Origin of the sequence: Geomonas silvestris, assembly GCF_014193515.1 — a bacterium.
In the GTDB taxonomy this organism is placed as follows: Bacteria; Desulfobacterota; Desulfuromonadia; order Geobacterales; family Geobacteraceae; genus Geomonas; species Geomonas silvestris.
This window is the reverse complement of sequence record NZ_BLXX01000012.1, coordinates 114,434-209,052: the sequence shown is the minus strand read 5'-3', so window position 1 is coordinate 209,052 and position 94,619 is coordinate 114,434. Positions and strand designations below refer to the sequence as shown.

General features: G+C 59.7%; 95 protein-coding genes and 1 other RNA gene (1 of these 96 cut by a window edge). 67 read left to right on the top strand and 29 right to left on the bottom strand.

The window, feature by feature from the left end:
* The 10 genes from GMST_RS22655 to GMST_RS17705 form a co-directional block, all read left to right on the top strand.
* The coding region (locus tag GMST_RS22655) for an integrase core domain-containing protein (protein ID WP_183354928.1) at window positions 1–116 on the top strand (116 nt) is incomplete at its 5' end.
* Entirely contained in the window at window positions 100–1,380 is a 1,281-nt protein-coding gene (locus GMST_RS17745; RefSeq protein ID WP_183356036.1) for a hypothetical protein, read from the top strand. The genes GMST_RS22655 and GMST_RS17745, both read left to right, overlap by 17 nt.
* Before the next feature lie 221 nt (window positions 1,381–1,601).
* Window positions 1,602–1,796, top strand: coding sequence for a hypothetical protein (locus GMST_RS17740; RefSeq protein WP_183356035.1), 195 nt, complete (start codon window positions 1,602–1,604; stop codon window positions 1,794–1,796).
* 135 nt (window positions 1,797–1,931) lie between these two features.
* On the top strand, window positions 1,932–2,126 hold the full coding sequence (locus tag GMST_RS17735; protein ID WP_183356034.1) for a hypothetical protein: 195 nt from the start codon (window positions 1,932–1,934) through the stop codon (window positions 2,124–2,126).
* 115 nt (window positions 2,127–2,241) lie between these two features.
* Window positions 2,242–3,114 (top strand): ArdC family protein, encoded by an 873-nt coding sequence (locus tag GMST_RS17730; protein ID WP_246399821.1) that lies wholly within the window; start codon window positions 2,242–2,244, stop codon window positions 3,112–3,114.
* An 80-nt stretch (window positions 3,115–3,194) separates the two neighbouring features.
* Window positions 3,195–3,539, top strand: a complete 345-nt coding sequence (locus tag GMST_RS17725; protein WP_183356033.1) for a hypothetical protein — start codon at window positions 3,195–3,197, stop codon at window positions 3,537–3,539.
* A 12-nt stretch (window positions 3,540–3,551) separates the two neighbouring features.
* Window positions 3,552–4,055, top strand: a complete 504-nt coding sequence (radC, locus tag GMST_RS17720; protein ID WP_183356032.1) for a RadC family protein — start codon at window positions 3,552–3,554, stop codon at window positions 4,053–4,055.
* 420 nt (window positions 4,056–4,475) lie between these two features.
* Window positions 4,476–5,489, top strand: a complete 1,014-nt coding sequence (locus GMST_RS17715) for a tyrosine-type recombinase/integrase (protein ID WP_183356031.1) — start codon at window positions 4,476–4,478, stop codon at window positions 5,487–5,489.
* Window positions 5,490–6,124: 635 nt separating this feature from the next.
* Window positions 6,125–6,895: a hypothetical protein gene (locus GMST_RS17710; RefSeq protein WP_183356030.1), complete on the top strand. Its 771-nt coding sequence runs from the start codon at window positions 6,125–6,127 to the stop codon at window positions 6,893–6,895.
* A gap of 239 nt (window positions 6,896–7,134) precedes the next feature.
* Window positions 7,135–7,533, top strand: coding sequence for a bacteriohemerythrin (locus tag GMST_RS17705; RefSeq protein WP_183356029.1), 399 nt, complete (start codon window positions 7,135–7,137; stop codon window positions 7,531–7,533).
* Window positions 7,534–8,202: 669 nt separating this feature from the next.
* Here the strand turns inward: GMST_RS17705 and GMST_RS17700 are convergent.
* The gene (locus GMST_RS17700) at window positions 8,203–8,382 is read right to left on the bottom strand and encodes a hypothetical protein (RefSeq protein WP_183356028.1); all 180 of its coding nucleotides are present in this window, start codon (window positions 8,380–8,382) and stop codon (window positions 8,203–8,205) included.
* Between the two features lie 268 nt (window positions 8,383–8,650).
* Here GMST_RS17700 and GMST_RS17695 point away from each other — a divergent pair, with 268 nt between their 5' ends.
* From GMST_RS17695 to GMST_RS17675, 5 genes are all read left to right on the top strand, one after another.
* Window positions 8,651–9,835 (top strand): methyl-accepting chemotaxis protein, encoded by a 1,185-nt coding sequence (locus tag GMST_RS17695; RefSeq protein ID WP_183356027.1) that lies wholly within the window; start codon window positions 8,651–8,653, stop codon window positions 9,833–9,835.
* A 341-nt stretch (window positions 9,836–10,176) separates the two neighbouring features.
* Window positions 10,177–10,905, top strand: a complete 729-nt coding sequence (locus GMST_RS17690) for a DUF3793 family protein (protein WP_183356026.1) — start codon at window positions 10,177–10,179, stop codon at window positions 10,903–10,905.
* A gap of 67 nt (window positions 10,906–10,972) precedes the next feature.
* The gene (locus GMST_RS17685; protein WP_183356025.1) at window positions 10,973–11,260 is read left to right on the top strand and encodes a DUF2325 domain-containing protein; all 288 of its coding nucleotides are present in this window, start codon (window positions 10,973–10,975) and stop codon (window positions 11,258–11,260) included.
* Window positions 11,261–11,359: 99 nt separating this feature from the next.
* The gene (locus GMST_RS17680) at window positions 11,360–12,013 is read left to right on the top strand and encodes a phosphatase PAP2 family protein (protein WP_183356024.1); all 654 of its coding nucleotides are present in this window, start codon (window positions 11,360–11,362) and stop codon (window positions 12,011–12,013) included.
* Window positions 12,014–12,301: 288 nt separating this feature from the next.
* Complete coding sequence (locus GMST_RS17675) at window positions 12,302–12,760, top strand: hypothetical protein (RefSeq protein ID WP_183356023.1); 459 nt, start codon at window positions 12,302–12,304, stop codon at window positions 12,758–12,760.
* A 119-nt stretch (window positions 12,761–12,879) separates the two neighbouring features.
* Here the strand turns inward: GMST_RS17675 and GMST_RS17670 are convergent, their stop codons facing one another.
* A complete protein-coding gene (locus tag GMST_RS17670; RefSeq protein WP_183356022.1) occupies window positions 12,880–15,147 on the bottom strand; it encodes a Tex family protein in 2,268 nt (755 codons plus the stop codon).
* Between the two features lie 185 nt (window positions 15,148–15,332).
* Here GMST_RS17670 and GMST_RS17665 point away from each other — a divergent pair, with 185 nt between their 5' ends.
* The 10 genes from GMST_RS17665 (at window position 15,333) to GMST_RS17620 (ending at window position 24,785) form a co-directional block, all read left to right on the top strand.
* Complete coding sequence (locus tag GMST_RS17665) at window positions 15,333–15,797, top strand: MarR family winged helix-turn-helix transcriptional regulator (RefSeq protein WP_183356021.1); 465 nt, start codon at window positions 15,333–15,335, stop codon at window positions 15,795–15,797.
* Window positions 15,794–17,650 carry an FUSC family protein gene (locus tag GMST_RS17660; protein WP_183356020.1) on the top strand — a complete coding sequence of 619 codons (1,857 nt, stop codon included), beginning with the start codon at window positions 15,794–15,796 and terminating at the stop codon, window positions 17,648–17,650. The genes GMST_RS17665 and GMST_RS17660 overlap by 4 nt, the downstream gene beginning before the upstream one ends.
* Before the next feature lie 394 nt (window positions 17,651–18,044).
* Window positions 18,045–18,512 (top strand): deoxycytidylate deaminase, encoded by a 468-nt coding sequence (locus tag GMST_RS17655; protein ID WP_183356019.1) that lies wholly within the window; start codon window positions 18,045–18,047, stop codon window positions 18,510–18,512.
* Window positions 18,509–18,961, top strand: coding sequence for a transcriptional regulator NrdR (nrdR, locus tag GMST_RS17650; protein WP_183356018.1), 453 nt, complete (start codon window positions 18,509–18,511; stop codon window positions 18,959–18,961). The genes GMST_RS17655 and nrdR overlap by 4 nt, the downstream gene beginning before the upstream one ends.
* Window positions 18,962–19,107: 146 nt before the next feature.
* Window positions 19,108–20,211: a bifunctional diaminohydroxyphosphoribosylaminopyrimidine deaminase/5-amino-6-(5-phosphoribosylamino)uracil reductase RibD gene (ribD, locus tag GMST_RS17645; protein ID WP_183356017.1), complete on the top strand. Its 1,104-nt coding sequence runs from the start codon at window positions 19,108–19,110 to the stop codon at window positions 20,209–20,211.
* Between the two features lie 131 nt (window positions 20,212–20,342).
* Entirely contained in the window at window positions 20,343–20,987 is a 645-nt protein-coding gene (locus tag GMST_RS17640; protein WP_183356016.1) for a riboflavin synthase, read from the top strand.
* Between the two features lie 40 nt (window positions 20,988–21,027).
* Entirely contained in the window at window positions 21,028–22,230 is a 1,203-nt protein-coding gene (locus tag GMST_RS17635; protein WP_183356015.1) for a bifunctional 3,4-dihydroxy-2-butanone-4-phosphate synthase/GTP cyclohydrolase II, read from the top strand.
* 228 nt (window positions 22,231–22,458) lie between these two features.
* Complete coding sequence (gene ribH, locus GMST_RS17630) at window positions 22,459–22,926, top strand: 6,7-dimethyl-8-ribityllumazine synthase (RefSeq protein WP_183356014.1); 468 nt, start codon at window positions 22,459–22,461, stop codon at window positions 22,924–22,926.
* Between the two features lies 1 nt (window position 22,927).
* Complete coding sequence (gene nusB, locus GMST_RS17625; protein ID WP_183356013.1) at window positions 22,928–23,365, top strand: transcription antitermination factor NusB; 438 nt, start codon at window positions 22,928–22,930, stop codon at window positions 23,363–23,365.
* A gap of 112 nt (window positions 23,366–23,477) precedes the next feature.
* On the top strand, window positions 23,478–24,785 hold the full coding sequence (locus GMST_RS17620) for a homoserine dehydrogenase (protein ID WP_183356012.1): 1,308 nt from the start codon (window positions 23,478–23,480) through the stop codon (window positions 24,783–24,785).
* A 234-nt stretch (window positions 24,786–25,019) separates the two neighbouring features.
* Here GMST_RS17620 and GMST_RS17615 read toward each other — a convergent pair whose 3' ends face one another.
* From GMST_RS17615 to GMST_RS17605, 3 genes are read right to left on the bottom strand one after another with little or no spacing between them, the layout of a single operon-like run.
* A complete protein-coding gene (locus GMST_RS17615; protein ID WP_183356011.1) occupies window positions 25,020–25,568 on the bottom strand; it encodes a hemerythrin domain-containing protein in 549 nt (182 codons plus the stop codon).
* Window positions 25,569–25,572: 4 nt separating this feature from the next.
* Complete coding sequence (locus GMST_RS17610) at window positions 25,573–26,031, bottom strand: iron-sulfur cluster-binding oxidoreductase (protein WP_183356010.1); 459 nt, start codon at window positions 26,029–26,031, stop codon at window positions 25,573–25,575.
* Between the two features lie 59 nt (window positions 26,032–26,090).
* The gene (locus GMST_RS17605; RefSeq protein ID WP_183356009.1) at window positions 26,091–26,309 is read right to left on the bottom strand and encodes a hypothetical protein; all 219 of its coding nucleotides are present in this window, start codon (window positions 26,307–26,309) and stop codon (window positions 26,091–26,093) included.
* A gap of 295 nt (window positions 26,310–26,604) precedes the next feature.
* On the opposite strand from GMST_RS17605, the gene GMST_RS17600 reads away from it, so the two are divergent.
* The 6 genes from GMST_RS17600 to panD all read left to right on the top strand — a co-directional run bounded on the left by GMST_RS17600 (window position 26,605) and on the right by panD (window position 33,650).
* Complete coding sequence (locus GMST_RS17600; RefSeq protein WP_183356008.1) at window positions 26,605–27,273, top strand: peroxiredoxin-like family protein; 669 nt, start codon at window positions 26,605–26,607, stop codon at window positions 27,271–27,273.
* Between the two features lie 299 nt (window positions 27,274–27,572).
* Window positions 27,573–28,661 (top strand): 6-phosphofructokinase, encoded by a 1,089-nt coding sequence (locus tag GMST_RS17595; RefSeq protein ID WP_183356007.1) that lies wholly within the window; start codon window positions 27,573–27,575, stop codon window positions 28,659–28,661.
* Window positions 28,662–28,760: 99 nt separating this feature from the next.
* Window positions 28,761–30,752: a methyl-accepting chemotaxis protein gene (locus GMST_RS17590; protein WP_183356006.1), complete on the top strand. Its 1,992-nt coding sequence runs from the start codon at window positions 28,761–28,763 to the stop codon at window positions 30,750–30,752.
* An 850-nt stretch (window positions 30,753–31,602) separates the two neighbouring features.
* A complete protein-coding gene (gene panB, locus GMST_RS17585; protein ID WP_183356005.1) occupies window positions 31,603–32,406 on the top strand; it encodes a 3-methyl-2-oxobutanoate hydroxymethyltransferase in 804 nt (267 codons plus the stop codon).
* Window positions 32,403–33,242, top strand: coding sequence for a pantoate--beta-alanine ligase (gene panC, locus GMST_RS17580; protein ID WP_183356004.1), 840 nt, complete (start codon window positions 32,403–32,405; stop codon window positions 33,240–33,242). Before panB ends, panC begins: the two co-directional genes overlap by 4 nt.
* Before the next feature lie 3 nt (window positions 33,243–33,245).
* Entirely contained in the window at window positions 33,246–33,650 is a 405-nt protein-coding gene (gene panD / locus GMST_RS17575) for an aspartate 1-decarboxylase (protein ID WP_183356003.1), read from the top strand.
* 196 nt (window positions 33,651–33,846) lie between these two features.
* On the opposite strand, the gene ssrA is transcribed toward panD, so the two are convergent.
* The 3 genes from ssrA to GMST_RS17560 form a co-directional block, all read right to left on the bottom strand.
* Window positions 33,847–34,197: a transfer-messenger RNA gene (gene ssrA / locus GMST_RS17570) on the bottom strand.
* 9 nt (window positions 34,198–34,206) lie between these two features.
* Window positions 34,207–34,680 (bottom strand): SsrA-binding protein SmpB, encoded by a 474-nt coding sequence (gene smpB, locus GMST_RS17565; protein ID WP_183356002.1) that lies wholly within the window; start codon window positions 34,678–34,680, stop codon window positions 34,207–34,209.
* A 41-nt stretch (window positions 34,681–34,721) separates the two neighbouring features.
* Window positions 34,722–35,981, bottom strand: coding sequence for an amidohydrolase family protein (locus GMST_RS17560; RefSeq protein WP_183356001.1), 1,260 nt, complete (start codon window positions 35,979–35,981; stop codon window positions 34,722–34,724).
* A gap of 302 nt (window positions 35,982–36,283) precedes the next feature.
* Here GMST_RS17560 and ylqF point away from each other — a divergent pair, with 302 nt between their 5' ends.
* Window positions 36,284–37,129 (top strand): ribosome biogenesis GTPase YlqF, encoded by an 846-nt coding sequence (gene ylqF / locus GMST_RS17555; protein WP_183356000.1) that lies wholly within the window; start codon window positions 36,284–36,286, stop codon window positions 37,127–37,129.
* A gap of 1,387 nt (window positions 37,130–38,516) precedes the next feature.
* Here the strand turns inward: ylqF and GMST_RS17550 are convergent.
* The 4 genes from GMST_RS17550 to GMST_RS17535 form a co-directional block, all read right to left on the bottom strand.
* Entirely contained in the window at window positions 38,517–39,110 is a 594-nt protein-coding gene (locus tag GMST_RS17550; protein WP_183355999.1) for an antibiotic biosynthesis monooxygenase, read from the bottom strand.
* Between the two features lie 12 nt (window positions 39,111–39,122).
* Entirely contained in the window at window positions 39,123–41,102 is a 1,980-nt protein-coding gene (locus GMST_RS17545; protein ID WP_183355998.1) for a sensor histidine kinase, read from the bottom strand.
* Window positions 41,092–42,561, bottom strand: a complete 1,470-nt coding sequence (locus GMST_RS17540) for an ATPase domain-containing protein (protein WP_183355997.1) — start codon at window positions 42,559–42,561, stop codon at window positions 41,092–41,094. The genes GMST_RS17545 and GMST_RS17540 overlap by 11 nt, the downstream gene beginning before the upstream one ends.
* A 135-nt stretch (window positions 42,562–42,696) precedes the next feature.
* Window positions 42,697–43,035 (bottom strand): hypothetical protein, encoded by a 339-nt coding sequence (locus tag GMST_RS17535; protein ID WP_246399811.1) that lies wholly within the window; start codon window positions 43,033–43,035, stop codon window positions 42,697–42,699.
* Window positions 43,036–43,522: 487 nt separating this feature from the next.
* On the opposite strand from GMST_RS17535, the gene GMST_RS17530 reads away from it, so the two are divergent.
* Window positions 43,523–44,467, top strand: a complete 945-nt coding sequence (locus GMST_RS17530; protein ID WP_183355996.1) for an endonuclease/exonuclease/phosphatase family protein — start codon at window positions 43,523–43,525, stop codon at window positions 44,465–44,467.
* Between the two features lie 421 nt (window positions 44,468–44,888).
* Here the strand turns inward: GMST_RS17530 and GMST_RS17525 are convergent, their stop codons facing one another.
* Both GMST_RS17525 and GMST_RS17520 read right to left on the bottom strand, forming a co-directional pair.
* Window positions 44,889–45,176, bottom strand: coding sequence for a DUF1330 domain-containing protein (locus tag GMST_RS17525; protein ID WP_183355995.1), 288 nt, complete (start codon window positions 45,174–45,176; stop codon window positions 44,889–44,891).
* 9 nt (window positions 45,177–45,185) lie between these two features.
* Entirely contained in the window at window positions 45,186–45,956 is a 771-nt protein-coding gene (locus GMST_RS17520) for an SDR family oxidoreductase (protein WP_183355994.1), read from the bottom strand.
* Window positions 45,957–46,067: 111 nt separating this feature from the next.
* Between GMST_RS17520 and GMST_RS17515 the strand changes: the two genes are divergently transcribed.
* A complete protein-coding gene (locus tag GMST_RS17515; protein WP_183355993.1) occupies window positions 46,068–46,481 on the top strand; it encodes a winged helix-turn-helix transcriptional regulator in 414 nt (137 codons plus the stop codon).
* Window positions 46,482–46,748: 267 nt separating this feature from the next.
* Window positions 46,749–47,090: a YciI family protein gene (locus tag GMST_RS17510; RefSeq protein WP_183355992.1), complete on the top strand. Its 342-nt coding sequence runs from the start codon at window positions 46,749–46,751 to the stop codon at window positions 47,088–47,090.
* 207 nt (window positions 47,091–47,297) lie between these two features.
* On the opposite strand, the gene GMST_RS17505 is transcribed toward GMST_RS17510, so the two are convergent.
* Together GMST_RS17505 and GMST_RS17500 are read right to left on the bottom strand one after the other, a co-directional pair.
* Entirely contained in the window at window positions 47,298–48,209 is a 912-nt protein-coding gene (locus GMST_RS17505; protein ID WP_183355991.1) for an alpha/beta fold hydrolase, read from the bottom strand.
* An 84-nt stretch (window positions 48,210–48,293) separates the two neighbouring features.
* Window positions 48,294–48,977 (bottom strand): type 1 glutamine amidotransferase domain-containing protein, encoded by a 684-nt coding sequence (locus GMST_RS17500; RefSeq protein WP_183355990.1) that lies wholly within the window; start codon window positions 48,975–48,977, stop codon window positions 48,294–48,296.
* A 301-nt stretch (window positions 48,978–49,278) separates the two neighbouring features.
* On the opposite strand from GMST_RS17500, the gene GMST_RS17495 reads away from it, so the two are divergent.
* The 3 genes from GMST_RS17495 (at window position 49,279) to GMST_RS17485 (ending at window position 54,582) form a co-directional block, all read left to right on the top strand.
* Window positions 49,279–52,266 carry an ATP-binding protein gene (locus GMST_RS17495; protein ID WP_183355989.1) on the top strand — a complete coding sequence of 996 codons (2,988 nt, stop codon included), beginning with the start codon at window positions 49,279–49,281 and terminating at the stop codon, window positions 52,264–52,266.
* Between the two features lie 455 nt (window positions 52,267–52,721).
* The gene (locus GMST_RS17490) at window positions 52,722–53,012 is read left to right on the top strand and encodes a hypothetical protein (RefSeq protein ID WP_183355988.1); all 291 of its coding nucleotides are present in this window, start codon (window positions 52,722–52,724) and stop codon (window positions 53,010–53,012) included.
* 1,234 nt (window positions 53,013–54,246) lie between these two features.
* Complete coding sequence (locus GMST_RS17485; protein ID WP_246399800.1) at window positions 54,247–54,582, top strand: hypothetical protein; 336 nt, start codon at window positions 54,247–54,249, stop codon at window positions 54,580–54,582.
* A gap of 256 nt (window positions 54,583–54,838) precedes the next feature.
* Here the strand turns inward: GMST_RS17485 and GMST_RS17480 are convergent, their stop codons facing one another.
* From GMST_RS17480 to GMST_RS17470, 3 genes are all read right to left on the bottom strand, one after another.
* Entirely contained in the window at window positions 54,839–55,969 is a 1,131-nt protein-coding gene (locus GMST_RS17480) for a glycosyltransferase family 61 protein (RefSeq protein ID WP_183355986.1), read from the bottom strand.
* 408 nt (window positions 55,970–56,377) lie between these two features.
* Window positions 56,378–56,833: a hypothetical protein gene (locus tag GMST_RS17475; RefSeq protein WP_183355985.1), complete on the bottom strand. Its 456-nt coding sequence runs from the start codon at window positions 56,831–56,833 to the stop codon at window positions 56,378–56,380.
* Window positions 56,834–57,664 carry a helix-turn-helix domain-containing protein gene (locus tag GMST_RS17470; protein ID WP_183355984.1) on the bottom strand — a complete coding sequence of 277 codons (831 nt, stop codon included), beginning with the start codon at window positions 57,662–57,664 and terminating at the stop codon, window positions 56,834–56,836.
* 65 nt (window positions 57,665–57,729) lie between these two features.
* Here GMST_RS17470 and GMST_RS22650 point away from each other — a divergent pair, with 65 nt between their 5' ends.
* From GMST_RS22650 to GMST_RS17385, 17 genes are all read left to right on the top strand, one after another.
* Window positions 57,730–57,957: a helix-turn-helix transcriptional regulator gene (locus GMST_RS22650; protein ID WP_183355983.1), complete on the top strand. Its 228-nt coding sequence runs from the start codon at window positions 57,730–57,732 to the stop codon at window positions 57,955–57,957.
* A 55-nt stretch (window positions 57,958–58,012) separates the two neighbouring features.
* Window positions 58,013–58,450, top strand: coding sequence for a hypothetical protein (locus GMST_RS17460; RefSeq protein ID WP_183355982.1), 438 nt, complete (start codon window positions 58,013–58,015; stop codon window positions 58,448–58,450).
* Window positions 58,451–58,526: 76 nt separating this feature from the next.
* Window positions 58,527–58,760: a hypothetical protein gene (locus tag GMST_RS17455; protein WP_183355981.1), complete on the top strand. Its 234-nt coding sequence runs from the start codon at window positions 58,527–58,529 to the stop codon at window positions 58,758–58,760.
* Window positions 58,761–58,772: 12 nt separating this feature from the next.
* Entirely contained in the window at window positions 58,773–59,078 is a 306-nt protein-coding gene (locus GMST_RS17450; RefSeq protein ID WP_183355980.1) for a helix-turn-helix domain-containing protein, read from the top strand.
* Window positions 59,078–59,998 (top strand): hypothetical protein, encoded by a 921-nt coding sequence (locus GMST_RS17445; protein WP_183355979.1) that lies wholly within the window; start codon window positions 59,078–59,080, stop codon window positions 59,996–59,998. The genes GMST_RS17450 and GMST_RS17445 overlap by 1 nt, the downstream gene beginning before the upstream one ends.
* Before the next feature lie 66 nt (window positions 59,999–60,064).
* The gene (locus GMST_RS17440) at window positions 60,065–61,750 is read left to right on the top strand and encodes a hypothetical protein (RefSeq protein WP_183355978.1); all 1,686 of its coding nucleotides are present in this window, start codon (window positions 60,065–60,067) and stop codon (window positions 61,748–61,750) included.
* 43 nt (window positions 61,751–61,793) lie between these two features.
* Window positions 61,794–62,645, top strand: coding sequence for an ExeA family protein (locus GMST_RS17435; RefSeq protein WP_183355977.1), 852 nt, complete (start codon window positions 61,794–61,796; stop codon window positions 62,643–62,645).
* Between the two features lie 10 nt (window positions 62,646–62,655).
* Window positions 62,656–63,045 (top strand): hypothetical protein, encoded by a 390-nt coding sequence (locus GMST_RS17430; protein ID WP_183355976.1) that lies wholly within the window; start codon window positions 62,656–62,658, stop codon window positions 63,043–63,045.
* Window positions 63,045–63,275: a hypothetical protein gene (locus GMST_RS17425; RefSeq protein ID WP_183355975.1), complete on the top strand. Its 231-nt coding sequence runs from the start codon at window positions 63,045–63,047 to the stop codon at window positions 63,273–63,275. Before GMST_RS17430 ends, GMST_RS17425 begins: the two co-directional genes overlap by 1 nt.
* A 182-nt stretch (window positions 63,276–63,457) precedes the next feature.
* Window positions 63,458–63,781, top strand: a complete 324-nt coding sequence (locus tag GMST_RS17420; protein WP_183355974.1) for a hypothetical protein — start codon at window positions 63,458–63,460, stop codon at window positions 63,779–63,781.
* Between the two features lie 2 nt (window positions 63,782–63,783).
* Complete coding sequence (locus tag GMST_RS17415) at window positions 63,784–64,374, top strand: hypothetical protein (RefSeq protein ID WP_183355973.1); 591 nt, start codon at window positions 63,784–63,786, stop codon at window positions 64,372–64,374.
* A gap of 60 nt (window positions 64,375–64,434) precedes the next feature.
* Window positions 64,435–65,187 carry a Mor transcription activator family protein gene (locus tag GMST_RS17410; protein ID WP_183355972.1) on the top strand — a complete coding sequence of 251 codons (753 nt, stop codon included), beginning with the start codon at window positions 64,435–64,437 and terminating at the stop codon, window positions 65,185–65,187.
* Window positions 65,188–65,211: 24 nt separating this feature from the next.
* Entirely contained in the window at window positions 65,212–65,538 is a 327-nt protein-coding gene (locus tag GMST_RS17405; protein ID WP_183355971.1) for a hypothetical protein, read from the top strand.
* Between the two features lie 47 nt (window positions 65,539–65,585).
* Window positions 65,586–66,593, top strand: coding sequence for a hypothetical protein (locus GMST_RS17400; RefSeq protein ID WP_183355970.1), 1,008 nt, complete (start codon window positions 65,586–65,588; stop codon window positions 66,591–66,593).
* Window positions 66,594–66,773: 180 nt separating this feature from the next.
* The gene (locus GMST_RS17395; protein WP_183355969.1) at window positions 66,774–67,160 is read left to right on the top strand and encodes a hypothetical protein; all 387 of its coding nucleotides are present in this window, start codon (window positions 66,774–66,776) and stop codon (window positions 67,158–67,160) included.
* Between the two features lie 10 nt (window positions 67,161–67,170).
* Window positions 67,171–68,973 carry a phage tail tape measure protein gene (locus GMST_RS17390; protein WP_183355968.1) on the top strand — a complete coding sequence of 601 codons (1,803 nt, stop codon included), beginning with the start codon at window positions 67,171–67,173 and terminating at the stop codon, window positions 68,971–68,973.
* 70 nt (window positions 68,974–69,043) lie between these two features.
* On the top strand, window positions 69,044–70,651 hold the full coding sequence (locus tag GMST_RS17385) for an IS630 family transposase (protein ID WP_183355967.1): 1,608 nt from the start codon (window positions 69,044–69,046) through the stop codon (window positions 70,649–70,651).
* Between the two features lie 250 nt (window positions 70,652–70,901).
* Here the strand turns inward: GMST_RS17385 and GMST_RS17380 are convergent, their stop codons facing one another.
* The 7 genes from GMST_RS17380 to GMST_RS17350 all read right to left on the bottom strand — a co-directional run bounded on the left by GMST_RS17380 (window position 70,902) and on the right by GMST_RS17350 (window position 76,219).
* Window positions 70,902–71,174: a DUF2277 domain-containing protein gene (locus tag GMST_RS17380; protein WP_183355966.1), complete on the bottom strand. Its 273-nt coding sequence runs from the start codon at window positions 71,172–71,174 to the stop codon at window positions 70,902–70,904.
* A 520-nt stretch (window positions 71,175–71,694) separates the two neighbouring features.
* The gene (locus GMST_RS17375; protein ID WP_183355965.1) at window positions 71,695–72,738 is read right to left on the bottom strand and encodes a DUF5684 domain-containing protein; all 1,044 of its coding nucleotides are present in this window, start codon (window positions 72,736–72,738) and stop codon (window positions 71,695–71,697) included.
* A 29-nt stretch (window positions 72,739–72,767) separates the two neighbouring features.
* Window positions 72,768–73,799 carry a M48 family metallopeptidase gene (locus GMST_RS17370; protein WP_183355964.1) on the bottom strand — a complete coding sequence of 344 codons (1,032 nt, stop codon included), beginning with the start codon at window positions 73,797–73,799 and terminating at the stop codon, window positions 72,768–72,770.
* Entirely contained in the window at window positions 73,796–75,013 is a 1,218-nt protein-coding gene (locus GMST_RS17365; protein ID WP_183355963.1) for a DUF898 family protein, read from the bottom strand. Before GMST_RS17365 ends, GMST_RS17370 begins: the two co-directional genes overlap by 4 nt.
* A 17-nt stretch (window positions 75,014–75,030) precedes the next feature.
* Window positions 75,031–75,402: an iron chaperone gene (locus GMST_RS17360; RefSeq protein ID WP_183355962.1), complete on the bottom strand. Its 372-nt coding sequence runs from the start codon at window positions 75,400–75,402 to the stop codon at window positions 75,031–75,033.
* A gap of 6 nt (window positions 75,403–75,408) precedes the next feature.
* Entirely contained in the window at window positions 75,409–75,738 is a 330-nt protein-coding gene (locus GMST_RS17355; protein ID WP_183355961.1) for a hypothetical protein, read from the bottom strand.
* A 154-nt stretch (window positions 75,739–75,892) separates the two neighbouring features.
* A complete protein-coding gene (locus tag GMST_RS17350) occupies window positions 75,893–76,219 on the bottom strand; it encodes a putative signal transducing protein (protein WP_183355960.1) in 327 nt (108 codons plus the stop codon).
* A gap of 362 nt (window positions 76,220–76,581) precedes the next feature.
* Here GMST_RS17350 and GMST_RS17345 point away from each other — a divergent pair, with 362 nt between their 5' ends.
* The 8 genes from GMST_RS17345 to GMST_RS17310 all read left to right on the top strand — a co-directional run bounded on the left by GMST_RS17345 (window position 76,582) and on the right by GMST_RS17310 (window position 85,125).
* On the top strand, window positions 76,582–76,827 hold the full coding sequence (locus tag GMST_RS17345) for an antitoxin (protein ID WP_183355959.1): 246 nt from the start codon (window positions 76,582–76,584) through the stop codon (window positions 76,825–76,827).
* Window positions 76,827–77,294, top strand: coding sequence for a type II toxin-antitoxin system VapC family toxin (locus tag GMST_RS17340; protein ID WP_183355958.1), 468 nt, complete (start codon window positions 76,827–76,829; stop codon window positions 77,292–77,294). The genes GMST_RS17345 and GMST_RS17340 overlap by 1 nt, the downstream gene beginning before the upstream one ends.
* 216 nt (window positions 77,295–77,510) lie before the next feature.
* Complete coding sequence (locus tag GMST_RS17335) at window positions 77,511–82,421, top strand: PAS domain S-box protein (RefSeq protein ID WP_183355957.1); 4,911 nt, start codon at window positions 77,511–77,513, stop codon at window positions 82,419–82,421.
* Window positions 82,422–82,531: 110 nt separating this feature from the next.
* Window positions 82,532–83,389 carry a sulfite exporter TauE/SafE family protein gene (locus GMST_RS17330; protein WP_281380067.1) on the top strand — a complete coding sequence of 286 codons (858 nt, stop codon included), beginning with the start codon at window positions 82,532–82,534 and terminating at the stop codon, window positions 83,387–83,389.
* A gap of 141 nt (window positions 83,390–83,530) precedes the next feature.
* Window positions 83,531–83,992: a hypothetical protein gene (locus tag GMST_RS17325; RefSeq protein ID WP_183355955.1), complete on the top strand. Its 462-nt coding sequence runs from the start codon at window positions 83,531–83,533 to the stop codon at window positions 83,990–83,992.
* 33 nt (window positions 83,993–84,025) lie between these two features.
* Entirely contained in the window at window positions 84,026–84,271 is a 246-nt protein-coding gene (locus tag GMST_RS17320) for a YMGG-like glycine zipper-containing protein (protein ID WP_183355954.1), read from the top strand.
* Between the two features lie 358 nt (window positions 84,272–84,629).
* Complete coding sequence (locus tag GMST_RS17315) at window positions 84,630–84,926, top strand: cupin domain-containing protein (protein WP_183355953.1); 297 nt, start codon at window positions 84,630–84,632, stop codon at window positions 84,924–84,926.
* A gap of 37 nt (window positions 84,927–84,963) precedes the next feature.
* Window positions 84,964–85,125, top strand: a complete 162-nt coding sequence (locus GMST_RS17310) for a hypothetical protein (protein ID WP_183355952.1) — start codon at window positions 84,964–84,966, stop codon at window positions 85,123–85,125.
* A gap of 335 nt (window positions 85,126–85,460) precedes the next feature.
* On the opposite strand, the gene GMST_RS17305 is transcribed toward GMST_RS17310, so the two are convergent.
* Complete coding sequence (locus GMST_RS17305) at window positions 85,461–86,810, bottom strand: MATE family efflux transporter (RefSeq protein WP_183355951.1); 1,350 nt, start codon at window positions 86,808–86,810, stop codon at window positions 85,461–85,463.
* Window positions 86,811–87,410: 600 nt separating this feature from the next.
* On the opposite strand from GMST_RS17305, the gene GMST_RS17300 reads away from it, so the two are divergent.
* On the top strand, window positions 87,411–88,685 hold the full coding sequence (locus GMST_RS17300) for an MFS transporter (protein WP_183355950.1): 1,275 nt from the start codon (window positions 87,411–87,413) through the stop codon (window positions 88,683–88,685).
* A gap of 206 nt (window positions 88,686–88,891) precedes the next feature.
* Here the strand turns inward: GMST_RS17300 and GMST_RS17295 are convergent, their stop codons facing one another.
* Entirely contained in the window at window positions 88,892–89,266 is a 375-nt protein-coding gene (locus GMST_RS17295) for a pyridoxamine 5'-phosphate oxidase family protein (RefSeq protein ID WP_183355949.1), read from the bottom strand.
* A 182-nt stretch (window positions 89,267–89,448) separates the two neighbouring features.
* Window positions 89,449–91,068 carry a methyl-accepting chemotaxis protein gene (locus GMST_RS17290; protein ID WP_183355948.1) on the bottom strand — a complete coding sequence of 540 codons (1,620 nt, stop codon included), beginning with the start codon at window positions 91,066–91,068 and terminating at the stop codon, window positions 89,449–89,451.
* Window positions 91,069–91,593: 525 nt separating this feature from the next.
* Here GMST_RS17290 and GMST_RS17285 point away from each other — a divergent pair.
* The 3 genes from GMST_RS17285 to GMST_RS17275 all read left to right on the top strand — a co-directional run.
* A complete protein-coding gene (locus GMST_RS17285; protein WP_246399794.1) occupies window positions 91,594–93,297 on the top strand; it encodes a LytS/YhcK type 5TM receptor domain-containing protein in 1,704 nt (567 codons plus the stop codon).
* Window positions 93,294–94,064, top strand: coding sequence for a LytR/AlgR family response regulator transcription factor (locus GMST_RS17280; protein ID WP_183355947.1), 771 nt, complete (start codon window positions 93,294–93,296; stop codon window positions 94,062–94,064). The genes GMST_RS17285 and GMST_RS17280 overlap by 4 nt, the downstream gene beginning before the upstream one ends.
* A 411-nt stretch (window positions 94,065–94,475) precedes the next feature.
* Window positions 94,476–94,619, top strand: partial view of an alpha-hydroxy-acid oxidizing protein gene (locus tag GMST_RS17275; RefSeq protein ID WP_198424573.1) — the 5' end (the start) only. Its footprint extends 1,077 nt past the window's final position; 144 of the gene's 1,221 nt are visible here — the first part of the coding sequence; its start codon is at window positions 94,476–94,478; its stop codon lies beyond the right edge, outside the window.

The following is a 94,619-nucleotide window of genomic DNA, read 5'->3' as shown; positions in this document are numbered from 1 at the left end:
ACTGGTGGATGAACGACTACAACGAGCTACGCCCGCACGATGCCCTTGGGGATCTAACGCCCTCTGATTACATGAATCGCTACACCAGAAACTCTACTTATGAAATGTCTACTTGACGGGGGAGCTTACGATTTAATGTACGGTATCGTTGTTGCTTTTTTGTTTGTAAGTAGCTCTTTGGGGGCAACGAGGAGCTTTCCTGCCGGTTTCACGCCAGTAGATAGAAGTAGTACTGTTTATAAGAAACTTGAAAGTTGGTGTCGGCTTGATTACAAAAAAGATAATGGCAGAGATATGCCATCCAATGAAATAAGTAGTGTAGCTAAAGTTAAGCTGTCTGATAAAAAGAATACTTATTTCGTAACTATGCGCTCGCTTAGCGGTTCGATTGGTGAAGGCGGGGTTTTATTGTTAGAAGATGGAGCCGCATTTAAAATCATTTATGGTGGGACCGGCTTTGAAGTGTCTAACACAATAACTAATGGTTTTAAAGATCTAGTAGAAACTAGCTCTGGTGGCATCAATAATAACAGCGAGACTAGGTATAAATTTACAAATGGTAAATATGAGCAGGGTGCATCTAAAGAATATGGTTATAATGATGTGCTTGATGAGGACCTAAGTAAATTTAAAGCTCAGTGGAGGCGGGATGTAGTAACATTCAAAGGTGAAGGCAATGGCCGGAATTATGATAACGGAACGATAACTGGCAAAATAATAAAGATTTTGCCATGGTCTAGCAGTAAGCAGTTCAACATACTCATAATTGAAGATGCCGATAAGAAGCTAATAGCAATGCTTATACCTGACCTGTTAATACAAGATGTTACTAAGCGAATTCAAGCGTATAAATCGGTTATATTCGACTTTGCATGGAAAGCTACAGGTAAGCCTAAGAACGATCCCTTTTACATTCCCCAACCCAGAAATGTTGTAATGCTTGTCAAGAAGGTTGCAGTTAACAGGGAGAGTGAGGGCAATGTAAATCAAGCCATGGGCGGCGTGAAAAAATCATATGATCCTTACTCCGTTCCCGACACCAGTGGCATAACAGAAAAGATTAAACATCCTAACAATAAAGCAAGATACCCCTATACTGACAAAGAAATGACAAGCTTCATCAGGAAGGCCAGGTACACAGATGATAGATATTATAAGTATAGCAATATAAAAATTACTATTTTAGAAAAGGGTGATATTGACAATAGCGGATACAAGATCGAAGTAAGAGAGTATTACAAAAAACAAGACTCTGATGATTATAGGAAAGGTGTCTTTAAGATTAATGACAAGATTGTATATTATCGTGTACAGAAGGGTAGATTCGGAAAAATTATAATGAATGGAGATGGCGTCAATCTCCACGAGCAGCCAGATTGATGAATGCCTGAAGGATCTTTCAATTTGCTTCCGCGAAAAATCCTCAAGGGGAGGTATGACTATTCAGGGTCCCATACTCTCTAACAGTATTCAACCCCGGGGTCCATTCCTACAGATATATTCATTCAGAGGGACAGCAATCGCTGTCCCTTTTTTCTTTAGCCAACATAGTCAGGCCAATCGTAGAAGCCTGACAGATCAGCGGCTAAGGAGGCAACATCATGTTAACCACCATCATCACCAAAGCAATCGTATCCACCGACGCGCTCATGCAGGAAACCAAAGTAAAAGTATCAATCGTGCGAGAAGTAGCTGGCATAGCTCACGGAATCATCAAGGAGAGCTTGCCAGAGTACCGAGACGACCTCAAATCCAAACTGCTTGAGAAGATAACCACCTCACTCCAGAAGAGCTAACCCAGGCTCCTATCAACAACATACCTACCACAAGCACATTACCTCAAGGGGGCATCTTGCCCCCTTTTTTTCTTAGCCATAGAGCCAGGCCAATCGAAGAAGCCTGACCATACCAACGGCTAAGGAGGTATTACCATGTGCATCTCTACTCTCATCACCAAAGCAATCGTCGCAACCGACCGTGCCTGCCAACAGGCCAAGGTCAAGGCATCCGTGGTCAAAGAGGTATCCGGTATCGGGCACCTGATAATCAAGGACAACATGCCCGCCTTCAGGGATGACCTGAAGGAGAAAGTGCTGGCTAAGGTAACTGCCCAGCTTCAGAAGTAAGACACCCACCGACCACACCATTCACCACCAGACAATCCATACCAACATCAAGGGGGATAGCCACGCTTGCAGCCCTGCCATGGGGTACGTGCGTCTATCCCCCGAAGGAGCCATTGTGAAAGTCTACGAAGTCATCAACAATCGTATTATGGAACTGTTAGCCCAAGGGACCGTACCCTGGCGTAAGACCTGGAACGCTACCAGCAATCAGCCTAAGAACCTGATTACCAAGAAGGACTATCGCGGTGTCAACGTATTCCTGCTTGCCTGCATGCCGTATAGCTCGCAGTACTGGCTGACCTTCAAGCAGGCTCAGGATAAAGGCGGCTTTGTGCGTAAAGGTGAGAAGTCTACCCCTGTCGTGTTCTGGAAGTGGTTAGACCGTAAGGATGCCAATGTAGATGGCGAGGAAGCTGTCACTGGTAATGGCAAGATCCCCATGCTCAGGTACTACTCAGTGTTCAACCTGGAGCAGGTAGATGGTATCGAGCCACCACCGGCTACCGAGACGGTCCACGAGTTCACCCCTATTGACATTGCAGAACAGATCATAGCTGGCATGCCGATGAAGCCGATTGTTCATTACGGTGGCAACAGAGCATCATATTCGCCCCTGCTTGATGTGGTTCGGGTGCCAGAGCCGGAAGCGTTTGAGACACCTGCTGATTTTTATGCAACTTATCTGCATGAGCTTACGCATGCTACCGGTCACTCCAACAGGTTAGGACGCAAGGGTATCCTTGAGCCTTCATACTTCGGTAGTCACGAGTACAGCAAGGAAGAACTTGTCGCCGAGATGGGAGCTACCTTCCTGTGTGCTCATGCTGGTATCGAGCAACCGATCATCGAGAACAGTGCTGCCTACATCCAGGGCTGGCTTCGTAACCTCAAGAACGATAAGACACTCCTGGTACATGCCGCAGCACAGGCCCAGAAGGCATCCGACTATATCCTTAATGCTTCTCCTCACGAAGATTTAGCTGACTAAGGACCCATAATGCCTACTACAGAGGAAGGGACATCGCCTGCGAAGGCCGTGTCCCTTCTGTCGTTTATACGGAGGATTACATGAAACCTATCAACTCCCCGAGCATCAAGCTCCACACCAACCAAACCGACCAAGGAAGCTACGTCAACGCCTTTATCCTTGAGCACCAGGGCAACAACTACCATTTCCCCGGCAGTACCGGTGACACCATCCACGTGTTTACCCAGAGCATAGCGATATACGTGCTCACTATCAATAAAGGGCTGGGACACATGAGGTTGAACGCTTACATGGTGCCGCAACCTGACGCCATCAACGGGGTCTATATGCACACTCCCCAGGAGATCATCGACCACTTGGGAGCAGAGTGGGAGCAACTGTCACCTACGGAAATAACCGACAACCTGATGAGTTACCTATACTAAGGAGGAATTGCCATGACCATAGATACCCTGTTCGGACCAAAAGAAGTGACATCGACCAAGCCCAGGACCATCAAACTCAAGACCATCAAGGCAGTATATGAAACTCTTACCGTAGCAGAGGGTGTCGGTAGCTACCTGTCGCCGAAGATTCGGTACACGTCACCTACGCAAGTCTTTGATACCTTTGCCTTCCTGAAGGACGAAACCAAGGAATACTTCATTGCCTTACACCTGGACGGCAAGAACCGCATCCTTGCAGTGGACATATGCAGTATCGGCAGCTTGAACCAGAGCATTGTCCATCCGAGGGAGGTCTATAAGACAGCACTCCTGTCGTCGGCAGCAGCCATCATTCTCCTGCACAACCATCCGTCAGGCGACCCAACCCCAAGCACCGAGGACTTGGAGATTACCCGAAGGCTTAAGGATGCTGGGGATCTTGTGGGTATCAAGGTGCTCGACCATATCGTGATCGGTGACAGCTACTACTCGTTTTCAGAAAGAGGTGTCATATGACAACCTGTGAGTATTGCGGGAAGCCCCTTAGGGTAGGGGAGACGTTACATGGAATCAGGTACGGGTCCTTAGCGGCTTCTGGTTTCAAGCCTGCACGTGATTGTGCGGAGGTCATAATCTGCGAATCATGCGGTAGCAGACTCTCCCATTACGTCTATTCATCCCTTGACACGAGTGCTCTGCCATACCCGACCATCTTCAAAATGGTGGCGGAGCTTTCCAACCTCATGAGGAACGGATACCTACTGATTCACAACATCGGCAAGCTACCGAGTACGGATCAGGTAGCCCTCCAGCATCTGATAACAGCCTGTAAGGAGGCAAGCTAAGGGCAAACTGCTGTACCTAACAGTAAGGAACCTACGACAACAGAGCCGACAGGCTCTTTTTTTTGTGCCCAAATTACAAGGAGGTATCATCATGTCAGTCTATAGGCGAAGCAAAAACGGTGTGTTTTACATGGATTACGTGCACAAGGGAATCAGGGTGTATAAGTCCACTGGCAAGTACACAAAGCGTGACGCCAAGCTCGCTGAAGCTGCCGATAAGCAGAGACTTCACCAGGAGGTATCCTATGCACCACAGAATAAGCCGGTTGCTGTAACGCTCAGTAAAGCAATCGAGCAGACTTATGAGGCCAAATGGAAGACCAACAAGGATGCTATGGGAACCTACCGGCGAGCATTGGGGCTTGTCGAGGTGATGGGGGATATCCTGATTGACTCTATTACCGAGGATACCATCGAGGCGCTAATCTGTACGCTGGATGTTACGGGCGTTCAGGTGTCAACGGTGAACAGGTACTTGGCAACGTTAAAGACCATACTTAAGTACAAGAAGCAGCCGTGTGACTTCATACGCCTCAGAAAAGAGCGTAAGGGCAGGATACGTGTGTTATCCCATGAGGAGGAACAGCAGGTTGTCAAATGTCTACGTGGTGAGGACCACCTAGCCAACCGGCCATACTTCCATGATGTTGCTCAACTCGTGGAAGTGTTGCTTGATACCGGATGCAGGTTATCGGAGGTGCTTAATCTCCGGTACGACGATGTGAACTTTGAGAGCAACCTGATTTCCATATGGATCAACAAGGGGGAGCGTCCGAGGAGCATACCAATGACCCGAAGGGTGAGAGCCATCCTAGCAGGTAGGCAGGGTAGCAACCCTAAGCCCTTCAGCATTCCAATCAATCAGGCTGAATACGCTTGGAGCTGGGTACGAAAGCATTTGAAGCTCGACCATGACAAGGAGTTCGTCATGCATGCCTTAAGGCACACGTGCGCATCACGGCTGGTGAACAAAGGGGTAGACCTCTATGTCGTTAAGGAGTGGTTAGGGCATAGCAGCATACAGATCACCGAGAGGTATGCACACCTGAGTCCCACAAAGCTAGCCCAAGCACTAGAAGTCATGGAGGAACCGCTAGCTCCATAGGTATTAGCACCCTTGCAATTTAGGCGCAGGTGTTATAGGGTTCATCCGCAGTTTGCAGGTGGCAAAGGTTGTCCCAAAACTTTGCCACATTTTGAAGAAACCAGGACATATATAGAGATTGTGTATAGTCAATAGTAGCGTATTTACAATAGGTTATCTGGCACCGCAAGGTATAGGGGTTCAAGTCCCCTCTCTCGCACCAACTAGATACTGTGTACGGCTCCATCCCTTTGGGATTGGGGCTTTTTTTGTGCCTTCATCGCGCCTCTTCCAACATTTTCGCCGTTTCTCAGTATATCTCCTCTCTTGTACGCTGTAACTTCTCCTGTACGTGCAGTAGCTGTAACAATTTGAGCTGTTAATCTGCTGAATCAATTCCTGTAGTAAACTATTTTAGCTCCCCGGCCTTACCCTTTGCATCGGGATCAACTAAGGTTAGTGCAGTTTGGGATAGCCATTCATTATGATGATATCCGACGATTATCATGAAATAATCGGATATGAAGCAGATAATTACATTGTTTTGCTCCAAGAAGAAGGCCTAAAATGGAATCAGAAGGTGAGATCTGTGGGCGGCAAGCTCTGGTTCTTATCCGTCTGATCAGCCGCCACGGAGGTTTACGAGGAGGCACGACATGAAAAGCATCAGGAAAAAGCTGTTAACAACAGTTGCCATGATCGGCGCGATGGCCTTGTTCGCCGGCATGGGGTATGCGGCCAGCAACAGCGATCCGTATCGGACCGGGGCCTGGACCACGACTGATCGCGACTTTACCGTGTCCGGACCAAGCTATGACACCGGCACCGCAGGTACCACAACAGGTACCGGCGCCGGCGGGAGCATGAGCACGGGCAGCGGCTCCGGGAGCCGGATGGGCACCGGATCCGGCTATGGAACAGGAACAGGAACGGGAACGGGAACGGGAACGGGAACGGGAACGGGAAGCATGGGGGCCGGTAGCACCGGTACCGGCACGGGCACCGGTGGTTCCATGGGTACAGGTGGAACGATGGGTACCGGTTCGATGGGGACTGGCACCATGGATACCGGTACGGGCGGATCGATGGGGACTGGTAGCGGCGGCTCCCTTGATACCGGATCCGGCTCCTATGGCACTGGCACCGGCGGCTCGTTAGATAACGGTACCGGAACGGGTAGCGGATCGTTTGGCACCGGCACGGGTGGCTCGCTGGGAACCGGTAGCGGTGGTTCCTTGGGTACCGGCACCGGCGGATCCATGGGGACCGGTACTGGTGGTTCCATGGGTACTGGCGGAACCGGCACGGGCGGGTCGATGGGAACTGGCACCGGCGGTTCTATGGGAACTGGTACCGGCGGTTCTATGGGTGGCACCGGTGGTGGCGGAACCGGTGGTGCTGGGGGCGCTGGCGGTGGTGGCCGTTAAGGCTCACCCTGTAGCTGATGAGCGATTAAGTAGGGAGTGGGAGCCTGACCTCGTGTTAGGCTCTTTTTTTTGTGTCCGGCATTGCCTTTGTCTTGGCGTTGTTTTATAGTCCGTGTCCGGATCAAGCTGACGGATCGGGTGGGAGTGGTCTTATGGACAGGTGTCGAGGAGCGGGCGAACCGGGTTGATTCAGCGTCGGGTTGCCGGCAAGCCCAAGGGGCCGCAACCGGGGAGGGAAGATGGCGTTGGTCGAGTGGGACCCGAAATTCCAGCTGGGAATAGAACAATTCGACCTGCACCACCGGCACCTAGTGGGATTGCTCAACGCGCTCTATGAGAAGTACGCTACTGAGCAGGACGACGACGCGACCCTGCGGGACGCGGTAAGCGACTTGACCGAGTATGCCGACTACCACTTCAGCGTCGAGGAGAACTGGATGCGGCAGGGGGGGTATCCGGCCTACGAGGAACACGTGCTGCAGCACAAACAGTTCATCTTCAAACTCGTCGAGTTCAACCGCCTCTACCGGACGGACAAAGAGCATCTCTCCCTGGAAATCATCGCCTTTCTCAGGAGGTGGCTCCTCGACCATATCGTGCAGGCCGACGGGAAGTACGGCGAGTTCATCAAAAGGTAGCGGCGCGGCTTGCTCCGTGCTCGAGTTGGGGGGGGGCAACATTTTCACCGTTGACTTGGCCAAAACGTAGGGAGTAGAATGAAACCAAGTCAGAGAGATCTTTGAGAATCAATCCCGCGACACGGTTGGAGCTCTTGAGGCAGTTACGACCTGCTAAGCGCTGTCTCCGCCGTTTCAGGTTCAGGCACAGCATGAACCCCTTGAAAAAGGGTCACCGGCGAAACCTCCCTGAGACGCGCAACCAGCTACACAGCAGGTAGGAATCAATCTTACAGCCGAGAGAACGGGGTTGGTAATTGGCGTTCAAGAGACCAATCCACTGCGATTGACATCTCATCCGCCAGGCGCGTAAAACCGCTTGAAAAAGGAGATGCAAGGGGGTTGGCAACGTGAATGAAGCGTCACGTGCCAAAGACCTCGATGGTATCTACCGACGGATAAGGTAAAAGTGTCCCGCAATTGAGCGCCAATTATTTCTTCGGAAGGGCCCGTTACCGCACGTGACGGGCCTTTCTTTTTGCGCGCCGTTTGCCTCGAAAGGAAGAGGCTCAACCGGCACGGGCTGCCGCCGAAGTTGGGCGGGGCAAGACGGCAGATGGCTTGTGAAAGAAAAAAAGCCCCCGGCGCCAGCGGTGCGGGGGCTTTGCTTTCTATAAGGATAGATGCGGGCTAGCTCTTGCCGCCGCGTTTGCCGGTAGACGACTTCCGGGCCGTGTTGCCGGAGGCGTTTTTCATGCCGGTCCTGCCGCGTTGCTGGGCGGCATTTTTGGCGGTGACCGGAATGTGACGGGACCCCTTGGTCGTGCCGGCGGCCTTCAGGCTGTTCATCCTCTCTTTGGCTATTCTCACCTCATTCACCTCCCTTTTTAGGGACGTTGCGCTGAAGTCCATGGTACCACGAACAAGGCGCCTGCCGATACTGCCTACCTGCACCGGGCCGGTGACGCCTTGGCCTGTCTCAAAAATGCCCAGATTTTTTTCACCAAGGCTTAAGTTTTCCGGCCGACACCCGAACGGTAGTGTAAACAATGGGCGTGGTTTCGGTGCCTGGACAGCTCGTTCCGGACTGATCCCCCCAAGAGCCTGGGAACCATTAGGTCAAGGAGAGACGGCAGCCATGGCATCTCTGTGGAACTATTACCTTAATTTCACCATAAAGGCCCGCCTGGGGACCCTGTGTGTCTGCTACAGCCTGTGCATTGTCGCCATGGCCGTCACCGCGCAGTCCGATTCCAACCTGATAAAGTACGGCTCCATGCTGCTCTTCATCGTCTTAGGCGGGGTGTTCGGCTGGGTGAATATCTGGTCGATAAACCGTCCCATCCAGCGGGCCATCAGCTACCTGCAGACCATGGCGCGCGGCGACCTCACCCAGAACATCTCGGTGCTCAGAAAGAACGAGTTCAGCAAGATGATCAGCGCCATGGCCGAGTTGCAGGATGCCATGCGCAGCATCATCTCCGGCATCAAGGGGACCGCCGACCACCTGGAGGAGTCCTCGGGGCTCTTGAGCGCGACCTCCACGCAGATCGTGGCAGGTACCGAGGACGCCTCGGTGCAGTCGGGTGTGGTCAGCACCTCGGTCGACGAGATGGCCTCGATCAGCAGCACGATCGCCGAGAACTGCCAGGAGATGTCCAGCAGCGCCCAGCAGACCAGTTCCGCGACCCGGATGGGCGCCGAGACCATCGACAAGATGCGTTCCATCATGGGCGAAATCGAGCAGATGGTGATCGGCACCATGGAGGCGGTCAAGGCCCTCGGGACCAACTCGGAGCGGATCGGGGACATCGTGGTCGCCATCGAGGACATCGCCGACCAGACCAACCTTTTGGCACTCAACGCCGCGATCGAGGCGGCGCGTGCCGGGGAGCAGGGGCGCGGTTTTGCGGTGGTGGCCGACGAGGTGCGCAATCTCGCCGAGAGGACCTCGCACTCGACCCGCGAGATCCAGGGGATCATCGGCGCGCTGCAGGGCGATGTGAAGAACGTGGTGAACTCCATGGAACAGAGCGCCAGCAGCGTGCGCAACGGGGCCACCGACGTGCAGCACTCAAGCGAGGCCATGAACGTCATCAAGGGGCACATCGAACCGCTGCTTAACTACGTGGGACAGGTAGCCGCTGCGGCCCAGCAGCAGTCCCAGACCACCTCCGGGATAACCGGCAGCATGCGCAACATCTCCCAGGTGATCCAGGTGGCCGCGGCCGGTGCCCACCAAACCGAGAACGCCGCAGTGGAGCTGTCCCGCTCTTCGCACGAGTTGCAGCAGATGGTGAACAGGTTCAAGCTCGCCAGCTAGTTCTATCGCATCGACACCGCTGAATTAAGAGACGAACTCTCTCAAGGGGCACGGCGCTGCCTTGAGCCGTGCTCTCACCCGGGCCGTATGCTCATGGGCTCCCCCGGTGCTCCCGCCAGACTCACCCCAGGATAACCTCACTCCGCTCACCTCCGCCCCCCTCTCAGTAACGACCTTCTCCTAAAAGGGACCCGCAGCGAGAACGCGGCAACTTTTTCTTGACAACAAAAGATCTCTCCCCTATAAATGAATTCGCTTTTCAATATCGCACTGCGGGTACTGACAAAAATGCGATCCTGTCGCGAGTTGTGACAGGATCGCAGAACTACCAGGAGGCACAGATGGCACGTTTGGACCGGAATCAGGAGGGTGGTTTACTGAGCAGGAGCAGTGAAGCGGGTCCCTTTCAGGAAGTCAGGCCCGGCTGGCAGGTGCTCTCGGCACAGTTTCCCGACGACCGGGAGTGCTTGGCCTCGTTTTTGGTGCTTGAGGTCGCCGAAGTGCTGCAGGGAGCCAAACCGGCGAACCTGGTGAGCATCGCCAACCGGCGCCGCAGTTGCGGCAGGAATCCCTATCTGCTCTGGATGGAGCACGGTGCGGCGCTCGTCGCGGAGAGCGGCCTCGCGGTGCGGGAACTCGCGGACCGCGGCAACTCGATCCTGCTCTTGCTCTACCGCCCTGAGGCGCTGGATGAGCTCCTCGCCAAGAAGAGCGTCGCCGTGATCCTGGGGAAGGTCGGCTACCCCCAGAGCCTGAACCGCGAAGCCGTGCTGCAGGAGCTCACCCGCCGGGTGGCGGGGGAGGGATTCCCGCACGAGATCGGGGTCTTCCTCGGTTACCCGCTCAAGGACGTGGTGGGCTTTCTGGGATGGGCACGGCTCAGCTTCACCTGCCAGGGGCCCTGGAAGATCTTCGGGGAGCCGAGCCAGAGCCTGAGCCTCGCCCGGCTGCACCGGGAGTGCCGCTGTCAGATGTCGCAGCGCCTGGCCGCCGGCTGCTCTCCGCTGGAGTGCCTGCGCGGCGCAGTCCGTGCCGGTTTGGCGGGCGAAATGTTTTCCTGCGCTGCTTGAATCAAAAGAGATGTCAATTTCCTTGGAGGGCGAGGCAGAGCCCCTTCGAGGCCGTCAGGGAGGGGCTATGTGCATCGCACTCATCGGAGGGATGGATCGGCTGGGAAAACACTACCAGGAGGCTGCCGCCGCGGCCGGGATCACGCTGGAGGTCTACAACACCGCACCGGCGAACTTCGCCGTGAAGCTTAAAAAGGCTGACGCGGTGGTCATCTTCACCAACAAGGTTTCCCACCAGGCCCGCAACGAGGCGCTGCAGGCCGCCAAGACCCGTGGCATACCGGTCATCATGCAGCACGCCTGCGGCGTCTGTACCCTGCGTAACTGCCTCGAGTGCTGCAAGACCGGCCATTAGCCGCATCGGTCCCCGCCGCCCGTGAGATAGGGGCTTCATATTAGTGCGCTCTTGTGATAGGTTCACGCGCTGGAATTGAACCGACCACCAAGGAGAACCATGAACCCTGCCGGCGTTGCCACTTCCTCGTCTGCCGGGCCGGTCCGCGTGTTGCTGGCCGCCTTGCTGGTGCTGCTCTGTGTGTGCTGGCTCGATGTGCCCCTTGCCTACTGGGTGCGGGACCACCTCTACGTCCCCGGAACCTGGTCCCGGTTCACCTCCGACCTCCCCGATCTGCTGCTGCAGGTCGTCATCGTAACCTCTGCCATCTCTTGGTTGTGCTACCGCATGCGTCACAACTGGCGCCTGGGAGACCCCCTCGGCCGCCTGGTACTGCTGAACGCCTGGCTCCCCCCGGTCGCCTATTTGGTGAAGGCCCTCGCCAAGCCGGTCTTCGGCCGGGTGAATACCCGGGTCTGGCTGCAGGAGCCGGGGCTGTACGGCTTTCACTGGTTTGAGTTCCGCCCGGATTGCCAGGGTTTTCCTTCCGGGCACATGGTCGTCCTGGTCGCCTCGCTCGCCGCGGTGGCCCGCTGCTATCCCAGGTTGCGGCCCGCCTGCACCGCTTTCGGGGTGCTCATTGGGGGCGCCCTCGTCGCCACCGATTACCATTTCCTCTCCGATGTGCTGGCCGGCGCCCTCCTCGGCGTTCTGGTCGAGCGCGCCGTGTCCGCACTGCTCGAGCGCTCAACCGCCTGTGCCGGCAAGCGGTGAACTCACCCGAAATTTCCGCCAAACCACGTTGAATGCACTGTAATAACCGAAGGTTAGATCCAACTGCCGCGGCGCCTTGGGTGCGCTTTCCCCGCTTTTTCCCTTGCAACTTCTGACGAAATCACCTATATTTCAGCAACAGATTGACGGACAGTTTCGAACGCTTAACCAGACGATACTATCAGAACCGGCAGGGCCAGACGGCCAGCGGTCTCAGCTAGGGATGTAAGGGGTTTAGCCACCAGGGTTAAGCCCTTTTTGTTTGGAAAGAGGTCAGGGAGGACCAGAATGCAACGAGTAAAATCGGTAGGGGACATTGTTGACTCACAGTGCACGCGCTGCAAGGCGCTTTTGAATCACACCATCGTCGCCATGGTGGCGGGGCAGGTGGTACGGGTGAAGTGCAATACCTGCGGCAGCGAGCACAACCACCGTCCGGCCAAGGAGGCCAAGGAGCCCAAGCCGGCTGCTACCAGGACTGCGGCCGCCAGGACCTCGAGTACCGGTGCCGCACCGCGCGCCAGGGCGGGGAGGGCTCCGGCCCAGTCCGACGAGTCGATCTGGGAGGAGATGATCCGCCCGCTCGACCCGGATCATGCCGTTCCCTACAACATGGCCGGCAGGTTCAAGACGAACTCCCTCATGGCGCACCCGAGCTTCGGAACCGGCGTCGTGGTCTCCTGCCAGTCCGGCAAGGTCGAGGTGGTCTTCAAGACCGGTCGCAAACTGCTGCGCTGCGGCTGCTAACAGCGCCGCCTGGTTGTCCGGTAACGCAGCTCTCACCGGCATGAGCAAAAAAAGAAGGGGATGGCGAACCAGCTTTCGGTTCGCCATCCCCTTTATCCGTTGTACCCCAGTTCAGGTCGTCAGTTTTTCTTCTTCACCCGAAAGCCCGCCTTTTCCCAGCTGAGCGGCTCCTCGGCCTTGGGCTTCTGGCGCGGCTGCGGCGCCGGCGCTCCCCCCTTGGTCGCCCGTTCCGGCTCAGCCTGCTTGATGGAGAGCGAGATCCGCTTTCTTTCCGGGTCGGCCGAGAGCACCTTCACCTTCACGATCTCACCCACCTTGACCACTTCGTTGGGGTCCTTCGCGTAGCGCTGCGAGAGCTGGCTTATGTGGACCAGGCCGTCCTGGTGCACCCCGATGTCCACGAAGGCGCCGAAGGCCGCTACGTTGGTGACCACCCCCTGCAGGATCATCCCCTCCTTCAGGTCGGCGATGGTGGTGACGTCTTCCCTGAAGCTTGCGCTCTGGAACTTGTCGCGCGGGTCGCGCCCGGGCTTTTTCAGCTCGGCCAGGATGTCGCGCAGGGTGGGGAGCCCCACCGTCTCGGTCACATAGCGCTCGATCCGGATCCCCGCCGCAAGCCCCGGCTCCGCCGCGAGTTCTGCCAGGCTCTTCCCCAGGTCCGCCGCCATCCGCCCCACCAGTCCGTAGTTCTCCGGGTGCACGGCGGTGTTGTCCAGCGGGTTGTCGCCGCCGCGGATCCTCAGAAAGCCCGCCGCCTGCTCGAACGCCTTGGGGCCGAAGCGCGGCACCTTCAAAAGCGCCTGGCGGCTTGCGAAGGCGCCGTTGTCGTTGCGGTACTGCACGATGGCGCGCCCCTGGTTCTCCGAGATACCCGCGACGTAGGACAAAAGCGCCCAGGACGCGGAGTTCAGGTCGACTCCCACGAAGTTCACGCAGGATTCCACCACCGCGTCGAGCGCCTTTTTCAGGAGCACCTGGTTCACGTCGTGCTGGTACTGTCCCACCCCGATGCTCTTGGGATCGATCTTCACCAGCTCGGCGAGCGGGTCCTGCAGGCGGCGGCCGATGGAGATGGCGCCGCGGATGGTGAGGTCAAGCTCCGGGAACTCTTCGCGGGCGATCTCGGAGGCGGAGTAGATGCTCGCGCCGGCCTCGTTCACCATGACCGTCTCGGCGCGGACCCCGGCGTTTCTCAGCGACTCGCGCACGAAGATCTCGGTCTCGCGCCCCCCGGTGCCGTTGCCGATGGCGATCAGGCGGCAGTCGTACTTCTCGACCAGGCGCACGAGCTCGCGGGCCGCTTCGGCGACCTTGGCGCCGCCGGTGTGCGGGTAGATGGTGGCGTGCTCCATGAAGCGCCCGGTCTCGTCCAGGGCGGCCACCTTGCAGCCGGTCCTCAGTCCCGGGTCGACCCCCAGGACGCGCCTCCCGCCGGCGGGAGGGAGCAAGAGCAGGTTCCTCAGGTTCTGGGCGAAGACGGCGATGGCAGCCTCGTCGGCGCGGGTCTTCGCCTCGAGCCTCAGCTCCACCTCGATCGAGGGGGCGATGAGCCGCTTGTAGGCGTCGAGCGCCACCCCCTCCAGTACCCGCTTGAAGACGCTCTCCCCCTTGACGAGCCGGAAGGTGAGGCGCTCCAGGATCTCCTGCTCCGGCGCGAGGAGCACCAGCCGCAAGACCTCCTCCTTCTCGCCGCGCCTCATGGCGAGCATGCGGTGCGAGACCACGCTCTTCATCGGCTCGGAGTACTCGTAGTACATCTGGTACTTCCCTTCGCGGTCGGCCCCCTCGGAGAGGAGCGACGAGGCGAAGATCCCCTGCTCGCGGGTGAGCTCGCGCACCATGGCGCGCGCGTCGGCGTCTTCGCTCAGCCGCTCGGCGAGGATGTGCGCGGCCCCTTCCAGCGCAGCCGCGGCGTCGGGGACCCCGAGCTCGGCGTTCACGAAGGGGAGGGCGGCCTCCTCGGCGCTTCCCGCCTTCAGCTCCTGGGCGGCGACGAGGTCGGCCAGGGGCTCCAGGCCGCGCTCGCGGGCGATGGTCGCCTTGGTGCGTCGCTTGGGCTTGTAGGGGAGGTAGAGGTCTTCGAGCTCGGTCTTTTTGCGGCAGGTCGCGATGCGGGCGGAGAGCTCGGGGGTGAGCTTTCCCTGCTCCTCGATGCTCTTTAAGACGGTGACCTTGCGCTCGGCCAGTTCGCGGTGGTAGGCGAGCAGGTCCTCGATCTCGCGGATCTGCACCTCGTCCAGTTCGCCGGTCTGCTCCTTGCGGTAGCGGGCGATGAAGGGGACGGTCCCCCCTTCGTTCAAAAGCGCTATGGTGGCAAGAACGCCCGCGCGCGGCAGGGCGCTCTCTTCTACGACGATTTCCAACAGTTGCGGTGCATCGGTGGCCATCGGTACTCTCCTTGGGCAAAAAAAGACGTTCTTTTTACACTCTTTGCCGGCGCGGGACAAGGACTTTCGCGCGTGCCGCGCCTACGGGGCGTACCGGAGCCGGAGCCGGGGACGGGGACGGGGACGGGGACGGGGTGTGGCAAAAAAAGATAGCCATAAAATAGTTAGCATGCTATCTATCTTCCATGCCTATCACCGACCATGACATCGACCGCAGTAACCTCCTCTTTCTTCTGGGGCGCCTGACGCGCCGCTGGCGCCAGGTACTGGACTCCGAGTTCCAGATCAGCGGCATCACCGACGCCACCTGGCGCCCGCTTCTGCACCTCGAGCGCATGGGGGAAGGGGTGCGCCAAAAGGACCTGGCCTCCTCCCTGGGGATCGAAGGGCCCTCCCTGGTTCGCCTGCTGGATACCCTGGTAGCCAAGGGGCTGGTGGAGCGCCGGGAGGACCCTGCCGACCGCCGAGCCAAAAACCTCACCCTCACCGACGCGGGAGCCCTCCTGGTCCGGCGCATCCTCACCGTGCTGCTGCCGCTCGAGGAGGAGCTTTTGGGCTCCTTTAGCGACGCGGAGATCGCTCAGATGGCGGGCCTGGTCAAGCGCCTGGAGGGGTCCTTGGACACCCTGAAGGCGAGGGGGAAAAGGTGAGGTGGTCGGTACTCGGACGTTTGGTCCTGCGCGAGCGCAGCGCAGTGGCGACCGCGCTGCACGGAGCCCTGGCCTCCTTGGGGGCCCTCGCCGTGGCCGAGCTGTTGCATCTGGAGTGTCCCTATTGGGCGGCCATGACCGCACTCATCGTGATCCAGCCCAGCCGCGGCTTGTTGTTGGAGAAGAGCTTCTACCGTCTGGTGGGAACCGCGCTCGGCTCCTTCGGCGGGATGCTGATCGTGCAGCAGGCCCATTCCCCGCTCGGGCTCGCCGCGCTCCTCGCCCTGTGGCTTGCAGCCTGCGTGGGAACCGGCAACCTCCTCTACGGGCTGCGCTCCTACGGCGCCCTGGTCGCCGGCTGCACCGGCGCCGTGATCGCCCTGGCCGGCTACAGCATGCCGCCGCACCTGCACGACCTGGTTTTCGGTCGCATCGCCGGGATCGTGGTCGGCATCGTGGTCTCGACCACACTCACCCTCTTCTTTACCCGGCACCGCTCGCACCGCGAGCTCCTGGACCGGCTGGCCGCGGCCCTTGCCGGCAACCTGGGCTGGGTGGCGGGCACGCTGAGGCACGCGCCGGCTGCCGAGCGCGAGGACCGGCGCCAGGAACTCCTGGTCGAGCTGGCCCGCATCGAGGAGACCCTGGACGGCTTCTGGGCCGGCTCCCTCGCCCTCAAGCGACGCAAGCGCGAGATCAACGCCCTGCTGGTGGCCCTTCTGGCGGTTCTGGAGAGCGGCAAGACCCTGGCGGGGCGCCACCGGCCGGACACGCAGCGCTGGAGCGAGGCCCTGGCGGACGAACTCGACGGGGTGGTACGGCAACTGGAGACTCCCGGGGTGTCCCGGATCGAGGTGGAGCAGGTGGTACGCCGGCTGGCCGAAGCGCCCGCCGCGGCCGGGACCCTGGTGGCGGCGCTCGAGGAGGTGATCGCCAGCTGGTGCCGGGGGATCGAATACTGGCAGGAGCGGGTAGCGGCCCGGGAGGCGCCGAGCCTTAAGCTGGTGCGGCACCGCGACTGGCACCAGGGGGCACGGGCGGCACTGCGCGCCGCGAGCAGCATGCTCGCCGTAGGCCTCGTGTGGCAGCTGACCGGCTGGGGCCAGGGGCCGGTCATGATGATGGCCGCCTCGATCATGGTGAGCATCTTCTCGACCCAGGAGCGTCCCGCCTGGCTTTTGAAGCACATCTTCTGCGGGGCCAGCGTCGGGGTGGCCTGCGGGCTCTTCTGCCGTCTCGTCCTTTTGCCGGGTGAGAGCGGGACCCTCGCCCAAGGGCTTTGGGCGGCCCCGTTCCTGGTCCTCGGGCTCTGGGCCAAGACCAAGCCGCGCTTCTCCCTGGGGGGGATGGACGCCGTACTCTTCTTTTTGTTCGTGATGCAGCCCGGCGTCTCCCGGATGCCGCCGGCGGCCGACTACCTCGCGGGCGGGGCCGCATCCCTTGGGGGGATCGGCGTGGCCATCCTCGCCTTTCGCTACCTGCTCCCGGTCGATCCGGGGCACCGGCTGCGCTCCGTGCTGGCGGCGATCGGCCGCGACCTGGGCGGCCTGGCCGCGGCGCGGGAGCTGTCGCGGCTCGAGCACTGCGGGGCCCGCGTCCAGCACCGGGTGCTGCGCATGCTGGTGCTGGCCCGGGCGGCAGGGGAGGACCTACGGCCGGTGGTCGAGGCTGCCCTGGGTGCGCTCTCCCTGTGCCGCGAGTTGCGGCAGTTGCGCGAGGCCGAACTTAGTGCCGGCCTGCCGCCGGAGCCCTCGGCCGCGCTGCGCGTGGCGGCACGCACCCTCTCGATGGCAGCCCGCAACCCGGAAACCCTGCGCCAGGCCCTGCAGTCCTCCGCGCCCCACGCCAGGTAAGGCGACTCCTGGCCCCCGGTCCCGGCACCTCGTTGGGCGCCCTCGACGCGGCAGCGCAGCAGGGGTGGTCCGAGGGGCGCTGGTGGCGCTTTCTTTTCCCTTCGCGATCCCGCCGTCTGCTGCGTCGCAAAGTGGGGATACTGCCGCACTGATGTATTCCCCGCCCCAAGATGGTCGAAAGCGACCTCTCCTGGCTCCCGGAAGCTTTCAGCCGACGGGCGTCACTTACAGAGCCTGCGGCTTCTCACTTACAGTGCGCCGCGAGTGAGCTGGTGACTTTGGCAACTGTCAGTGTCCTAAGCCGCTCCTGTCTGCTGCAAGCCCCGTGTGACGCCGCTTGACCGGGCTTGCGTAATCGGCTATCCTGACCGAATTTCACGTGAGAGGTGCACTTATGTCGCGTCCCAGCTGGGATGAGTACTTCATCGAAATTACGCGCCTGGTGGCGAAGCGCTCCACCTGCCTCAGGCGCCAGGTGGGCGCGGTTATCGTCAAGGACAAGAACATCCTGGCGACCGGCTACAACGGCTCGCCCGCCGGGACCGCGCACTGCCTGGACATCGGCTGCCTGAGGGAGAAGCTCAACATCCCCTCCGGGGAGCGCCACGAGCTCTGCCGCGGCCTGCACGCCGAGCAGAACGCCATCATCCAGGCCGCCAAGCACGGCACCGTCATCGAGGGTGCGACCCTTTACTGCAACACCATGCCCTGCATCATCTGCTCGAAGATGGTGATCAACGCGGGGATCAAGCGGGTGGTGTATCTCGCCGGCTACCCCGACCAGTTGGCCGAGGAGATGATCCGCGAGTCGGGAGTCCTGGTCGAGAAGCTGGAAGTGGCGGAAGGGGGGGGCGTTAAATGAAGTGTCCCTTCTGTGCCTTTGCCGACTCCAAGGTTGTCGATTCCCGCCCCGACAAGGGTGGGGCGACCATCCGCCGCCGGCGCGAGTGCGAGTCCTGCGGCAAGCGCTTCACCACCCACGAGCGGGTCGAGGAGGTGCTCCCCCTGGTGACCAAGAGGGACGGGCGGCGCGAGCCCTTCGACCGGATGAAGCTCGTGGCCGGGATCCAGAAGGCCTGCGAGAAGCGCCCCGTCTCCGTCGAGACCATCGAGAAGCTGGTGGACCGGCTGGAGATCCGCATGCAGGAAAGCGGCGAGAAAGAGGTCCCGACCACCACCCTCGGCGAGTGGGTGATGGACGACCTGCACGGCATCGACCAGGTAGCCTACGTCCGCTTCGCCTCCGTGTACCGCTCCTTCAAGGACATCAACGAGTTCATGAGCGAGCTGCAGGATCTTCTGAAGAAATAACCGCGGTTAGCCGCGGAGCCACGGAGGTCACGGAGAAAACCAGCCCATAGGGGGAAAGACACTCCGGGGTTGCTCGTTGTGGTTCCCGGTAGCTGGATTGTGAAGTTCTCCGTGTACTCCGTGCCTCCGTGGCAAGTTAGGTTCTGATGTCCGACTTCAATACCAAGATGATGCGCGAGGCGCTTGCCCTGGCACGGCGCGGAGTAGGGAAGACCGCACCTAACCCGGCGGTGGGGTGCGTCATCGTGCGCGACGGCGCCGTGGTCGGGCGCGGCTGGCACAAGAAGGCGGGAACGCCGCACGCCGAGGTGCACGCCCTCAACGACGCGGGCGAGCTCGCCGCCGGCGCCGACGCCTATGTGACGCTGGAGCCCTGCGCCCACTTCGGCAAGACCCCCCCCTGCGCCCGCGCCCTGGTCGCGGCTGGGGTCGCCCGGGTCTTCGTCGCCATGGTCGACCCGAACCCGCTGGTGGCGGGGAAGGGGATCGAGATCCTGCGCGAGGCGGGGATCAAGGTCGAGATCGGGATACTGGAGGCCGAGGCGCGCGAGCTGAACCTCCCCTTCATCAAGTGGATCCAGACCCGGCGCCCCTATGTGATCCTGAAGAGCGCGCTTACCCTGGACGGCAAGAGCGCCACCGCAACCGGCGACTCGCGCTGGATAACGGGCGACGCCTCGAGGCGCCTGGTGCACCGGCTGCGCGGCCAGCTGGACGCCATCATGGTCGGGGTGGGGACCGTCATCAAGGACGACCCGCAGCTCACCTGCCGGGTCCCCGGCGGCAAGGACCCGATCCGCATCGTGGTCGATTCCGGCCTGCGCCTGCCGCTGCACGCCGCCGTCTTCAACCAGCACTCCGCCGCGAAGACCCTGGTGGCGACCTGTTCCGGCGACAGCGCGAAGATCGCCTCGGTCGCCGCGCACGGCGGCGAGGTGGTTGCCTGTGCCGCCAAAGAGGGACGGGTGGACCTCGAGGACCTCTTCGAGCAACTCGGTTCCCAGGGGATCCAGTCCATCCTCCTGGAAGGGGGAAGCCACCTGGCCGGAGCGGCCCTCAGGGCGGGGCTCATCGACCGCTGCATGATCTTCTTTGCCCCCAAGCTGGTAGGCGGCGTCGGCATGGGGCTCTTCGCCGGCCAGGGTGTGCTCAAGATGGCCGACGCCCTGCACTTTGAGGAGATGAAGGTCACCCGCTGCGGCGCCGATCTCCTGGTGACCGGGGTGCCGGTGGGGAAAAGCAGGGATTAGGGTCGTGGGACCGGAGTCGGGATTGTGCTGTAGTAGCAGCTAAATTATGGTCGAGGCAGGAGCTAAGGCGCAGTGAGGGTTATTCCAGTCCCGAGCCCCTAGTCCCTAGCCCCTGCCTTTAGGGGTTAAAGGTGTTCACAGGTCTCATAGAAAACGTAGGCGAACTGGTCGGCATCGAGAAGCGCGGGGCCTCGGGGAGCCTCACCGTGAAGACGACGCTCCCGGCCGAGGAGATCCCCATCGGGGCCTCGGTCGCGGTGAACGGCGCCTGCCTCACCGTAGTGCGCAAGGGAGGGGGGACCCTCACCTTCGACATCTCGCCCGAGACCATCGAGCGCACCGTTTTCAGGAACCTGAAAGCGGGCGCGCCGCTCAACCTGGAGCGGGCCATGCGGCTCTCGGACCGGCTGGACGGCCACCTGGTCTCCGGCCACGTGGACTGCATGGCGAGCATCACCGATCGGCGCGAGCACTCGGGCAACATCGTCTTCACCTTCCGGGTGCCGGCGGAGTTCTCCAGGTACATCGCCCCCAAGGGATCGGTGGCCATCGACGGCATCAGCCTCACCGTGAACGAGGCCGGGCCCGACAGCTTCAGCGTGAACATCATCCCCCATACCGCGGCCCAGACTACCCTGCAGCACAAAAGGGTCGGCGCCGAGGTGAACATCGAGACGGACCTGATCTGCCGCTACCTGGAAAGGCTCCTGGCTGGTCGGGATCAGAAGCAGGGGGGCATTTCATTGGAACTGCTTGCCAAAAATGGATTTCTGTGAGATTGTGGCCATTTAGCGTCACCGATTGCGAGGGATTTACATGTCAGTAGCAACTATTGAAGAAGCCATCGAGGAGATCAGGGCCGGCCGGATGGTGATCCTGGTGGACGACGAGGACCGCGAGAACGAGGGTGACCTCACCATGGCCGCGCAGTGCGTCACCCCGGAGGCCATCAACTTCATGGCCCGCTTCGGCCGTGGCCTGATCTGCCTCACCATGACCGCCGAGCGCTGCGACCGTCTCGACCTGCCGCCCATGGTGCAGAGCAACACCTCCTCCTTCGGCACCGCCTTCACCGTCTCCATCGAGGCCAAGCGCGGCGTCACCACCGGTATCTCCGCGGCGGACCGCGCCCATACCATACTTACCGCAGTGGCCCCCAACGCCACCGCCTCCGACCTGGCCCGCCCGGGGCACATCTTCCCGCTGCGCGCCAAAAACGGCGGGGTGCTGGTGCGTTCCGGCCAGACCGAGGGTTCCGTCGACCTGGCGCGCCTGGCGGGTCTCGAGCCGTCCGGCGTCATCTGCGAGATCATGAACGAAGACGGCACCATGGCCCGCATGCCGGAGCTTAAGAAGTTCGCCAAGGAGCACGGCATCAAGGTCTGCACCATCGCCGATCTGGTCGCCTACCGCCTGAAGCACGAGTCCCTGGTGCGCCGCTCCGTCGAGGTCGCGCTCCCCAGCGCCTACGGCGATTTCCGCGCCGTCGCCTTCGAGAACGACATCGACAAGCTGGAGCACCTGGCGCTCGTCAAGGGGGACATCCGCGGCGACGAGCCCGTGCTGGTCCGGGTGCACTCCGAGTGCCTGACCGGCGACGTCTTCGGGAGCGTGCGCTGCGACTGCGCCGACCAGCTGCACGCCGCCATGGAGCAAATCGAGAAGAAAGGGGCGGGGGTCATCCTCTACATGCGCCAGGAAGGGCGCGGCATCGGGCTCACCAATAAGCTCAAGGCCTACGCGCTGCAGGACCAGGGTAAAGACACCGTCGAGGCGAACCTGGCCCTGGGCTTCAAGGCAGACCTGAGGGACTACGGCATCGGCGCCCAGATCCTGGTGAACCTGGGTGTGAAGAAGATCCGCCTGATGACCAACAACCCGAAGAAGCTCGTTGGCCTGCAGGGGTACGGGATCAACATCGTCGAGCGGGTGCCCATCGAGATCGCGCCGTCCAAGAGCAACGCCAAGTACCTGAAGACCAAGCGCGAAAAGCTCGGCCACCTTTTGGAAAACATCTAGCAGCAATTTTTGCCACGGAGGCACGGAGAGCACGGAGAACGTCAAAGGCGACAATCCTGCACTCTAAAGCCTTTAGAACCTCAAAGCCCACGGAAGCACGGGGGCTCGGAGAACGTCGAAGGATTGCGGAAAGGCCTTCAGGTTTTACCCCCTGTTTTTGCTTTTCTCCCTGTGCTCGGTGTTTCCGTGGCTATCCCGGTTTTTCATTTTTAACTACTGGAGTTACCAATGCCTAAATTCATCGAGGGAAAACTCAACGCCGAAGGGATCAAGGTCGGCATCGTGGTGGGCCGCTTCAACAGCTTCATCGGCGAGCGCCTCCTGGAAGGGGCTCTCGATGCCCTGATCCGCCACGGCGCTGACGACAGCCAGACCACCGTGGCCCGGGTCCCGGGCGCCTTCGAGATCCCGCTCGCCGCCCAGAAGATGGCGCAAAGCGGCAAGTACGACGCCCTCATCTGCCTGGGCGCCGTGATCCGCGGCTCCACCCCGCACTTCGATTACGTAGCCTCCGAAGTGTCCAAGGGGATCGCCCACGTATCGCTCGCCACCGGCATCCCGGTCGCCTTCGGGGTGCTCACCACCGACACCATCGAGCAGGCCATCGAACGCGCCGGCACCAAGGCCGGCAACAAAGGTTTCGATGCGGCCATGACCATCATCGAAACGGTTAACCTGTTCAAGGAGATTGACTAAGTTGAGTGCACGTAGAGAAGGTCGGGAACTGGCGCTGCAGGCGCTTTACTCGAAAGACCTGGTCCCGCAGGATGCCAACGCTACCCTGAAGAGGATCATCGAGAGCTTCGCGGAAGGTGAGGAACCGACCCTGGAGGTCCACTCCAAGGCGTTCGCCTTCGCCTCGGAACTGGTGAGCGGCGTGGTCGCCAACATCACCGCCATCGACGAGCAGATCGCCGCCAAGTCCAAGCACTGGAGCATGTCGCGCATGGCACGCGTCGACCTGAACATCCTGCGCCTTGCGGTGTACGAACTCCTGTTCCGTTCCGACATCCCGAAGAACGTCACCATGAACGAGGCGATCGAGGTGGCCAAGAAGTTCGGCGCCGAGGACTCCGCTGCCTTCGTGAACGGCATCCTGGACGAGATCGCCGCCGGCGTGACCGACAAGGAGTAGCCGCCGGAGGTTTCCGGACCGCAGCCGCGCACGCCGCCCAGTTGGCGGCAGCTTCCGGCCTGCCGGCGCGCGGCTGCCCTGCAGCACCCCTGATATCAGATTGCGAGGGAATATGAAAGAGATCAAGGTAGGCCTTTTGGGGTTTGGCACCATCGGTGCCGGTGTCGTGAAGCTTTTGAAAGAGAACGCCTCCCTCATCGAGGAGAAGACCGGCGCCCGCATCACCTTAAAGGCGCTCGCCGACCTCGACATCACGACCGACCGCGGTGTTGACGTAAGCGGGATCCACCTCACGAAGAACGCAGACGAGATCCTTGCCGACCCGGAGATCTCGGTCGTCGTCGAGCTGATCGGCGGCTACGAGCCGGCGCGCAGCTTCGTCCTGAAGGCGATCGCCCACGGCAAACACGTCGTCACCGCCAACAAGGCACTTCTGGCCGTGCACGGCGACGAGATCTACGCCGCGGCCCGCGCCCAGGGGGTCGAGATCCTTTTCGAGGCCGCGGTGGGCGGCGGCATCCCGGTCCTCTCCGCCATCAAGGGGAACCTGGCGGCGAACCGTTTCTCCACCGTGCTCGGCATCGTGAACGGTACCTGCAACTACATCCTGACCCGGATGACCCAGGAAGGGGCCGACTTCACCGAGGTGCTGAAGAGCGCGCAAGAGATGGGGTACGCCGAGGCCGATCCGACCTTCGACATCGAAGGGGTCGACACCGCGCACAAGCTCTGCCTGCTGTTGTCGCTGTGCTTCGGGACCCGGGTGAACCTGAAGGACATCTACTCCGAGGGGATCACCTCCATCTCCGCCGAGGACGTCAACTTCGCCAAGAGCTTCGGGTACCGGATCAAGCTTCTCGCCATCGGCAAGCGTGACGGCGGCCAGATCGAGGCGCGCGTGCATCCGACCATGATCCCCATCGACTATCCGCTCGCCGACGTGCACGGCGTCTTCAACGCCATCAGGCTCACCGGCGACTTCGTGGGGCCGGTGATGTTCTACGGGCGCGGGGCTGGTCGCGACGCCACCGCGAGCGCCGTGATCGGCGACGTGATGGATCTCGGGCGCAACATGGAGGCCGGCATCTCGCGCCGCGTGGCACCGCTGGGCTTCCTGGACCAGATGGTGGCCGAGTTCCCCATCAAGCCCATTGGCGACGTCGTCACCAAGTACTACATCCGTTTCCAGGCCGTGGATCGTCCCGGCGTCCTGGCGCGCATCGCCGGCGCCCTGGGGGCGAGCGGCATCAGCATCGCCTCCATGGTGCAGAGCGCGCGCTCCAGCGACATCGTCCCCATCGTCATCATGACCCACGAGGCCCGCGAGGCAGATATACGCAAGGCTCTGGCCGAGATCGACGGCTTCGACGTGATCCGCGAGAAGAGCACCTTCATCAGGATCGAGGACAACCTGACCTAAAACCGAAAAATCAGCACACGGATTGCGCGGAAACTAGCGGATATAACGGAAGAACAAAAAAAGACCTTGGGGGATAAACCCAGGGTCTTTTTTGTTTCAGCTCTGTTATCCGGCCACGCAGCAGCCTTTGTTCTTGAAGTACACCTCAGGTTTAGGCCAATTACCTCATCCGTAGACATCCGTCGCACATTCCGCTCAATCCGCGTCTAAAGGTTTTGACGTTGTTTTAGCTTGTTACCCCTTCTCGTACTTCTCCACCACGGCGCGGTAGTGCTCCTCGAGTCCCTTCTGCGCAGCGGCTTCGGCGCGCTCGTAGGCTTCCGCGATGCCGTCCCTCACCGACTCCGGCAGGACCCTCTCCGCCAGCGGGTAGAGGATCTCGTCCTCCTTGGAGATGTGCTCCCGCAGAAGCTCCAGGTACCCCCGGGCGTTGGCGACGATGGCGTCGTTTTGGTCCGGCTCGCCCTTGAGCGCCTTTCCTGCCGCCTCTTCCATCGCTTTCACGTAGGAGCGCCCCAGGTCGTGCTCCATCAGCATCGCGGCTACCGGGCTGTTGGCCCGCGGCATCCCGTTGGCTACCAGAGCCTCGAACAGGACATCTTCCTCCTTGGCATGGTGGAAACGGTCCGCGTAATTTCTGATGAAATCCACCCCGTCCAGGTAAAACTGGTAGTCCATGAAGCTACCTGCCTCGGTGAGCCGCGCATTCTTTTCCAAGAGCGCCAGCATCCTGAGGATCAACTGGTGCTCGTCTTTCAGCCTCTGGGTGATGTCCCGTTTCATGTCCCTAGCTCCTTCTTTCCCCGTTGATCCCGATTACCGCGGTCTCCAGCGCGATCTCCTTGCCGGAGAGCTGCAGAGCCTGACGCACCATCATGTCCAGGCCGCGGCAGCAGGGGACTTCCATGATCGCCACGGTGACGCTCTTCACGTTGTTGACCCGGAAGATGGTGGCGAGCTTCTCGACGTACGGGGCGGTGTCGTCCAGTTTCGGGCAGGCGATGGCGACTGCCTTCCCTTTCAAGAGGTCGCTGTGGAAGCTCCCCAGCGCGAAGGCCACGCAGTCGGCGGCGATCAGGATGTCGCTGTCCTGGAACCAGGGGGCGGTGGGGGGAACCAGGTGCAGCTGCACCGGCCACTGACGCAGTTCGCTTGCTGCCTTCTCGGTGGAGGGGGCCTGTGCCGTTTCGTTTCTCTCGATGATCCTTGCTGCGCTACCGGGGCAACCGCATGCCGAATGTGCCATGATGAATCTCCTTGTTCGTTTATTGTGTTGGTTTTGCAAGTGATTTGAAAGCGTTTCGTTTAGTTTATGCTGTCCAGGTACTGGTTGATTTCCTGCTCGATTGCTTTTTCCTGTTCGGGGGAGAGACCGTGGATCGAGACGACGTCCTTCAAGAGGCAGATGCCGACCTTGCAGGTAACGCAGCCGATCTCGTAGCGGTTCAGGATCTCACCGATCTGCGGATACTTCGCCATCACGTCCTGTATTGCCGTTTCGCCCAACCCGTTTTTGAATTCCATCTTGTGTCTCCTCCGTCGTTCTTCGATGATCCTACGATAGCGCGTCTGGCTCTATTTGTTTATGACCTGGGTCAAAAATCTTCGATTGTTCAACTACCTGAAGTGCCCTGCTGTTTTTCACTGCTTCGATGAGGTGAGCATAGAGCCTGTACGGGAAAATGATTATGACCTGCGTCAAAAGATGCATCATTGGCCCAAAACGGTGAAAAACCATAAAAGTGTGGAGATTGATTGACCTTTTCCCTGAATTGCGTAAACTGGTGGCGTAAAAAATGCTCTGAAAGGGGGGAGGAAGATGGAACCGGAACTCAGAACGCAGATCGAGGAACTCGAGCGGTCTTTGCCGCCGCTACCTCCCGAGCAGTCGCAGCAACTTGAGGAGGCCGCCCGACAGCTCGCCCTTTCCGGCATTGCCGAGCGGGTCCTGAAGGCGGGCGGCCAGGCCCCCGACTTCACCCTTCCCAACGCGGTGGGAAGGCCGACCAACCTGGAACATGCCCTGGCGCGCGGTCCGGTTTTGGTCACCTTCTACCGCGGTATCTGGTGTCCCTACTGCAGCCTGCAGCTGCGTGCCTACCAGAAGATCCTCCCCGAGATCATGAGGCTGGGCGGCTCGCTCATCGCGATCTCGCCGCAGAGTCCCGACAAGTCCCAGGCGACCTTGTTGAAGAACTTCCTGATGTACGAGGTGTTGAGCGACCAGGGGAACCAGGTGGCCCGGCAGTTCGGCCTGGTGTACCAGGTACCCGAGGCGCTCCGCCCCATCTACACCTCGCTCGGCACCGATCTTCCCGCCTACAACGGCGACGATTCCTGGGAGCTTCCCATCCCGGGGACCTTCCTTATCGGTCGCGACCGGCGCATCCTGCTCTCCTACGCCGACAGCGACCCGAGAAACCGCCTGGAGCCCTCCGCCATCGTGGAAGCACTGGAGGTTGTTGCCGAGCATGGCGGAAAGAGCTGAAGCCATGGCAACAAACAACGGCTTTAACACAGAGGATCACAGAGGGAGCGGCGAGAGGAACACAGGGGAAACCCACGAAGGCTGAATCTGAAAAAGCAGGTAGCCTGGTGCACGTTTTCGGACACCAAGGGTAGGGGGGCAGGTTTGGCTCTGAAGTGGGGGATCACTCTTCCGCATATTTCGCGAAGCTCAGTGCTCCTTTCCACAAAGCAGCGCGGCAGAACCAGCGTTCCCCACTTTGGAAAAGGGGGGGCAGGGGGATTCGCTTCTGAGTGAGCCCCCATGCATCAAGGAGAATTATGTGCGCTAAAAGAATCGGCATCCTCACCGGCGGCGGCGACTGCCCCGGACTAAACGGCGTCATCCGCGGCGTGGTCCGCTCCGCGGTGCGCCGGGGCTGGGAAGTGATCGGCATCGAGGACGGCTTCGACGGCTTCCTGCACCAGGAGAAGTGCCGCCTGCTCAACCTCGAAGACGTCCGCGGGATCCTGCCGCGCGGCGGCACCATCCTCGGGACCACCAACCGCGGCAACCCCTTCTCCTTTCCCATCATGAGGGAGGGTAAGGTCGAGCTGGTGGACGTCTCGGACGAGGTGGTCTCGCGCATCGAGATCCTGGGGATCTCCGCCCTGGTCGTGGTCGGGGGGGACGGCACCCTGAAGATCGCGCTCGAGCTCATGAAGCGCGGGGTCCCCATCGTCGGGGTCCCGAAGACCATCGACAACGACCTCTTGGAAACCGACGTCACCTTCGGCTACAACACTGCGCTGGAGACCGCGACCGACGCCCTCGACAAGCTGCACTCGACGGCCGAAAGCCACCACCGCGTCATGGTGCTCGAGGTGATGGGGCGCTACGCCGGGTGGATCGCGCTCGAGTCGGGGATCGCCGGCGGCGCAGACGTCATCCTCATCCCCGAGATCCCCTACGATATCGAGCGGGTGGCCCAGGCGATCGTGGAGCGCGGCAGGCGCGGCGGGCGCTTCAGCGTCATCGTGGCCGCCGAGGGGGCCTACCCCAAAGGGGGGAGCCGCGTGGTGAAGGAAGCGGCCGGCGGGAAACAGGTGGTCGAGCGGTTGGGCGGGGTAGGGGAGAAGATCTCCCGCGAGCTGGGCGGGGTCCTCGAGATGGACGTCCGGGTCACCGTGCTCGGGCACCTGCAGCGCGGCGGCTCGCCCTCCACCTTCGACCGCTGCCTCTCCTCGCGCTTCGGGGTCCAGGCCGTCGAGCTCATCGAGGCGGAAAGCTTCGGGCAGATGGTCTGCCTCAAGGGGCGCCAGATCTGCTCCGCCCCCATCGAGGACGCGGTGCGCCAGTTAAAACTCATCGACCCGGAAGGGGCCCTGGTGCGCCACGCCGAGGAACTCGGCATAATGCTTGGACGTTAAAGATAAGTTGACTTCGACCAGCCGCTGCCTTAGACTGCACAAAATTCCCCTGTCGGCCTTTCCGGGCCGCATCTTCGGGGTGAACGAGGTGGCACTGTTATGAGAAATCCATTGGTCGGGGCCAACCGGAGCCAGCTCTACGCGCTCATCGGTTTCTTCCTCGGCACCCTGGCTCCCGTCGGTTGGAACGTGCTGCGCCTGGCCCTCTTCGCCGACCCTTCCCTCCCGCTGGTTTCCCAGATCTTCACCGAAATGATCCAAACTGCCCAGGGTATGGCGCTCTACGCCTACATGGGCTTCGGCACGGCCTGCGTCCTGGCCATCCTGGGCTACTTCATCGGCGGCGCCGCCGACGAGCTGCACAAAAGGGGGCAGGAGCTCGATTCCCTGGTGCACGAGGTGAACGCCCAGAAAAAGCTCTTCGAGAACCGCTACAAGGTGCTCGACAACAACATCAAGAACTTCCACAAGATCGGCTCCAAGATCCAGAAGAGCATCCGCAAGGACGACGTGCTCGCCCTGTGCGTCGAGGGGCTGCACGAGGTCCTGGGCTACGAGCGGGTGAACGTCCTCATGGCCGACGCGGAGCGGAGCGAGCTCTACTTCGCGGCCTCCGCCGGCAACGACACCGCCGTGGGCCCCGAGGTCACCATCCCGCTGGACGCCCGTTCCGGCGTGGTCTACAAGTGCTTCCGCGACCAGCAGGTCCACTTCATCGAGGACGTCAGCCAGTATCCCGCCGATTACCTGTTGCAGGCCCCCTTCGACATGATCGAGCCGTTGCGCTCCTCCTGCTTCATCCTCTGCCCCATCGTCCTCAAGGGTGAGACCATCGGGGTCTTCGGCCTCGACAACAAGAAGAGCCACCGCTCCCTCAACGATACCGACGTCGACACCATCCGCCTCTTCGCCGACCAGGCGGCCGCGGCGTTCTTGCGCATAAGCCTCCTGGCCTCCATCGACCAGCTCACCCTCGAGCTCGGCAAGACCTTCACCGAGCTTTTGAAGAACCGCGAGGCCTACTCCCGCAACCTCTTCCGCCTGAAGAGCGCCGCCGATTCGCTTGCCAACGGCTCCCAGAAGATCGACGCCACCGCCCACGGCGTCATGGAGTCCGTCGATTGCGCCTCGGTCGCGGCCGGGCAGATCTCCATCGCCACCGACCAGATCACCGGCAACATGGATGCGCTTTCCGACTCGGTGTACAAGTCGGTCTCCGCCATGGAGGAGATCGCCTCGACGCTCAGGCAGGTGGAGCGCAACACCTCGCTCTCTCACGGGCTCTCCACCAAGGTGAAGGAGCACGCCGAGCAGAGCCGCGAGGTGGTGCGCGAGACCGAGCAGTCCCTGGACGACATCCAGCGCTCCGTCGAGCTCTCCTTCGAGGGGATCAAGCGCCTGGGAGCCAACAGCGGCCGCATCGAGGGGTTCGTCTCCGTCATCAACGACATCACCAAGCGCACCAACCTGTTGGCCCTAAACGCCTCCATCATCGCGGCCCAGGCCGGCGAGTACGGCAAGAGCTTCGGCGTCGTGGCCGACGAGATCCGCAACCTCTCCCTGCAGACCGGGCTCTCCACCGGCGAGATCACCGGGATCATCGACGAGATCATGACCGAGTCGCGCATCGCCGCCGACAACATCATGGCGACCAAGGAGCTGGTGCGCAAAGGGGTGAAGCTCGGCACGCTGACCAGCGCCTCTTTGGAGAGCATCCTCGAGAGCGCCCAGGAGGCGTTGGAGATGACCCGGCAGATCAAGCTCGCCTCAGAGGAGCAGTCGCGGGCCGTGCAGTCGGTGAGCCAGTCGATCGAGAACGTAAGCTCCATGACCATGCAGATCTTCAAGTCGTCCAAGGAGCAGGCGATGGCGACCAAGAGCGTGGCGCGCTCCCTCGAGGACGTGAAGGGGATGAGTCACGCCATGGCCGATGCCGCCGGCCGGCAGACCGTCGATGGAGCCGACATTCGGGCCGCCGTCGAGTCCGTCACCAAGATGGCCGATGCCATCTTCGACGGCATGGAGAAGCGCCAGGAGGAGAGCGGCCTGGTAGTGCACGAACTGGAGTGCATCAGGGCGAGCGCCGAATAGCGCAAGAAGAGATACCGGCAGCAAGCGTCCCCCTTTCGCAGCATGCGGAAGGGGGTCTTTCTTTGGGGACTGGCTCCGCCAAGTGACTCGCCTTGGTTCCCCCTGGAACAAAACGAACCGATTTCGCCACGGAGCCGCGGAGGGCACGGAGAACAGCCAAACCCGAGGTGGACCGTCCGACGAAGCACAGCCAAACCCGACGAGCACTGTTCCACGAAGCACAGCCAAACGAGGTGGACTGTTCCACGAAGCACAGCAGGAGACTCCGCGTTCCCCCCTTTGCGAAGGGGGGGGCAGGGGGGATTTGCTTTTGTCGAGGAAGCGATCTTTAGCCAACAAAACCGCTTAAGTACCTTCCGGGGAGGCATTCTCTTTAGCCCACAAAAGCGCCCACACGTTTCCCACTTTGGAAAAGGGGGGCCAGGGGGGATTCGCTTTTTGTGAAGAATCGCCCCCAGCAAGCCTGGAGCAGTTGGGAACCGACCCAGCGCAGTCGTTTTAAAAAATAGTGGACTTGTCCCCAAATTTTGTGGTAGCTTTCTAACCGTGTTTTGGCCCGCTATACCTTAAGTGGAGCCGCAAAAGAAACACGACAATATCACGACATACCGCCTGGATTCGCGACGAACCGGTACGGGAAGCGATAGCTGATGATTAGTGTGTGTGCACCGCAGGTGCGCGCTCGCCCTCAGTCAATGACGTCTTCCTCGTGAAGGCGTTTTTTTTTGTTGTATACCGAAAGCCCCGTTGAGGGCACTCCGGCCTCGCAGTAACCACTTCGCAGGCCTGGAGGAGGGCGAGGAGGGCCAAGGCGCTCCCCCCTACATCACGCAAGCTGGAGCAGCTAACCATGCAGAAGCAGAAGACCGTTCTCGATTTCCAAAAGATGAAGGCCGCCGGGGAACGGATCGGCGTCCTCACCTGTTACGACTACCCGACCGCCCTCATCATGGACGGCTGCGGCATCGACATGATCCTCGTGGGGGATTCGGTCGGCGTCGTGGTTGCCGGTTACGACAACACCCTGCCGGTCACCATGGACGAGATGATCTACCACACCCGCGCCGTGATGCGGGCGCGCCCCAAGGCATTCGTGGTCGCCGATCTCCCCTACCTCTCCTACCAGATCGACCTGGCCAGCGCGCGCTTAAACGCCGGCCGCCTGGTCAAGGACGGCGGCGCCGCCGCGGTGAAGCTCGAAGGGGGCGCGCACGTGGCCGACACCATCTCCGCCATCTGCGACATGGACATCCCGGTCATGGCCCACATAGGTCTCACCCCGCAGTCCTTGCACCGCATGGGTGGCTTCAAGGTGCAGGGGAAGGGCGAGGAGCAGGCCGACCGGATCTTCCAGGACGCCCTCGCCGTCGAGAAGGCCGGCGCGTTCTCCGTGGTGCTCGAGGGGATTCCCATGAAGCTCGCCCAGCGCATCAGTGCCGAGCTCAGCATCCCGACCATCGGCATCGGGGCCGGCCCGCACTGCGACGGCCAGGTGCTCGTGCTGCACGACATCCTGGGGCTGTGCAGCAAGTACTCCCCCAAGTTCGTCAAGCGCTACGCCGACCTGGGCCCGGTCATCTCCGAGGCGGTGGCAAGCTACATCGCCGAGGTCAAAGCAGGTACTTTCCCCGAGGAGAAACACTCGTTCTCATGATCCTGATAGATACCGTAGCTAAGATGCAAGAGTTCGCCCGGGAGCACCGCGGCGAGATCGCCCTGGTCCCCACCATGGGGTACCTGCACGAGGGGCACGCCTCCTTGATGCGCGAGGCGAAGAAACGCGCGCCCATCGTCGTGGCGAGCATTTTCGTGAACCCGACCCAGTTCGGCGTCAACGAGGACCTGGACAGCTACCCCCGCGACCTGGAGCGCGACAAGCGCGTGGCCGAGGCCGCCGGGGTCGGCGTCATCTTCGCACCGACCGCAGCCGACATGTACCCGGCCGGCTACCAGAGCTACCTGAACGTCGAGGAGATCACCAAAGAGCTCTGCGGCGCGAGCCGTCCCGGGCATTTCCGCGGCGTCACCACCGTAGTCGCCAAACTCTTCAACATCGTGGTACCCAAGGTCGCCATCTTCGGGAAGAAGGATTTCCAGCAGCTCGCCGTGATCCGGCGCATGGTGCAGGACTTCAACATGGACCTGGAGATCGTCGGGATGCCCATCGTGCGCGAGGCCGACGGCCTGGCCTTGAGTTCCCGCAACGCGCGCCTGAGCGAGACCGAGCGCGAGACGGCGCTCTGCCTGTCGCGCTCCCTCAAGGCAGCCCGGGCCGCCTTTGCCGCCGGGGAGACCTCCGTCGCCCAGCTGCGCAAGGTCGCCCTCGAGCCTATCGAGAAGGAGAGGGCGGCAGAGCTCGATTACCTGGAATTTCGGGATCCGGATACCCTGGCTCCCTTGCACACCGCAGATAAAAGGACGCTGCTCGCACTGGCGGTGCGGGTCGGCACAGTACGACTCATCGACAACTGCATTCTTGGGGAGGAATAGAAGATGGATAGAAAGATGCTGAAGAGCAAGATTCACCGCGCGACGATCACCGGGGCCGACCTGCACTACGAGGGGAGCATCACCATCGACCTCGATCTGATGGAGGCCGCCGACATCATACCCTACGAGGCGGTCTGCGTCTGGGACGTGAACAACGGCAGCCGGCTCGAGACCTACGCCATCGAAGGCGAGCGCGGTTCCGGCGTCATCTGCCTCAACGGCGCCGCGGCGCGCCTGGTGGCCCCCCAGGACCTGGTCATCATCGCGAGCTTCGTGAACATGTCCGAGGCCGAGGCCCAGGTTCACGAGCCCAAGCTCGTCTTCGTGGACGAGAAGAACCGCATGCTGCCGACCAGGAAGGAAGAGGCCGGCCAGGGCAAACTGAAGAGCGTGCACTGGAAGAACTAACCAAGTCCAGTAAAAGGCTCGTCCGGGAAGTCCGGGGAAGCGTTGGTAACGGATGACAACCAACACCTGCCGTTGGCCTCACGTTCCCCCCTTTGCGAAGGGGGGACAGGGGGGATTTGCCTTTGTTTGGCAGTTAAGCGACAACTACAGAAACAGAAAAGCCCGGGCAAATGCCCGGGCTTTTCTGTTTGGGGTTTGGTGGAGGTGGTGGGAGTCGAACCCACGTCCGAAAGTCGTACACGAAAGGCGTCTACATGCTTATACCTGTATTTAATTTAACCTCTCAGGACTCCACAGGCCGGGATTCAAGAGAGACGGTCCCGCTAGATTTCGCCCTTGAGCCGCAGGCACTCTCAAGAACTATCCCACTAAATGACGTTCTATCCCCACCCGTGGGAGAAGCGAGGTAGAACGTTAGCAGGTTATTAAGCTGCTAAGGCGTATTCGTAGTTATCGGCGTCTAAATCGCCCCGGTTTGTTTAACGAGCCAACCGGACCTCGGCATGCAACCTTTGCTTCTTACCCCCGTCGAAACCTTTACACCCCCAATAAACTGTTAATCTCTATCCCTGTTCTGACGCCCGCGCTCTTTAAGAGCCACCTGGACGTCGCGCTTCATGTCGTTCTGCTTCAGGGTCTCGCGCTTGTCGTAGTTCTTCTTCCCCTTGGCTAACCCAAGCTCTGCTTTTACCTTGCCTTCCTTGAAATAGATCCTCAAGGGGATCAGCGTGTATCCCTGCTCCCGTATCTTGGAGAAGAGCTTCAGGATCTCTTTCTTGTGCAGCAAAAGCTTCCGCATCCGGTCAGGATCGTGGTTCTGACGGTTGCCGAAGTCGTAGGGGCTGATGTGCAGGTTGTGCAGGTAGGCCTCGCCGTTCTTCACGATGGCAAAGGAATCGTTCAAATTCGCCTTGCCGCCGCGCAGGGACTTTACCTCGGTCCCCTGCAGCACCATGCCGGCCTCGTAACGCTCTTCGATGAAGTAGTCGTGGAAGGCCTTCTTGTTGTTGCAAATCAGCTTCTCGCCCATAGTCAACTGATACTACCAGAATAGCCTTGAAATGAACAGGGCTAAAAAGGCGGGGTACGCGGACGCGGCGTGGAGCGCCCGGCCAGGTAGACCTGCTCGAGACGCCCGTGCTCCAGGAGTGCCGCGGAGATGTCGGATCCCGCCTGCTCGAGCCCGGAGAAGATCAGGAAGTCGCCCCGCTTGCCGGCCTCCAGGGTTCCCAACTCCCCCTCGAGCCCGAGCGCCCGTGCGCTCCCCCGCGTCGCCATGGCGATTAGTTCCGCCGGAGTGAAGGCGTCGGGGTCGCTCTCCCTTAAGAAGTGGATCTCGTCCCACAGCGAAAGCGAGTCGTTGCTCGCCAGGGAGTCGGTCCCCAGGGCGAGCGACAGGCCGGCGCTCTTCAACAGATGGTACGGGGCCTTCCCCACGTTGAGCCGGTCGTTGCTGCGCGGACAGAGCACCACGGTGACGCCGCGCTCCTTCAATACGGCGACATCGGCCGGGGTGACCTGCACGGCGTGGATGGCCAGGGTCTTCTGGTCGAGCACCCGGAGCTCTTCCAGGTAGCTCGTCGAGGTAGCCTTGCGAGGCGCCGGGAGGTACTCGTCCCAGTGGGCCATCGGGTACATCACCTCGGCGATGGGGCCGGTGCTGTCGAACATGAAGGAGACCTCTTCCTTGGACTCGGAGAGATGGATCGCCTTCGGTATGTCGAGCCACTGCGCGAGCCGGTTCAACTCGAGCATGAGCTCCTGGGAGACCGTGTGCGGCGTGTGCGGCGAGATGCCGGGGAGGAAGTTCCCCTTGAGCGCCTGCAGGCTTGCCATGAGCCGCTTCAAGAGCGCCTCGCCCTGCACCGGATCCTGCCCGAGCCCTTCCAGGAAGAGCCGGCCGGTAAGCGGCGAGGCCTCGTAGAGGTGGGCGAGCGAGAAGTCGCTGAGGATCTCGCCGATGGCGGTGGTGCCGGACTCGATGCACAGGCGCAACCCCTCGCGCACCGACTGCTCCAGTTCTTCCGGGGTGAGCACGCGCCGGATCTTCACCACCTGGCGGATCCACTCGACGTAGGTCTTCGGGAGGTAGTCGAGGTCCTTGCGCACCTTCCAGGCCGGAAAGTGGGTGAGCTCCAGGTGGGTGTGCGCGTTAACGAGCCCCGGCATGATGGCGCAGCCGGGGAGATCGACGAGCTTGGCTCCGCTGGGGGAGGGGAGTTCGGCCACCGGACCGGCCGCGACGATGCGGCCGTTCTCCACGGCGATACCGCCGCCGGCTATGGGTGGCGAGGCTATCGGCAGCAGATAGGATGCGGTGTAGATCTGCATGGCAGGCGCTCCCTTGGTTAGTCGGTGAGAAGGCTTCGTCGGTGCCACTGTAGCATAGCCGAAGAGTTTGACAATGACCATTGATAAAGTCAAAAGCATTACCCACAGGGGACACGGAGGGACACAGAGGAAAGGCAAGAGGCACTTAATCTTATCCCCTTCCAGCTGTCCGGCCTCCTGCGGCCAGAGGAGGTTCGGGGCAGCATCAGATAATTGCCATTTGCGGGGATAGGTGTGCTATAAAGCATCCATTCGAAAAAAGCACTACTTCACAAAATGCACCGAAAGGATAGCTGACACATATGACGATCCGATGGTATCCCGGACATATGGGCAAGGCGCTGGAATCGATCGCGGACCTGATCAAAAAGGTTGACGTCGTGATCGAGGTCCTCGACGCACGCCTCCCCTCGTCGAGTTCCAATCACCAGCTGCAGGCGCTGCGTCGCACCAAGCCGTGGGTCAAAGTCCTCAATAAACCGGACTTGGCCGATCCGGCGGTCACCGCTGCCTGGCTCAAGCAGTTTAAAAGCGAGACCGGCGTGAGCGCCGTGGCGATCTCGGCCAAAAAGCAGCTCGAGGTCAAAAAGCTGATCAAGCTCTGCAAGGAGCTGTCGCCGAGAAACGGCAGGCTCGGCTTTCCGACACGCGTCATGGTGGTCGGCATTCCCAACGTGGGGAAATCCACCTTGATCAACACCATGGCCGGCAGGAGCCTGGCGAAGGTCGGGGACAAGCCGGCCATTACCACCGTGAACCAGCGGATCGAACTCGACGGCATTGTGCTGTCCGACACCCCGGGTGTGCTCTGGCCCGAGATGGACGACCAGGAAGGAGCGTACCGGCTCGCCGCCAGTGGGGCCATCGGTGCCAATGCCCTGGATTATCACACGGTTGGCCTGTTCGCCGCCGAGTACCTGATGCGGCGCTATCCCGAATTGCTCAAGAGCCGTTACAAAGTGGCGGAACTGTCCGAGTCCCCCTCGGCCCTGATCGAGGAAATCGGCCGCAGCCTGGGCTGCTTGATCGCAGGCGGAGAGATAGATCTGAATCGGGCTTCCGAGGCGTTCCTGCGCGAGTTGCGGGCCGGCAAGATCGGTCGGATCAGCTTCGAGGAACCGTCCTTGAGTCAGGAAGTGGACTCATAACGGCCACCTGGAGGAGGGGGCAGGGGGAGATGTCATTACGTCGGGTACTCGTTACTCTACAAGGCTAAAATGCCTCCCTTCTCCTCCCCCGCAGGGGCGGTTATGTCCCGAATGCTGCTTTGGGCAAGGAAACAATCTGCACCCTCGGATGCCCCATCAACGTACCTGTGCGGTTGTTTCCGAGAGTAGTTCTGCGATCCAGGAATTGATGCCCTTGCCGTGAGCTGCAGCTTGGGCTGCTAACCGCCCCTGAAAGACCCCACCTACCACGCTTTTGCCGACGAAGCAAAGGCCGAAGCCTTCGAAAATATCCCAAATCCGGTTCCAACATCATCTTGATATTGTCTCTTTGCCGAGCTGCAGTGCAACTCTTCTTTGCTAAGGCCTTGCCATGTAAGTAAATTCTGTGAAATGCGCCTTTCCACGCCAGCATAGACAAGGGCTCAGCTATCCAAAACATGCAAACCGATATAAAACAGCGCACAAACAAGTGCTATTTCTATCATGAACATGATATTCACCTATGAAAGTTAGTAAGTAAAGCATAAAGCAAAATGCTTTATTCTACGTAAAAATACCAGAACGTCACCATTACTAAACCGAGTACTATTGCTGAATATACCATATAAACCCACCACCTTTGCAGCTAAGTATGTTCCATAAACATATTGGCCATGCTTATATTGACTAATATTTTATGTTAATACATTGAATTAATAGCCTGAATGTAAGAATGTTCAGTGTTAGCTGTTAGCCTACATGGTTGCATTATACGAGCCGACCCGGAGTGCGAAGCGTCGACAATTCTAACCTGCTGTATTTAATGTTGATTTTAGATCCAGGTCGGCTGGGCAATGGGCTGGGACCGTTACAGAAACTGTTGTAGGCGAAGGATCCGGTATATATGGTGGGCGGCGCAATGATCTGTTTTATGGGCGTTCTGGCGCAAATTGTGCCATGGCGTAGGATTCACGGGCTACCATCACCTCGCCCACAGGGGAAACACAGGGGGGCGCCCCACCAGATACGACGATACGCTTCTCCGGCTGCCTTTCAGCTGCATTTGGAAACAAAAGAGCGAAACACAAGAGGGACGCCCTTGTAATCCTGTAATTGTCCTAGGGGAAACACAAGAGGGACGCCCCTGTAATCCTGTAATTGTCCTAGGTGGCTTGCCGACAGTTTTCTCCATCCTGAAGAAATACAGCATTACAGGGGCGTCCCTCTGATGGCCCCTGCGCGAGTTGCGGGCCGGCAAGATCGGTCGGATCAGCTTCGAGGAACCGTCCCTTGAAGCAGGATCCGACTCGATGAGGCCGCCAGCCTAGCGGGGCACTGGGAGCCTTCGTTACGGGGGGAGCAGGGTGACACTGTTAGGCACGGGGCGTCACGAGGCATCCGGCCTGGAAAAGAGCCAGCGCTGGACGAGCCTCGTGTAGCGGGGCATGACCAGGTACACCATCAGGAAGACGACGACGCCGGTCACCGCGAAGGTCGCCAGGAAACGGTTGTCTGCGACCCCGAGGCGGTGCAGCAGCGGGCTGACAGCCACGGGAATCAGGAGCGCCAGCGGGTAGATCGCCGACCAGGTGACCAGGTACTGCTTCCAACGCACGGGGATCTTGGCCTTCGCCCCCGCGGGAGTAAACCAGAAATCCAACCCGCTGCTGATGAAGAAATCGTCGTCGGTCGCTAACAGGGGGCGGACCTTCTCGATCAGGCGGGCACGGGTCGGGGATTCCATCCACGTGCGCAGGTTCGCCTCGGTATCGAACCGGATGATTACCGTATAGGTGTCGGTAAGACCGGGAATGGGCCGAACGATGTTCCAGTCCAGGTGGCCCGGCGCAGTCTGGCAACGTGGCGCGATCTCGTTGAGCCAGCGCTCATACTCGCCCCGTTTGCCGGCGCGCAACCGGTGGGTGATAACCACCGTCGCTCCGTCGACGGTTTTGGTGTCAGTCGATGCGATCGTACCCATGGCCTTGCTCCGTTATGACTCAGCCAACCCCTTCCGCTCCTCTCCGGCCCTTGGCACCTCGTCACGACCCTGCGCCGGCAAGGTGAAGTAGAAGGTTGCCCCCTTCTCCGGTTCGGCTTCCGCCCATACCCGCCCCCCGTGGCGCCGGATGATCCGTTCGACCGTGGCCAGGCCGACCCCGAACCCCTTGAAGCCATCGGCCCCGGAAAGCCGCTTGAAGGGAGCGAATATCTCCTTGGCATCCGCCATGTTGAAACCCTTTCCATTGTCCCGTACGTAGAATGCCGGCCCTCCCTCCAACTCGGTCGCGCCGACCTCGATGACCGCCTCGTCGCGCATGCTCGTGTATTTCCAGGCATTGCCGATGAGGTTTTGCAAAACGGTTCTCAGCAGGCTTTTATCCGCGTTTGCCGTCAGCCCTTCCGCGATGTCGAACCTGGCAGGGCGTGCCTCTGGCCCGCTTTCTCGCATCTCCTTCGCGACGCCCCTTGCCATCTCGCTGACGTCAACCGGTCTGCGCCGCAGTTCGGCCCGTGTCGATCCGGAGAACCTAAGAAGGGTGTCGATGAGATGGTTCATTTCCAGGATCTTCTTGAAGATGGACTGGATGTACCTCTGGCACTCCTTGTCTATCCTGTCGCCGCACATGATCTCGACCGCCTGGATGGAAAGCCCCATGGTATTAAGCGGCTGCCTCAGGTCATGGGACACCATCCGGTTGAAGGCCTCCAGCTCGAGGTTCGCATCCTTCAGCTCCGCAACCTGCGCCGCCAGGTCGGCGTTGAGCCGCTCGATCTCCAGTTCGGAGCGCTTGCGCTCGGTTATGTCCTTGACCATGCACAGCAGGTACCTGTCCTGGTCGATCTCGATGAACTCGCCCGAAAACAGGCCGGTGTAGCTTTCCCCCGTCGTTCCTCCGAAGCTGACCTCCAGGTCGTGGATCCGTCCCAGCTCCTCGATGGCCTGTATCATCCGCTCCCGATCCTGCGCACTTTCCCAAAGGCCTATCTGGTGCGTCGTCCGGCCGATCACCTCCTCGCGCCGATACCCCAAAAATCCGAGCGCGGTGTCGTTGATATCGACGATGCGTCCTTCTTTCAGCGTGGTTATGGCGACCAGCGCGGGGGCACTATGGAAGATGGTCGCGAACTTTTTTTCCGAGCGGCGCAGCGCCTCTTCCGCCTCCCTTCGTTCGGTGATGTCGGTGAAGAGAATGGCCACCTGGCACTCTTGCGGTTCCCCATAGCGAAAGGCGTAGACGTCGAACCAGCGCCCCAGCTCTCGCGCCTGGTTGTGGAAGCGTACCGGATCGCCGGTCCGGGCGACCGCGCCGTAGGCCTCGAACCAGAACTCCTCGTGCTCCGGGGCGAGTTGGCGCATGGTCTTTCCTTGGGCCTTTGAGAGTCCCGTGTGCTTGTCGAAAGCCGGGTTGGTCTCGAGGAACCGGTAGTCGAGCGCCTTGCCGTTCTCGTCGAAAATCATCTGGACGATGCAGAAAGCCTCGTCGATGGAACTGAAGAGGGTGCGGTAGCGCCTCTCGGAACGCTCCAGTTCCAGCATCTGATCTCGCACCTGGTACTGCCGGCGTCTGCCGCGCAACGCGGCCTGAACATGCGCCACCAGGGTGTTTACCCGCACCGGGCGCTCGATCAGGGTCACGTCACCGGGCAGCAGCAGGGTGTTCTGCACGCGGCTGCTGCCCGGGCCGTTGCGCAACAGCACCATGATGGGGAGCTCCGACCAGGAGGGCTGGTGGGCCAGGGTATCCCGCAGGCAGGCAAGCGAAGAGGAGGAAATCAGGTCATCTCCGATGATGAGAGCTCCGACTCCCTTTGCCACCTCGGCGCAAACTTCTTCCGGCGTGGCGCACAAGAGCGCTTGCACGCCCACCTCCCCAAGGACCCTGGGGATGGAGGCGGCGTCGCGCCTTTGCTGCAGGAGTACGATCACCCTTTCGTCGGCGCCGTGGTCTTCTCCGGTGCTAGTTTTCAAGCGTCGGTACTCCCGTCAGGACCCCTTGCATCTTGGTCAGCGGCTTGTCGATGTTGATCCCTTTGCTGGACAGGGAGAATTCCCTGATGGTGAGCTCGTGCGGCCCCCTGCGCCGTTTCAACACGGATATGGCCCTTCTGATCTCCCCCTTGTGCTCGAAGTAGCGCAAGAGGAGGATGGAGTCGGCAAGGTAACTCATGTTGCCGATCTCGCCCCGTTCGCTGCCGAAGACGCCGTGCTGTTCCATGATGAGGAACGTGGTGACCTTTTTGTGCGCCAGGTACATCAAAAGCTGGTGCAGCTGGGTATAGACGGACCTCTCGTCCGCCATGGCCTGGACGTAGCCGCTCAGGGTGTCCAGGACGATGGTGGTGGCACCAAGCTCCTCGACCTCCTTGAGCAGCATGCCGCAGAACTCTCCCGAGGAGAACTCCGCCACATCGATCTGGTGCAGCGTGATAAGCCCCTGATCGACGAAGTCGTCTACCGGCATCCCCAGTCCCGCGGCCCTCTCCTTGAAGGAATCCTCCGTCTCCTCGAAGAGGTACACCACCGCTGACTCGCCCCTTTTTGCCCCGGCATAGAGGCAGAGGTTGGCCATGGTCGTCTTCCCGGTGCCGGAGGCGCCCACGATCGCCGTCGTAGTACCGCGGTCGATCCCCCCCCCGAAAAGCAGGTCCAGCTGTGCGTTCCCCGTGGTGATCACCGATCTTTGGGACTTCTGCGAGCGCAGCGGGTCGACGGTCAGGGTGGGGAAGATCCTGATGCCGTCGCTGGCGATGGTGAAGTCGTGCCAACCGCTCCGATAGCTTCTCCCCCTCATTTTCAGGACCAGCAGTCTGCGGCGTACCGGACCGTAGCCGACGGCAGTCTGCTCCAGACGTATCACCCCGTGGCAGATGGTCTCCATGTGGGTGTCGAGCTCGCTTTGCCCTATGTTGTTGGTAAGGAGCACCGTGCATTCGTCATTGCCGAACTCCCGGCGGATGGCGAGGATGAAGCGGCGAAAGCTTACCAGGTCCTCGGAGAGCAGCCGCAGGTCCGAGAGGGAGTCGATGACCAGGCGCTGGGGTTTCACCCGCCGGACCTCGGCGAGGAGGTCCTTCATCGCTCCCGAGGGCTCCATCTCGGCAGAGTGGAAGACCCTCTGCTCCGGCCCCTCCATCACCTCGTCCGAGATCTCGACGGCATACGCGGTGAAGAGCGCGGGGTCGAGGACGATGCCGGAGGCTTCCGCCATGTCGGCGAGATCACTGTCTCCGCCGGTGACGGCGATGTAGAGGCACCGTTCCCCCCTGCCGATGCCGCCGGCGATGAACTGCAAGGAGAAGGTGGTTTTGCCCGTACCGGGAGCGCCGGAGACCAGGTACATCTTGCCCGCCCGCAACCCTCCCCGAAGGGTCTCGTCGAGACCTGGAATGCCGGTCGGCACCAAATGTGTGCTCTGAAGTTGTGTCATGTCTGCCCCCTGCGGGTTGAGGTGCTCTTTCGTTTCGGAAGTCTGATCCAGGCCGCGTCTTCACTAAGCTGCGACAGCTTTGTAGTATGGCCATGTGCCTTGTGACTGCCGCACAACAGGAGCGTTATATTTAACTTATTTGTTGGTCCGTGGCAACAGAGAAATTGGAAACAAAGACAAACTCTCTTTTTTGATATTACCGCAAATTGGAGAAAACAGTACATTCCCTGGCTGAGAACAATCGCGGTCAGCGAGCCGGCGACGATATTCACCGATTTTTCTGCGCAGATCCGCATATTTTACCCTATGATGGTATTCGGGTTCGATCCAGAGTAGTGAGGTCGGCGGGTTGCCGTACATGCTGCCAGCTACCCAAGGAGAGAAATCATGCAAATCACCCTCGTCAGCAGCGGGCGGGACACGCAGGTTAAACTTCCCCGAAAACTGTTTGCGCAGCTCAACCCCATATTCCACGCACATTTCCAAAAAAGCTTTGAGAGATGCTTCACCCTCTTTACGAAGATCGTCGACAGTAGTGGCGTAAGAACCTGCCTCCCATTGATCCCGATAAACTCTCCGCAAAACATGTTGATTTAAGGTCGTAAGTAATTACCGCCTCATACCCGTTGATAGTCATGGTATTCATGGTCTGACTCCAATTCCTGTTCCTTCTGAACGCTGAGCACCAGCCCGCCCCGAAACAGACTGACCAGGCTGCCAACCATCAGGAAAATTATCAACCCCAAAAGCCGCAACGACGTTGGTCATCCCAGTAACGTGAGGGTAGCGTGATACCTGGGAGGGCTGCCAATACGAGATCGCCCGCGCATGCCTATTTTTCGATTAGTGTTTGCATCGTTTTATGAGAATATTTTTTGTTCCCAAACGGCATCTATGGTATAGACGATAACAGAGAGCAACGAGGGACGCCCCTAATTGTCTTACCAAAAAGGAGGGAGACATGGACCACGGCAAGATATCAAAAGAGATTGCTTCGGGTTTGGTTGAACTGCAAAGCCGCATTAAAAAGGCCGGAATCCCCTCCTCCAAGCTCGACGAGACGCTCAACATCGCCACCTGGAACATCCGTGAGTTCGGGAAGAAACCGAGAAGCGAGGCGGCGGTCCATTACCTGGCCGAGATACTGGGGCAGTTTGACCTGATCGGAGTGGTAGAACTTCGGGACAACCTTTCCGACCTGGGACGGGTACTCCAGATACTTGGTCCGTACTGGAAAGTCGTGTACTCCGACATGATTCCGGATGATGGCGGAAACCATGAACGCATAGCCTTTATCTACGACAAGCGGGCGGTAGTTTTCACCGGAATGGCCGCAGAGGCAAACCCACCACGGACCAAGGAGGGGCAGGAATATCACTCCCAGATCTCCTGGTGGCGCAGCCCCTACCTTGCCTCGTTCCGCGCCGGCAAGTTCGATTTCGTGGTGCTCAGCGCACACATCCGCTGGGGTGACGACGAGAAGGCACGGCAAGGCGAACTCCAGATGCTCGCAGACTGGCTGGACGAAAAACGCAAGGAAACGACGCTCGAGGACAAAGACCTGATCGTCATGGGTGACTTCAACATTGCAAGCCGGGACGACGACCTCTTCAAGGCGATCACCAGCAAGGGATTGCAGATCCCCAAGGCACTCCAGTCCCTCGAATTCGGTTCGGACCTCGCCCGCAAGAAACGCTACGACCAGATCCTCCACTTCCCCATCTATCCCGAAAACTTCACCAATAACGGAGGCGTGCTCGATTTCTATTGCGGAGACATCGAGCCTCTGTTCCCCGGGATGGCGAAACTTAAGTTCACCTATCAGCTCTCCGACCATCTTCCACTTTGGATGCAGATAAATACGGATATCGAGGGGCAGATTCTAGACCAGATCATTCAAGGGTAGGAGGGATGAGGGGACGGGACTGAAAGTGGGACGTCCCTGTAATACTGAAATTATTGTGAGTGGTTTTGACGACGGGTGTCTTCTTCTGTGAGAAATACAGGATTACAGGGGCGTCCCTCTGGGTCCCTCCCAGGTGGAGAGATAGATCTGAATCGGGCTTCCGAAGCGTTCCTGCGTCAGTCGCGGACAGGCAAGATCGGTCGGATCAGCTTTGAGGAACCGTCCGCGAACTAGGAATCCTCAGTGTACTTAACCACAAAAGGCGCACAGAGGAACACTGAGGAAAACCTGAAACCCGTGGGGAAGCCGTCCGGCCTTAACCGCCTGGGCGAAGCAGGTCGAACCCGTTTTCAGGATTTTCCCCGCCGTTGTTTTTCCTCTGTGTCCCTCCGTGTCCTCTGTGGTGAGAACGGTTCCGAAACTACACCCCTTCGAACATGATGACGCGGTAGTCCGCGCCCAGAAACCGGTGCGCACGCGCCGTGCGGTACGCCTCGCCGTTGTACCACTCAAGGGCCTGCTCACGGTCAGCAAACTCCAGCAGCACCACTCCTTGCGCCTCCGGTCCTTCCAGGGTTTGCACGGCACCATAAAGCGCCAGGCCTCTAACCGATCTTCCCGCCAACGAACCTGCTGCCAGCTTGTTGTACTCTTCGATTTCCGCTGCTTCCTTGACTCTTTCCCTGACAAACACCATGTAGGTCGCCATCGGTTTCTCCTAGAGGGTCTGGATGGTCCCGCCATCGATACGGTACTCGACACCGGTTATCCAGGCGGCCCGGTCGGAAGCGAGAAACGCCGCCAGCTCGGCTACCTCTTCGGGGCGACCGGTCCGGCCCAGCGGGATTCCGCCTATGTAGTCGATGATCTCCTGCCGTGCCGCGTCCTGCGTGATCCCCCGGGACTCTGCGATCTGGCTCACGTAAGAGGCAGCCGCCTCTGTCTCGATGAATCCCGGAGATATCGCGTTCACGCGCACCCCATGGCGCCCCACCTCGAGAGACAGTGCCTTGCTGTAGTTGTTCAATGCTGCCTTGGCTGCCGCATAGGCGAGGGTGGAGTCGTAGATCGGCTTGTGGCTCTGGATCGACGAGATGTGGATGATGACCCCTTTCCCCCGCGACACCATGTCCGGAAGAAAGCCGCGGTCCAGGCGCACCGCTCCGAACAGGTTCAGTTCGAACATCTTGTGCCACTCCTCGTCGGTGTGCATGAGGTACCCGCCGGCGGGCGACTTAGACCCACCTACGTTGTTGATCAGGATGTCCAGGCTGCCAAACGCCTCCCGTACCTGGCGAACGACCGCCTCGCTCCCCGTGGCGCTGCTCAGGTCGGCCGCGATACCCGGCAGCGGGAAATCTTCCGGGATCTCCCGGGCCGCCACCATGACGTCGGCCCCGCCTTCGGCGAGACGCAGGGCGATTGCCCGCCCCATCCCCTTGGTACCTCCGGTCACCAGCGCTTTTTGTCCTTCGAACTCTCGTGTCATGACTCTCTCCTTCAATGAACTTCCTGTGATTGACCTGTGCCGAGTTTCGGATTATGGTGGTGTTTAGTCAAGTACTCACAAAAAAGTAAGGTACCTACTGAAAGGATAGTTATGAGTATTACGGCATCTTCTGCAGCCGTCGGAATTCAGGACGCCCTCAAGGTTTTGGAAGGGAGATGGAAGTTGCTTATCATCATGAATCTCTTCGCAAACAGCACCATGCGCTTTTCCGAACTCGAGCGCAGCATTCCCGGGATTACCCAGAAGATGCTCATCCAGCAGTTGCGGGCACTTGAGACCGACGGCATCGTAAAGAGAACCGCCTATCCCCAGGTTCCCCCAAAAGTGGATTACGCGCTGACGGAAGAGGGGAGGGAGCTTTGTCCCGCCCTGGATGCGCTTCTCGTCTGGGCCGCCCGGCGCAACCAGCAGTCCGAGTACGGGCACTACCTTGCCAAGTATCATCACCTTGAGAGCGCCGATGAAATTGACGCACCCCGTCAAGCCTCGTTTGAGGAAGCCTAGGAACAGACGCCGCCTGGTCCACCGCATGATTGCTATCCATCAACATAGCGTTTCTTTTCCCGCGAATTATCGCACCCCGTGCGCATTAAGGCGGTGGGATTAGAGAGAAGCGAGTAGGTGCCGCTGTCATGCTATAATGGGCCGGGGCGTTTAGAAGACAGCTGTTACAAGAACGGTTTTTTCTTGAATTACAGGATTACAGGGGCGTCCCTCTGACGGTCCCCGTGTGAGTGCCGATTGGACGATGGCATTTGGAGAAAGAAGATCATGGCAAAGTATCTCATTTCATTTCCTAGTGCCGCAATGAAGGTAGCCAACAGCGAGTTAGATGCGGTGGGGCGAGACGCTCACGCGGTGATGCGCGAGGCTAAGGAGGCAGGCATCTATGTCTTCGGCGGCGGTATTGATGAAACAGTACCGCCCGTCCTTGTCTCGGCCAATGGCTTAGTCACTGAGGGAGGTTACCCGTGGGCGCCTCCGCTTAATGGCGGATTTACGGTGCTTGAGCTCCCCTCAAGTAAGGAGGCCATCGCATGGGCCGCACGTATCGCGAAAGCGTGTCGCTGCGATCAGGAGCTTCGAGTATTCGGGTTTGATCCAGATTCGTGAGATTGGAGTGTTGATGTAGAAGGCCTCTGAGGGGGACGCCCCTGTAATCCTGTAAGGCCTCTGAGGGGGACGCCCCTGTAATCCTGTAATTCTCAAATGTCGAATACCAGGCTCTACTCGTTTGACCTTTACAGGATTCAGGCGCGTCCCCTTGAAGAACCACATTTAGACCTGATACCTCCCCGCTTTTCCTTCCCTTCTCGGCGCTCAGGGCCTCGACAGAAAATCTCGAACGGCTGTGATCGTGGCCGATGGCGCTTCCTCCATCAACCAATGCCCGGCATTATTGACGACAACTTCGGTCACATCCGTGGCAGCGTTGCGCATCACTACCGCTTCATTCGCGCCGAACGACTTTTCGCCGCCAATGGCCAACACGGGCATGGTGAGCTTCGTTTTCAGCGCGGCCTTGTTGTCCTCAGCATCCTGGCGAATCGTGTTGAACTGGGCGAAGGCTGCGTGCATGACACCAGCACGCGCATAGAGCTTCGCGTAATGTGCCCGGGTGGCTTCGTCTATTTTCGTGCGATCGCCTGCGAATTCGTTCCAGAAGCGGTCGAGATAGATGCGCTCGCGCCCAGCTACGAGCCGCTCCGCGTCCGGGCCACCGAAATCGAAATGCCACAGAGCCGGCAGACGCACGATGGAGTCCCAAGGCGGAATACCGGGGACCGGTGCGTCCATAACTACGAGCTTCTCGGTTTTTTCAGGGTAGCGTACCGCATAGGCGTAGGCGACCATTGTGCCGATGTCGTGACCGACAATCGCTGCTCGGTCGAGTCCGAGTGTGGTCAGCACAGAGCGGATATCGGCGGCCTGCGTCCGCTTGTCATAGCCGCCGGCTGGCTGCGACGAGAGCCCCAAGCCGCGCAGATCGGGCACGACAACCGTGTGATCACGTGCGAGGTCGGCTGCAAGCAATGCCCACATGTCGCCCGTATCGCCGAACCCGTGTATAAGGACCACGGCTGGACCTTTGCCGCCGACGCGCACGTGCAGCGTCGCGCCATCGGTCTGGATCTCCTGCGTTCGGAACGAGGGTGGATACGGCTTAACCTGTGCTGCCGCCGGAAATGCCAAGGCCAGTATGACTAACGCTCCTAGCAGAGATCTGAGCATGTCCTCCCTCCCATTGTTGAAAGACCAATCGTCATTCTTCCTGTCCAACGCCAGGCTGACCGACTTGCCCGGTCAGGTGGTCGCTCAGGCGTTACGGAGCAGCTTCAGTAACTCCTTCGCCGCCGGCCCCGAAGATGCCGGGTTCTGGCCGGTCACCAGTTTACCGTCTACCTGGACGTACGGTGCCCAGTTGGCGGCCCTGCTGAAGACCGCACCGCGTTCTTTGAGGCCATCCTCCAGCAGGAACGGCACGACCTTGGTCAGTCCGACGGCCGCTTCTTCCTCATTGGTGAAGGCGGTTACTTTTTTGCCCTTGATGAGGTATTGCCCGTCTTTGCCGCGGACGTTGAGAAGCGCGACCGGCGCGTGACAGACGGCACCGACCGGCTTGCCGGCTTTCGCGAAGTCCTCGATGAGCGCGATAGAGGTGGCGTTATCCGGCAGATCCCACATCGGACCGTGCCCACCGGGGTAAAAGATGGCGTCGAACTCCTGCGCCGAAACCTCGGAGAGCTTCTTGGTGTTGGCGAGCGCAGTTATCGCCGCGCGGTCGTCGCTGAAGCGCCTGGTGAGATCGGTCTGGTTTGCAGGCTCGTCGCTTTTGGGATCGAGGGGTGGCTGACCTCCCTTGGGAGAAGCCAGCGTGATCGTCGCTCCGGCATCTTTGAAAACATAATAGGGAGCGGCAAACTCTTCCAGCCAGAACCCGGTTTTTTCCCCGGTGTTTCCGAGCTGGTCATGGGAAGTTAGAACTATGAGAATTTTCATGGCGCATCTCCTCTGCCATTCCATCTGCTTATTTTGCACCCTCAGGCCAGATTTTCACAGCCATTTCTAATTGCCAAGGGTAGGAGCAACTGGGTCTTCGGTGAGAAACCGGACTTGACTCAGGCTCGCAGGTGGTACGAAAAGGCCGTGACCACGGGGGACGCGAGCGGCAAGGCAAACGTTGAAAGGCTGAAGCAGCTGGAGCAGATAAAATAAGGGACTCCGCATTCCCTGTTCATCCCTTGCGCACGGGGCAAGACTCGGTAGAATTGGCGAACTCTAATATAAACGGAGGTCGCCCATGGTATGGGAACGTGTGGTCCAGTCCGCCGAAGCTCTGATGGTTTCCAATCAGGTTCCGGCGTCGGAAGAGATTATCTCCCTCATCAAGAGGATCAATCCGACCGCGAGGCAGCTGTCTGAGGCGGACCGCGAACGCGGCTACCTGATCAAGAACCGGCTGCAAAACCTGCTTCTGGAAAACTACGGCGGCGCTTTTTACCTGGCGCCCCATCCCTACACGGACGAGATCGTCCTGATCAAGCACTCCTCTCTCCCCTCTATCGACGCCTGCCACACACATCTCTCTGTGCTCTCGGTGAAGGCGCTTCAGTCTGCCGGCTCACCGCCTGAACCACCGCTCCCAAAAAGCAAACCGCATAAGGAGAAGGCCAAAAAGCAAGCTGAGCCCGCCGGCTCGGCCGCGGATCTCTTGAAGCGGGGCCAACTCCTGCTGGAAGAGTACGACTATCCGGAGGCGGAAAAGGTGCTGGCGGAACTGCGGCTGGAGAGCGGCGCCGATCTGGAGACGCTGGCGAAAGCGGCCCGCCTCCTGCTCGACGAGCTGGGAGCCTATTCGAGTGCCGTGGAGATGCTGCTCGCCCAGCCCAGGAAGTTTCTCAAGGAAAGAAGTATCCGCGAGCTGCTGGCTCTTGCCTACTACCGCAACGAAAACCTGGCGGAGGCGGGGATGATCTTCGACGCACTGCTGCCGGCCGACCTGGGGAAGGAAGCGCTCCTGGCCTGGGCAAGCCTCTCGCACCGGGACGGTAACGACTCGTTCGCGTTGCAGTTGATCAGGATGGCCGAGGAGCGGGAAGGGTTCCTGGGAGGCTTGGCCGAGTTGCGCAAGGCTGTGGAGGGCTCGCTCGAGCGGGAAGCCGAACCGCTTTTTAACGAGGCGCTTGCCGCGGTGGAGCGGGGAGACCTCGCCGCGGCGGCGCTTCGGGCGCGCCAGGCGCTGCAGGTATACCCGGGACTCGCGGCCGCCCGGGAGATCCTGGAAGCGCACACCGCCAGCAAGGAGAGAGACGAGCTTTCCATGTTGTGGCAGGAATTTCGGGCGACCGAAAGCTGCGAGGCCAGGCTGGACCTGTTGGCCAGGCTCCAGGAACGGGACACGGAGAAACGCGAAACGATCAGGGAGCTGGTCGCCCACGAGAAGGCGCGGCGTAAAAAGGAGCAGCTCGCCTCAGAGCTTAAAAGTCTCGAGACGCTGGCCGCGGGGGCGTGCTGGGGAGAGTGCTTCGACGTGCTGCTCTGGTTCTCGCGGCAGGAGGACCCCCAATGGCTGAAAAAGGCCTGCACCGTCTCGCGCCTGTTCTCGGTCCTGTCGCACAACCAGCGGCTCTTCAGGCTCCCCGAGCGCGCGGCACGGGAGGCCTGGCTCGACTTCGTGAAGGCCAAATCGGCGCTGGAGCGGGGCAATCGGGAAGCATGTTTCCAGCTGCTCGAGGGGGTGCGGCACTACTTCCACGGGTACCCGGAATTCTCCGAGGACTACCTCATGCTCCTGGGCGCGGAGCAGGAAAGGGCGCGCCGGGAGATCGACGGGCTCCTGCAGCAGGCCCGCTCCAAGGAGTGCGGCAGCTCTACGGCCAGACGCCTGCTCGCTTCGGCCCGCAAAAGGCTCGCGATCCTGCCGGACCAGGAACGAAGCGAGCTTACCCTGAGTGTGGATGAGTGCGAGGCCGGCTTGCCCCCCGAGCGCGCCGAGGAGGAGTTGGTGCGGGCCTACAAGGCGGCGCTTATTGCGGGGAATGGACCCAAGGCCGAGATGCTGCGCAGGAAGATCCATACGCCGGCTCTGCTGGAGAGGGCAGAGGCGAAGGTGAGGGAGCGCTTCCGGATCCAGGCGGAACCGGTCACCCTGACCTATTCCGATCAGCTCCCCCTGGACGACATCCAGGGCCTGGATACCAAGGCCCAGCCCCTCTGGTACTATGCGACCGACCGGCACGTCCTGCTGAACGACCGTAAGGGACACATCGTTGTGGCAAACCTTCAGCAAGGGACCGCGACGAGGTTCTACTCGCCGATGTTTCCGTACCTCGTTGCCTGCGACGACCTTCCCTATCGGGACACCTTTCTCTTCGTCTATGGGCCCGATGTGCGCTACATGCTGCGCGCCGACCTCCATCCGGGGCAGGGGAGCTTCACCGCGCTGCTCAACCTCCGGAAGAATCTGGGGCTGGACAAAAGCACCCGGGTGGTGCGCGTGTACCTGTCGAGCGAAAGGGACACCGACTACTACCTGAGCCTTGCCCACGAGGACCATGTCAGTCCGGGGCGGCTGGTGAAACGCAGGATCGGCAGCAAAAATCCGATCCCCGAAGGGCTGCAGCTCAACAACCAGCCGTTCATCGATAGCCGCCGGCTTACCTGCGCCCCCGACAGCTTCGTCGCCGGCGTGACCGACGAGACCCACGTCATAAACAAAAATCTCTCCAGCGAGGGGTCGGTCGAGATGACCCCGGAGATCTGGGGCGTAGACCCGGCCAACCGTCGGATGTACTACTTCTACTCGGTGATGCTCAAGCGGGTCGACTTCAAGTTCGACAACTACCAGGAGTTTCCCCTGTCGGGGGCCTGTTTTTTCTTCCGGAAGTCCCATTTGAGGCTGGGCTTTTCTCCCAGCACCGACACCGTGTTGTTGATGCTGAAAGAACGGCTGGCGCTTTACAACTACCGCACCAACCGTATCACCAGGCCTTTCGGTGTTAACCGCATCCTCGGACTCAAGCCGGCGAACAACTGGTACCTGTACGAATACCGTCACGACAGCAGCGAACTGATCCTGCGGGACCTGACTGGCGAACTCGACACCGTGTACCAGTGGGAGGATATCCCGGACCTGCGGGAGGACCGGAGCTATGCAAACTCGGAACAGCTGCACGAACTGATCTATCTCGGCTACGAACCGGACCCGGAGCCCGCCGAGGCAACTGCGGGTGAGGCAACCGCAGGTGAGGGAGCTGCGACAGGGAACCCCTTGACGATGAACGATTGACGATGAACCGGCAGTTTTGGTGGCGTGGCAGCTTCGCCCTTCTTCAGCTTCACCCACCCCTTGCCCTCTCCCGTCAATGGTGAGGGGGATTTGGTTCCCCAAATTCCCGGATGAACCACAAAAAAGCCTCCTAGCGGAGGCTTTCCTTATTAAGTATATGAGTGCTGTTTTTTCAGATGGACAAAAGCCGGTTGAAGAAGGTCCGGTAGCGGCGCAGCGCCACCCGCAGCTCCTCGGTGGAGACGCTGTCGCCCCGATCCCACTGGGCCTCGAGCTTGTGGGGTGCAATGGGACGCCTATAGGCTAGAGATACGTTCCTTAGTACCGCCCTTGCAAGAGCCGAACTTCAGCCTACCATTACTGTAGCGACCGACAGCCGCAGCGCAAAAAAGCCCCAAGAACCAAAGCTCCAAGGTGGGGTGAACGTCTTGAAGGTTGGAACCAAGGGGGGGGACATGAAAAAGCTAGCTCTGTTGGTAATTTTATTGTCCGGGTGCAGTGCGAATCACAGCATTGTGCCGGCGGCAGCAGACCGTCCAGCCATCGTCACTGTTAGCGCCTACACCCATCAGGGATGTCTGGAGAAACTCCGGCTCGAAGCTGCAAAACGAAACTGGGAAATCAAGGAAATACCTTACAAAGCAGATGCCGCAGGCATTACGGGGGAAATCCTGCTTTTCCCGTTTTTTAAGGGTGTGAGTTGCTCAGCCTATATATTGACCGGAACGATACCAAAAGAATTTTGATTTTGCCTCGCATCTTGCATCGGCTTTTGGGTTGCACTCATTGCAACGGCACAGGCAGCTCCGCGCACCATCGGCCAGTTGCTCGCCAGGGAGGACGGGGGCACGGGTAACTTGTGTAACCTGTTCGGAACAGAACGACGGCTGACCCCTTAGGTATCTCAGATCCGGTTCGTCTCCAGAGTGAATCACTCGCAGTAAGGGCTTTTCTGGCGCACCTCAAATTCCAGCAGAACTCTCAACACCTGCAGATACGAAAAAAGCCTCCGTAATGGAGGCTTTTTTGTAACCACTCCGGGCGGTCTGTATCAGCACCGGGGAAGGGAAGGGCGGGGTGATACCTAGCGGGCTGCGGGCTGGTTGCCTGCTTTTGAAGTTCTTGCGGGGCCAAAAAGCGAATCCCCCCTGTCCCCCCTTTTCCAAAGTGGGGAACGTTTGAGTTCTTTTGCCGGCTAAAGAGCGCGCTTCCCCACTCCTGTAATATCGATCAGTTACACAATGTAATTCTTGATTGCGGTTCACACGGCGTAACTCGCGGCTCACACGGCGTAACTCGCGGTTCACACGGCGTAACTCGCGGTTCACACGGCGTAACTCGCGGTTCACACGGCGTAACTCGCGGCTCACACGGTGTAACTCGCGGTTCACACGGTGTAGACCGCGGTTCACACGGCGTAGACCGCGGTTCACACGGCGTAACTCGCGGTTCACACGGTGTAGACCGCGGTTCACACGGTGTAACTCGCGGTTCACACGGTGTAACTCGCGGTTCACACGGTGTAACTCGCGGTTCACACGGTGTAACTCGCGGTTCACACGGTGTAGACCGCGGTTCATACGGCGTAACTCGCGGTTCATACGGTGTAACTCGCGGTTCACACGGCGTAACTCGCGGTTCACATGGTGTTGAGCGCGATGTAGGGATTATCGAGTTGCTATGTACCCGAAATTAATCTGAAGTGCTGTTCCGTGGCAACGGCATGGGGAGTTGTCTGAGGAGGGATCATAGACCCACTTTCCCAGAGGGTAAAGATCGTGCCTTCAAAAAAAAACGAGCAGACGCTTGCACTGCACGCATAAGCCTGTATCCTTGAAGTGAATTAAAAATAACTAATCTAAGCTATCACCAAGCGAAGAAGGAGGTACCGTGGCGAATCAACTCTACCGAATAATGCGAACCTTTCGACATTTACCGCCGACCAAGTTCCACCAGTTTGTCAGCAGGGTGAGGACCGCCTTGTCCGACAAAAACAGGGTCCCCGACTCGGTGTGGGGCGCAAACCTGGCGCTCATCATCGCGTTCTTTGCGGCGGCCGACAAGCACGACTACGTTTTCCACGAGTCGATGCACGGCAGCAGGATCGTGATCGCGGAGCGCGAGTTGCTCCAGGCGCAACTGATCCTCTACCTGGACCAGATCGCCTCTCTTCTGGAAATGGTAGCGGTCACCAATCCGGACATCCTGCTGGTCTCGGGGTTCGACACCGCCAAGGAAAGAAGGACCCACCCCAGGAACAAGGCAGAAATTGAAGCTCACAACGCCACGCAGGCAGAACGACCCCAGGACGGTTGAACGGCGGACGATGAACCGGTACAACGAAAACGGCCGGTATAACACGAAAAGGACTCACGGCAACGGTGCTGTGAGTCCTTTTCGTGTTTCTGACGACGGTTGCTCCTCATGGGCGGGAGGGTGAACCTTAAGGCAACGGCTAAAGCGAATCCCCCTGTCCCCCGTTTCCAAAGGGGGAGACGCGGGGCCGGCTGAATGCGGGTTGGCAACCTTTTGCAACACCTCCCGGAATGTCGCGCTTGCTCTGGCGTCTGCCCTAGGGGTAGCCCAAGAAATCGAGGGTTGACGCGACGGCTGCTTGGTCCAGCTCGTGGCCGTTTTGGCAGATGATGTGACGGTAGTCGAACCCCATGCTGAAGCTGAGCCAGGCGAAGCAGTCGAGGATGTAGTTGCGGGGAAAGATCTCCACCACCCGGCAGGGGGACTCGCACCAGATGAGGTTGCTCAGGCCGGCCCCGTGGGTGCCGATAACCATCCTCGCCCCCTGGAAGGTGCGCACCTGCTCCTTCAAGGTCATCTCCTCGCAGTGCAGTACGCTGACCCCCCGCGCGTTGAGCCGCTCCTCCAGGAGATCCTCTCCCGCCAAGCGGCGCTTTTTCCCCTTGCGCCGCGAGACGTAGAAGACCTCCCCGGAATCGCCTCCCGCCGGGCGCGCGCCTTCCCCGAGAAGTTTCGCCGGGACCTCGCCGCGCAGCAACTTAAGTACCTGCGGGTGGACGAACTCGGACCGTGCCGGGTACTGCGGCAGGATGAGCCGCTCCACCCGGACCGGGCCGGGGGCGGTGACCACGCGCTCCAGGACCTCCGGGCCGAGGATTGCCGCAAGCCCCTGCACGAGGTAGCCCGGGCACTGCTCGGGGGTGAGGATCTTCAGCGCCGGGAAGCTCGCCAGGGCCAACAGGACGCTGGGGAGCACCTCCATGAGCCAGTGGAAGTAGCTTGCCGGGTGGCAGACCAGCACCGGGTCCTCAAGGGGCAGCTCGGTTACCGGCAGCAGGGGCTCGTGGAGCAGCTCCCCCCAGTCCATGATCCGGCGCAAGGACCCCACGCTCTCCTCGACGATCTTGTTCTCCAGCCAGACCATCCCCGACTGGGGCGACACCACCACGTCCTTGAGGAGGTACAGGTTGCGCCGCTCGAAGACCGCTTCCGTGCGGATGAAGGGGGGATAGCTGCGCTCAACCTGGTGGCGCACCAGGTCCGCCGGCAGCATGGGGAGGATGTCGAGGATGTGCCGCGCCAGTTCGGGGCGGTAGGAGAGTTTTTCCAGCGATTCGATGCTGGAGTAGGGCATCTTGCCGGCGATGGGGCCGAGCAGCGAGGAGGAGACCTGGCGCGCCAGCCGGCGCCGCTCCCTGGCTTCTGCTTCAGTAAGCCCGTGTTTCATGAAGTGCCTCCGGTGGGCGGGTGAAGTCGGGTGCTGCGGCCGCCATTATAGGACGGCCGCAGTCCGCTGTCACCAGGAACCGGAAAGGAGGGGAGGGGGGTCTGTTTGCGACTGATCAGTCGGCAGAGCTGGAGAGCCGCCAGCTAGTTTAGTGGAAGATTGCTGATTTTAGCTCAGCGCCAGCAGCGCAACCAACAACAGTTTCTTCAAAATATCTCCTTGGCCTGACTGAAGAGTCACGCATCAACCAACTCTGTTTGACGGACGATGACATAAAGTAAGTAGTGAGAAATGCTATAAGTGGTCTTGTAGGTGGTTGTAGATAACTTGGTGATCGCTTGTAAAAAAGGTGGTTTTCAAATGAAACTTGAAAGATTGAATTATTGCCGTACCCGGGCCGATCCGAGCCTAAATCTTACCCTGTCGCCTCTTCAATGCAGCTACGACACTCACCCACAGGAAAAGACCTCCCCAATCAATCACCATAACAATGATAACTCCGCCGCCAAGGCTCTTTAGGACACCACAATGGAATACCTGGGAGATGAGAGTCGCACCAGCAAGCACCCCAGCCCCCAAGAGCACTAGCAGTTGAAGGCCCTGCTCGCGCCTTTGCCGCTGCTCAGCTAGAACTCTCAATCGTTCTTTTGAGAAGCTGTACTGGCAGCGAGGACATGTGTCTGCGCCGCGATATATACCTTGCTTTTCGCATGCTGGGCAGGCGATTAAGTTAGGGTTATACGGAAATGGCTTTTCGCCTTGATCGTCCTTGATATGAATAATGATATCTCGGCCCGCAACTTGGTTATTCTCACCTGAAACAGCCTGGTTAACGCTGTTATGGCTACCATTTAAATCGGTCATCTACTTCTTCGTCCTCCCGCTTCCCCCAACGATATCACGACCAGCCACACTATGACCTGTACCGCTAACCGTCTGTGTCACCTGAGCACCCTGTTTTACAGGCGTTTTTGGGGCCGGGTTGCCCCCTGGTTCTCCTTCAACCAGAATCAATGAACCATCGTCGATCAGTCTACGATAGTAGTCGGTGCAGTAGACCGTTACCGGAAACCTATCGGTAATATATTCTCTTGGCTTCCCTTCCATAGGGCATTTTAGGCCTGGAGGGGCCTCTACCGAAATGATAACGTCGTCTAGATCCTGGCCGACTCCTGGCCAGACTCTCCATTTTTCTTGCCATCTTAACTTTAAATTCTTTATTTCACATACTTCGCAAAGCGTGAGCCGCCCTAAAAGGGCAGCATATACTTCGTCAACTTGCCCTGATTTTTGCTTTGAGTCAGCGTAAAGAAGGTTTTGAATAATTATACGTTTATCTTGAGAGAAGACCTTCGAGTCAATCCCCAGCCCTGCTAATATCCGCTGTATCACATTGACGACATTCCACATTACATCATGATCTATTTCCCCTTGATCCGTGTCTTTGGAAGAAGAGAAAGGTCTGCCATCCCCTGTCCTATAATCGCCCGTCCTCTTTGGCCCTACTCCGGTCAATAGCCACCCAGGATTTATATCCGTATTCCGAACAATAGCCTCGATGGTATCGGCTGATGGCTTGGTCTTGTTGTTTTCAATATCCGACAAAGACCCTTGCGATATCCCGATAATTCGCGCAAATTCAGCGACTTTGAACTTTAACCCTCTTCTGTAATCTGCGATTCGGCTTCCAATCATAAATTAAATATCCCCATAACGATAATAATCTTGACAAAACATCCGTATGCCGATATTTTGTCAACATGTTGACGAAGACGACCAAAAAAATAAAGAAGTTGCTGGTAGATGCAGATGTATCCCAGTCCGATATCGCTCGGATGGCAGGGGTAGATCGAAGCGCTATCAACCATGTAATAGCTGGCCGCGGAAAGTCTCCGCGTCTTCGAATCTTTGTTGCTAGGGCACTGGGCGTCTCCATAGAGGAACTCTGGCCTAACAAGCCTGATACTCGCAAACGTAAGGCGGCCTGAGGTTCGTACTTTATCAAATTTTGTTTGATTGTAACAGCCGAAAAAGGAGCCGTAAATGTCCAAAAGAATTACAGGAAAGGATAAGGGGCTGTCAGGTCAGCAAGGGCTATTTGATACCGGTATGGCGGAAGGGGCATTGGATATTGGCTTAGGGCTCCGCCAATGCTTGTCGCGGGCAATCAGCGAAAGCGGCCTGGATCGCTACAGGATCTCCAGCGAGATAAGCCGGCTGACCCGGTCAACCATCAGCAAGGAAATGCTGGACAAGTACACGAGCTCAAACCCTGACTACTGCATCAAGGCCGAAACGCTGGCAGCGTTTTGCCTCGTAACAGGAACCTTCGAGCCGTTCCGCTACCTCCTAGAACCGTTGGGCAGCGACATTCTCAACCCTGAAGATCGGGATCTGATCGAACTGGCTCGGCTCCAAGAACAGGAACGGATAATCCAAACGAAGATTCTTTGCATCAGACAGAAACGCGGGCTGAAATAGGTCAGTTTCTCGGAGCTGCTATTGCTGGCCCGCATAAGTAAGCTACGACAAGTGAACCTAGGTGAGGAAAGTGACAATGGACGGTAAAAAAGCTGGAGTGGACATTGAGGCGCTGGAGTCTGAGATCATCGAAGCCTTACAGCCCTGCGCGAACGCCTTAGGATGGAATGGCCCAGCCTTCTACATGTTGGCACAAGAGGTAGCTGAGATGGGCAAAGTCATTGGAGATGTGACCTTGGCTGAACTCGCCCAGCTCTGTGACCAAGCGGGTGAGCGCTATGACCGGATGTGCGAGCGGTTGAGAACCTAAGGGGGACAATAGATGAAAACGACGTATAGGCGCATTGAAGCAGTGTCAAAGGCAATTCAAATCCTGGAGTTCCTCGCCACCCAGAAGGAACTGGCCACGGGGCCGGAGATCGGGAGGGCCGTAGATATCGCTTTGGGTACTGTCATGTGCCACCTGGTTACCTTGGAAGAAGCAGGCTTTGTTCAGCAGGTTGGCGGAGCCTACCGGCTAGGGATGAAACTGGCCATCTTCTGGGCGAGGGTGAAGAGCAACCTGGAAGGTGAGATAGCCAGGAAACGACAGGATTTGGAGTCTATATCCATCACGAGGAGTAACTAATGACGCGGAAACTGGGAGCGCCGGCGGAAGTTCAGGCCGTCGATGAAATTTATAGTGTGGCTCGGGCAGATGCGGACCAAGAGATGGAAAAGATGAAAGAGAGCCTTCAAGGAGTGCACGAGTGTGCACTAAAAGTGGGCCGCATACAAGCTTTCAGATCAATGCAGTTGCTCGCTGAATTCATGGAAATGAAACAGCTCGCGCAATTGATAGATAGCAAGAACTACCTGAAAATCCCTGGGGTTAAGAGCATTGATGACTATTTTGAGCAGCAGGGCATCAAGCGCCGGACGGGCTTCAATGATCTGAAGATTGCTCGAAATCTGGAGCCCGATGAAGTGCAACTTCTTGCACTTCTCGGCTTCACCCGCCGGGATCTCCTCGGGTACGCATCGCTTCCCGAAGAAAAGCGTCTGGAAATTAAGGAAGGCAAAGTGATCAACCTAGAATCAGCCTCCCGTGAGGAGATCAAAGACCTCATTGAACAAGTGGTGGTCGAAAACAAGCAGGCCAAGGATGAGGCGGCAAAATCGAAAGCGGCCGCCAATAGGCTCCTGGAGATTAAGCAGAAAAAGATATGTGACCAGGAAAGGGAAATAGCCGCACTGGAAATCAAGATTGAGACTCAAGCGGTCTCCAAGGGGCTCACCCCTGACGAGGACAATTTCATAAAGCGGGTCGAGGCATACCGAGTGCTGATCCAGGGGGCGCTGATCGCGCTGGAACCGAACGAACTGCATAATGAGTTACCTGTAGACCTTACACCGCGCATGCGCGCTGCCGTAATTTCTACAGTGCACAATTTGAAAATGCAGACGCTCGCACTCTACGACACCGTGGTAACAGAGATAGGCGATCCGGTCATAAATCCTGAGCTGTTGGAGGAGTATGAAAGGTGGGAGGAAGCGCAAAAGGTGTAAGCGACTTCGAGCATCCCTCCTAATTGAGGGTTGAGAAGCAGTGAATTCTCCGTTAGTGAGGGCAAAATGTGGCAAAGGGACATGGTTTTTGAATTACAGGAAGCAAAACCGGGAGAGCGTCGGGAAATCGTCGACAAATTCCGACTTCCAAGGGGCCTTTCTTACGGGCATACAATGCGGATAGCACGCGAATTTGGGTTCACTAGCGGCCGCAAGGTGCGAGCAGACAAAGGCAAGCGGATACTGGCTGATGATCAGCTTGAAGTGGTGGGATCATTCCTCCGACAAACCAGGCGAGAGAACAAGGGGGTTATCTCCCCGGTGGAGAACGCGCTGGAATTCGCAATTGACAATGGCTTTATCAATCGAGGAGCGGTTTCACTGGGCACGGTTCAAAGGAACCTACGGGAAAAACAGATGAGTACGAATTGCCAGAACAGCGCCACACCGCACACCGAGATGAGAAGCTTGTATCCGAACCATGTTCATAGCGCTGACGTTTCGACCTGTATTCAGTACTACTTATCAGACAATGGCATTTCAATAATGCGAGAAGATGAATTTTATAAAAATAAACTTGAAAACTTCAAGAAAATCAAGACGCCGTTGCAGCGATACGTTATCACCGACCATTTCTCTGGATTCTTCTTTGTCAAATACTACCTGGCAGATGGAGAAACAGCCGAGAACCTGTTCGATTTCGTCTGCTCAGCGTGGGAAGTGAAGATTGATGGGCGTTTCCCTTTCCGGGGGGTACCGATAATGATGCTGATGGATGGCGGCTGCCGAGCCAAGGCCAAGGCACTAGGGCTCCCCTTTTGGGAAGGTATCAACGTGCTGATCCTGCCGGGGAAGACCGGGAACTCGCGTCGGCAAGGATCGGTAGAGGTAACGCACAACATCTGGGAGGAGTGGTTCGAAACAAGGCTGAGGATCGATCCATCAAGTTCCTTGGAGGATCTCAACCGCAAGGCCTTCGGATTCTGTCTCTGGTACAACGCAACTAAAAAACACAGCCGTCATGGGTTCACTCGGCTCTCGATGTGGCTGAGCATCCAAAATGAGCAACTCCGCGAACTCCCTTCGCGTGAGGAATTGCGGGACCTCCTCAATAAGCCCGAAGAAGAGCGGACCGTTTCAAATGGCCGGATATCCTTCCAGAATAAAGAGTTTAACCTTCGGAGCTTTGGGATACCCAATGGTGCCAAGGTGATGGTTATCAAAAATCTCTTTAAATGGCGTGAAGGGATAGTGACATTGGCTTATGAAAACAGCCGTTTCGAGGCACGGGCTATAGAAAAATTGCCGGCAGAGCTGGGTGGATTTTCCGTGAATGCGGCCATTATCGGGCAGGAATATAAAGCACAGCCGGAAACGGCAACCCAGAAGGCAAATAAACGAATGGACTCGTTGGCCTACGGCAATACGGACCCGGATCGGAAAAAGGAGACCCCTTTCTATGGGCTGAATGCCTTCGAGGGGTTTGCTGACAAGGTGGACAACCTTGCCATCTTCCCCAGAAAAGGGCAACCGATAGAACTGGATCGCGCCATAGTGCCGCAGCAACTGCCAATTATGGAGTTATTTAAACGTCTTCGTGCTGCCGACGTGCAAGTGACGAGGGACCTAAACCAGTCTCTGCGTGCGGAATTCGGAGCGACCATCGAAGCGGCGCGTGCAGATGAGGTGGTGGCGCTCCTCTCAGCGGGAAAAGAGTGGCGGACGCCAGTAACAGCAGCCCAATCACGGTAAGTCACGATTTTGGGAAAATATTTCACTAAGTGGGGAGGTAGAGATGATTTCAACAGATGCTAAGAAACAGTTCAAGCTGTTCCGCGATCCATTCATCGACGATATTCAAAAGGATGCTGATGTCTACATGAGCGACGAAGCGCGCTACGTCCAGGCGGCTATGCTGGACGCCGCCAATCACAGCGGGTTCCTGGCCGTTGTCGGGGAGGTTGGTAGCGGGAAAAGCGTCATGAGGCGGAAGGTGATAGAGCAGCTTAAGCGGGACGGCACCACCCTGGTTATCTATCCCCAGATGATCGACAAGTCTAAGGTAAGTGTCGCCTCTCTTTGCCAAGCCATCATAAGGGATATCTCTTCCGAACAACCTAAAGGGAGTCCGGAAGATAAATCCAGACAGGTGCAAAGGCTGCTGCTGGACCGGACGAAAAACAACTACCGCTCTTGCTTGATCCTGGAGGAAGCCCACGACTTAACCATCCCGACACTGAAACACCTTAAGCGATTTTATGAGCTCGAGGATGGCTACAAGAAACTGCTTGGGATTATCCTGATTGGTCAGCCTGAGTTGAAGGAGAAGTTTGATGAAGCGCGACATGTCAACATGCGCGAAGTGATTCGCCGTGTCCAAGTCGTGGAGATGGGAAGCCTCAACGGGAATCTGCGGGACTATCTCGCCACAAAGTTCAAGCGTGTGGGGGTAAGGATAGAGGATATCTTCGATGAAGAAGCGTTCAAGGCTCTGGACCGGAGGCTCACAAGCACGGCACGCGACGGAAAGACAAAGGTCTCCCACGCCTACCCGCTGCACGTCAATAATTATACGGCAAGGGCGTTGAACCTAGCCCAAGAGATGGGCGAGCCGCGGGTTACAGCCGAGATTATCGAAGCGATTTAAGGGGCAAAACATGCGAAACAAGAAGTTGTCCAGTACGGAAATACAAGCCCATGCGGGGACAATAGTAAGTGGCCTGATCGGCTTAACCGCAGCTGATGGGATTCGAATTCTTTGCGCGGCCTTGGATCTTGTATCCCAGCGTTCTGCAACTGAGTTTCAAGGGGCAATCCACTCAGGCAATATCAATTTCCTGCCGCGCAAGGGTGGTCGAATGCTGAAAATTGATAGAGACCTGAAGCTAAGGGCTTTTATCAATGACTTGGGTCAGCTCCTGACTATCAAAGAAATACATGAAAAATTGATAGAAGAGTTTGGGGCCAAACGAGTTCCATCGGAAAACACCTTGCGTAGCTACTTCAAAAGACATTGCGAGTCTTGTCTGAAATCTGAGGGGGAGTAATGAGAAAGGTAGAAGCAGAAAAAGAACTGAGTATCGGCCAGCGAGAACTCAGTAATATCAAGGCACTGTTCCAGGTCATGGAACTTGCAGCCGAGATTCAAGCTGACAAGTCATCGTATGCAGTAGACGTTGACTGGTGGGGACTCATGGAACTTGCAAATAAACAGCTCGCCGCCATCCCTCAGCACCTGGAAAAGGTTGAGGTCTATTTAAATACCCTGCCCGGGTAGAAGTAATGACCAAGTTTCACCTTTACAAAGCATTTGTGAGCCAAGGCCAGGGTAGGTGTGGGGAGTGACGGTAAATACGAAATGACGGGATTTTAAAGGCTGTTTTAATACGGTTGTGGCTACCGGCCCTAACCGCATCTATCAGCCCGGCTGATGCGCGGGCGTTTTGAAGGGGGGGCAGCATGGCAGCGAAGCAATGGAATGAAATAGCGGCTGAGATTATGGGGTTATTGCAAACAAACATAGTGGACAGCCCGGAGTTGAAGCCGCTCCTTACTTCAGTCATGAACTTTGACCGCAAATACTGTGGCCAGCTACCGGCTGATGGGAGGCACGAAGGAACCATACCAGCTATAAAGCTTTCCAAGGTCCTGAATTGCTTTGAGCAGGCCGGTCTTGTCGTCATGGAGAAGGAGTCGTATGACAGGCTGGTTCAAACCGTTGAGCAGCAGAGCGAAGAAATCGACCTACTTGACGAACGCATCAAACGTCTCTTGGAGCACTAAAGATGCACATGGCCCTCAATGCCGATGAATGGATCAGGCTGAACACATCCTACTGCAACCGCTTGTGCTTGTGGATCACAGCCAAAAACTGCGAGGTCAATCGCCTGCGTTCCGAGTCCAGCACTGGTGATCTGCGCTGCAAAGGTTGTAACGGCCTGCATGATCAGGCACAGCCAATAGAGGTTGCTCTTACTCGTTCCTTACAACAGACCCTGGAAGAGATCTTTGCTTTGGACCAACTCCAACACGAGGATAGCAATTACTCGCAAACGCAAGCTGGTTATCATAGTGACGACCTAGGTGACAGCCTCATTGATGAAGACGAACTTGACGACCTGCTGTCAGTTCTGTTTCCTGAATTTCAGGAGTCTCAGCCTATATCTGCCCCTCTTTCGCAAAGCTTTACCAAGTGCTTAAATGCCCATAAACCAAGAAAAGTCGCCGTTTACATCGGACGTTGCCGAAAATGCGGAGGGTATATGATCCACGCGCCGGAGCGTCAGTTTGATCAGAGGGACGAGGAGGTATATCGCTGTTTTTCTTGCAGTTGGCGCACCTCGCCGGGGTACTCATGGAACCGAATAAATAAGTAGAGCAGGATCGTAGGACTACATCGGCGGGGATCGTCAGATTGGGCAAAAAGCGAGGGAATAATGGCAACTGAAAGGTTTAACGGACGTGCTAAGCAAGGAGCTGTCGGGGAAGCGTTCTTGACGGATCTGAAATTTCAAATTGCGCGACTACTCTGTCTTGAAGGTATTAAGAAGGAATCAGCGATAGCTATAGTAGAAGGAGTCTCGGAACATTTGATGCACCAATGGGGTGGCATGGCTATTTACATCCCTAAAAAACTGAGCAAAAAAAATAATCTGAGAAATATAGACATTTACGCAGAGTATAAAAACGGGAGGAGTTGCCAAAACCTTGCATGTAAACATGGCCTGTCCGTATTGGATATAGGTAAAATCCTTCATAAAACCAGAGAGCAGATTCGATTGGATTCTCAGAGGAGAGTAAGCTCTACTACCAACTCACCTTCAGGAAACGAAAAACATCGGGCCTTTGGCCAAGAATTTCTTGAAGACATAGAAACCGAGGTCATAGAAGGTCTTTGCCGTTACGGGGTGCATCAGCAACTGGCTATGGTCATCGGAACTAAAATATACAAGCACTTGGCCCATTGTTGGGCGGGCATTTCTAATATTTACATTCCTACGATGATAGGTAACACAATATTAGAGAGAAATGCAGAAATTTACACATCGTTCAAGAATGGTGCATCTCATAGGGAACTGGCAGCAAAGCATAACATCACACCGAGGCAAATTTACGACATCCTTAAGAAAGTAAGGGAGCAGCGGAGGGAAGAAGCTAAGAGGCGAGTAACACAAACATTAAAGACATAAATAGCTAGATGGAGGTGGAAATTAATGCTCACATCAGTGGAAGTTGTAGTTATGCAAAATTTAGGAGTAACTCTGGAGCGAATGGAGGACGCACGGACAGGCGGTGTCAAGGTAGCCCGGAATGCGGAGGGTCAAGATTCTTTTACCGAAGTCCAAAGGCAAGTGTGTGAGATCCTTGGCCTCACCGAACTGGAATTCATGCAGGCAATGTCCTCTGAGGCGCAGAGCGATCCCGTTGCAGCCGCCATGATCGAAACACTGCTGCCTCATCAAAAGGGAGTGTGCAAGGACCTCGGCATCACGGAAAAGGTATTCATGGAGGCGCTGCCGCTCCCCTCGGGGCGACTGTAAAATCGCTGAAGGTTTAGCCAAAGGGCTCATCAAACAAAGGAGACAAAATGAAGAAATCGGAAAAAGAGCAAGGATCGGCCTTGGAGAGGATTGCTAGCGAACAGGCGATGAGACAACGGATCGCAGCAATAACCCAGGAGCTCAACCAGGTGGGGGACGTGCAGGCCCTGAAGATCAAGGCGGCTGATGCTCGCACTCGGCTGGAGAGCTTCATTCATCGTAGGGGCGGCATAGAGCAGGACATCACGGGGAGGGACGGTGAGGATCTCAAGGCTTTGAAGGAAAATCTTCAGGAGTCCTCTGCGGCAGCGATGTCGGCCGCAGAGTTGGAGGGCCGTCTACGTGCAGAGCTTTCCGACCTTCAGACCAGACTCAACGCCTTTACCTTCTCAGCAAGTCTTGCAGAAGTAAAAGACCATCAGATGATGGTCGCTTCCTCCACAATCAGGGTCAATGCACTCGAAAAGGCCATTCAGGAGCAGAGCCAGATGATATCGCAGAATTCCGGCCCCAACCTGGAGGAGATTTCCCAGCGCCGCGAAAGTCTGCTTGCGGACGCTGCCATGGGGATCGATGTTGCGGAGCAGCTGGGTGAGGTCGAAAGAGAGATCCAGCTCCAGGAGATGGACAGGAGCTTGTGCAGCAAAAGGGTTGCTGACGCTGACCAGTGCATCAAAGGCCTCAGCCTTAAGCTAGAGAGCGAAAAAGCCACGCTTACCGACCTGAAACAGACCGGACAGGCTCTCCTGCTCCACTTCCTCAAAGCCGAGGCGGAAAGCGCCGGCGCCGAATTCGTCAAAGCTGGCCAGGAACTCAAGGAAGGTTACATGAGGCTCCTGGGACTGGACGCCCTCATAAACAAACTTGCGCCGGGTCAGAAGGTGCTGGGCTTCTATCCGAGATGCCCCGAAGTCCCCGTCTTTGATTTAAAGGCTTTTGCTGGACAGGAGAGTGGTAGAGGCACGGGCCTGATGATTTCCAGAACCTCCTTTAACCCCTTGGCCGCTCTGGCTGATATCGAACAGCGCATAAAGGATCTTGGCTTGAACCTCTAACGGTTCAAGCTGCTTCAGGTTCATTGCCGAGGTAGGTGGGTCATAGGCGATGAATCAGCCCTTCTTCTCCTTCGGAGGGGCTCGTGGTGACCGGTTCGGGTCAATGATCCACCTGGGATTGTGTCGAGAGGTCCCCAGCTACGCGCTGCCCCCCTCTTGCAATTATGACGGGAGAAAACTATGGGGCAAAAAAGCACGCATTTTTTCGAGACTTCCGCAGATTATGGTCTTGCAGATGACCCTTCCGGTAAAACCGAGTCGAGACCGGAATTGCGAAGAGCAATCAGAAAGGTACAGCAAGCGTCAACTTACTATCCGGGAATCACTGTATTGGACTATCTGGTTTCCCTAGCTGAGATCTCGGTCGCCAATGGGAATTTTGTTAGGATCTATGGGTGGAACGCCAATTCGACTGAAGACCTTAGCTTTTTTAATGTCTGGTTTTACACCCAAGATAACGATATCCTGTGCGAATTTCACTGGATCATAACTCCTGATGATTACATAAAACCTATATCTGAACTGGCGCAGTCAATAACACTGAGTCAAAAGGCCGAAAACTTTTAGAGGTGCAATAATGGGTGATACTTTCCGTTTAGCAATGCAGCTTACTATGGTAGATCTCCTCTCCGGGGTTGCCTCGCGTGCCAAAGCTAATATTCAACAACTTGGAGTTGCCGGCAAGGAAGCCGCTAGGAACTTTGAGCTAATGGAGCGCCATGCTACTCGGGGCCTTAAGGCCCTCGCCATCGCTAACTACACCGTCAACAAGATGAAGCCGGGAGTGGGGGCCGCCGCAGACCTTCAGGAATCGATGATCGATGTCCGAATGAGCCTTTTGCGCTCAGGCAAAGACGCCAACACCCTTGGGAGGGAATTGCAGCAGGTGCGCTCCACCGCGGTCGACTTGCAAAAAATCACTCCGTTCTCTGCCGTTGACGTAGTGAATACTCAAAGAGAATTGATGACTTCGGGGGTCGAGTTCCAAGACGTAATAGGTAAGGGCGCAGCGCGCGCCGCAATGGTGCTTGCAACCATCACCAAGACAGCTCCCGAAACTACAGCGGGCATCATGCTTGGCGTCGGAGTTCCCTATCACCTTAAGGGAAAAGATTACGGCGAGCTATCCGACGAGATTCAGAAACATGTTATGAGCGGGCGTATGAAGATGCCACAGCTTGAAGCAGCGCTTCCCTATGCTGCGCCTTATACCAATGCTTATGGGGTACCATGGAAGGACATGCTGACGGGTCTTGCAGTTTTAGGCGAGCAGGGGCAGCTCGGTTCTCATGCAGGTGTCGGTCTCAAGGATTTCTATGAGAGACTTACCGGTGCAACCCGTATTTCTAAACGCTATATGGCCGCTATGAATCGTGATTTGGCGCGCAAAGGGAAGGCGCCGTTAGAATTTTGGGACAAGTCGGGGGAGCTTTTACCGACTCATGAAATAATTAAAAGCCTCCGTTCGTCACTTGGTAGCTACAACAGGAAAATGAGGTTGACTCTTCTTCAAAAGATTTTTGGTGAGCAGGGTGGTCTAGCTGCTCTCAACCTCATGCCGACGGGCACTGGTTCCTGGGAATTTGTCAAGGGTAAGGTCCTCGAGGTTGCTAGCGCCGAAGACAAGATGACTGAGCGGCTCAAGGGCTTCTCGGCTACGGTCACCGCCCTGGGGGGTACCTCCAAAACCACGCTGGCTACCATCTTCGACCCGATGCTCGCACCTATGACGGAAGTGCTGAAGGACCTGAACGAAATCGTCGCAAAGATCGGGGAGATCAACGAGGCTCACCCTAGCTTGGCCAAGACCACCTCTTATGGTCTTGCCGGCATCTCCGGAGTGCTAGGCGGATACGGACTATATAACCTGGTAAAGGCGGGAAAGTTCGGCAGTAAGGTGTTCAAGGGACTGAGAGGAACCTCTTTCGCTTCGCTCGGAGTGGGGCTTGCGGAAGGTAAGGCCGTAGAGGCTGCTACGGGGGTAACTCCCGTTTTTGTCACCAACTGGCCGGGTAGCTTTTCCGATCTAGGCGTTTCAGGTCCTGGACCCGCAGCAAATGCGGAGACCGTAAAGACGGCCGGTAGGATCTTACCTTGGCTCAACAAGATGGGGATCTACTCTCTGGCAACCATTCCGGCTTATTACACCGGCTCATATCTAGATAAGCTTTCGGGCGGAAGCGGGGAGTTCAACGCAGACCAGCACCCCGACAATTGGTCTTTTCGTGCCCCATGGAAAAAGGAGGAGAAAAACGACATCCACATCGATCTACAGATTGATTCGGCAGGGAGAGTAAATAGCCGCACCAGTAGCATAAACACGCGCATCACCATGATCCCTCGCGGAGACTTCTTCTCTGCAATGACAACGGTGCCATGAGAACAATGACCTTTGTAAATTCACTCTAAGCCGTTATAATGCCTCCGCTAATTCAAGGGAGGCTTTTTTTATGGATCCTAGAATCAGGTACTGCGTTGAAATGGAGGAGATAAGAAATCTTCCAGACTTTCAAAGGATACGTGCGGAGACTCATTTTCTACTCCTTAAAGAATACTTGGATATATTTCTCAAGCACGAAGCTAACCTCGAGGGAAGTCACTTCGCTGTCCATAAGGCGACTAAAAAATACTGCGCCATAAAGAACGTTCCACAGAGGACTTTTTACAATTGGCTACGGGCATACAAAGAGAGAGGAATTGAGGGGTTGGTTCCAAAGTATGGCCAGAGGAGTCAAGGCACCAGTTCGGTGCCTCAGAAAGCACAAAAACGTCATAAATACACAATATCCGTTACCCTTGATATAGTTGCGGGAAGATCTTCAGCATCTTTGGGGGAGCTGGGTAAGGTAATCGCGGCAAGTCCACTGATAGCACCCGATGTGAAAGCCTCTTTTGCTCACGCATTCAAAAGGCTCTGTGACTTATCTGAGGAGAAAGGTTCTCTCAAATTTACTCCACCCCTGAGTAAAGAGGAAAAATATCGCCTGGAACTTTATAGGTCTAGAAATCATAAAAAACATAGTGCCAAAGCAACTGCAATATTAATGATGGACGCTGGCCGGACCATGCTTGATGTTGGCCTGGAGACAAACGCCGCTGAGCGAACCATCTATAGATGGCACCGAGACTTCAACGCTAAGCGCCTTGATTTCATCCTGACTAAGCCCTTCAGCCAAGCTCGAATAGATGCCAGAGAGGTGAGAAGTACGAGAGTCATAGACATTCTCCACAAGATGCCATCTGTTTACGGAATTAATAGAAGCAGTTGGACCTACGGTACGATCGCGGAGGCCTATAAGAGTGAGTATGGGGATGGTATCTCAAAAGGTATCGTCCAGGCCACAATCAAGCATACAGGCTATAGTTGGCAGCATGCCAGAAAGGTGTTAACAAGCCCAGATCCAGGATATAAATCGAAAGTGGAGCGTGTCCTCCACACATTAAACGGACTCTCGCCGGGGGAGCGGTTTTTTTTTGTAGATGAGGTGGGGCCTTATAGGGTGAAGAAGTATGGCGGAAGGAAGTTAACCCCTCCAAACGAAACGGACATAATCCCAGAACATCAGACATCTAGGGGAAAGGTGCAATTTGTTGCAGCTCTCGAAGCGTTGTCGAACCAGATTACCTGGCTATTCACAGATAATAAAGGCAGCGAAGCACTAGTCTCTTTGTTGGAAAAGCTCGCGGCGGATTATAGCATGTGCTCTAAGATCTATCTGACATGGGATGCCCTTGGAATGCACTCCTCCAGAATGGTAAGATCCTGGATTTCTAACCATAATAATCAGCAGGCTAGCCCTACTATTGAAATTGTCCCTTTGCCTGCGAATTCGCAGTTTTTGAACGTCATCGAAGCTGTTTTCTGTGGCATGAAGCGGGCTGTAATCTGCAACAGTAATTATGCCTCGGCTAGAGAGATGCAGGATGCTATGGCTAGGCATTTCGAGGAGCGGAATCGGTACTACCAGGAGAATCCTAAAAGAGCTGGAAACAAGATCTGGGATAGGGAGAAGTTCAATTTGGAAAAGTTAGCCGGCGGGCTTTATAAGAAGATGTGAAGGCCATACACCTCTTAGTGTAGCTCTGTAATCAAGATATTTTTGAAGGTATCAAAGGCTTTACTAGGGCCTGTTATGTCGTTTCCGATGGCTGGATTATGGCGCCGCGCATCATCTGTTGCTTCAGACCGTTTTCCCATGGTCCACACCTCCTATGGTGCACCTGTCGGTGGCACCGGTTAACGCCTCCCCCGGCGGGGTGGCTTGCGAAGCTATTGAGGGCATGGCTATTTCAGGTCGCTGCTCTAGATCATTTGGCGGGGAAGCGGCGCTCTGCCCGAGCGTGCGCCTTGGCGGCCTCGGTTTCTCGGTCCTTGGGAGGGGCGCTGGTCACCAGGGAGCGGAGCAGGCGCGAGGACGCCTGGTGAACCTCTTCGATTGCGCGGTCGAACTCGGCCTGGTTGGCAGCTGAAGGTGCGCTGAACCCGCTGATCTTCCGCACGTACTGCAGTGCCGCCGCACGGATCTCCTCCTCCGTCGCGGGCGGGTCGAAGTTGAAAAGCGTCTTGATGTTCCTGCACATGTCACCTACCTCCCTTGGGCGCCGCGGTTAGAAGACGGATCGGCTGTAGGTTCTTCCGAGAAAAAGTTGCCTTAGCTGCCAGGCATGTTGTCACGCATGCCGCTTCATCACGTTCCTCCCTTTGCGAAGGGGGGACGTTGGGCTGGCAGCGGTGGTTGATAGCAACTACGTCTGCGGTTCCCGGAGTTCCCGTCCCACTGAAGTCCTCGGATTGTCGATGGCATGCCAACGTAAAAAGTGTCACCCATGTCTCCGGTCTATACACCTTTCCCAAAGGGGGGAACAGGGCGCCGGCGGGAGGTGGTAGCAACCTTCTTGATGCTTCCTGGAATTTCCGGCTCCAACGAGGTCCCCTCTCCCCTTGCGGGAGAGGGTCAGGGTGAGGGGGAAGGTGCCACGTCAGCGCAGATGGCAGCTTCACCCACCCCCCCGGCCCCCTCCCGTCAAGGGAGGGGGGATGCGGTTCCCGGACTTCACCGGATGAACCTCGGCCGGAGGATCCGGCCAAGGGACAGACCTGCTACGGTTCTTCCGCGAAGCTGAAGTTCATCTCGGGTGCCGGGACGGCGTCCTGGTACTGGGAATCGCCAAAGGCCAGCAGGGGGAAAAAGAGCATGGGGAGCAGCAAGAGCCCCACCCCGAACGCGGGACTCCTGCCGAACTTCTCCGCCAAGGACAGCATCGCCAGCAGGTTGATGGCCAGACCGATCACGGGGATCAGCAGCAGGATGAACCACCAGCCGGGCTTGCCGGATATCCGCATCAAAAGGTAGATGTTGTAAAGGGGAACCAGGACCTTCCACCCGGCCTCGCCGGCCTTGCCGAAGACCACCCACATGGAGACCAAGGTCAACAGGCCGCAGAAAAGCAGCAGGAACAGGTAGGTGTAGTTCGGCGGCGCCGGTTTGGGAGCAGCTGCCCCCGGTCCGCCAGCATTGGCCTGCCTCTGCTGTTGCACCAGCTCCTTTTGGGCCCCCATGGCTTTCTTGATCAGCTCGGGATTCTTTTTCTTGATCGCCTCCGCCAAACGCTCGGCGTTCTCTTTGGCGCGCCGCTCGAACTCGGCCTTACTGAGGGGACCCTGTTCCGGCGCGGCCGCTGCCGGCTCGGGGACTACCTCTTTCTGCACCGCCGCAACGGGTGGGGCGGCCGCAGGCGCGGCTGGTTGCACGGCGGCCGGCGGGGCTGCCGCGGGGTGCTTCGGCTCGGCCGGAGCTGCCGGCTGGGCATCCTCGCGCCGTGCCGCTGCCGGCACGACGTTCCCGGGTGCGGGGGACGCAGCCGACTCAGCGGTGGCGGTCTTCTGCACCACCGGGCGTTTGGGTTTCATCCCCTTAGCCTTCGCCTTGTGCGGAAAGGTCTTGCGGAGGTTGACCTCTGACGGGGCGAACTCCAGCATCACGTCGCGGTTCACCTTCACGACGATCTGCCCCTGGCGCCGCCAGAACGATTCGCACTCAAGTACGCTGCCGTCGCTCAGGTATACCTGCTTGGCGAAGGAAACCCCCGACAGCGCCAGCCAGACCACAAAAAACAGCATACCCGTGCGTAACAAACTCTTCATGGCAATCTCCCCTGTGCCGCGCCGCGCGCTCATTCGGCGGCCAGCACGTCTTTCACCCTCTCCAGCATCATCGGGTGGTTGTCGAACATCTCTCCCAGGCGCGGGGCGGCATCCCGCTCTTTGTGGTGCTCCGCATCGAGGCGCGCGAGGGTCTCGGCGTAGCGCCGCACCGGAATCCTCTGCTGCTTCAGGTAGCCGACGGCTGCGGCGTCGGCCTCGCGCTCGAAGTCGCGCGAGTACTTGGCGTCGATGAGCGCGGTCGGCAGGGTCGCGGCAAACGAGCTCGCCGAGACGATGTCCCCGGTGAGGCAGGCTACGATGAGCACGGTGGCGGAGTTCTGCAGCACGTGACGCAGCGCGTGCCGGCGGGCCAGGTGCCCGGCCTCGTGCGCCAGCACGCCGGCCATCTCCTCGTCTTTTTCGGCAAGCTCCGCCATGGCGTCGGTAACGATGACGATCCCGGAGGGGAGGGCGAAGGCGTTGGCGCCGAGCCCCTTCGAGTCCCTGAACTCCAGGCGCCACCCCTGCCGCTCCGGGTGGCTCGCGGTCACGGCGCGGAAGAGGGCGGTCAGCTCCTGCTTGCGCTGCCGGCTGAGCTTGCTTGGCTGCATGACGGATCTGTCCAGGATCTGCAGGGTCTGCCGCCCGATGAGCGCCTCGGTCGCGGCGGGAAGGGCAAAGGCGACCTTTTGCGCCAGAATCGGTACCGCGAACCTGACGAAGCAGAAGATGATGAGAGCGGTGGCAGCCAGGGCGACGAGCGCCCGGCGCGGGCTCATCTCCCAGCGGTGCAGCTGGCGCCACAGCGGGGGCTTCCCCTGCCTGCGCTGCAGCTCATCCAGGAAGTCGGCAGCGCCGGTCTCGGCGGACGCTCCGTCGGGAAAGTGCAGGGCGCGCAGGGTCCTCCCCAGGGGCGGGTCGATGCGGACCTCGGCCAGGGGATAGCTCGCGCTCAGCTGTTCTCCGCTTACGACCAGCGTCTCGCCGGTAAGGCGCACCGTCACCTCGCGCCCCCGGGAGGTGCGGCCGTCGTACCAGGTTGCGGGGCAGGAATCGATCATATGCCGAGATCGAAGCCGAGCAGGTCGCCCAGCTCCTCCGCCGTGGCGTCGATCTGCTGTTGGGAAGCCGCGATGATGGCGTCGAAACCGCCGACGCCGGATGCCGTGAGGTGCCCGAGGCGGTAGCGCAGGGTGCGGACCGCGGCCCAGGGGGCCAGGAGCCCCAGGCTTAAAAGGACGGCGGCGGCGTTGGTGAGGTAGATCCAGGCGAGGTCGCGCACCCTGAGGCTGCACCTGAAGCGGTGCTTGCCGAGACTGGTCGAGTTCCAGGTGAGGTTGGTGAAGGCAGTCTGCACGTAGAGTGCGGTTATCGGGTAGATGAGGGCGAAAATCAGCACGGGGACCGCCGCGGCGAACTTGTCCCCCTTGAACAGGAGCGCAACCGCGACGCCGGTGCCGATGCCGAGCGGGATCAGGACGAGGAGGGGGAGGAATATCCGGAAGTACTCTCCGGCCGCGGCGTGGAAGCGGAAGGGGGTGGTGCCGTAGCGGCTGTTTTCCACCAGGAAGCGTTTCTGGCGGTAGATGACGTAGGGCATGAGAACCCCGCCGGTGAACGGCACCAGGAGCTGCCACCAGAGAAAGACCCGGTAGGCCTCGCGGTAATCCGGATCGAACCCGAAGCGGATATTGCGGTGGGTGGAATTCCTCAGGTTGAAGATGCGGGAGCGGACCACGACCCAGGGGAAGATGGCGAAGAAGAGGAGCATGAACGCCAGTGCGGCGATGACGTTGGCCCGGGAGGCGAAGGAGTAGGCGCCGAAAAACAGGCCGGCGATCAACCACCCCCTGAGGATGGCCCACGGGTCGGCGAGGAAGTCGAAGGGGGCCCCGTCGAGCAGCGAGTTGCCGTAGAAGTAGCGGCGCTTGCGGACCTTGGCCCAGGGGGAATACAGCCCGAGGGTAACGATGCGCAGCAGGGTGTTGACGATCCAGATGCCGAAGTACTCCCGCGCGTTGCCGGTGAAGCTGAAGGTGAGGGTGCGCGGCTTCTCGGGGATGGGCTTCCGCGGCGCGGCCGGCGCGGCTGCTTCGCCATCCGCCGCGGGGGGAGCCGCTGCAGTGGCCGGGTCGGCAGGGGGCTCTTCCGTCTGCAGCGGGAAGACCGATCGGCAGGCGGGGCAGGTGACCTTGGTTCCTTGGGGCGGCAAGGAGTTGGTATCGAGTTCTTTGGAGAAATTGCAGACGGGACAGACCAGGGTGAAGTGGGGCATCTGTTCTCCTGTAAGGTTCAGCGGCCGGCGCGCTCGCGGTTGGCCTGCACCCGCCACTCGATGATGCGCCGCAGCAGGTCGTCCGGGATGGGGCTTTCGGGGGTGAAGTGGATGGAGCCCGACGTCACGGTGCGCCCACTGAGTTCCCCGGGGAAGCGCTCCGCCGCCCCGCCGCTGAACGGGTAGATCGCATAGTCGCTCCGGTTCGCCTTGAAGCCGATAACGATCTTCCCCTCGACGCGGAACGCGGGGATGCCGTAGCTTAGGGTCTCTTCGGCCCCCGGAACGAGGGCGCGGATCCGCTCGCGCAGGGCTTCGAGAACCCCCCGCTGCTCCGGCTTAATCCCGCTTAAGTAGGTGTCGATTGGTGTCTCGGGCCGCGCAGGCACGTCCGGTCACTCCGTGATTTCGAACTCGGTTGATCCCACCTCTTTCCCATCGACCAGCGTCTCAACCCTAAAGTGCCCCACGCCCAGGGCGGAGGCGCTTCTATGGGTCCACAACTCCTTTGGAGTCTTGTCGAAGTTGACGTCTTTGCTGCCGCGGGAGACCAGCTTGCCGTCCAAGTACCAGTTCCAGACAACCGGATGGCTGCCGTACTTCTGCGCAGGGTCTTCCCACTTTACATAGACGTAAAAAACGATCTCGTCTTGCAGCTTGAAGTTGTCGGCCGGGGATTTCTTGCCGTATTTCAGGCTTTCCGCGCTGGTCAGTATCTTGTTCACCGAGCTTACCTGCACTGGCCGGCTTGCACATCCCACGACAGCGAAAAAGGCCAGCAGTCCCACCATCCACATAACAGCCTTAAATCTTTGGGTCATTTTTCACCTTTCCTTGCGGTAGCCTTGGTCGGCAGGTCGGTGCACCTCTTTAGGGGGCCTACTTGCGATGTTTCCTCTCCGGTATGAACCAGCCGAAGAACAACGTCTGAACAACCATCCTGATTTTCTGGCCCAGTGAGTAGCGCTCGGAGTCGTCCGCGGCCGGGGCAGAACGCGCCACGATGTCGGAGATGATGTGCCTGGTTCTCTCGAGGTCTTCGGGTGCCACCATGATGGTTTTCTTATTGAGCAAGTCTATCTGGGGACCCACGCGCATCGATCCGAAGTGGTCGTTGAAGACGCAGTAGCGGATCCCTTCGGCCTCCAGAATGCCCCGGATCAATGAAAGCTCGAGCTCATCTTTGGGAGAGTAAACGTTTATCATTCGTGTTGTTCCCGTTTTTTTCGCCTACACCTGGGTGAGCCGCGGAGCCTACTGCTCTCCCCGCCTTAGGACTGTCATTACCTTGTCGGCGCTTTTTGCGTGTGACTATAATTTAATATTTACAGTGTGTAAATTAAAAAGGTAAAAGGGGTGGCTAGGTTAGACTCTTGCGTAACCATAAACACGGAAGCGCTCATGCAACCTTACGACCTTCTGGGTGCAAGGAGAAAGTGTCCTTCGTGACGAGCACGGAACCTCTGAAACGCACTTGTCACCCTTGAGCGATAAGGTGAGACCAGTGGACACAAAAGTGATACTGTGCTAGACCTATGCCTAGGCATATGATGGATATGGAGGCACGTATGAATCCTGTCGTGGAACGCCACGTACGGCTTTTTAAAAATGGGAAAAATCAGGCTTTGCGGATTCCTAGAGAATTTGAGCTTCCTGGCGACGAAGCGGTGATTCGTAAGGAGGGGGATCGGTTGATTATCGAGCCCGCCAAAACGAAATCTCTCCTTGCTCTTATCTCGACGTGGCAGCCAACAGAGGAAGGGTTGGCGGACCATAACGAAGGGTTGTTGCCGCTCGAAGATGTGGACCTGTGATGAATCCGTTTGTGTACTTACTCGATACCAATATTCTCTCTGACCTCATAAAGAACCCGCAGGGCGAGGTAATGCGCCGGATCGCTGCTGTCGGCGAACGGGTCATCTGCACTAGCATTGTAGTTGCCGCTGAAATGCGTTTCGGTGCTCTGAAAAAGGGGGCACCTGCCTTGACGGCGAAGGTCGAGCAGATTCTCGATAACCTGGAGGTTCTACCGCTTGATATCGATGCTGATCGGCACTATGCTGAAATCAGAAACGACTTGGAGCACAGGGGGGTGATGTTCGGGCCGAATGACCTTCTGATCGCGGCTCACGCCCGTTCCTTGGAACTTACCCTCGTAACCGATAACATCCGTGAGTTTAAAAGAGTCTCAAATCTCGCCGTAGAAAACTGGCTCTTCCCTCCTTTTCCCCACTCTGTTTCAGAATCGAATCCTCCATACTGCGTCCGCCAGAGACTTTGAGCTCCTCCCCCTCCCGGATCTCCATGATGCTTGTAGGTAAATTCCTGCCCCTATCCAGTATTTCCCGTCACCTTACAAAACCTGTTCATTTCCCGTTGGTTATATCTCTGTAATGTGGTAAAGGTGTGCACATCTTGAAGCCGCCCTGCCGCAAGGGTCGCTCAGGCTCCAGCCGGGCGTACCTGTTCCGAGATCCCGATCGCGAGGTTACCCGCCATGTCCCCTGCTTCCAAATCCTCACGAACCGCCACGGCTCCCCAGGGCGACAATCCCGGCACCACCGAGAGCCCGAAACCCTGCCTCGTGGTCGGCATCGGCGCCGCTTCGGGCGGGCTCGCCGCGCTGGAACAGGTGATCACCGCGCTCCCCACCGACTGCGGTGTCTGCTACCTGGTCGCCGTGCACCTGGTGCCGGAAGACCCCTGCGACCTCGCCGCCATGCTCTCCCGCTACACCGCCTTGCCGGTCGCTCCCGCCGCGGAAGGGATGCCGCTTGCCCCCGACCGGATCCTGGTGCTCCCGGCCGGCCGGGAACTCCGCCTGGAGTCGGGCGCCATCCGTCTGCACCCCACCGAACTCATCCCCACCCGGGTGCCGCACCCCATCGACCTCATGCTCGGCTCGCTGGCCGCCGAAGTGGGGGAGGGGGCGATCGGGGTCATCCTCGCCGGTGCCGGCAGCGACGGCGCCACGGGGGCCCGCGCGGCTAGGGAGGCGGGCGGAACGGTCCTGGTACAGGACCCCACCAGCTGCGACACCCCCGGGATGCCGCTTGCCGCCATCGCCGCCGGGGCCGCCAGCTGGGTGCTCCCCGTCGAGGAGATAGCCCCCCGGATCGCGGAACTCGCCCGCTCCCATTGCGCCCTTGCCTCCTCTGCCTGCCATACCTCCGAGGTCGAACAGGACCTGGCCGCGGTGCTTGCCCTGGTGCGGGCGCGGACCGGACACGATTTCAGCTCCTACAAACCGAGCACGGTCTTAAGGCGCATCGAGCGGCGCATGATGCTAAGCGACGCCGCCGGGATCGGGAGGTACCTCGAGGTGCTGAAGCTGAGCGACCAGGAGGCCCAGGCGCTTTGCAACGACATCCTCATCGGGGTGACCAGTTTCTTCAGGGACCCGGAACCGTTCGAGTACCTGCGCCGCACGATCCTCCCCCGGCTCTTTGCCGGGCGTGCCCCCGACGAACCGGTGCGCATCTGGCACGCCTGCTGCGCGACCGGCGAGGAGGCCTACTCGATGGCGATGCTGGTCCGGGAGTACCTGGAGGAGGAGGGGCAAAACGCGCGGGTGCAGATCTTCGCGAGCGACCTGGACGACGTGGCCATCGCGCAGGCCCGCGCCGGCCTCTACGACCAGGCCGCCGTCGCCAGCCTGGGGGAGGCGCGTCTGCGCCGGTTCTTCACCCCGTGCGAGGGGCGCTGGCAGGTGAACAAGTCGCTGCGCGAGATGGTGATCTTCGCCCACCACAGCCTCATCAAGGATCCCCCCTTCTCGAGGCTCGACCTCCTGGTGTGCCGCAACTTCCTCATCTACATCATCCCGGAGATGCAACGGCGCCTGATCTCCCTGTTCCACCAGGCCCTGAAGCCGGGCGGGTTTCTCTTCTTGGGGCTCGCCGAGTCGGTGGCCGGGACGGGGGACCTCTTTGCCACGGTGCACAAGAGCTGGAAGATCTACGAGCGCCGCGAGGGGGGGGCGCGCATCGCGCACTTCCCGCGCATGGCTCCGCTCATGGCGCCGGGGGGCAGCCCGAACCTCGCCGCGGCGCAGGCGGAGGAGGCCTCGCCGGTGCAGCTCGCCCAGAAGGCGCTCCTCGACCTCTACACCCCGCCCGGGGTGGTGGTCAACGAGCGCTACGAGGTGGTGCACGTCTTCCCGCGCACCGGGCCCTTCCTCGAGATCCGGGAGGGGGAGCTGAGCCGCGACCTTTTGCGCCTGGCCCGCGAGGAACTGCGCCCTTCGCTGCGCGCCGCCATCTACAAGGCCTGCGCCGAACAGCAGGAGGTGGTCTTCAAGGGGATCAAGGCCGGCGGGGATCCGGACGCGGCGATAAACCTGCGGGTGCGCCCGGTCGAGGGGGGCTCCGCCGCGGCGCAGCTCGTGCTGGTCCTCTTCGAGCCCGCCCCCCCCCTGGTTACGAGCGCCGCCGAGAGCGTCACCGAGTGGGACGGCGACCCGGGCGGCAACCCCCTGGTGCGCCAGCTCGAGGAGCAGCTCAGGGTGACCCACGAGCAGCTGCAGGCGACCTCGGAGCAGCTGCAAAGCTCCCACGAGGGGTTCCTCGCCACGAGCGAAGAGCTCATGTCGATCAACGAGGAGTACCAGTCCGCCAACGAAGAGCTGCAATCGACCAACGAGGAGCTGGAGACCTCGAAGGAGGAGCTGCAGGCCTTGAACGAAGAGCTGGCGACCCTGAACGCCGAGCTGCAGGTGAAGGTGGAGGAGCTCAACCAGGCCAACACGGACATGGCGAACCTCCTGGCGAGCTCGGGGGTCGCGACCATCTTCCTCGACCCCTCGCTGGTGCTCAAGGGGTTCACCCCGGCCGCCGCCCAGCTCTTCAACCTGATCCCCGCCGACATCGGGCGCCCCTTCCGGCACTTCGCCGGCCGGATCGACTGGCCCACCCTGGCCCAGGACGCCGGCCGGGTCCTCGCGGGGGAGCCCTTCGCCGAGCGCGAGGTGGCTACGCTTGACAGCGGGCGGACCTTTTTAAAGCGCCTCTTCCCCTACCTGACCCCGCAGGGGGAGGTGGACGGCGTCGTGGTGGCGCTCATCGACATCACCCAGCGAAAACAGATGGAGTGCGCGCTGAGGGAACAGGAGGAGAAGCTCAGGCTCTTCATCGAGCATGCGCCGGCGGCGCTCGCCATGTTCGACAACGAGATGCGCTACCTGAGCGCAAGCCGGCGCTGGTTGAGCGACTACGGCTTGGAGGAGAGGGGGCTTGCCGGGCGCAGCCACTACGAGGTTATCCCCGAGATCCCCGAGGCCTGGCGCGAGGCGCACCGCCGCGGGCTCGCGGGCGAGGTGCTCTCCTCGGAGGGGGATCCCTTCCTGCGCGCCGACGGGAGCACCCAGTGGATCCGCTGGGAGATCCGTCCCTGGTACGACGCCCGGGGGAGCATCGGCGGCATCGTGATCTTCGCCGAGGACATCTCCAACCAGATGCGGGTGCAAAGGGAGTGCGAAGAGAGCGAGGCCCGCTACCGCAAGGTGGTGGAGTCGGTGCAGGTTGCCATCTTCATCAACCGCAAGGGGAGCATCGAGTACGCCAATCCCGCGGCGGTCGCGCTCTTCGGCGCCGCCAGCGCGGACCAGGTGCTGGGGCGCTCCCCCCTCGAGTTCGTGCACCCCGACGGGCACCCGGTGATGCAGGAGCGCATCGAGCGGCTCTTGCGCGAGGGGAGCATCGAGCCCAACGAGAACCGGATCAGGCGGCTCTCCGGCGAGGAGCGCCAGGTGGAGGTGGCGGCGGTGCGCATCGAGGACCACGGGGAGCCCGCGATCCTGGTCATGATGCACGACATCACCGAGCGCAAGAACGGCGAGGCCGCCCTGAAGCAGAGCGAGGAGCAGTTCCGCACCCTGGCCGGCGCGATCCCGCAGCTTTGCTGGATGGCCAACGGCGACGGCTGGATCTTCTGGTACAACAAGCGCTGGTACGAGTACACCGGCACCACCCCCGAGCAGATGGAGGGGTGGGGGTGGCAGTCGGTACACGACCCGCAGGCGCTCCCCGAGGTCATGGAGCGCTGGCGGGAGTCGATCGCGACCGGCGAGCCGTTCGACATGGTCTTCCCGCTGCGCGGGGCCGACGGCGTCTTCCGCCCCTTCCTGACCCGGGTCATCCCGGTGCGCGACTCGGAGGGGAGGGTGACCCGCTGGTTCGGCAGCAACACGGACATAACGGAGCAGCGCGAGCGGGAGGAGCTTTTGCGCGAGGCGAAGCTGGCCGCCGAGGGGGCCACCCGGGCGAAGAGCCGGTTTCTGGCCAACATGAGCCACGAGCTGAGGACCCCGATGACCGGCGTTTTGGGGATGCTCGACCTGGTCCTTTTGGGCGAGCTGGAAGAGGAGCAGCGCGAGCACCTTGCCATGGCCCAGGGCTCGGCGCGCTCCTTGTTGCACATCCTGAACGACATCCTGGATCTCACCAAGATAGAGAGCGGGAAGCTCTCCATCGACCGCAAACCGTTCTCGGTGCGCAGCTGCCTGGAGCACACCCACCACCTGCTCATGCCGGTGGCGCGCGGCAAGGGGCTCGAGCTGCGCCTGGAGATCGCGGGGGAGCCGCCGGAGACGGTGCTGGGGGACCAGGTGCGGTTGGGGCAGGTGCTGACCAACCTGGCGGGGAACGCGCTCAAGTTCACCGAAAAGGGGAGCGTGGTCCTCGGGGTGCGCTGCGGCGCGCGGCTCGACGACGGCCGCCGCGAGATCCTTTTCAGCGTGACGGACACCGGCATCGGGATCCCCGAGGACAAGCGGGACCTGCTCTTCATCGAGTTCAGCCAGCTGGACGACTCGCACGCCCGCCGCTACGGAGGCACGGGGCTCGGGCTTGCCATCAGCAAGGAGATTGTCACCCGCATGGGGGGGACGATCGGCTGCGAGAGCCGGCCGGGGGAGGGGAGCACCTTCTTCTTCAGCATCCCGTTTGCGGTCGCGGCTGCGGCGCCGGCTCCCCGCGCACGTGCCGAAGAGCCGGTGCCGGCCGGCCTGCCGCGGGACGACAAGGCGGCGCAGGCGCGGCTCCTGGTGGTCGAGGACGACCCGGTCATCTGCGCCATGCTGCAGAAGCTTTTGCGCATGTCGGGCTACCAGTCGGAGCTCGCCGGCAACGGGCGGCAGGCGCTCGATCTGTGGCGGCAGGGGGGCTTCGACCTGGTCCTCATGGATGTGCAGATGCCGGGAGTAGACGGCTTCGAGGCGACGGCGGCCATCCGCCGGGAGGAGGCGGAGCGCGGCGGGCACGTCCCGATCATCGCCATGACGGCGCACACCCTGAAGGAGGACGAGCGGCGCTGCCTGGAGGCGGGGATGGACAGCTACCTGTCGAAGCCGATCGACTTCAACCGCTGCCGCGGGTTGATCGCGGAGCTGCTTGCGGAAAGGAAAGGCTGAAAACGTACCTTGCCAGATAGAGACGGAGGGCGCGGAGAAAGGCAGAGTCAAAGGCTTGAGGGTGAACCTCGATAACAGATCTGCCCGCCCGGAGACTGCAAAACAAAAGCTTGAGGGGTAGACCTTTTAAGGGGTATGCTCTGGTCGCGCGTTCGCACTCGCTGCGGTTTGCTCGACGTGAGTCTGCGGCTCAAACCGCTTGGGAAAGAAGGTCTCTTATCAGCTCGCTTAGCCACTTCGCCCTCATCTTCGCCGTCTCCTGCCTTGCCTCGCTTTTAAGCGCCATGAGCGGGGCGGGGGCCTCGATGCTCACCACCCCGGTCTGGCTCGCCTTCGGGTTCCCGCTGCCGGTCGCCATCGCCTCGAACCAGTTAAACGGCGCCGCCTGGACGCTCATCGCCGCCCGCAACTACCTGAAAGGGCGCACGGTCGACTGGCGCCTCATCCGCCTCATGGTGCTCTGCGGCCTCGCCGGCGCCTACGCCGGTACGCTCATCGTGCGCGGCGCCAACCCCTCGGGGCTCAAGCAGGTGATCGGCTGCATCATCCTGGGGCTCGCGGCCCTCGTCGCGTTCAACCCGACGCTCGGACAAAAGGAGAGCCCCCCCACGCTCTCCCGCGGGGTGACGGGGCTTCTCGCCCTGCCGCTCGGGGTCTACGAGGCCTTCTTCGGCTCGGGCAACGGGCTCTTCACCTCGCTGCTCCTCACCAAGACCCGCGGGCTCTCCCTCACGACCGCCCTTGGCTGCTACTACGTCCTCGCCTTCTTCTGGAACAGCTTCGCCGTCTGCATCTACACCTCGGCAGGCCTCGGCAACGCTTCGCTCATGATCCCGTCCACCCTCGGCTCTGTTCTGGGCGCCTACCTCGGCTCGCGCATCGGCCGCAAGAAGGGGCACCGCATCGTGCGCCCGATGTTCATCGTCCTGGGCGGCGTGCTCGGCCTCAAGCTCGCCCTGGGGTGGTAACCGCACTTCCTGCCGTCTCCCGTCCTTCCCTGAATCTGCCAGCGCGCCGCACTGACACAACACCCCAAGATTTCCATTTTGGCTGCTCACTTTGCTATAATGGCAGCCTGAGGATCATTAAGATATGAAGGAGGTGAGGGCATGAAGACAGAGATAAAGCATCTGGCCCGCCACGTTCTCGCACTGGCGCTGGTAGCACTCTTTGCGGGTGTGGGTTCTGTCTTTGCTGCCGAGTTGCCGATCCGGGAGGACACGGGTAAGACCCTTCAGGAAATGCCGGTTCTGACTGGATCCCAATGGCAGATGCTGCAGCCCGATGCCAAGATAGCTTTTATCTGGGGCATCGGCCATGTGGTGACTGTTGAAGAGAACGTGATACAGAAACATCCCGAGCTCAAACGGGTGGGATTCACCGCTAAACTTGCCGAAGGCCTCAAGGGGGTGTCCATGGACGCCATCATCCAGAAGGTGGACGGCTTCTACCGCGACCACCCCGAGGACGGCGATCTTCCGGTGCTGGGTGTCATTTGGGCCCAGCTGGTGCGGCCGAACCTGAAAGCCGGCATAGCGGACCGCCCCTTTGCCAGCTCGACCGAGCCCTAGCTCTTGAAGCGGGGACCGGGTAAGGAGGCCGATATGAGAGTTCTGAGATATCTCGCAATGATGCTGACGCTCGCGCTCACCCTTGGGTGTGTCGGGATGACCCGGCAGCAGCAGGGGACCTTGAGCGGTGGCGCCATCGGTGCCGCCGGCGGGGCGTTTCTGGGAGCCGTATCCGGCGGCAGTCCTGCCGTCGGCGCGGCAGTCGGCGGTGCCGCCGGCGCCCTGACCGGGTTCATTCTCACCGACCAGGGGGGGCGGCGCTATTACCGCGGCAGGTAGGGTAGTTGACCGCATAAACAAAAGGACCTGTCCGGCTTCGGGCAGGTCCTTTTCTGCGCCACGGAGCCACCAAGAACACGGAGAAAAACCTAAAACGGGTAAAACGGTAAGGCTAAAATCCTTACCACTGAGGTACACGGAGGGGTGAAACGAGGAAAGGCAACTACGGGTAAGGCAAAACGAAGGAGGATGTACTGAAAGAGTGATCGTCTGGTGACTTGCCTGTCTTTGTGCCGGTGGCCAGCGCTTTGACTTCTGTGGGGCTGGAATGGTATCCTACAGTCACTCAAGTTCTAGAGCGAAATGGCGATACCATAGGTACATCATTTATCGAGCAGCATGTGCTATGGAGGTGTTTGTGGCTATACGTGAAATAGTAAAGTCGTCTGATGTCAGTGTCAGGGTAATGGAACTCGAGCCGGGAGCCGCGACGGAGTGGCATCACCACAGCCAGGTGAACGACTTCTTCGTCTGCCTGAAAGGCGCGCTGCAGGTCGAGACGCGCGACCCTTACCATGTCGTGGTGCTGCAGCCGGGCGAGACGGCAGAGGTCAAGACGCCGGTGGTGCACCGTGTTCTCAACCTGCACCAGGAACCTGCCGAGTACCTGCTGACCCAGGGTGTCGGAACCTACGATTTCATAATCTCCAACTGATCAAGGGGCCCTGCAGCTGCGCTGGCAGGCAGCACCTTTGACCAGGACCCCGGCGGCTTCGTTGCTTCCGGGGTCTTCGTTTTCGCACTTCCCGATCGACATCGAGTCCGCCAAGGCCTTCGGCAAGCTCTACGCGTCGATCACCAAGAGGCACGAGGAAGGATCGCTGTACCGGGAGTTCGTGAAGCTGCAGGCGTAGCTGCGGGAAGGGCGCAGCAGTTCGCAAAAAGGCACCAGAGCTGTGGGGGAAGACCCTCGGCGACTGGTGCCTTTTTTGCGTTCTTACCCGGATCCCGCAATGGTTACAAAAAACGAATCCCCCCTGTCCACCCTTTTCCAAAGTGGGGAACGTTGGGCTGCCGGCAGTGGTTGGCAGTAACCAGATCCGCGCTTCTTACATTCCCGGATGAGCCTTTTCAAAGTGGGAGACGTAAGGGTTCTTTTGCCGGCTAAAGGTGGGCTTTCCGGGAAATGCCACTCATCGGTCCAGGAAAAGGATTCCCGGATAACGGTGGTGGCGTCGTGGTAGTGCCCTCAGCTGAGGACTTCGCCTGCCTCGCGCAGCACCTTCACCTCTTTCCAGCGCTCCCCTTTGAAGCGCAAAAACCACAAGAGTGCAGTGAGGAACACGAAGCTGGTGCCCAGGGTCCACTCGGCGACGAGGCTCGGGCTGAAGCGGTCGATGAGCCCCAGGATGATGAGGAACCCGACGCCGCAGACGAAGAAGCTGCGGGCGATCCAGTGGGTGTCGCCGGCGGAGGCGAGCACACAGCCGATGGTGACGTTGGCCGCGTCGAAGAGGCAGTAAAACGCAACGAACTTGAGGAGCATGATGCCGGTCTCCACGACCTGCGCGCTCTCGGGGCCGCTCCCCACGAAGAAGGACATGAGGGGGCCGGGGCAAAGGACGAAGAAAAGCGACATGACGAGCATCCAGACCTCGCAGACGGCAAGCGACTGCCAGGTGATCCCCGGGACCTCGTGGTCCTTCCCGGCGCCGCGGGCGTGACCGACCAGGATGCCGGCCGCCTGCCCAAGCCCCAGCGCCGGAAAAAAGGCCATGCCGTTGATCCTGAAGGCGAGGCTCGAGGCGGCCAGCGGGACGGTCCCCAGGCGCCCGATCACCACGAGAAACAGGGTCCAGGCGGCAAGCTCGCCGCTGATGCGCAGCCCCATGGGCATGGCGAGCTTAAGGAAGTTCTTCAGCTCGGGCCAGCGGAAACGGGCCGCGACCTTGTCCTTGAGACCTCCGGACCGGGAGAAGAGGAAGACGTAGAGTGCGGCGGCTACGGCCTGGGCGAAAACCGTGGCGAGCCCGGCGCCGGCGATCCCCAGGCGGGGAAGGCCCCAGTTCCCCAAGACGAGACCCCAGGCGAGCAGCGCGTTGATGACGAAGGAGAAGAAGGTGACGATGGTGACCAGGACGGGACGCCCGATCCCTGAGAGCCAGCCGGCCAGGGCCGAGCCGAGTACCGGGAAGAGGGAGCCGGCAAGGCAGATGAGAAAATAGCTGCACTCGTCGCGCGCCACCTGGGGCTCGTGCCCGGCCAGGAAGAAGAGCTGGGCGACGGGCCAGGCGATGAAGAGCGCGATCACCCCGGAGATGAGCGCGGTGTGGATGCCGAGCCAGGCGGAGCTCCTCACGCCGGCCGCCTCGCCGCGACCGTGGCTGTGGGCGACGAAGGTGCCGGCGTACCCCGCGGTGCCGAAGAGAAAGCCCTGGAAGAGGATGACGGCCAGGCCGGAGGGGCCGATGGCGGCCACCGCCTCGCGCGAGTGGCGCGCCAGGACGATGGCGTCGATGATCTGCATGAAGCTTATGGCAGAGGTGGAAAGTATCATGGGACCTGCCAGTTTGAGCAGGCGCGGGATGTGGTTGGACATGGAGCTCACTTCTTCTCGAGGGTTGCAGGAGGCTTCCGGGGGCGATAAAACCGGCGGAGGGGCGACGTAACCATTGGTAGCACATTTCCGCCCGACTTTTCAAATCCTGTCGAGCCGAGTCAGGGATTTGCGCAGGCAGATCGAGGTATCTTCTTTGAATCCGGCAGGTATTCGGTTATACTCCCGCACGCGCAGTCCGAGATCCAGGGGGAAAGCGAATGACGTTGGCATACGAGCCGCTCATAAAGATTGTCCGGGGGAACTCGAGAAACTTGGTCTGCCGAAGGAGAGCAGGGAGAGCTTCAGGCTTTTGGCGGACCACAAGATCATCCCTGCCGATCTGGCGCGGCGGCTCTCCAGAACCACAACCACGCCTGGGTTGAGACCTGAACACGATGCAAAAGGCCCGGCGGCAGACCGCCAGGCCTTTTTTGTCATGAGCCAGCTTGCTTTGGTGCCTCAACCGGTCCAAGCAGCAGGTCATAGGTCTGCCATCGGTAAATCCCGAACCGCCGGGTACAATTGGACCACGGCTGAACAGGCGTCTCCGACTCCTGGGGGGGGCTAACCCTGCCGGAAAGACGCGAACGAGGTAGTACCATGGTCGAATCGGTGCCGAAAAAGTCATCACAGTTTTTGCGCGCCCTGCGCTCGCGCAACTACCGGCTCTTCATGGCGGGGCAGAGCGTGTCGCTGGTGGGGACCTGGATGCAGCAGGTCGCCATGAGCTGGCTCGTCTACCGGCTGACCAACTCGGCCTTCCTCCTCGGGGTGGTCGGCTTCGCAAGCCAGATCCCCACCTTCGTCTTCTCGCCGGTCGCCGGCGTACTCGCGGACCGCTGGAACCGGCGCTACCTCCTCATGATGACCCAGGCGCTGGCCATGCTGCAGGCCGTGATCCTCGCCGCCGCGGTCTTTTCGGGAATCATCCAGGTCTGGCACATCGTCGCCTTGAGCCTCGTTTTAGGGGTGGTGAACGCCTTCGACGTGCCGATCCGGCAGTCCTTCGTGGTGGAGATCATCGAGGACCGGGCGGACCTCGGCAACGCCATCGCCCTCAACTCCTCGATGGTGCAGGGGGCCAGGCTCATCGGGCCGTCAGTGGCGGGGCTTCTGGTCGCCACGGCGGGGGAGGGGATCTGCTTCGTCATGAACGCGGTGAGCTACCTCGCCGTCCTCTTGGCGCTCGCGGCGATGAAGCTGGCCCCGAGCCCGCACCTGGGCAAGGAGCGGCGCCGGGTGCTGCACGAGCTGAAGGAGGGGCTCGACTACGCCTTCGGCTTCACCCCGATCCGCACCATCCTCCTCCTGGTGTCGCTGATAAGCCTCACCGGGATGCCCTACACGGTGCTGGTGCCGGTCTTCGCCAAGGAGGTCCTGAAGGGGGGCGCCCACACCTTCGGTTTCCTGATGACCGCGGCCGGACTGGGCGCCCTGATCGGTACCATGACCCTTGCCTCGAGAAAGAGCGTGCTCGGGCTGGGGAGGTCCATCGTGCTCGCCACGGTCACCATGGCGCTGGGGATTGCCGGCTTTGCCCTCTCCACGAACCTCGCCGTCTCGCTTGCCGCCCTGGTGGCCACCGGCTTCGGAGCGGTGCGCGTCGTGGCGGGGAGCAACACCATCCTGCAGACCATCATCGAGGAGGACAAGCGGGGGAGGGTGATGAGCTTTTTCACCATGGCGTTTCTGGGGATGGCCCCCTTCGGCAGCTTCGGGGCCGGGACCATGGCCGGGATTATCGGCCCCAGCGAGACCCTGCTCGTGGGAGCGGTCTGCTGCCTGGGCGCCGGGCTCTTGTTCGCGCGCCAGCTCCCCGCCATGCGCGCCGTGGTGCGCCCCATCTACGTGAACATGGGGATCATAAAGGAGTAAGAGCGATCCCCTGAAGCTCGCAGAATTTCCCCCCGCAGCGTCTTTCTCTTCACCCGCCGGCTGACCGCCAGGAGCGGAAGTGCGACAACAAAAAGCCGCTGTACCGGATCGCTGGAAAGGCGACCGACACGGCGGCTTTTTGCGTGGTGCAGTGGCACATCTCGTTCGGGTGGGCGGCGTCAGGGTGCCACCGTTTCGGCGGGTTGTTACCAGGTCTGGTCGATCTCGGTCGGGGTGACGACGAGGGCGGCCCTGAGCCAGGAGAACTTCGCCTTCAGGAGGTCGAACTCGGCCCCCTCGAAGAGGAACTCCGCCTTCCCCTTGATGAGAAAGCCGGCACCCGGGCCGTGCAGACCCTTCACCTTGCTGCTTCCCAGGGTGATGAGCACCTCGGGATTGTAGGCCACGTTCGCTTCGGTCTTGTGCAGGTAGCCTGCCGGGATCAAAAGCTTCCCCTCGGCAGAAACCCGCAGGTAGCTGTTCCAGGTGTTCACCAGGTGCGGCCCCTCGCTCCCCAGGGTGGCGATCGCCACCACGCCGTCCTGCTTCATGATCTCCTGCAAGGTCTCGGGAATCGTCATTGCTGTCTCCTTTTCATGGGGCCTCTCTTGAGCGGGCCGCCCGTGTTGTCGCAGCGTAGAATGGCAGAATCTCCGGGTAAAGGATAGGGGCAGTTGGCGGGAAAAACGTGGGGGCAGCAAAAAGCCGCGGGCGCCGGATAATCCGGACGCCGCGGCTTTTTTGTCGAAGACAAAGCTTGGGCTTAGGCGACCTTGAACTGGTTCACGATCCCCTGGAGCTCCTCGGACATGACGGCGAGGCCGTGGGCCGCCTCGGCCGTCTCGCCGGCCCCCTGCGCGGCACGCTGCACGATGTCGGTGATCTGCATCATGTTGCTGCTGATCTCGCTGGTGGTGGCGGTCTGCTGCTCGGCGGCGGTGGCTATCTGCTGGGCCTGCACGGTGACCGCGTTGATCTGCTCCAGGATGTCCTCGAGCGCATGGCCGGAGCGGGCCGCCTCCTGGGTGCCGCGCTCCACCTCGCGGTTTCCTTCCTCCATGGCGGACACCGCGCTCCTGGTCTCGGACTGGATGGTGCGGATCATCTCGGAGATCTCCTTGGTGGCGCGGGTGGTGCGCTCGGCCAGGGCCCGCACCTCGTCTGCCACCACGGCGAAGCCGCGCCCCTGTTCGCCGGCGCGGGCCGCCTCGATGGCCGCGTTCAGGGCCAGGAGGTTGGTCTGGTCGGCGATGTCTTCGATGGTCCCGACGATGGCGCCGATCTGGTCGGAACGGGATCCCAGGGATTCCACGGTCTGCGCCGCCCCCTGCACCCGCTCGGCGATGAGCCCCATCACGCGGACCGTCGTCTGCACCACGCCCGACCCCTCCAGGGCGGCCTGGTTGGCGCGCTGGGCCCCTTCTGCTGCCAGGTGGCAGTTCTGGGCGATGTCGCTCGAAGTCGCCGCCATCTCCTCGCCGGCGGTGGCCACGGTCCCGGCCTGCGCCACCACCTCCTCGGTCCCTTCCGCCATCAGGTGCGCCGTGCTCCTGAGCTCGGTGGAAGCGGAGGCGACCCGGCAGGCCTCGCCGGCCAGCTGCACCATGATCTGTTGCAGCTTGGCGGCAAACTTGTTGAAGTGCTCGCTCAACTGCCCCAGCTCGTCCCTGCTCTGGTAGCTGACCCGGCGGGTCAGGTCGCCCTCGGCGATGGCCGTGATGGAGTCGGTCATCTCCTTGAGCGGGTTGCGCACCCCGCGGGTGATGACGAGCGAGGTGAGGATACTCAGCACGACGGCGAAGATCCCGAGCCCGATCATCAGGGCGATGGCGCTCTGGCCGGCCTCCCGCGCGGTCTTGACCCTCAGGTCGACACGCTTTGCGAAGTAGTCCAGCAGGGCGTTGGCGGCCGCGGTGTACTTCGCCTGGATCTGTTCCCCCTCGCTCGCCTGCAGCGCCTTGAACTTCATGACGTCACCGGCATCGGTGGCCGCCTTGAGCTTCGCGTTGGTCTCGACGCCTGCGGCGATCGCCTGCTGCAGTTCCGCCAGGAGTTTCTTCCCGTCGGGGGTCTTGGTGTTCTTGACCACGAACTCCAGCGCCTGCTTGTAGCTCTTGCGGCTCTCCTCGATACGCGCGTTCAGCTTGTCCCGCTCGGCCTGGGTGTCCGCCAAAACCAGCCCCTTGATGGCCTCGTTGACCTCCTTGATGCTCATGAGCACCTTTGCCGCATTCGCGCTCAGGTCGCTTACCCGGTTCACGTTCTCCAGCTGGTCGGCGCTGGTGTAAAGGCTCTTGATCCCGGTGCCGACCACGATCACCAGAATCAGGGAGACCAGGGTGAACCCTGCAAAAAGGCGCGTACCGATACTGAGGTTTTTCATTGTTGTCCTCTCTTTTGTGAATGCCGCGTGTGATGGCACGAACTGGCGGCGGAGCTGTTGGCAGAGCGGAACCTGGCTGTTGCTGCAGTTCCGGCAAAGGCTGTCATGCTTGTAGTCGTATCGACGACATCTTGAGAAACTTTAGGACTATTTCTGGACCAACAGAGGAACGTGCCAGTAGTAGTTTCTATTAATGCCTACCAGGTTAAAGCCTGGCAGTTACTGTGGTAAGGTCGGCGAGGGTTTAACTGATTGGGGAAGGGGCTCATCCAGTAAAGGCGGTTGTCGAACTGCGCTCCTGTAACGTTTTACGCTCTCTGCGTCGCGCACAGGCGGCAAGACCGGGACAGCGGCTTGATGGACCGCGGGACCGGCGTCGGGGCTGCCAGCTACCCTAGGGGGGGCGCCCGTGAAGGGTGGCGTTTGACGCAGTTCTTCATTAGGTGTATAGTCCGCGCTGCTGCGCATCCGGCCGGTTTTGGAGGCCTCCCCGGCCTCTCCGCCTCCTCCTTCACGGGACTTCACATGGACGAAATCATAGGACTCTCCGTCGACCTCCTGGAGCGTCTCGGGATCCTCGCGGTGCTCTTTTTCCTCATGCTCCGCTTCGAGCCGTTCCGGCGCCTGTTGACCGGGCATGCCACGCTGCGCGAGAAGGCGGGGCACGCGGTCTTCTTCGGCGCGGCCGGCATCTTCGCGACCTACTGCGGCTTTCCCATGCACGGAGCGATCGCCAACCTGCGCACGGTCCCGGTGGTGATCGGCGGCATCCTGGGGGGGCCTTTGGTGGGTCTCGCCGCAGGGCTCATCGCCGGGCTGCACCGCTACTTCTACGACTTAGGCGGGGTGACCTCGCTCTCCTGCGCCATCGCCACCCCCTTGAGCGGGCTCTTGGCCGGGGTCGTCTACCGCAGCCTGCAAAGCCGCAACCTCGATTCGCTCATCGCCTTCGGGATCGGGATGCTCGCCGAGTCGCTCAAGATGGTGCTGATACTCTTGCTGGCGCGCCCCCCGGAGGCCGGGCAGTACGTGGTGCACACCATCGGGCTTCCCAGCATCTTCGCCAACGCCTTTGGGGTGGCGGTGCTCCTGGAGGTGATCTCCTCGGTGCTGCGCGACCAGGACCGCGTCGTGGCGCACCAGGCCCAGACCACGCTGAACATCGCCTTCCGGACGCTCCCCTTCCTGCGCCACGGCCTCACCGCGGAGTCGGCCGGAGCCGCGGCGCGCATCATCCGCGAGCTGACCGGGCTCGACGCGGTCGCCTTCTTCAGCGCCGAGGAACTCCTCGCCCACGAGGGGGTGGACGGCGAGCGGCACCGCACCGGCGCGCCCGGGGTCCCGCTGGTGGTGCGCCGGGCCCTGGAGAGCGGCGCGGTGGTGACCGCCCGGGACACCGACGAGGTCGGCTACCCGGCCCGCGAGAGCCGGCTGCGCTGCGCCATCGCGGTGCCGCTCAGCGTGGGGGAGAAGGGAGGCTCCGTGATGGCGCTCTACCGGGTGCAGGAACACGCCATGAGTCGGCTCGACCTGGAGCTCGCCCACGGCCTGGCTCACCTCTTCTCCAACCAGCTGGAGCTGGGCGAGATCGAGCTGCAGCGCAAACTGGTGGCCGAGGCGGAGATCAAGGCGCTGCAGGCGCAGATCAACCCGCACTTCCTGTTCAACGCCATCTCCACCATCATAAGCTACACCCGCACCGACCCGCGCACCGCCTCGGTGCTCCTCGTGAAGCTCGCCGAGTTCTTCCGCAAGAACATAAGCCCCACGGCCAGCCAGGTCCCCCTGTCGCTCGAGCTGGAACACTGCGAGGCCTACCTCGCCATCGAGAAGGCGCGCTTCGAGGAGCGGCTCTCCATCGTGTACCAGGTCGAGGAACCGGCGCTCACCTGCAAGGTCCCCTCGCTCATCCTGCAGCCCCTGGTGGAAAACGGGGTGCGCCACGGCATCCTCCCACGCGAAGGGGGCGGGGTGATCCGGATCGCCGCCAGGCGCGAGGCGGACGAACTTCTGATCAGCGTCGAGGACAACGGCGTGGGGATCCCGCCGGAGCGCCTGGCGGCCCTGCTCTCCGAGGGGTCCCGGCTCCCCTCCTCGGGGCTCGGCCTGGCTCTGAAAAACGTTAACGGACGGCTCACCACGCTCTACGGCAAGGATCGGGCCCTGACCATCGAGAGTACGCCGGGAGGCGGCACTACGGTGAGTTTCTCCATACCGGTGGCGGCATGAGCATTACGACCTATCTGATCGACGACGAGGCCCCCACCCGGCGCGAACTGCGCTTTCTTTTGGAGGAGTTGGGGGAGGTGACCATCCTGGGGGAGGCGGGGACCCCGTCCCAGGGGCTGCAGGGGATCCGCGAGTGCCGGCCCCAGCTCATCTTCCTGGACATCCAGATGCCCGGGTTAAGCGGCATCGAGCTGGCGGAGATCATCCGGGCGCTCCCCGAGCCGCCGCTCATCGTCTTCGCCACGGCCTACGAGGGGTTCGCGGTCGAGGCCTTCAACGTGGAGGCGCTCGACTACCTGTTGAAGCCGCTCACCCTCGAGCGGGTGGCGCGCGCCGTGCGCAAGGCGGCCGCGCTGTTGCGGCTTAGGGCGGCGCTCGCGCCGGTCCACGAAGCCTCCGAGCCGGCGCTTGGGGCGGACAAGGGGGAGGTGAAGCGGGTCCTGGTGCACCAGGGGGACAAGCTCATCCCGATCGCCCCGGAACAGATCGTCTTCATCCGGGCGCTGGAAGGGGAGGCCGAGGTGCACACCGCCGACGGCGTCTTTTTCGCGAAAAGCACCCTCACCACGCTGGAGGCGATCCTCGAGCCGTACTCCTTTGTCCGGGTGCACCGCAACTCCCTGGTGAACCTGAGCCGGATCATCGAGATCATCCCCTGGTTCAACGGCAGCTGCAAACTGGTCCTGAACGACCGGCAAAAAAGCGAGGTGCTGGTGAGCCGCTACCACGCCAAGGACCTGAAACAGCGCCTGATCCTCAGCAGCTAGCCGGTCTGCACGGGAGGGGCCACATCATTGCCGATGGCGGCCTCCCCCTCACCCTGTCCCGCAAGAGGAGGGGGACCTTATGTCACCGGTTTCCCCGGACGTTCAGGATGAACCTCGGGAGAGGGGGTCCATCTCAACGGCTTTCCCGGAAATTCCGGATGAACCTCCCGCACGGGGGGGGAAGCCCCCTTGCTCGTTCCCCCTTTAGCTCGTTCCGCGTTCCTGCCATTCAACCCCGATTTCTGCCATTCATCCCCCTTTTCGCACCATTCGGCGCCACTTCCTTTCCCTGAGACACGCATTAGGGCTATACCTAAGCTAGCGAATAGATACCGGAATGCCGGAGTCGGGCTGCGGGTGCGGCCTGGCGCGGGAGGCTCCCCGGTTACCAAACAGCAGGAGGAGAAGCCAATGTCTGAAGAGATGATCGAAACGCTCGAGCAGGAAGGGGCCGGGTTCAGCCGCCGCAATTTCATGAAAACCGCCGCCGTGGTGGGCGCGAGCGTCCTCGCCGTACAGGCGGTGGGGCGCCGCGAGGCGCAGGCCGCGGAGGAG

Coding starts and splice junctions, on each gene's coding strand:
- GMST_RS17745 (WP_183356036.1), top strand. CDS start 100: ATGAAATGTCTACTTGACGGGGGAGCTTACGATTTAATGTACGGTATC.
- GMST_RS17740 (WP_183356035.1), top strand. CDS start 1,602: ATGTTAACCACCATCATCACCAAAGCAATCGTATCCACCGACGCGCTC.
- GMST_RS17735 (WP_183356034.1), top strand. CDS start 1,932: ATGTGCATCTCTACTCTCATCACCAAAGCAATCGTCGCAACCGACCGT.
- GMST_RS17725 (WP_183356033.1), top strand. CDS start 3,195: ATGAAACCTATCAACTCCCCGAGCATCAAGCTCCACACCAACCAAACC.
- radC (WP_183356032.1), top strand. CDS start 3,552: ATGACCATAGATACCCTGTTCGGACCAAAAGAAGTGACATCGACCAAG.
- GMST_RS17715 (WP_183356031.1), top strand. CDS start 4,476: ATGTCAGTCTATAGGCGAAGCAAAAACGGTGTGTTTTACATGGATTAC.
- GMST_RS17710 (WP_183356030.1), top strand. CDS start 6,125: ATGAAAAGCATCAGGAAAAAGCTGTTAACAACAGTTGCCATGATCGGC.
- GMST_RS17705 (WP_183356029.1), top strand. CDS start 7,135: ATGGCGTTGGTCGAGTGGGACCCGAAATTCCAGCTGGGAATAGAACAA.
- GMST_RS17695 (WP_183356027.1), top strand. CDS start 8,651: ATGGCATCTCTGTGGAACTATTACCTTAATTTCACCATAAAGGCCCGC.
- GMST_RS17690 (WP_183356026.1), top strand. CDS start 10,177: ATGGCACGTTTGGACCGGAATCAGGAGGGTGGTTTACTGAGCAGGAGC.
- GMST_RS17685 (WP_183356025.1), top strand. CDS start 10,973: ATGTGCATCGCACTCATCGGAGGGATGGATCGGCTGGGAAAACACTAC.
- GMST_RS17680 (WP_183356024.1), top strand. CDS start 11,360: ATGAACCCTGCCGGCGTTGCCACTTCCTCGTCTGCCGGGCCGGTCCGC.
- GMST_RS17675 (WP_183356023.1), top strand. CDS start 12,302: ATGCAACGAGTAAAATCGGTAGGGGACATTGTTGACTCACAGTGCACG.
- GMST_RS17670 (WP_183356022.1), bottom strand. CDS start 15,147: ATGGCCACCGATGCACCGCAACTGTTGGAAATCGTCGTAGAAGAGAGC.
- GMST_RS17665 (WP_183356021.1), top strand. CDS start 15,333: ATGCCTATCACCGACCATGACATCGACCGCAGTAACCTCCTCTTTCTT.
- GMST_RS17655 (WP_183356019.1), top strand. CDS start 18,045: ATGTCGCGTCCCAGCTGGGATGAGTACTTCATCGAAATTACGCGCCTG.
- nrdR (WP_183356018.1), top strand. CDS start 18,509: ATGAAGTGTCCCTTCTGTGCCTTTGCCGACTCCAAGGTTGTCGATTCC.
- ribD (WP_183356017.1), top strand. CDS start 19,108: ATGTCCGACTTCAATACCAAGATGATGCGCGAGGCGCTTGCCCTGGCA.
- GMST_RS17635 (WP_183356015.1), top strand. CDS start 21,028: ATGTCAGTAGCAACTATTGAAGAAGCCATCGAGGAGATCAGGGCCGGC.
- ribH (WP_183356014.1), top strand. CDS start 22,459: ATGCCTAAATTCATCGAGGGAAAACTCAACGCCGAAGGGATCAAGGTC.
- GMST_RS17620 (WP_183356012.1), top strand. CDS start 23,478: ATGAAAGAGATCAAGGTAGGCCTTTTGGGGTTTGGCACCATCGGTGCC.
- GMST_RS17615 (WP_183356011.1), bottom strand. CDS start 25,568: ATGAAACGGGACATCACCCAGAGGCTGAAAGACGAGCACCAGTTGATC.
- GMST_RS17610 (WP_183356010.1), bottom strand. CDS start 26,031: ATGGCACATTCGGCATGCGGTTGCCCCGGTAGCGCAGCAAGGATCATC.
- GMST_RS17605 (WP_183356009.1), bottom strand. CDS start 26,309: ATGGAATTCAAAAACGGGTTGGGCGAAACGGCAATACAGGACGTGATG.
- GMST_RS17600 (WP_183356008.1), top strand. CDS start 26,605: ATGGAACCGGAACTCAGAACGCAGATCGAGGAACTCGAGCGGTCTTTG.
- GMST_RS17595 (WP_183356007.1), top strand. CDS start 27,573: ATGTGCGCTAAAAGAATCGGCATCCTCACCGGCGGCGGCGACTGCCCC.
- GMST_RS17590 (WP_183356006.1), top strand. CDS start 28,761: ATGAGAAATCCATTGGTCGGGGCCAACCGGAGCCAGCTCTACGCGCTC.
- panB (WP_183356005.1), top strand. CDS start 31,603: ATGCAGAAGCAGAAGACCGTTCTCGATTTCCAAAAGATGAAGGCCGCC.
- panC (WP_183356004.1), top strand. CDS start 32,403: ATGATCCTGATAGATACCGTAGCTAAGATGCAAGAGTTCGCCCGGGAG.
- panD (WP_183356003.1), top strand. CDS start 33,246: ATGGATAGAAAGATGCTGAAGAGCAAGATTCACCGCGCGACGATCACC.
- smpB (WP_183356002.1), bottom strand. CDS start 34,680: ATGGGCGAGAAGCTGATTTGCAACAACAAGAAGGCCTTCCACGACTAC.
- GMST_RS17560 (WP_183356001.1), bottom strand. CDS start 35,981: ATGCAGATCTACACCGCATCCTATCTGCTGCCGATAGCCTCGCCACCC.
- ylqF (WP_183356000.1), top strand. CDS start 36,284: ATGACGATCCGATGGTATCCCGGACATATGGGCAAGGCGCTGGAATCG.
- GMST_RS17550 (WP_183355999.1), bottom strand. CDS start 39,110: ATGGGTACGATCGCATCGACTGACACCAAAACCGTCGACGGAGCGACG.
- GMST_RS17540 (WP_183355997.1), bottom strand. CDS start 42,561: ATGACACAACTTCAGAGCACACATTTGGTGCCGACCGGCATTCCAGGT.
- GMST_RS17530 (WP_183355996.1), top strand. CDS start 43,523: ATGGACCACGGCAAGATATCAAAAGAGATTGCTTCGGGTTTGGTTGAA.
- GMST_RS17525 (WP_183355995.1), bottom strand. CDS start 45,176: ATGGCGACCTACATGGTGTTTGTCAGGGAAAGAGTCAAGGAAGCAGCG.
- GMST_RS17520 (WP_183355994.1), bottom strand. CDS start 45,956: ATGACACGAGAGTTCGAAGGACAAAAAGCGCTGGTGACCGGAGGTACC.
- GMST_RS17515 (WP_183355993.1), top strand. CDS start 46,068: ATGAGTATTACGGCATCTTCTGCAGCCGTCGGAATTCAGGACGCCCTC.
- GMST_RS17510 (WP_183355992.1), top strand. CDS start 46,749: ATGGCAAAGTATCTCATTTCATTTCCTAGTGCCGCAATGAAGGTAGCC.
- GMST_RS17505 (WP_183355991.1), bottom strand. CDS start 48,209: ATGCTCAGATCTCTGCTAGGAGCGTTAGTCATACTGGCCTTGGCATTT.
- GMST_RS17500 (WP_183355990.1), bottom strand. CDS start 48,977: ATGAAAATTCTCATAGTTCTAACTTCCCATGACCAGCTCGGAAACACC.
- GMST_RS17495 (WP_183355989.1), top strand. CDS start 49,279: ATGGTATGGGAACGTGTGGTCCAGTCCGCCGAAGCTCTGATGGTTTCC.
- GMST_RS17490 (WP_183355988.1), top strand. CDS start 52,722: ATGAAAAAGCTAGCTCTGTTGGTAATTTTATTGTCCGGGTGCAGTGCG.
- GMST_RS17480 (WP_183355986.1), bottom strand. CDS start 55,969: ATGAAACACGGGCTTACTGAAGCAGAAGCCAGGGAGCGGCGCCGGCTG.
- GMST_RS17475 (WP_183355985.1), bottom strand. CDS start 56,833: ATGACCGATTTAAATGGTAGCCATAACAGCGTTAACCAGGCTGTTTCA.
- GMST_RS17470 (WP_183355984.1), bottom strand. CDS start 57,664: ATGATTGGAAGCCGAATCGCAGATTACAGAAGAGGGTTAAAGTTCAAA.
- GMST_RS22650 (WP_183355983.1), top strand. CDS start 57,730: ATGTTGACGAAGACGACCAAAAAAATAAAGAAGTTGCTGGTAGATGCA.
- GMST_RS17460 (WP_183355982.1), top strand. CDS start 58,013: ATGTCCAAAAGAATTACAGGAAAGGATAAGGGGCTGTCAGGTCAGCAA.
- GMST_RS17455 (WP_183355981.1), top strand. CDS start 58,527: ATGGACGGTAAAAAAGCTGGAGTGGACATTGAGGCGCTGGAGTCTGAG.
- GMST_RS17450 (WP_183355980.1), top strand. CDS start 58,773: ATGAAAACGACGTATAGGCGCATTGAAGCAGTGTCAAAGGCAATTCAA.
- GMST_RS17445 (WP_183355979.1), top strand. CDS start 59,078: ATGACGCGGAAACTGGGAGCGCCGGCGGAAGTTCAGGCCGTCGATGAA.
- GMST_RS17440 (WP_183355978.1), top strand. CDS start 60,065: ATGTGGCAAAGGGACATGGTTTTTGAATTACAGGAAGCAAAACCGGGA.
- GMST_RS17435 (WP_183355977.1), top strand. CDS start 61,794: ATGATTTCAACAGATGCTAAGAAACAGTTCAAGCTGTTCCGCGATCCA.
- GMST_RS17430 (WP_183355976.1), top strand. CDS start 62,656: ATGCGAAACAAGAAGTTGTCCAGTACGGAAATACAAGCCCATGCGGGG.
- GMST_RS17425 (WP_183355975.1), top strand. CDS start 63,045: ATGAGAAAGGTAGAAGCAGAAAAAGAACTGAGTATCGGCCAGCGAGAA.
- GMST_RS17420 (WP_183355974.1), top strand. CDS start 63,458: ATGGCAGCGAAGCAATGGAATGAAATAGCGGCTGAGATTATGGGGTTA.
- GMST_RS17415 (WP_183355973.1), top strand. CDS start 63,784: ATGCACATGGCCCTCAATGCCGATGAATGGATCAGGCTGAACACATCC.
- GMST_RS17410 (WP_183355972.1), top strand. CDS start 64,435: ATGGCAACTGAAAGGTTTAACGGACGTGCTAAGCAAGGAGCTGTCGGG.
- GMST_RS17405 (WP_183355971.1), top strand. CDS start 65,212: ATGCTCACATCAGTGGAAGTTGTAGTTATGCAAAATTTAGGAGTAACT.
- GMST_RS17400 (WP_183355970.1), top strand. CDS start 65,586: ATGAAGAAATCGGAAAAAGAGCAAGGATCGGCCTTGGAGAGGATTGCT.
- GMST_RS17395 (WP_183355969.1), top strand. CDS start 66,774: ATGGGGCAAAAAAGCACGCATTTTTTCGAGACTTCCGCAGATTATGGT.
- GMST_RS17390 (WP_183355968.1), top strand. CDS start 67,171: ATGGGTGATACTTTCCGTTTAGCAATGCAGCTTACTATGGTAGATCTC.
- GMST_RS17385 (WP_183355967.1), top strand. CDS start 69,044: ATGGATCCTAGAATCAGGTACTGCGTTGAAATGGAGGAGATAAGAAAT.
- GMST_RS17380 (WP_183355966.1), bottom strand. CDS start 71,174: ATGTGCAGGAACATCAAGACGCTTTTCAACTTCGACCCGCCCGCGACG.
- GMST_RS17375 (WP_183355965.1), bottom strand. CDS start 72,738: ATGAAGAGTTTGTTACGCACGGGTATGCTGTTTTTTGTGGTCTGGCTG.
- GMST_RS17370 (WP_183355964.1), bottom strand. CDS start 73,799: ATGATCGATTCCTGCCCCGCAACCTGGTACGACGGCCGCACCTCCCGG.
- GMST_RS17365 (WP_183355963.1), bottom strand. CDS start 75,013: ATGCCCCACTTCACCCTGGTCTGTCCCGTCTGCAATTTCTCCAAAGAA.
- GMST_RS17350 (WP_183355960.1), bottom strand. CDS start 76,219: ATGATAAACGTTTACTCTCCCAAAGATGAGCTCGAGCTTTCATTGATC.
- GMST_RS17345 (WP_183355959.1), top strand. CDS start 76,582: ATGAATCCTGTCGTGGAACGCCACGTACGGCTTTTTAAAAATGGGAAA.
- GMST_RS17340 (WP_183355958.1), top strand. CDS start 76,827: ATGAATCCGTTTGTGTACTTACTCGATACCAATATTCTCTCTGACCTC.
- GMST_RS17335 (WP_183355957.1), top strand. CDS start 77,511: ATGTCCCCTGCTTCCAAATCCTCACGAACCGCCACGGCTCCCCAGGGC.
- GMST_RS17325 (WP_183355955.1), top strand. CDS start 83,531: ATGAAGACAGAGATAAAGCATCTGGCCCGCCACGTTCTCGCACTGGCG.
- GMST_RS17320 (WP_183355954.1), top strand. CDS start 84,026: ATGAGAGTTCTGAGATATCTCGCAATGATGCTGACGCTCGCGCTCACC.
- GMST_RS17305 (WP_183355951.1), bottom strand. CDS start 86,810: ATGTCCAACCACATCCCGCGCCTGCTCAAACTGGCAGGTCCCATGATA.
- GMST_RS17300 (WP_183355950.1), top strand. CDS start 87,411: ATGGTCGAATCGGTGCCGAAAAAGTCATCACAGTTTTTGCGCGCCCTG.
- GMST_RS17295 (WP_183355949.1), bottom strand. CDS start 89,266: ATGACGATTCCCGAGACCTTGCAGGAGATCATGAAGCAGGACGGCGTG.
- GMST_RS17290 (WP_183355948.1), bottom strand. CDS start 91,068: ATGAAAAACCTCAGTATCGGTACGCGCCTTTTTGCAGGGTTCACCCTG.
- GMST_RS17285 (WP_246399794.1), top strand. CDS start 91,594: ATGGACGAAATCATAGGACTCTCCGTCGACCTCCTGGAGCGTCTCGGG.
- GMST_RS17280 (WP_183355947.1), top strand. CDS start 93,294: ATGAGCATTACGACCTATCTGATCGACGACGAGGCCCCCACCCGGCGC.